Origin of the sequence: Paraburkholderia tropica, from assembly GCF_914484835.1 — a bacterium.
Lineage (GTDB): Bacteria > Pseudomonadota > Gammaproteobacteria > Burkholderiales > Burkholderiaceae > Paraburkholderia > Paraburkholderia tropica_A.
Map to the genome: position 1 here is coordinate 1 of NZ_CAJZAR010000049.1, position 113,754 is coordinate 113,754.

The window sequence follows — 113,754 nt, forward strand, 5'->3', positions numbered from 1 at the left end:
GCCTTGCGCGACCAGCACGCGCAGCACCGTGCCGTGACCGGGCTGCGACCACAGCGAGAACTGGTCCGAGAGCCGCCGGATCGCGCCGAGCCCGGTGCCCGGCGTGCCCGCGGTCGAGTGGCCGTCGGCGAGCGCGGCGTGCACGTCGCTCATGCCGGGGCCGCGGTCGAGCGCGATCAGCTCCACGCCATGGTCGAGCGCGCGCACCAGCAGTTCGCCGTGACCCGCGTGCTTGAGGATATTGGTGGCCGCCTCCGTGAGCACGATCGCGAGCCGCCCGGCGCGCGTCTCGTCGAGACCGGCCAGATGCGCGGCCTGCGCCGCGCCGCGCCGCGCGAACGCCACGCCGCTCGCGTCGCCGATCTCAAAGGAGCGATGCGTGCCGCCGGCCATGCCGGAGGCGCCGTCTAGCGTACTTTCCATTTCGTGATGGTCACGGTGGTGCCGTTGCCGGGCGTCGAGTCGATCGAGAATTCGTCGCACAGGCGGCGCGAACCGCCGAGCCCGAGCCCGAGGCCGTTGCCGCTCGTGAAACCGTCCCGCAGCGCGCGTTCGATATCGGCGATGCCGGGGCCGCCGTCGATGAACGTCAGGCGCAAGCCCACGCGCACGCCGGACGTCAGCACCTCGACGCGCGCGTCGCCGCCGCCGCCGTGCTGGAGCGTGTTGCGCGCGAGCTCGCTGGCCGCCGTCACGAACTTGGTCTGCTCGATCAGCGAAAAGCCCTGGGCGATGGCCTGGTCGCGCACGATCTGGCGCAGCCGGACGATCTCCTCGTCCGAGCGCAGGCTCACCTCAGCCACAATCTGTGCGCTCGCGCCGGTGCCGTTCATGTCGAAAGCAAACGCCATGCTAGGCGCGACGCTGCTTGAGCAGCGCCATGCCCTTGTCGACGTTCAGGGCGGTGCGCACGCCGTCGAGCGTGAGCCCGAGTTCGACCAGCGTGATCGCCACCGAAGGCTGCATGCCGACCACCACGGTCTGCGCATCGAGCACCATCGCCATCGCGGCGGTGTTGCTGATCATGCGGCCGATGAAGGAATCGACCACGTCGAGCGTGGATATGTCGATCAGCACGCCCTTGGCCGACTCCTTGACGATGCGCGCCGTGAGGTCGTCCTGTAGCGCCATTGCGAGACGGTCGTGCATGTCCACCTGAATCGTGACGATCAGGCAGTCGCCCATGCGCAGAATCGGAATGCGGTCCATTGCGCGTCCTCCTTCGTCGTGTATCCGTGCGCCGTCGTTCACGTCGCCCGGTCGCTCGCGCCGTTCAAGACGCGGCCTTCGGCGTGACGATGGTCGAGCCGGTGCGTTGCAGCGCGACCGTGAAGGCGTCGGCGAGCGTGGATTTGGTGGTGACGTTGGTCAGATCGACGCCCAGATGCACGATGGTCTGCGCGATCTGCGGACGGATGCCGCTGATGATGCAGTCCGCGCCCATCAGGCGCGCGGCGGCCACGGTCTTGAGCAGATGCTGGGCGACCAGCGTGTCGACGGTCGGCACGCCGGTGATGTCGATGATCGCGAGACTCGCGCCGGTATCGACGATCTTCTGCAGCAGGCTTTCCATCACGACCTGGGTGCGCGCCGAGTCGAGCGTGCCGATCAGCGGCAGCGCGAGGATGCCTTCCCAGAGCTGCACGACCGGCGTGGACAGTTCGAGCAGTTCTTCCTGCTGGCGCGTGATGATCGCCTCGCGGCTTTTCTGGAACGCTTCGGTCGTGTAGAGGCCGAGGCCGTCGAGCAGCAGATTGACCGACCAGCTCAGGTCGGCGAGTTGCGCGGCGTCGCTCGCGAACGCTTCGCGCAGGCGCGCGTAGAGCGGCTGCTTGAGCGAGAACACGAAGGTGGCCGTCTCGACCGGCGTGTAGCCCTGGCGCGCGCGGTGCGCGGACATGTCGGCGAGGAAGGCGCGCACCGGCTCCCATTCGGGACGCAAGGCGTCGAAGGTCTCGGCGCGCGCGAGCGTGTCGAGAAAGGTGTTCAGAAAGGCGGAGAACTGTTCGCGGATCTCGGCTTCCATCGCCAGGCCGCGGCGCAGCGCGATCGGCAGATGCAGGCGGATCCAGTCGGCCAGCAGGGCGTCGCGGTGCTGATTCAGGACGTCCGCGAGGCGGGCCCGGTCGGGTGTAGTCATGCGACCTCCTCTCCGTGTCGGCGGTCTCTTTTTCGAGACGAACCGCTGAACCTTACACCATCCACCCGATTGAAGCTATTACTCACACGGAAAAGGTTCGCGAACATGAAGACGGCCGATACGTGCCTGAGCGCACCTTCGCGGCCCGCCAATCCTGCTGTAATCACGGGGCTTTTCGCTTTTTCATGGCGTGCTTGTAGTTTTTACAGAGTCGAGGCGATGCGGGCGCGCGAAGCAGGGCGCGCCCGCACCGCGCGGCCTTGGTGCGGCAACGCACGCAGCGGGGAAGAAGTCGGCTTGCAGGCCGAAAACGCGGCTGGTACGGAGCTTGCTCCAGTTAGCCCGCCACACACAAAAACGAGGAGAGGGGTGCCACATGAAGATCGATCCCGTTTCACGACAGGAATCGACGCCGGGCAGTCTTGCGAGCGGAACGGCAGGGGCCGTGTTCACCGCGTCGCCGGGCTTGCCGGACGCGCAATCCGGGGACGAGCAGGATGCAGGGAGTGTTTTAGGCGGCGACGTGCTGTCACGCTTGTCGTGGTGCGTCGCCTGGCTGTTCGGGCTGGAGGCGTTCTTCGCCGAGCCCACGGCCCAGACCGGCTGGCAGATGGCTAACAGGCAGGGTAGTGTAGGGAGGAAGCGCGATTGAGCTGTTCATAAGCGCGCAATCAGGGCCGGTGCGGCGCAAGCCGTGCCGGCCGTCACATTTTATCGATCCGCGTTTCGGCGCTTCTGCGGCGCATTTGCGGCACATCTGTCATCCCGAAGTCATCCCCAAGTCACGCGCCGACAGATGCTGGCCGTCACCGGGAAACATCTGTAACCAGGTTTCTTCATATGTAACGTAACGTAACAGCGCGCCTCGGGCGCAGCCCGGCGTTGCGTTACGCTTGCGCACTTCCGGTCGACTTCGGGCGACGTCGAACCGCGACGCGGACTCCGTCACGGGCCGATGTCACTGGCCGCAGTCACTGCGCGATCGCCGCCGCGATTTCAGTCAGTTTCAGCCAGTTTTCAGTCCGCCCGGCACCCGCCGCGCACCGGCCCGCTGCCCGCATCGCGGCCGCGCTGGCGGCGACGCTTTAGACTGGTCGTCAGCGGTCCTCGCGCCGCCCATCCGCCCCGCGCCCGCGCAGCGTCGCGCGCCGGCCCGCTTCCCCACGATCGAGACGGACGAGATATCGAATGAAGAGGCTCTTTTTGCTTGCCGCGCTGTTCACCAGTTTCGTGACGGGCTTCGTCCCGGCCGCGCGCGCCGCGCAGGAGGTCGACCAGTCGGACCCGCAGGCGCTCATCAAGACGGCGACCCAGCAGGTGCTCGACGAAGTGCGCGCGCAGTCCATCGCGCCCGACGACATCGCCCGTATTCGCGCCATCGTCGATCGCGACATCCTGCCTTACGTCGATTTCCGCCGCACCACGCAGCTCGCGATGGGGCCGCACTGGCGCCAGGCGACGCCCGCGCAGCAGCAGCAGGTGATGGAGCAGTTCCAGCTCCTGCTGATCCATCTGTATGCGGGCGCGCTCGCGCAGCTCAAGCCCGACCAGCAGATCGACTATCAGCCGATGCGCAACGCGCCCGGCGACACCGACGTGGTCGTGCGCACGCTCGCGCAGACGAGCGGCAAGCCCGTCGAGATCGACTACCGGCTCTACAAGACGCCGCAGGGCTGGCGGCTCTACGACCTGAACGTGCTGGGCGCGTGGCTGATCCAGACCTATCGCGCGCAGTTCAACGAGAAGATCCAGCAGGGCGGCGTCGATGGGCTGATCCAGTTCCTCAGCTCGCGCAACCAGGAGTTGCAGGCGGGCAAGCCTTGACGTGCCGCGCCGGAGCCGTCTGGAACTGCGCGGCGCGGCGCACATGCGTTACGCTCACGTCCCGGCGCGCGCCATGCTCTGAATGACCGGGACTAACACGCAAACCCGCACGCAGACCCGCCCGCCGCCGCGCCTGGAGCCGGGCGACTACGATGAAAACCAGACGGGCGCCGACGCCCGAACCCTTACCGCAACGCTGACCGCTTCGCCATGAATTTTCCGCTGCCGCCCGACGCGTCGTCTCGCCGACCGTCGGATTCCGCTTCCGAGGGGTCGCATGCCGCTTCCGACGGCGCCGCCGAGCGCCTGTCCGACGACGCGTCCGGCCGACCGTACCCCATGCCCTGGCAGGTGCCGCATCCCGGCTCGGCCACGGGCCGCCGCAACCGCGTGTTCCCGCCGAGCACGCCCACGGTCCACACGCTCGCCTCGGTCATCACCGGCGTGGCGGTGGTCTGCGCGCTGTACTTCGGCCGCGCGGTGCTGATTCCGATCACGCTCTCGGTGCTGCTGAGCTTTCTGCTCGCACCGCTCGTCAACACGCTGCGGCGCGTGCGGCTGCCCGAGTTCCTGTCGATCCTGATCGCCGTGCTCGCCACGGTGCTCGCGCTCGCGGGCGTGAGCGCGCTGATCGGCGCGCAGATCGTGCAGCTCGCCGCCGACCTGCCGCAGTATCAGGAGGAGATCGAGCAGAAGGTGCAGACGGTGCAGCAAAAGACCGTCGGCCGCGCCGATTCGCTGATGACGCGCGCCGCCGTCGCGCTGCAGCGCGTGACGCCCACGCCGCCGCCCGCGCCGCCGCAGCCGCGCGGCCGCGCCGCGCGCAACCAGCCGCAGCAGCCGATGCCGGTGGAAGTGCACACGCCCGCGCCCACGCCGCTGCAACTCGCGCAGCGTGCGTTCTCGCCGGTGGTCGCGCCGCTGGAGACCGGCTTCATCGTGCTGGTGGTGACGATCTTCATCCTCTTGCAGCGCGAGGATCTGCGCGACCGCCTGATCAGCGTGTTCGGCTCCGACGACCTGCACCGCACGACCACCGCCATCAACGACGCTTCCGAGCGCCTGTCGCGCTACTTCGTCGCCCAGCTCGGCGTGAACGTCTCGGTGGGCGCGGTGCTGGCGATCGGGCTGGCGGGCATCGGCGTGCCGGGTGCGCTGCTGTTCGGCGCGCTCTCGGCGCTGCTGCGCTTCGTGCCGTACATCGGCATCTGGATCGCCGCCGTGCTCGCCACGCTGCTCGCCGCCGCCATCCAGCCGCAATGGACGATGGCGGTGTGGACGCTGGTCTTCTTCATCGTCGTCGATGTGGTGGCGGGCCAGTTCGCCGAGCCGATGCTCTACGGACGCCGCTCCGGCCTGTCGCCGCTCGCGGTGGTGGTGGCGGCGATTTTCTGGAGCTGGCTCTGGGGGCCGGTCGGGCTCGTGCTGTCGACGCCGCTCACGCTGTGCATCGTCACGCTCGGCCGTTACGTGGATCGCCTGAACTTTTTGACCATCCTGCTCGGCGACCAGCCCGCGCTCACGCCCGCGCAGACCTGCTATCAGCGTCTGCTCGCCGACGATCCGCACGAAGCGCTGCTACAGGCCGACCGCCTGCTCAACGAGATGCCGCTGATCGACTATTACGAGCAGGTCGTGTTCGAAGGCTTGCGCTTCGCGCGCAACGACGTGCTGCGTGGCGTGCTGCCTGTCGAGCAGATCGCGCGCATCAACCAGGCGCTGCTCGATATCGTCGAGGATCTCGATTCCGTGGACGATTCGCGCCATGCGTCGCGCGGCAATGGCAACGGCAACGGCGGACACGGCGCGCGCAAGCAGAGCGCCGCCGGGCTGGCGGCCGAACTGCCCGCCGAGATCCCCAACGACGGCCGCGCGGTGCTCTGCGTGCCGGGGCGCGGCGCCTTCGACGACGTGGCGGTGGCGGTCGTCTGCCAGCTGCTCGGGCGCGCGAAGATTCCGAGCGCGGCGACCACCTACGAGGAAGTGCGCGCCACGCGCGCGGGCATGGTGGATGCGCAGACGAGCGCGGTCTGCGTGGTGTCGCTCGACGCCGCGGAGTCGCCGCCGTACCTGCGCAACCTGGTGCGGCGGCTGCGCGAGCGTGCGCCCGACGCGTCGATCGTGGTGGGCATCCGCGCCGTGCGCAGGGAGGAAGGCATGAGCATCGCCGACGACGCCCTTACGCAACTCGCGCCGACGCTGCGCGATCTGGTGGAGGCGTGCGGCACGGCGCTCGTCCAGCCGCGAGGCTGAGCGAACGCGTCGGCGAACTCGGCGATCCGGGCAGACGGGGAAAGTGTGGCGAGCGTGGCGAACGTTGTTTGCGCGTGACACGCAATATGACAGTCACGCGCGCGTCACATTGGACCTCGATCATATGCGGCCCTGCGCCCCTGGTTGCATTCCAGAGGTGTCGATCAAGGAGAGGAGAAGTGCTAAGCCCCCACGAGTTTGCCACGCTGATGCTGATCCGCCACGCGCCGGAGCAGATCGATATGAACCGCCACGAACTCGATATTCTGTTCGAGCGGCAGCTCGTCGCGCTCGAACAGCGCGCCGAAGGCATTCGCCGCCTGTCGCTCACGAACGCGGGCCGTTCGCTGCTCGAAGCGCTCGGCCGCGCGGAAACGTGCCTTGTGCCGCACGAGGAAGCCGGCAGTTACGACGCGCATTGAATGTCGATTGAGCGTCCATTAAACGTCTATTGAACATCGAACGCGGCGCGCGCAACTGAGCGTGCCGCGGCGATATCTGTTTCGGCGAAGTTCTTTCGTCGTTCGAACTATCCCCGTTTTTTCTTTTTCTTCGCTTCCGGCGCACGCAAAAAAAAAGCGCCGGCGGCTTCCCGTCGGCGCTGAATACTTCGACTCTGCATGGTCCCAGAATGAACGGGGACAGGGTATGGCACGCGGCGCCGGACCGGCAAGTCAGGCGGCCCATCGCCGCGCTCCATGAACGGATTAACGGATGACACCGCGATTCGGTGCATCAGGACAAACCCGTCCTTTCGCCGGGTGTCGCGGCATGTCGCGACGTATTGCGGCATGTCGCGTCCTGACGTTCAGCATCGCTGAACGTTTTCGGCTTGAGCTTTGCGCTCGCGTGCCGATTCCCGTGCGCTTAGCGGCGGTCGGTCCAGACCGTCTGCACGTTGCAGAACTCGTGCATGCCGAAGCTCGACAGCTCGCGGCCGAAACCGCTTTTCTTCACGCCGCCGACGGTCACGCGCGGGTCCGTCGCCACGTCGCCGTTGATGAAGACCGCGCCGGTTTCCATCTGCGCGGCCATGGCGTCCGCGCGTTCGAGGTCGCGGGTCCAGATCGTGCCGCCGAGACCGAATTCGCTGTCGTTCGCCATCTCGACCGCGTGCTGCGCGTCGCGCGCGACGATGATCGACGCGACCGGGCCGAACAGTTCCTCGCGGAACGACGTCATGCCGGGCTGGACGTCGGCGATCACGGTCGGTTCGTAGTAGTTGCCCGGGCCTTCGACCTTGTGGCCGCCCAGCACGAGGCGCGCGCCTTCGGCGAGCGTGCGCTCGACCTGGCCATGCAGCTCGTCGCGCAGATCGTAGCGCGCCATCGGGCCGATGAAGTTTGCTTCGTCGCGCGGCGAACCCATGCGCAGCGCCTTCACGGCTTCGACGAAACGCGCCTCGAATTCGGCGGCCACCGGCGCTTCGACGATCAGACGCTTGGCCGCGAGGCAGACCTGGCCCGTATTGCCGAAGCGGCCCAGCACGGCGGAGCGCACGGCTTCGTCGAGATCGGCGTCGGCGAGCACGATAAAGGCGTCCGAGCCGCCCAGTTCGAGCACGCACTTCTTGAGCGCCGCGCCCGCGAGCTGGGCGATGGCCGCGCCCGCGCGCACGCTGCCGGTCACGGCGACGGCGGCGATGCGCGTGTCGGCGATCACCGGCGCGACGTCTTCCGGCGGCAGGTTCAGCACTTCGAACGCGCCGGCGGGCAGGTCGGTGGCGGCGAGCGCGTCGCGCAGCAGGTAGGCGCTGCCCATCACGTTGGGCGCGTGCTTGAGCACGTAGGTATTGCCCGCGAGCAGCATGCTCACCGCGCCGCGCAGCACTTGCCAGATCGGGAAGTTCCACGGCATCACCGCGAGAATCGGGCCGAGCGGACGGAATTCCTGACGCGCCGTGCCTTGCAGGACCGGCGTCGGCGTGGGCGCGAGCATGGCCGGGCCGTTCTCCGCGTACCACTCGCACAGCGCCGCGCACTTCTCGACTTCGCCGCGCGCCTGGGCGATGGGCTTGCCCATTTCGTCGGCCATCATCAGCGCGAATTCGGTCTTGCGCTCGCGCAGCACACGGGCGAGCTGGACCAGCACGTTCGCGCGTTGCGCCACGGGCGTGTCGCGCCAGATGCGCGCGGCGGCGGCGGTGCGCGTGAGCGCCGCCTCGACGGCCTCGCGGCTGTCGAATGCGTGACGGGCGATGATCTCGCCGGTTGCGGGATTGAGCGAGACGGCGTGTTCCGTGCGGGTTGCTGCGGTCATGGTGGGCTCCTTGAGCGAGTGATTGCTGCAAGGATACGGGCTGGTAATGCTCAGTGAAAGTGAATAATATTGAACAAATTGTTCTCTCGGAGCGAATGCATGGAACTGGCCCAATTGCAGATTTTCAGGGAAATCGCCGACGCGGGCAGCGTGCAGGCCGCCGCGCAGCGCCTGCATCGCGTGCCGTCCAATCTCACGACGCGGCTGCGCCAGCTAGAAGAGGAACTGGGCGCGGAGCTGTTTATCCGCGAGAAGATGCGGCTGCGGCTTTCGGCGACGGGCGCGGCGTTTCTCGACTACACGCGCCGCATACTCGATCTCGTCGACGAAGCAAAACTCTCGGTGGCCGGCGACGAGCCGCGCGGCGCGCTACCGCTCGGCTCGCTCGAAAGCACGGCGGCCGTGCATATTCCGCCCGTGCTGGCGGCGTTTCACCAGCGTTATGCCGATGTGACGCTCGAATTTTCGACGGGGCCGTCGGGCGAACTGATCGACCGCGTGATCGAAGGCGAGCTGGCGGCCACTTTCGTGGACGGCCCGGTCGCGCATCCGGCGCTCACGGGCGTGCCCGTTTTCGACGACGAACTGATCCTGATCTCCGCCGCGAACCGCGCGCCGATCAAACGCGCGCGCGACGTGAACGGCGCGAATCTCTACGCATTCCGCTCGAACTGCTCGTATCGGCGCACCTTCGAGCGCTGGTTCGAGGAGGACGGCGCGGCGCCGGGGCGTATCTTCGAAATGGAGTCGTATCACGGCATGCTCGCGTGCGTCTCGGCGGGCGCGGGGCTCGCGCTCATGCCCGCGAGTCTGCTCGACAGCCTGCCGAACCGCAGTGCGGTCAAGGCGCATCGGCTGCCGGCGGCGTATCGCAAGGTGAATATCTATCTGGTGTGGCGGCGCGATTTGCGCTCGCCGGCCGTGCAGCGGCTTGTCGAGATGCTGGAGACGCAGCGCAAGGCGGGCGCGCAGACCGGGCAGACTGGGGAAAGCGCGAGCGCGTGAGGGCGTGTCGGTGAAGTGCTAGCCGTGCTTGGGCGGCAAGGGTTGATCGAGGCCCGGCTCGGTCGGCGCGGGGACGGCGTCGCCGAATGGCCGGGGCAGGTCGGCGGGCGGAGCGTCTTGATCGGGCGCGGGTTCGGGCGTTTGGTCCGGCCTGTCGTCGGACTTGTCGTCAGGCGTCTTGTCGCGCGATTTCGGCGGCAGCGGCTGGTCGAGGCCCGGTTCGGTCGGCGCGGGAATGGCGTCGCCGATGGGTTTGGGCAGATCGGTGGGGCGGGTGTCGTCGTTGGGCGGCGTGTCGGGGGCGTCGGCGCGCTCGTCACGTGCATTGCTGTCGCTGGATGGCGTGCTCATCGTTTGACTCCCTGAATCGGGTGATCGTGCTCGATGTTCTGCATGGACCATGCCAATCGCGGCCTTGCCCCGTCTGACGGTGCATCTCAGGCGCGACGGCGAGCGGTCAGATTGATCGACGCGGTAAGCGCTGCTCTGGCGCTTGAAAAATCTGCGCGCGCGGCGCGGTGACGCGATCCGATATAGTGTCGGCGCGTAGTTTTCTTTGAGCCTGTCTTCAAGCCCTTCAGCAAGCGAACCCCATGCAAATCCTCGTCGATGCCGACGCGTGTCCCGTCGTCGTGAAGGACATCCTGTTTCGCGCGGCGCGCCGCGTCGAAGTGATCGTGACGCTGGTCGCGAACCAATATCTGCGCACGCCGACGTCGCCGTTCATCCGCTCGATTCAGGTGCCCGCCGGCTTCGACGTGGCCGATAAACGCATCGTCGAGATGGCCGAGCCCGGCGATCTGGTGATCACGGCCGACATTCCGCTCGCGGCGGCGGTGCTGGACAAGGGCGCACGCGCGCTGGATCCGCGCGGGAGCTGGTTCACGGCTGAGAATATTCGCGAGCGGCTGACAGTGCGCGACGCGATGGAGCAGCTGCGCAGCGCGGGGATCGACACCGGCGGCCCGGCGCCTTATGCGCTGCGTGACAGCCGGACCTTTGCGGGCCAGCTGGATCGATTCCTCGCGACGGCCGCCACGCCGAAGCGCGGGACGTCATGAGTCGACCGGATGAGTGCGGCCAAACCATGCAATTAATGCATGCGACCGACGAAAACAGCCGTGCCCGCGCCGCGCGCTACCGGGAGGTGCGCGGGTAAGCGGGCACACGCCGACGACGGCCTCACCCGGGCATTCGCGCCGGGGACGGCCGTTCAGCGGCTAACTGCGGGCTAACTGCTTAGCGGCGACGAGCTTGCGCCGGACGCGGGCCACCGCCCGATGCATCCTTGTGGCGGAAGTTGATGCGGCCCTTCGTCAGGTCGTAGACCGACAATTCGAGCGTGACGCGGTCGCCCGCGATGATGCGAATGTGGTTCTTGCGCATGCGGCCCGACGCGTAAGCGTTCACGACCACGCCGTTTTCGAGCGTGACGCGATACTTGCTGTCCGGCAGCACTTCGTCGACGACGCCGTCGAGTTCAAGCAGTTCTTCCTTCGCCAAATCCATTCCTCCTGAAATACACAATGCCGCGCTCGCGGGGAGCGCGCTGAGATGCCCTGTACGAACGCCGTCGGCTCGCTACGGTTGCCCGGTGCCCCGCGCCCGCGATGCACGCGGACGAGACGGCAAATGCGCTCGGGAACCGGCAACGGCGAGGCCCTCGGCCGCCAGAATCAGGCGATCCCGCACCGCGACGTTCGTCCGCCAATGCGTGGGCAACTCGTGCTCTTGATGAGCCAACCGTGAACACGGACGTGCTGGCGTGAGCCAGATTATCCGCCGGAACGACCATCGGGCGCGTGTGCACCAGGTGTCCTGGCCTGCGGGCGCAGCGAACACAAACGCGGGAACACGCACAAGATACGCGTGGCGTGTGACAGCCACGGTCTGAGACAGGGCAAGCGCGTCCAGCCAGAGGCCGGACGCGATGCAAACACCTTACAGCGGCGTGATGTTCGAAGCCTGGAGGCCCTTCGGACCACGCTTGGTTTCGTAGCTGACCTTCTGGCCTTCTGCCAGGGTCTTGAAGCCCGTGCCACGCACTTCCGAGAAGTGAGCGAACAGGTCGTCGCCGCCCTTGTCCGGGGTGATGAAGCCAAAGCCCTTGCTGTCGTTAAACCACTTGACGGTACCGGTTTCCACTAGAAAATCCTTGAATAAACAATAAACACACATGCGCCCCGGAAAAGGGCGAATAAAGTATCAAGCAGGAGAGGTCAACGAGAGCCGCTAATGTCGATCAGCCGAAGCAGACCGGTAGCGGCAAAAGATGAGCAGACACAGCTGAAGATTTACCTGTCGACATTACACGAAGTCGGGCATCTGGTCAAGTGCTTGTGTGCGTGCGGCGTTGCGGATCGCTCGCCCTTTTAGGCGAAGTGCGCGACGGGCGCCTCATACGTCACAGCGGCATTACAACGCCGCCCTCGACCTTGAACCCGGCGATCAGCGTATTGAGCGAATTCGCGTGCTCGGCGAGCGACGACGCGGCCGCCGCGCTTTCTTCGACCAGCGCCGCGTTCTGCTGCGTGACTTCGTCCATCTGCGTGACGGCGAGGCCGACCTGCTCGATGCCGTCGCTCTGCTCGCGCGAGGCGGCGGCGATTTCGTGGATCAGCGTGGCGACGCGCGTCGTCGAGGTCTGGATCTCGGCCATCGCGCCGCTCGCCTCGGTGACGAGTTCCGCGCCGCTCGCCACGCGTCCCGTCGAGCCCGCGATCAGCGCGCCGATCTCGCGCGCGGCCGCCGAGGCGCGCTGCGCGAGATTGCGCACCTCGCCCGCGACCACGGCGAAGCCGCGTCCTTCCTCGCCCGCCCGCGCCGCTTCGACCGCCGCGTTGAGCGCCAGGATATTCGTCTGGAACGCGATGCTCTCGATCGTGCCGATGATGTCGGTCATCTTCGACGAACTGGCATGAATCTCGTGCATCGTCTGCTCCATGCGCGTGACCGCGTCGCGGCCGCGCCCGGCCACGTCGGAGGCGCCGAGCGCGAGTTCGCGCGCCTGCTGCGCGTGGACCGCGTTGGCCTGCACCGTGCCGATCAGCTCCTGCATGGCCGAAGCCGTCTGCGCCAGCGACGACGCCTGTTCCTCGGTGCGCTGCGAGAGGTCGAGATTGCCGGTGGCGATTTGCTGCGTGGCGGTCGCCATCGCGTTCGCGCCGCTGCGCACCTGCTCCATCGTCTCGCGCAGGCGCGTCTGCATCGCTGCGAGGCTGTCGAGCAGCAGGCCCATTTCGTCGGCGCGATGGGCGGTGACGCGGGTCGTGAGATCGCCGGCCGCGATTGCCTCGAAATGCGCCATCGCCGCGCGCAGCGGGTCCATCACCGCGCGACGCAGGCCGCGCCAGCTCAGGAACGCGATCAGCAGCGCCAGCGCGATGCTCGCGCCGCACACCACGCCGAGCGTGTGGAAGCGCTCGCTCGATTGCGCGTCGGCGCGTCGCGCGGCTTCGTCGAGATAGTTTTCGAGCGCGCCCTGGCTCGTGTTCATCGCGGTGTAGAGGCCGATCAGCTCGGCGGCGCGGTGCTCGTCCATCCAGCTCGTGTCGCCGCTGCGGATGGCGGCGATCAGGCGGTCGATCGCGTCGCGCCGCACGGCGCCGCGTTTGGCGTCGAGGTCGTCGGTGAGCGCCTGGAGTTCGGCGGTCTTGGGCAGCGCGCGGAACTGCTGCCACCAGCGGTCCGATTCGGCGAGCAGCATTTGCGCGCGGTCGAGCTGCGGGCCGAGTTGCGGCGAATGCGGATTCGCCACCGCCCAGTCGAGACCGAAGCGCGCGCGCGACATGGCCGTGCCCGATTTGCCGAGCGCCACCGCCGATGCGAAATGCACCGCATACGCGTCGTGCTGCGCGCGATTGGTCAGATCCATGCCGATCAGGCTGACAACGCCCATCGCCACCACTAGTGCCCCGAGTGTCACGACCGTCAGCGCGAGTCGCAAATTGATAGTCAGGCTTTTCATTATTGTTCCATATACGAAACATCATGCCGCGTATGGAAAGTATAACGGCACGTTCGCACTGGAAATTAATCGGGTTCGTTGGGTGTTTACCCTTGGGGCTGGCGAGCGCTCGGGCGCAATTTATACAGTTTATATGTACAGTTAAACTGTACATATGCTAGTCTTCGCCCATGACAACGCGATCCCTTTCCCACTCGACCGATAGCGCCACCAATAGCGCCATAGACAGCGCCACCGATCTGCCCGCGCTGGCGGGCGAGTTGCGCGTGGCCGTCGGCAAACTGGTCCGGCGTGTGCGCGGACAGGCGCAGGCCGGCGATTTCACCTCGTCGCAGAAGTCGGTGATCGTGCATCTGGACCGCAGCGGTCCGGCCACGGTCTCCGAACTGGCGCGCGCCGAGAGCGTCAAGCCGCAGTCCATGCGGATCACCGTGGCGGGGCTGGAGGCGCTGGGCGTGGTCGAGGGCGAGGCCGATCCCGACGACGGGCGCAAAACGCTCATCAAGCTCACGTCCGCGTTCCGGCGCAAGCTGCACGCGAGCCGCGCCGCGAAAGAGGACTGGCTCGTGCAGGCGCTGCAGGCGCAGCTTTCGGCGAAAGAGCGGGCCGCGCTCGCCGATGCCGTGAAGCTGCTGCAACGTCTCGCCGACTTCTAAACCGCTTCGTCACGCCAGTCACGCCACGGAATCTCATGCCTTACACCGCGCTCGACCCCAACACGGCGCTCATCGTCGTCGACTTGCAGAAGGGCATCGTGGGTGCGCCCTTCGTGCATCCCATCGAACCCGTGATCGAACGGACCCGCGCGTTGCTGCGCGCGTTTCGCGCGCGCGGCTTGCCGGTCGTGCTGGTCAACGTGGCGGGCGTCGCGCCCGGACGCACGGAGCGGCCGCGACGCCACGACGTCCTGCCCGAAGGCTGGACGGATTTCATCGACGATCTTGACCAGCAGCCCGCCGATATCGTCGTGACGAAGCGCACGTGGGGCGCATTCGCCCACACCGCGCTCGACGCGCGTTTGAAGGCGCTGGGCGTCACGCAAGTCGTGATCACGGGCGTTGCGACCGGCACCGGCGTCGAATCGACCGCACGTCAGGCCTACGAACTCGGCTTCAACGTGAGCCTCGCGATCGACGCCATGACCGACGCGCGCGCCGAGGCGCACGACTACAGCATCGCGCACGTTTTTCCCCGCCTGGGCGAAACGGGCGTGGCTCAGGACATCATCGATTTACTTGCCGCGAGGAGCGTCTGAAATGGTTGGGTCACAGGTTGTTGCGTACTTCTTTGGCGGCGCATTGCTCGCGAATGCCGTGCCGCATTTCGTCGGCGGCGTGATGGGCGAGCCGTTTCAGACGCCGTTTGCGAATCCGCCGGGCAAGGGCTTGTCGTCGTCGACGGTGAATGTGCTGTGGGGATGCTTGAATTTCGTCGCGAGCTATTTTCTGGTCTGCCGCGTAGGCGATTTCTCGCTGAAGACGAGCGCCGATGTCGTGCCGTTCGGGCTCGGCGTGCTGGCGATGGGGCTGTTCGCGGCGCGCCACTTCGGCGCGCTGCATGGCGGCAATACGCCGAAAGGCACCTGATTCAAGGCCTTCGGCACGCATAAAAAAACGCGCCTCGTGAAATACGAGGCGCGTTTTATATTTTCGCGGAATGCGCGGATGACGAAAATAATTCGCCATCCGAATCAATTATCAAGCCGCTGCAATTTCGATTACGTCGTCGGCTTCTTCGATTGCCGTGGTTTTCGCCGCGTGCTCGCGAATCAGGCGATACACCGTTTCGCCCGGCACCGTTTCCTCGTCGAGCAGCCGGTCGGCGATGGCGCGCAATACCGGTTCGTTCGCGCGCAGCAGCGCGAAACAGGCGTCGTTGAGTTCGTGCAGCAGCGCATTCGCGTGCTCGATCGCGCTCTTGAGTTGCAGTCCCGCCACCTGCTGCGGCAGCGCGGCGAGACTGAACAGATTGCCGTCGGCGTTGAAGCCGTGTTTCGACACCATGTCGAGCCCGATGCGCGACGCTTCCTGCAAGTCCTGCGCGGCGCCGCTCGATGCTTCGTCGAACATCAGCAGTTCCGCGTTGCGCCCGCCGAGCAGCACCTGAATCTCGTTGCGCATTTCCGTTTCGCGGTACAGATACTTGTCCTGCATCTTCGTGATGAGCGCCACGCCGAGCGCGCCGCCGCGCGGCAGGATCGTCACTTCTTCGAGCACGCCGGTGCCGAGCAGCGCGGCCACGAGTCCGTGGCCCGCTTCGTGAATCGCGATGCGCGTGCGTTCGTCGTCGGACAGCGCGCGCTCCGCGCCGTTGATATCGCCGATGCGCGCGATCTTGATGGCTTCGAGAAAATGCGCCGCGCCCACATGGCGATCGCCCGCCTTGCGCGCGACGAGTCCGGCCTGATTGACGATCATCGAGAGCGTGGCGGGCGAGAGGCCGGTCGTGAGCCGCGCGAGCTGGTCGAAATCGATGTCGTCGGTTTTCGTCTTCAGATTGGCCGCGTAGAAACGCAGGATGTCCGCGCGGTCTTCGAGATCGGGCACGCGCACGGCCACGGTGCGATCGAAGCGGCCAGGGCGGCGCAGCGCTTCGTCGAGATTGTCCGGATGATTGGTCGCGGCCACGATGATGATGCCTTCGTTCGACGCGAAACCGTCCATTTCCGCGAGCAGCTGATTGATGATGCGGTTGCTCTCCGCTTCGACCGGGCCGCCGCCCGTGTCGGTGCGCTTGCCGAGGCCGTCGGCTTCGTCGATGAAGATGACCGTGGGCGCGTTCTTGCGCGCGAGTTCGAACAGGCGTTTCACTTTCTGGATGCCGACGCCGTAATACTTCGCGCTGAAATAGCTGCCCGTGATCGCGATGAAGCTCGCGCCGCATTCGCCCGCGAGCGCCTGCGCGAGACGCGTCTTGCCGACGCCGGGGCCGCCCGTCATGAGGATGCCGCACGGCGCGCGCACGCCCATGCCGGTGAATTGCGCGGGTTCGGTGAGCCACGCGCGCACGTCGGCGAGCGCGGATTTGGCTTCGCCCGCGCCGATCACATCGTCGAAACGGAGCACGGGCGGCTTGCCGAGCAGTTGCGCGCCGCCCGTCATTTCGCGGCGCACGAACCACGCGAGGCCGCCGAGCATGAGCACGGAGAGCAGCAGGCTCAGCGCGTCGCGCACATGGTCGAAGGTGTCGCTCCAGCGCGCGAGGCCGGTGCGCACGTTGGCGTCCGGCAGCCACACGAGTTGCCAGGGCGCGGCGCCGTCCGGTTTCAGGTCGCCGAGCAGCAGGGCGTTCGAGAACGTGCCGTTGTGATCGGCGACGTAATATTTATCACCTTGCAGGGTCGAAACCAGAATCGCGTCGCGGCTCACGCCGATGGCGCGCACGTCATGCGCGCGGATATCGCCGAGCATGGCCGACACGTCTTTCTCGCGATGCGTCCACGCGGACGCGTCGTGACGCATCTCGCTCGCCACGCCGCTGAGCGCTTCGGGCTGGGACTGCGTGACGGGCTCGGCCGGCTGTTGCCGCCAATGCAGAAAACCCACGGTTGCCGCGAGCGCGGCCACCGCCGCCCCGCACGCCACATAGCGGCCAACACGTGACCAGAGCGAATTTCTTGCCGGTTTCATCGAACACTTCCTGCGCGGGCCCGCTGGCGCGGTGCCCGAAAAACATCGTACGGGAGGGACTGGCGGCGCGAATCTCGGATGGTCGAGCGTTCGGCCTGAATGGAGGCGGATTGAAAAATCCCGACTGAAAAAATCGTTAGCAATGCGAACACGACCCTGTTTACTCGCATTTCTCCATTGGCATTATGCCCGCGCATTATGCCTGCGTTAACCGGCAATCAAAAACCGGGAATAGCACAACAAGTGGTTTCAATCCGCGCATATGATTGGGGACGGTGCGCCGGTTCGGCGCGGGAATGGCGCTTGCTCAATGACCCAGACCGCCCTTGCATCGCGTCGGGCGTACGACACATCCCACACCGGACGGAGGTCACATCATGCTGTATTACGCGCTGGTATTTTTCATCGTCGCGATCGTTGCGGCGGCTCTGGGCTTCGGCGGCATCGCGGCTGGCGCCGCCAGTATCGCGAAGATACTGTTCTTTATCTTCCTCGTTATTTTCCTCGTCACGCTCGTCATGGGTCTGGTGCGACGATAACGGCGCGTGGATTCATAGGTGTTCGAAGTAATTGAGAAGATAAGCGGATTTATTGTGCGGGCGGCGACTCCTCCGGTCGCCGCCCGCGCGAATGCGTTTTCACGCGCTTGACCATTGCGCCCGTTCGACGTTAGCATCGTCGGCATGAATCTTTTTTCCGCCTCCCTCGTTTTCATCCCGCGCGCATGTTGTCAGCCCATGCCGGGGGCAGGCTGCGTCTAGCGTCGGTACACGTCGCGCTTTACGACAACCCATTGCCATCTGGCCGCCCGTTGAAAAACCGGCGGCCTTTTTGTTTTTCCCCTTTCGTTTTTCTTCCACCGCTATCGAACCGGAGAAGCCCGATGCCGCTCGCGCTGTACGACACCTGGTCGCGCGCCCTGCGTCCTTTCACGCCCATTCAAGCCGCTAGCGTGGGGATGTACTGCTGCGGACCGACCGTCTACGACCACGCGCATATCGGCAATCTGCGGACCTATGTGTTCGAGGACGTGCTGCGCCGCGTGCTCGCGCGCAACGGTTATACGGTGCGGCACGTCGTCAATATCACCGATGTCGGCCATCTGACTTCCGATGCCGACGAAGGCGAGGACAAGATGGAAAAAGGCAGCCGCCGCACGGGCGAATCGGCGTGGGCTATCGCGCGGCGCTATACCGAAGCGTTCGTCGGCGACTGGCGCGCGCTGAATCTGCTGGAACCCACGGTGTGGTGCCGCGCGACCGATCACATCGGCGAACAGATTGCTTTCATCGCCGATATCGAGCGCGCGGGTTACGTCTATCGCACGGACGACGGTCTCTATTTCGACACCGCGAAGCAGGACGATTACGGCTTTCTTGCGCGCCTCGAACGGGCGGGCTTGCAGGCGGGCAAGCGCGTGGCGCTCGGCGCGAAACGCAACATCACCGACTTCGCGCTATGGAAGTTCAGCGCGCCCGGCGTGCAGCGCCAGATGGAGTGGGGCAGCCCGTGGGGACGCGGCTTTCCGGGCTGGCATATCGAGTGCTCGGCGATGTCGGCGAAATACCTGGGCACGTGGTTCGATATTCATTGCGGCGGCGAGGATCATGTCGCCGTGCATCACAGCAACGAAATCGCGCAGACCCAGGCGGCGCACGGCACGCGGCTCGCGAACTTCTGGCTGCACGGTCACTTTCTGACGCAGCAGGGCGACGCGAAGATGTCGAAGTCGGGCGGCGATTTCATTCGTCTGCAGACGCTGCGCGAGCGGCAGGCGGAGCCGCTCGCGTATCGCTATCTGTGCTTGACCGCGCACTATCGGAGCACCCTGCAGTTCAACTGGGACGCGCTGCGCGCCGCGCAAACGGCGTTGAACCGGTTGCGGCGGCTGTATGTCGGCTGGCCCGAAGGCGGTGTCGCCGATGCGGATTACGTCGCGCGTTTCGATGCCGAGGCGAACGACGATCTGAACTTGCCGAAGGCGCTCGCCGTGCTCTGGGATCTCGTCAAGAGCGGCTTGCCGTCCGCGACCCTGCGCGCGACCGTCGACGTATTCGATGCGGTTTTAGGCTTGGGTCTGAGCGACTGGCGGCCTGCCGAAACGGAGATTCCGGCAGACGTTCAGGCGTTGCTGAACGAACGCGAACAGGCGCGCGCGGCGAAAGACTGGGCGAGCGCCGATGCCTTGCGCGACGCGCTCGACGCGCAAGGCTGGCGCATCGAGGACGGCGCACACGGCCCACACCTCGTGCGCCAGACGTCGCCCGCCACAAGCCCGTGATCAGCGCCATGAGCGCATTGCATCACGCCTGCTGCGGATGCAGGCGTCGATGCATCGGCCCGAGCGCGAGCGAGATCAGCACGCAGACGCCCAAAATGCCGACCAGCGCGAACATCGAAATGCGAAAGCCCTGCACGTAATCGAGCGCGGCCGGATGCGCGCCGAGGTGCGAGAAGAACACGCCGCCGAGCGTCGCCGCGCCCACGGCCGCGCCGATCTGCAAGGTCGCCGTGACCATGCCGGAGGCCACGCCCGCGCGCGCCGGCTCGACTTCCGCGAGCACGATGCGCACGACCGAAGGCAGCACGAGGCCCTGGCCGACGCCCATCGCCGCGAGGCCGAGGTAGAAGCCCGCGCCGGGAGCACCCACGTTCGCGAGCGACGCGGCCGCCGCGAGGCCGAGCGCGATCAGCGCGAAGCCGAGCGTCAGCACGCGATAGCCGCCGAGGCGGAACACGAGGCGCGGCATCAGCAGCGGACTCGACAGAAAGCCGAGACCGAACGGCAGGATCGCCACGCCGCAAGCGAGCGGCGTCCAGTGCAGCGCGCCTTGCAGATAAATGCCGTAGCTCAGGAAGAACGCGCTCAGCGTGTAGAACAGAAACGCGAGCGTGAGGCCGAGCGCCACGACCGGATTGCGAAACAGGCGCACGTCGAGCAGCGGATCGTGGCCGCGCGCGAGACTGCGTGCTTCCACGCGCAGTAGCGCGCCAAGCATCGGCACCGAGGCGGCCAGGCAGATCAGCATCCACGTGGGCCAGCCTTCCTCGCGTCCGCGCGTGAGCGGATAGACGAGCATCAGCAGAAAGAGCGAGAGCAGCACGGTGCCCGGCACGTCGATGCGCGCGCCGCGCGGCGGGCGGCTTTCGGGAATGAAGCGCCAGCTCCCGAGCAGCGCGAGCGCGCCGATCGGCAGATTGACGAGAAAGATCGCGCGCCAGCCGAGCCCGAACGGATGCAGGCTGATGAGCGCGCCGCCGCCGAGCTGGCCGATCACCGCAGCGACGCCGAACACGAAGCCGTAGAAGCCCATCACGCGCACCTGTTCGTGCGGCGTGAACACGCTGCGGATGGTCGCGAGCACCTGCGGCGCGAGCACGGCGGCGAACAGCCCCTGGAGGATGCGCGCGCCCACCAGCATCGCGCCCGAGGTCGCGAGCCCGCAGAGCGTGGAGGCGAGCACGAAGCCCGCCATGCCGATCATGAACATGCGCTTGCGGCCGTAGAGGTCGCCCAGGCGTCCGCCGGTGATCTGCGCGACCGCGTTGGCGCAGGCGTAGGCGGAGACCACCATCTGGAGCTGCGCGGCGCTGGCGGCGAGCCCCGTGTGGATGGCGGGCAGCGCGAGATTCACGATGAAGTAATCGACGGGCGGCAGGATGGCGCCCACCAGCAGGACCACGAGCGCCCAGCCGTGATGGCTGCGCGCGGCGGGGGCCGAAGCTTGGGCCGAAGCCGGCGTGGGGGCGGCTGAAGGGCAGACCGCCACGCTCGGCGCGGCGGCAAGTGAAGAGTCGGTCATGATGAACCTGTGTCGAAAGCGGGGGCGGATCGATGGAGACGACATCGCCGCCGATGAAGCCTGAACGAACCGGTATCTTAGGCGTCGCGCATCCTCCAGAAAAGCCGGAATTTGCGGTAGTATTCATCGAGTAATTCGATGGATAGGAGCAGGCCGTGCGAGGCTTCGAACTCGACCAGTTGCGTACCTTCACCGTGGTGGCGGAAGCGGGCAGCCTGACGGCGGCCGCGCCGTCGCTGAATCTTTCGCAGTCCACCGTCAGCGACCAGATGCGCAAGCTGGAGGCGCGCGCGGGCGTGCCGCTGTTCGTGCGCAGCAAGCGCGGCGTCGAGCCCACGCCCGCGGGGTCGCGGCTGCTCACGCACGCGCGGCGCATCGTGGCGCTCAACGAAGCCGCCTTCGACGAAGTGCGCGGCCAGGCGATCAAGGGCGAACTGCGCGTGGCGATCACCGACTATTTCCGCACGCACGAGGTGGCGGGCATGCTCGCGCGGCTGCGCGAGTGCTACCCGCAGCTGAGCCTGCACGTCAGCACGATGAAAAGCACCGAGATCGAACTCGCGCACGCGCGCGGCCAGATCGATATCGGCGTGGTGATGAACATGTCGAACGGTCCGGTGCGGCCCGCACAGGGCGATCCGCGCTGGGTGCTGCGCCGGGAGCCGCTGCACTGGGTGGCGTCGCCGACGCTGGCCGAAGCGCTGCCCGAGCCGCTGCCGCTCGTGCTGCTGCCCGGCGACTGCATGCTGCATCAGATCGCCGTGAGCCTGCTCGAGGCGCACCGACGTCCGTTCGTGATGGTGCATAGCGCGTCCGGCGTGGCGGGCTTGCAGTCGATGCTCGCGGCGGGCCTCGGCGTGGGCTGCCTCTGCGCCTCGGCGATCACCGACGGGCTCATGAAGCTCGGCGCGCGCCACCGTCTGCCCGCGCTGCCCGAGGCCGTGTTCTCGCTCACGCCGCCGCTGCCCGGCGAGCGCGAGACGGTCGCGCAGGCGCGCGAAGTCCTGTCGCGGCAATTGCTGGTCTGATATCCCCGCATCCGAACGACTGAATTCCTGACCCATGCCCTTGAGCCAAGACGCGCTGGACCGGCCGCCGTTGAACCACGCCGATGCCGCAAATACAGTGAATGCAGCCGATGCCGCCGATGCCGGTACGCACGCCGAACCGCTCGAAGCGTCGCCGCGCGACGTGCTCAAACGCGTCGTGAGCGCCTCGCTCGTGACGGCGTTCGAGATGTTCGACTTCACGGTGTTCGGTTATTTCGCGGCGATGATCGGCGCGAAGTTCTTCCCGGCGAGCGACCCGATGACCTCGCTGCTGCTCGCCGTCGGCACCTTCGGCGTGGGCTTTTTCATGCGGCCGCTCGGCGCGCTCGCGCTGGGCGCGTACGCCGACCGCGTGGGCCGCCGCGTCGCGCTTACGCGCACCGTCTGGCTCGCGGGGCTCGGCACGGCGGCAATCGCGCTGTGCCCGGATTACGCCACGATCGGCGTGGCTGCGCCCCTCGTCGTGGTGCTGGCGCGCGCGCTGCAAGGCTTCGCGCTCGGCGGCGACATCGGCGTGGCGGCGGCGTATCTGCTGGAAGCGGGGCCGGCGTCGCGTCGCGGCGCGCGCCTGAACTGGCAGATCGCGAGCCAGGGCGCGGCGGCATTGCTCGGCGCCGTGTTCGGTCTGGTGCTCACGCATCGGCTTTCCCCGCAGGCGCTCGAAGCGTGGGGCTGGCGCGTGCCGTTCTGGTTCGGGCTGCTCGTGCTGCCGGTCGGCGTGTATCTGCGTAGCCGCCTGCACGACATCGACGATATCGGCAACAAAGGAGATACACGCGACACCCCGCGCGAACCGCTCGCGCCCGCCGCGCCGCCTTTCGTCGAACTCTGGCGCGAGCATGGCCGCACGCTCGGCCTCGCGATGCTGATGGTCATGGGCCAGACGATTCCGGTCTACGCCATCGTCTATTTCATGCCGAGCTATGTGATTCGCGTGATGCATCTGCCCGCGAGCACGGGCTTCGCGGTGTCGGCGTTGTCGGCGCTGCTGCTGTTCGCGCTGCCGCCCTTCGTCGGCCGTCTGCTCGACCGCCTGCCGCGCCGCAAGCCGGTGGCGCTCGCGGGCATCGCGGCGACCACGCTGCTGAGCACGCCCGTTTTCCTGCTGATCGACAACGTCCGCAGCCTGCCCGCGATGCTGGTCGGCGTCGGCCTGATCAGCGTGTCGATGACGTTCAGCGCGGGCACCGTCGCCTTGCTCGTGCTCGAAGCGCTGCCCGCGCGCGTGCGCGCCAGCGGCCTCGCGCTCGCATATGCGCTGAGCGTGGCGCTGTTCGGCGGCACCGCGCAATTCATCGTCACGGCGCTGGTGAAGTGGAGCGGCAATCCGCTCGCCGCCGCCTGGTACGTGACGCCCGCGTGCTGCGTGAGCCTGTGCGCGGTGGCGCTGTTCAAGGAGCGGCGCGAGGAGGGATAGGCGCGACGAAGGCGGCGGCGGAAGCGGTGACGAAAGCCGCGCGCGGCGTCTTGTAAACAAGCAGCCGTCGGCCGCGATGAGTGGCGATTGCACTAACCCAGAGCGCGAAGGTGGCGCGGCCGGCTCAATCGCAGTTCGGACTGGCGCGGCGCGAGCAGGAGAACGTCCCGCTTACGTTAGAGACGTTTCCCCTCGCTGCCTGTTTGCCTCGCGTGAACCAGGGTGGCAAGGAAGGCGGGCGACCGGCGCAGTGCGACTCGTTGCGGTCGCAGGCACTCGCGTGAGGTCGAGGTCCGCTTCCAATGGTCCAGCAGTCCGTCGTGCAAGGACGAGGGCTGCATCGGTCACCGTGGGTTTCGGCATCGAAACGGCGCAACGCTCTGTCGCAGGTGCCACGAGGACTTGTTGCCCTCAGGTCGGGCAGCCAGGCGAGGTAGAGGATGCGCTGACGCATCCCTCCAGCCCCGCCTTCCCGCCCATCAGGACGCGGGCGTCGATGCCAGATCGAGTGCCAAGGCTTGTGCGACTTCGATGCCGTCGATGGCCGCCGAATAGATGCCGCCGGCGTACCCGGCGCCTTCGCCTGCCGGATACAGACCTTCGACGTTCATGCTCTGGAAATTGTCTTTGCGGCGAATCCGGATGGGTGACGACGTGCGCGTCTCGACGCCGGTTAGCACGGCATCATGCATCGCGAAGCCTGCGATCTTCCTGTCGATCTGGGGGAGTGCTTCACGGATTGCTTCGATCACGTAGTCGGGCAGCGCCGTGCTGAGATCGGTCGGGTGCACGCCCGGCTTGTACGACGGCACGACAGAGCCAAGCGACGTTGACGGCCGGCCCGCGATAAAGTCTCCGACCAACTGACCGGGCGCCTGGTAATTGCCGCCGCCGAGTTCGAACGCCCGCTCTTCCCATTTGCGCTGGAACGCGATGCCCGCCAGCGGCCCCCCCGGATAGTCGTCCGGCGTGATGCCGACGACGATGCCCGCATTCGCGTTGCGCTCGGCGCGGGAATACTGGCTCATGCCATTGGTGACGACGCGGCCCGGCTCGGAGGTCGCCGCGACCACCGTGCCGCCTGGGCACATGCAAAAGCTGTACACGGCCCGCCCATTATTGGCGTGATGGACCACCTTGTAGTCGGCCGCGCCAAGTTGCTTGTGGCCCGCAAACTTGCCGAAGCGGCTGCGATCGATGAGCCCCTGCGGATGCTCGATGCGAAAACCCAGGGAAAACGGCTTGGCTTCGATGTACACGCCGCGATCGTGCAGCATCTGGAAAGTGTCGCGGGCGCTGTGGCCAACGGCCAGCACGACGTGGTCGCACGGCAGCGTTTCGCCGTTCGAGAGCTTGAGCGAGCGCACCTTGCCCTGATCGATTTCGATGTCGTCAACCCGGGTTTCGAAACGCACTTCACCGCCCAGTTCGTGGATGGTAGCGCGCATCTTTTCTACCATGCTGACGAGGCGGAACGTGCCGATGTGCGGACGGCTCAGATACAGGATGTCTTCCGGTGCGCCAGCCTTGACGAACTCCTCGAGCACCTTGCGGCCATAGTGGTTCGGGTCCTTGATCTGGCTGTACAGCTTGCCGTCGGAAAACGTCCCGGCCCCGCCTTCGCCGAACTGCACGTTGGATTCCGGATTGAGCACGGACTTGCGCCACAGGCCAAAGGTGTCCTTGGTGCGTTCACGCACGGCCTTGCCGCGCTCGAGAATAATGGGGCGGAACCCCATCTGCGCGAGGATCAGTCCCGCGAACAAACCACACGGCCCCATGCCGATCACCACGGGACGCGGACGAGTCGTGTGCTCGGGCGCCTTCGCTACAAACCGGTACGTCATGTCGGGCGTCACCCCGCAATGCGGCCGGCCGTCGATCTGCTTGCGCACCGCCGCTTCGTCCTTGACTTCGATGTCGACGATATAGGTCAGCTTGATATCCGAGCGCTTGCGTGCATCATGGGCGCGGCGAAATACGGTGTAGCGGACAAGCTCGTCTGCGGCTATGCCGAGATCCGCGAGGCGCGCGCGAACAGCGGCGTCAAGATCGGTTTCGGCATGGTCGAGAGGAAGTTTAATTTCGGATAAACGTAACATGGGTGCCAAGGTGCGATCGCCACGGGAATCGTGGCCAACCGGTATTTTATAGCTTTGGCGGATTCCCAAATGAAAAGGCGCCGTACGACGAAACGCCAGCGCTTCAGTGACAAGCGGAATGTGACTGTGTGGAAGCTGGCGGAGAAAGCCATGCGGGTGGCGGAGTTCGCCATGTGGACGGCTCGAAGCAGACCGCCGATCGGGCTGAATCGTGGCTCGACGGGATTTCTCGTCCGACCGGATGATATCGCGATCAATGGGTACGCCGAGATCCGTTCTCCTGGGAGCCGACGTTCGAATGTCCTCGCGCGGGTGCAAGCCAACGCCCGTTTCTGGCCGGCTACCGACCCATGCGTCGTGGAGGAGGGCGTTGCGATGATGGGCCGGCTCAGTGCGACCCATCTCGGACGCTCGTTTGCACATGCCTTCAACGGCAGGTTGCAGAGGTACAACGGTCGTATTCTTCGTGAACTGGCGCGCGGCGCCTTAGGTTCACTCTCACGGTGAAACCCCGAACAACTGAGCGACCACCCCACGCAGCCAGCGATTCCCCGCCTCCTGGTGATACCGCGCATGCCAGTGTTGCCGCACGGCGAAGCCATCTACGGGAACCGGGCACGAATGAACGGCGAGATCGCCCGCCTGCGCGAGCGTTTCGCCGATGTGACGTGGCAACGTGGCGACCAGATCGGTGGTCTGGACGATCGTTCCGAGCCCGAGGAACCCCGGCAGTTGCAGCACGACGTCACGCTCGATCCGTTCGCGCGCCAGCGCCTGTTCGAGCAGTTGCGCACCCGTGCCCGATTCGATGGCGACGTGCCCCTCCGAACGGTACTGCTTCAAACCGAGGCGCCCGCGAACGCGCGGGTGATGCCGGTTGGTCAAGCATACCCAGTCCTGCTGATAGAGCTGCTGCTGATAAATGCCGCCGCTGAGCCACGGCACATAGCCGATCGCGAGGTCGGCTTCACCCGACTCCAGCGCGCGCTCCGTGTTGCCATCGATTCCCGCAGCCTCGAGCCGGATGCCGGGCGCTTGCGCGCGCACGTGCGCGAGCAGGCGCGGCAGCAGCGTGATGTGGCTCGCATCCGTCATGCAGATGCGAAAGCGCCGCTGCGCCGTCGCGGGATCAAAAGCGATCTCCCACGCGACGAAGCGCCTGAGCGATTCGAGAATTTCGCGGCAAGGTCCGATCAGCGCGTCGGCTTGCGGCGTCGGCGCCATGCCGCCAGGCGTGCGGATGAAAAGCGGGTCCTGCAGCGTTTCGCGCAGCCGCCCGAGCCAGATGCTGATGGTCGGCTGGCTTTGCCCCAGTTGTTCCGCGACGCGCGTGACGCTGCGCGTGTCGTACAGCAAGTCGAAGAGCTGCAGCAGCTTCAGGTCGGGTAAATCGGGCGGCATCATGGTGTGGCGGTCATTATTGTCTGGGGCAATGACGTCATTGTAGTCATTGCATTGCCGATATGGGCGGCAACTCCTATCGTGTGCCTACACGTCAAGGAGATGCTCAGTGAAGATTGCGATTCTCGGCGCCGGCGCACTAGGCTGCGCGATCGGTGCCACCCTCACGGAGGGCGGCCACGAAACCTGGCTGCTGGACCGTTCGCCCGTCCATGTCGACATGATGCGTCGCGACGGTCTGCAGGTCGACGACGATAACGGCACGCGGCGCGTCGCGGTGCGCGCAGCGACCCACGCGAGCGAAGTCGGCGTGGCCGACGTGGTCGTCGTGCTGGTCAAGTCCTTCCACACCGACGCGGCGATGCGCGGCGCACTCGCGCTGATCGGGCCCGAAACGCTCGTGCTTTCGCTGCAAAACGGACTCGGACACGAAGACGTGCTCGCCGACATCGTGGGCCGGGAGCGCGTGCTGGCAGGCAAGACGTATGTGGGAGGCGTGCTGCGCGGTCCGGGGCATATCCAGTCGGGCGTCACCGGCAAGGCGACCTATATCGGCGAACTCGATGGCCAGATCACGCCTCGCGTGCAGGCGATTGCCGACGGGTTCAACGCCGCCGGGCTGATGACCACGGTCAGCGACAACATCATGGGCACGATGTGGGACAAGCTGCTCGTCAACGTCGCCACGGGCGCGATCACTGGCATCACGCGGCTCACCTACGGTCAGCTTTATGACGAGCCGTTGTTGAAGGCGACGGCGCTCGCGGCCATCGGCGAAGCCATGGCGGCTGCGCAGGCGGCGGGCATCGCGCTGTCGATGACGGACCCCGAGCAGGCTTGGACACTCGCAGCCGCTGGTCTCTCTCCCGCGTTCAAGACGTCGATGCTGCAGAGCCTCGAAAAAGGCTCGATCACGGAGATCGATTTCATCAACGGCTCGGTGGTGCGCTGGGGACAACGGCTCGGCGTGCCGACGCCCGTCAACGCGACACTGGTGGCGTGCATCAAGGGCATCGAGCGCGCAATGGCCGACGAACAGCGCAAGGAGGTGACGGCATGAGCGGCTCGAAGGCTTATCTGGAGCATGTCGCCATTTGGGTGAAGGACATCCAGTGGCATATCCGCTTCTTCGAAGACGTGCTCGGCATGAGCATGCGCGAAGTCGACGGCACCGTCGAAGCGCCGCGCCAGTACTGGACGCTCGGCGGCCTGCAGTTCATCCATGCGCCGCAACACGAAGGCCCCGAAGGGCGCCTCGCGCATCTTGGCGTCATGTGTGCAGACCTGGAAGCGGCATTGACTGCGGCCAAGGCCTATGGCGTAAGCGAAATGCCGCAAGGGCGCAACTGGCTGCGTCTGCCCGACGGCCTTGCCGTCGAACTGATTCAGGCGAGGCCCGCGTCGTGTGTCGCGCAGGCGCTGAGCATCAACCCGCGCGTGGAGGCGTGAGCATGACGATTATCGACAAGTACTGGGACGACGCCCGCGAAGGCGACGAGTGCGCGAGCCCGAACTACACCGTGACGAAGGAGCGCATTCTCGCGTACGCGGACCTCACGGGCGACCACACGCCCGTGCACGTGGACGAAGCGTATGCCAACGCGAGCCACTTCGGCTGCCTCGTCGCGCATGGGCTGTTCGGGCTCTCGATTGCGGACGGCCTCAAGACCCAGAGCGACTATCGCTTTCTGCCCGGCATGTCGCTCGGCTGGACGTGGGATTTTCTGCAACCTATCAAGGTCAACGATGTGCTGCACGTGAAGTTTCGCGTCGGCGCCATGCGGCCCAGTAACAGCCGTCCGGGCTGGGGCATCGTCGTGCTGCCGTCGGAATTGATCAATCAGGATAACCAGGTAGTGCAACGCGGCGAGCATCGTCTGATGGTGCCGCGCCGGCCGGGAGCGTTCTGATGCAGGCTCGTCCCCTCGAAGGCATACGCGTTGTCGACTATAGCCACTTCCTCGCCGGTCCCTACGTGGGCCGCTGCCTCGCGGCGCTCGGCGCCGAAGTCATCAAAGTCGAACGCCCTGGAAGCGGCGACGCGGGACGCCAGCACGCAACCGTGCTAGACGACCAGCAAAGCGGCTATTTCCTGCAACTGAACATGGGCAAGCGCGGCGTCAGCGTCAACATGAAGGACGCGCGCGGCAAGGAGTTCATGCGCCGCCTGTGCGACTCCGCCGATGTGTTCGTCGAAAACTACCGCCCAGGCGCGCTGGATAAACTCGGGTTGGGCTATGAGGCGCTTTCCGGGCGCAATCCGGGTCTCGTCTATTGTTCGATCTCGGCATACGGCCACACGGGCCCCGACGCGCATCGCGCCGGCTTTGGCCTGATCGCGGAAGCGAAGAGCGGCATCATGCAGATGGTAGGCACGCCCGGCGAGCCCCCGCCGCTGCTGCGCATTTCGCTCGGCGACATGTACACCGGCATTCACGCAGTGGCGGCGATCAATGCGGCGCTGCTTGGACGTGTGAAGAGCGGCCGCGGCCAGCACATCGACATGGCGCTGTACGACACGCTCGTTTCGATGCACGAGTACGCGGTGCAGTGCTACACGCTGCGAGGCGTGCTGCCGGAGCAAACCGGCCACGACATGCCTACCTCGACGCTTTACGGCGTGTTTCGGGCCGCAGACGGCGACCTCGTGATCGCGGCACAAGTGGATGACGCATGGAAACGTCTCGCCGCGCTGATCGAAACACATGGCGGACCAGCCGGATTCGGCAGCGATTCGCGCTTTCACGATAGCGTGGGCCGCAACACGCATCGGCAGGCGATTCTCTCCGTCGTGCAGCCGTGGGTTGCCGCGCGGCCCGTCGCACAGGTGCTCGAATTGCTGGATGGCATCGACGTGCCTTGCGCGAAGGTGCAGCGCATTGACGAAGTGCTCAACGATCCACAGATCCAGGCGCGCGGCATGGTGGTGGAACAGGATCATCCGCGTTACGGAAAGCTGCGTCTGCCCAACCTGCCATTCCGCTTTTCTCATTGCGACACGACCATCCGCGACTTCGCGCCCGATCTCGGGCAGCACAACATGGAGGTCGCGCAATCGCTCGGCTTCTCCGCCGCCGAAATCGATGCAATGCAAACCGAAGGCGTTCTCTACTCGAAGTGAGGCACCATGACTGACCCGTATGCAGTGATCGGGAATCCGATCGGACACACGAAATCGCCGTTGATTCATGGCCTGTTTGCTGAGGCGACACAACAGGCGATGTCGTACGTCGCGATCGAAGGTCCGCTCGACCCCGACGATGGATTCGCAAGGATAGTACGCCAGTTCGCCGACGAGGGTGGCAAAGGCATGAACGTCACCGCGCCGTTCAAGCTGAAGGCCTTCGCGCTCGCCGACGAACGCAGTGAACGCGCGGCGTTGGCGGGCGCGGCCAATGCGCTCAAATTCGAGAACGGCCGGATCATTGCCGAGAATTTCGACGGCATTGGCCTGTTGCGTGATATCGAGGTCAATCTCGGCGTTCCGCTCACTGGCAAACGTGTGTTGATGCTCGGTGCCGGCGGCGCGGCGCGTGGCGCGTTGCTGCCGTTTCTCGACACGGGTCCCGCCGAACTGGTCATCGCCAACCGCGATGTGTCCAAGGGCGAGGCATTGGCGGGCCAGGTCGGCGCGCGTGGCGCCGCGCTGCGTGTTCGCGGCTATGGCGATCTGCCTGCGATGGGCCGATTCGATCTCGTGGTCAACGCGACCTCCGCGAGCCTGACGGGTGAGTTGCCGCCTGTCCCGCCGAGCGTGTTCAGTCCCGATGGCACCGCGTATGAGCTGGCGTACGGCAAGCGGCTCACACCGTTCTTGCGGCTCGCGCGCAATGCAGGCGTGCATGGCGTCGCCGACGGCGTCGGCATGCTGGTCGAGCAGGCCGCCGAAGCGTTTGCATGGTGGCGCGGCGTGCGTCCGCAAACGGCCGCCGTTATCGACCGTCTCACTGTGCCGCTCGACTAGGCTAGCAAAGGAGAATCCGATGAAAAATGTCCTGATGCTCCATGGCATCAATCACAACATGTTCGGCAAGCGCGACCCCGCGCAGTACGGAACGGTGACGCTCGCCGATATCGACGCCAGGTTGCTGGCGCTGGGCGAAGAACTGGGCGTGCAGGTCGAATCGTTCCAGACGAACAGCGAAGCGGCGATGTGCGAGCGCATCCATCACGCTTACGAAGAGGGCAAGGACGCCGTGCTGATCAACGCTGGCGCGTGGACGCATTACAGCTACGGCATCCGCGACGCGCTTGCTATCCTGACCTGTCCGGTCGTCGAACTACACATGTCGAACATTCATGCGAGGGAGCCGTTCCGGAATCACTCGGTGTTCGCCGATATCGTCAAAGGGCAGATCTGCGGTTTCGGGATCGAGAGCTACCTTCTAGCACTGCGGGCGGTCCATGCGGACGTCTGTGCTTGAGTGGCGCGCGTGAATCGCAATCCGGGTACTTCCGCGGCGGTAAGTGATACGGCGAATGACGGCTCCCGGATGCAGTAAGGACCGTCAAACGTCACCGATTCAATACTCATGACTGGCCGAAACTGGCCGACTCGTGCCTCCTTGCGTCGGTTCGAATCGACCCAGATGAGGTCAGGCGAAACGGTGAACGATTGGCGACGATATCTCCTTTTGCGCGCGTCACGACGAGGTGTGAATCTGAACGCCTGGCCAATCGAGTCGAAGGAATCCGGTTGAAATAGCGGGACCATCGATTGGGAGCAAGCAATACTCGACACCACCTGGCGCATAACCCATCGATCCCCCATTCGTCGAGATAAGCCTCCCCCATAAATAGTGATCGGTTTTCACTGCGTTTCGCATCCTGTTTTGTGGCAATCCTGGGATATCGAGTTTTGACAGGAGGTGGGCCGCAACGTCCTTCTGAGTAAACAGATGCGGCGATCACATGATGATGGGATCGTTTAAATTCCCTTGACATGCGCAATTTGGCTTTTTACATTCGCTCCGACTGAGGCGTGACGTCGATACGTTCGACGCGCACCTCCGCGGCAGCGTTGCCGCGCGACATATGGAAGGCTACGTAGCCCCCGAACTTGCGTCTCATGACGCCGGTTTGGGGGCTTTTTTGTTTTCTGGAGATCAAAACACGATGGAGCCGTACCCCAGCGCAGGTCCGCCACCCGGCAGTTTCACCGTCGCGTGCGTGCAGATGGAGCCGCGCGTCGGCGCAGTCCGCGAGAACGTCGCGCGTGCGTGCGCGCTCATCGAGACGGCCGCGCGCAACGGCGCGTCGCTCGTGGTGCTGCCGGAGCTGGCCAATAGCGGTTATGTGTTCGAGAGCCGCGAGGAAGCGTACGCGCTCGCCGAATCACTGCCCGACGGCGAGACGGCGCGGGCCTTCGACGCCCTCGCCAGACAGTTCGGAATCCATATCGTCAGCGGCATCGCCGAGCGTGCGGGCGACCAGCTCTACAACGCCGCGCTGCTCACGGGACCGGCGGGGCCGCTCGGGATCTATCGCAAGCTGCATCTCTGGAACGAGGAAAAGCGCTTCTTCGAGCCGGGCGACGTGGGCGTGCCGGTATTCGCCACGCCGCTCGGGCGCATCGCCATGGCGATCTGCTACGACGCGTGGTTTCCCGAGACCTTCCGTCTCGCGGCGATGCAGGGCGCCGATCTCGTCTGCGTGCCGACCAACTGGGTGCCGATGCCCTCGCAGCCCGACGACCGCCCGGCCATGGCGACGACGCTCGCGATGGCCGCCGCGCACAGCAACGGTCTCGCGATTGCCTGCGCCGACCGCGTGGGCACCGAGCGCGGCCAGCCCTTCCTGGGCCAGAGCGTGATCGTGGGCGGCGACGGCTGGCCGATCGCCGGCCCCGCGAGCCCCGATCGCGAAGAGATCCTCTACGGCGCGATCGACGTCGCGCGCACACGCGCCGGACGCACGCTGAATCCGCGCAATCACGTTCTGCTCGACCGGCGCGTCGATCTGTACGACGCGCTGCTTGGCACGAAGATCGGCACGAAGATCGGCACGAAGATCGCGCGCCGCCCCTGAATAGACGTACCCGCATGACCGCACCACGCATCCACCACGAATCACCACAACTACGAGGAAGCATCATGACGTCGTTCAAACGCATCATCGCGGCCGCCGTTGCGGCGACGGCCGTCGGCGCCTGTCTGGGCGCGGCGGCGGCCGAGCCGATCAAAATCGGCGTCGCGGTCGGCTTGTCGGGCGCCAACAGCGTCGTCGCGCCGGCCGTCGTGCAGTCGTCGCAACTCGCCGTCGCCGAAATTAACGCGGCAGGCGGCATTCTGGGTCGCCCGGTCGAACTCGAAATCGCCGACGACGCCTCCGGCGCGGTCGGCGCACAGAAGGCCTACGACACGCTCGTGTTCCAGAAGAACGTGGACGCCATCATCTCGATGGAAACGAGCGCCGCGCGCAACGCCGCGCTGCCCATCGTCGCGCGCGGCAAGAAGCCGTTCATCTACACGTCGTTCTACGAAGGCCGCTCGTGCAGCCCGTGGATGTACGTGAACGGCTGGGTGCCCGAGCAGGTCGTGGCGCCGATCGTCGATTACTTCAGCAAGACGAAGGGCGCGAAGACGTTCTATCTGGTCGGCAACGATTACGCGTTCGGGCGCGGCATGCTCGACTTCACGAAGCAGTACATCGAGCAGCACGGCGGCAAGGTGATCGGCGAGGAATATCTGCCGATCGACGGCACGGACTGGACGCCGGTACTCTCGAAGATCCGCGCGGCGAAACCCGATGCGCTGATCAGCGCGACGGCGGGCGGCGCGCCGAACGTGGCGCTCGCCAAGCAGTTGAAGAGTGCGGGCCTCACGCTGCCGTACGGCAATCTCGCGATCGACGAAGGCACGGCTAAAGGCATGGGCGATGTCGCGAGCGGCGTCTATCTGGCCGCTTCGTATCTCACGAGCATCGATACGCCGCAGAACAAGAAGTTCATGGCTGCGCTCGACAGCAAGTTCGGCGCGGATGTGAAGACGCCGAACGAGTTGTCGGAGCCGCAATACGAGGCGTTTTTCCTCTACAAGGCGGCCGTCGAGAAGGCGGGGTCCACCGATCCGGCGAAGGTCGTGAAGGCGCTCGGCGAGGTGTCGTTCGACGGCCCGCGCGGCACGGTGCAGATGAACCGCAGCCGCCACGTGCCGCTCGCGATGCGGCTCGGGCAGATTCAGCCCGACGGCTCGGTGAAGGTGTTGCAGACGTTCAAGGATGTGGACCCGGGCCTGCAGTGCCCGAATCTCAAGTAAGCGCAGGCGCGATATCGGGCGCGTGCTTCCGCGAGGACGCGCGCGCCGAACGAGCAGGAGGCGACATGGCTTTGGTATTGGACATCGGCACGACGGCGGCGATGCTGTTCATCGTGACAGCCGGTTTGATGGTGATTTTCGGCGTCATGAAAATCGTGAATTTCGCTCACGGCGCGCTGCTGACGCTCGGCGGTTACGCGAGCTTCGTGGTCACGCAACTGAAACTCGATCCGTGGTTCGGCTTGCCGCTCGCGATTGTCGTGGGCACGGCGGTCGGCATGATCGTCGAGTGGGTCATCGTGCGGCCGCTGTATAAACGGCCGCTCGATGCGATTCTCGCGACGTGGGGGCTCGGCATCGTCATCGGCCAGATCATTGTGATGGTGTTCGGCCGCGAGGTGCAGTTCGTGCCGACGTCGATCAAGGGCGCGGTCTCGATCGCGGGCACCGAATATTCGGCGTACCGCTTGTTGCTGATACCGGTTGCGCTCGCGTTGTGCGCGGCGCTCACGCTGTTGCTGTCCGGCACGCGCTTCGGCGTGAAGACGCGCGCGGTGATCATGAACGAAGACCTCGCGCGCGGGCTCGGCATTCACTCGGGGCGCATCCGCTTCATCACGTTCAGTCTGGGCGCGGCGCTCGGCGCGCTCGCGGGCGCGCTGATCACGCCGCTGTCGAGCGTGGACCCCGACATGGGCGTCGCGTGGATCGTCAGCGCCTTCATGCTCGTGATGGTGTCGGGGCATTCGATGCTCAGCTTGCTCGTCACCTGCATCGTGTTCGGCGCGTGCCAGGTGCTCGTCAGCACGTTCGTGAGTCCGGTGCTCGGTGGCCTGACCATCGCGGTGCTGGCGGCGCTGACGCTGCGCATCCGTCCGCGAGGCTTCGCTCATGGCTAAGATCGACGTCTCGTTGTCCCACGATCGGACCGAAGCGAATGCGCTGGCGGGCGAGGGCGAAAGCGCGTCCACGCATCGCGCGCATCTTACGCATCGCGCGCATCTCGCGCGTCGCCGCCAGTCGTGGCGCGATCTCTCGATCGTGTTCGGCTGCGCGCTCGCGCTGCTGATCGCCGGGCCGTTTCTGTTCGGCTCGTATCTGCTCAACATCCTGATTCAAGCCTTTTTCTTCGCGGCGGTCGCCGTCACCGTCGATCTGTTGTGGGGCTACACCGGCTATCTGACGTTCGGGCAGTCGGCGTTCTTCGGGCTGGGCGCCTATGCGGCCGGGCTGGTGTTCACGCACGCGGGATTCTCGCCGCTGCATGCGCTGCTCGCCGCGGGCGCGGCCATCGCGGCGCCGGTCGTCGTCGCGGCGGTGGTCGGGTGGCTGTCGTTCTATCGCGGCGCGTCGCCGTTCTTCGCCACGGTGATGTCGCTCGTGCTGCCGATCGTGCTGACTCAACTGCTGCTGTCGGGCGGCACGTGGACCGGTTCGAGTTCCGGCCTCACCGGCTTCGAGACCTTCGATCTCTCGCTGGGCGCGTGGTACGGCATCGCGGGCGCGGCGCTGCTGGCGGTGGTCGCCGCCGCCTGGTGCTTCGTGCGCAGCGACGGCGGCCGTCTGCTCGCGGCGATCCGCGATAACGAGTCGCGCTGCGCCTATCTCGGCATCAATACGTCGCGGATCAAGATCGCGCTGCTGGCGGTGACGGCGGCAATCGCCGGGCTCGCGGGGTTTGGCTACGGCGCGTTCAGCGGCGTGGTCGCGCCCGAACTGTCGGGCTTCGTGCTCGGCACGCAGCTCATCATCTGGGTTGCGCTCGGCGGGCGCGGCACGCTGTGGGGGCCGGTGATCGGCGCGTTGCTCATCAACGTCGCCAGCGCCTATCTGAGCGGCAGCATGCCGTTCGCGTGGCAGCTGATTCTGGGCGCGGCGTTCGTCCTCGTGATTGTGCTGCTGCCGCAAGGGCTCGTGCCGCTGCTCGTGAAGCCGCTGCGCCGTTTCATGGCAGGCAGCACAGGCGCGCCCGCGTTGACCGAACGCGCGCCGCGCGACGATCACGCGCCGCAGCCCGGCCAACCGGCGCTGCAAATGAGCGGCGTGACGCGCCACTTCGGCTCGCTGAAGGTGCTGCAGGGCATCGACCTGGTCGCCGACGGCGGCGAACTGGTCGGCCTGATCGGCCCGAATGGCGCGGGCAAGACCACGCTGATGCGCTGCATGAGCGACGGCGCGGAGCGTTCGGCGGGCACCGTGATGCTGTGCGGCAGCGACATCGGCACGCTGGCGCCCGAGGGCTGCGTGAAGCTCGGGCTCGGACGCAAGTTCCAGAATGCCAACGTGTTCGAGACGCTGACGGTCGCCGAGTGCCTGCGCGTGGCGCGCACGCTCGTCGAGCGTCCGTCGTTCGTGCGCCGTTCGCCGACGCTCGCGCTGCCGCCGTATGCGCTCGACGTGATGCGCGCGACGCATCTGGATCGCAAGCTCGACGCCGTTGCGAAGGATCTCTCGCATGGCGAGCAGCAGGCGCTCGAACTGGCGATGGTGCTCGCGCTGGAGCCGCGCATCGTGCTGCTCGACGAACCCACGGCGGGGCTCACGAAAGTGGAGCGCACGCAGATCGGCGGCGTGCTCGCGGCGCTCGCGCATCGCTACGGGCTCTGCTGTCTGCTCGTCGAGCACGACCTCGATTTCGTGGCCGAGGTCGCCACGCGCATCGTCGTGCTGCATCAGGGCACGATGGTGATGCAGGGCAGTTTCGACGAAGTGGTGAACTCCGATCTGGTGAAGACCATCTACGCGGGCAGCGCGCAGGAGGCGGCATGAGTGAGATGAGCGAGATGAGTGATACGGCACTGGACGTTCGCGACATCACCAGCGGATACCGCAACTCGATCGTGCTGCGCAAGCTGTCGCTACGCGTGGCGGCGGGCGAAGCGCTCGCGCTGCTCGGCAAGAACGGCATGGGCAAGACCACGCTGCTCAAGACGATCATGGGTTATCTGCCGACGCAAAGCGGCACGATCCACGTGCGCGGCGCGAACGTCACGCGGCTCGCGCCGCATCGCATCGCGCGCGCGGGCGTGGCCTACGCGCCGCAGGAGCACGCGCTGTTTCATGACCTGAGCATTCGCGACAATCTGCGTCTCGGGCTCGAACAGGCGTCGACGTTCGACGAACGCTTCGCGCAGATCGAGCCGGTGTTTCCGGTGTTCAAGGATCGTCTGCGCCAGATGGCGGGCACGCTCTCGGGCGGCGAGCAGAAGATGCTGCTGGTCGCGCGCGCGCTGATGATGGCGCCGTCGATGATCCTGCTCGACGAAATCACCGAAGGGCTGCAACCGTCGGTCATCGACCGGCTCGCGCAGGCGCTGCGCTGGGAGCGCGAGCGGCGCGGCACGACGCTGCTGCTGATCGAGCAGAACGTGCCGTTCGCGCTCGCGGTCGCCGACCGCTACGCCGTGCTCAAGCAAGGCGCGATCATCGAGGAGGGCGACGCGAAGACGGACCGTGCCGCGCCCGCGATCTTCGCGCATCTGCGGGTCTAGGCGCCGTTACGTGAGTTCGATGTGCCGGAGCGCGTCTTCGAGTACGATCGAGCGGCGTAGCGTTGACGTCGGGCGCGTGCCGCGTGCCTCGTGCTTGATCCCGGCCGCCTCTAATCAGGAGAGAAGCGTCATGCAGTCCACATCACAACAGTCGCGGGGACAGCCGGCCACGGAGGCCGGATGGCGGATCGGCGTGCTGTACTCGCGCACGGGCGTGACGTCGGCGACCGAGTCCGAGCATTTTTTCGGCACCGTGCTCGCGATCGAGGAAATCAACGCGGCGGGCGGCGTGGACGGGCGCTTGCTCGATCCGGTCGTCTACGATCCGCGCAGCGACCCGGACGAATACCATCGGCTCGCCTCGCGTCTGCTCCAGGACGACGACGTGACAGTCATATTCGGCGGTTCGACCTCGTCGAGCCGCAAGGCGGTGCTCCCGCTGATCGAACGCTATAACGCGCTGCTCTGGTACTGCTCGATCTACGAAGGTTTCGAGTATTCGCCGAACGTCATCTATACGGGCGCGGTGCCGAATCAGAACAGCATGCAACTGGCCGCGTATCTGCTGCGCCATCATGGTCAGCGCTTCTTCCTGGTGGGCGCCGATTACATCTATCCGCGCGAATCGAACCGCATCATGCGCGACATGGTCGAGCAGCACGGCGGCGAGATCGTCGATGAAATCTATCTGCCGAGCGATGCCGAGCCGGCCGCGCTCGACGAGGTCGTGCGGCAGATTCGCGCCGCGCAGCCCGACGTGGTGTTCTCCACGCTGATCGGGCGCGGAGCGCGCAAGTTCTATCAGCTCTATCGCGAGCACGGTATCGACCCCGCGCGCATTCCCATCGCGAGCCTGACGATGACCGAGGGCGAGACGCATATGATCGGCCCCGAACTCTGCGGCCACCATATCGTCGCGGCCAGTTATCTGAACACGCTCGAACTCGCGGGCAACCGGCGCTTTCTCGACGCGTGGCGCGCGCGTTTCGGCGATCAGCCTGCCAGCATGTGGTCGGAGATGGCGTACAACCAGGTGCATCTGTTCGCGCTCGCGCTCGCGCGCACGAAGACGCTCGACACTGCGAAGCTCGTGGAGGCCGTGCACGAAGTCGAATTCGATTCGCCCGAGGGTCTCTTGCGGATCGACCGCGAGAACAATCATGCGATCCTCACGCCGCGCATCGCGGTCTGCCGCCCCGATGGCGCGTTCGACATCGTCTGGGAAGGGCGCGCGCCGATCAAACCCGATCCGTACCTGATCTCGTACGGCTTCGGCGAATTCTGGCTAGACGGAGAACGGCCATGACGACGTGGGCGCGCCGCCTGTTCGACGATCTGCGCACGCTGCGCGTGCTCGTCATCCATCCGCCCGGCGACGACCGCAACGTGCTCGACGAGCAGTTGCGCCGTATCGGCTGCCTCGTGACGGTGGTCTGGCCGTTTCCGTCACAGCTGCCGAGCGACGCCGACGTGGTGTTCTTTCTCGTGGGCGCCGATGTGCGCCGCGCGGGCAACTGGTGCGCGGCCGACACGCAGGCGACGCTGATCGCGCTCTCCGACTATGAAAATCCCACCGCGCTGAAGATGCTGCTCGATACGCAGGCGCACGGCGTGATCACCAAGCCTTATCGGTCGACGGGCATTCTGAGCACGCTGGTGCTCGCGCGCGCGGCGTCGGGCTACCAGCAGCGGCTGCAAAGCAAGATCGGCAAGCTCGAAGATGCCATCAAGGCGCGCCGCCACATCGAGCGCGCCATGCGCATTCTGATCGACGTGCACCGGCTCAGCGAAAACGAGGCCTACGAGCATATCCGCTCGCGGGCGACGCGCCTGCGAGCGACCGTCGGCGAAGTGGCGACGATGGTGATCGACGCTCATGAAGCGATGGAGAAGCTCGGTCTGGATAAACGGCCCGGTTGAGCGAGCGAGTCGATCGAATCAGTTGAGCGACCCGGGCCGGGCGGACCGCCGCGCCACGTGCAATGCGCGGGGCAGGTGATCCACGCAATCGAGCCCCAACCCGTCGCCACGATCACGCCCGACGACGACCGCGATTCGCAGCGCTCGCCCCCTTCAATCTCGTCGAGCGAGCAAGCGTGCGCGCGCGGACCGAATCGACCTAGAACTTCGTGCGGATTCCCGCGCCGAAGGTGTCGCCGCTCGACAGCTTGTCGAAGTGGTCGTACATATACGCCGCATAGACATCGGTGCGTTTGGACAGGGCATAGTCGTAGCCGAGCGCCGCGGTTTGCCGCGTCTGGTCGAGGCCGCCGCTGTCGCGCGAATACGCATACGACGCCATCACCGTGCCGCCGCCCAGCGCGACCGATACACCGGTCTGGTAGGTGTTCACATGCCAGCTGCTCGCGAGTTCGTCGTTCTTCGTGTACATGTACTGGCCGAAGAATTTCACCGCCTTCAGATCGTAGGACACGCCGACCTGCGCGACGCTCTGGCTGCGCATGCCTTCGACGAGCGTGCTCAGATCGCCGGGCGTGCTGTTGAAATTCGCGTATTGATAGACGCCGGTGGCCGCGAACGGACCATGGAAATAGAGGAATTGCGCGCTCCATTTCTTCGCGCCATTTTCGCCGGCCTGATTGCCGAGGCCATACATCAGCGAGCCGGAGAGGCCGTTATAGTTCGGCGTCGAATACTGCACGGTATTGCTCCAGCCCGAGTCGCCGATCACGCCCATGTCGGTCGTATAGCTCGGGCCGCTGCCGAGGCCCAGATACGTGTGCCAGATCATCGGCGAGAATTCGTATGAGTCCACGAACGGGTTGAAGAGGATCGTCGAGATAAAGAGCGGCGTGGTTTGGCGGCCGAGTGTCAGCGTGCCGTAGACCGATTCGATGCCGACGTAGGCGTTGCGGGAGAAGAAGGTGTCGCCGGTGAAGCGGCCCGCCTGGCCGTTTTGAGGCAGGAAAAAGTCTTCCAGGGCGAAGACGGCCTTGTAGCCGTTGCCCAGGTCTTCCGAGCCTTTCAGGCCCCAGTATGAGGTGGACATGCCGCCGCCCGATACTTCCCATGCGCGTTGGCCGCCCGGCATTTTTTGTGCGCCGATCCATGTGTCGACCTGGCCGTAGAGCTGGACGCTCGATTGTGCGTGGGCCGCAGCCGAGGTGAGTGCGAGTGTCGCCGCTGCGAGAAGCAGCCGTGCTGCTGGGTTTGCTGCCGATTGGTTTTTTGCTGGGTTTTTCATTTTGATTAGCATGGCTAATATTTCTTGTGAAAATTTTTTTGCGGGAGCGTGGCTGCTAGTTAATACTCGTGCGTTTTCTTCTCGTGTTGGCCTTTCCTTGTTTTCTTGTCGGTCTGCATGCGTTGCCCCTGTGCGGGGCGGCACCTACTTTTCTTTGCAGCGGCAAAGAAAAGTAGGCAAAAGAAAGCCGCTCACACCGCTAGTGTGACGCCGTCCACCACGCGCCATCCGCGGTAGTGGTTCCGGGGCGTCTGGCATCACGCGGCCACCAACGGAGTGACAAGGCAATCATTCATCCCGCTGCGCGCGATGCGCGCAGCGGTTGGGTTTGCTCGGGAAACCCGCAAGGTTTCGCCCTCATCGGGTGAAGGGGCGGGTTAGTGACGGGGGGGCCGTTTGGCGGCCCATCAGGCCTGCTACCGCGATCAGTGCGAGCAGGTAGGGGAGCATGACCAGTAACGCGGTCGGGACGTGCAGGCCGAACATCTGTAACTGGAATTGCATCGCCGTTGCCGCGCCGAATAGCAGGCATGCCAGTGCCGTGCGGCCGATCTTCCAGTTGCCGAAGATGATCGCCGCGATCACCAGGTAGCCCGTGCCGTTCGTCATCCCCTCCGTAAAGGTGTGGATGTCGCCGATCGAAATGAAGCAGCCCGCCGCCGCCGACATCACGCCCGAAAACAGCACCGCGCCGTAGCGCAGTTTCACTACGGAGACGCCTGACTGGTCGACCGCGCGTGGGGACACACCCACCGCATGCAGCGCGATGCCCAGCGCCGTGTGGCGCATCGTCCATGCCGTGGCGGCGAGGATCGCCAGCCCGGCGTAGAGCAGCCAGACCTGGTGGAAGACGGCGTCGCCAATCAGCGGCAATTGTCCGAGGCCCGGCGGCGACCAGCGGGCGAGGCCCGGAATCGCCGCTTCCGAGCGTGAGCCGAATATCTCGCGATACGCGAGCGTCGTGCCGCCCAGCGCGAGAATGTTGATGCCGATGCCCGTCACCACCTGGTTCGCGCGCAGCGTCACGCTCAGGAACGCCTGGAGCAGCGCCACCGGCAGCACGCCCAGCACGCCGCAGAGCAGGCCGATGGCCGGGTTGCCGGTCCACCACGAGGCCGTCGCGCCTACGAATGCGCCCGTCAGCATCATGCCTTCCACGCTCATGTTGAGCACGCCCGCGCGCTCGCTCACGAGCTCGCCCGTGGAGGCGAGCAGCATCGGCGCGGCGAGGCGGATCGACGAGCCCGCGAATACAGCGAACAGTTCCGCGTTCATTGACGGTCTCCCTTGCGTTCGAGCCAGATCGCGCCGCCCGCGAGCGCGATCGTGACGATGCCCTGCACGATCAGCACCAGCGCCGACGGCACCGCCGCGACCATCTCCATGTTGATGCCGCCCGAGCGCAGGAAGCCGAACAGCAGCGCGCACGCGAACACGCCTGTGATCGAGCCGCGCGAGAGCAGGCCGACCACGAGGCCGTCGAAGCCGTAGCCCGACGAGAAGCCCGCCTTGAGCGAGCCCTGATCGCCTTGCAGCATCAGCGCGCCCGCGAGCCCGCCGAATGCGCCCGCGATCGCGAGCGCGGCGACGATCGTCGAGGTGATCGGCAAGCCCGCGCGTCGTGCGGCCACCGCGTTCAATCCGGTCGTGCGCAAGGCGAAGCCGAAGCGCGTGTAGCGCAGCATCAGCGTTGCGGCGACGGCGAGCACGAGCGTCACAGGCAGGCCGATATGCAGGCCGAGGCCGCTGTCCGCGAACAGGGCGGGCAGGTGCGTGGCATCGGGAATCTCCAGCGATTCGGGCAGCGTGGCGCCGCTGGTCATCGGCTGGCGCAGGAGCGCTTCGCTTTGCACGCACCAGTAAAGCAGCCACACGGCGACGAACGAGAGCAGCAGCGTGCTGATGACTTCGCTCGTGCCCGCCTTCGCTTTCAGCACGCCCGAGACGCCACCCCAGAGCGCGCCCGCAGCGGCCGCGCAGAGCATCGGCACGATGAAGGCGAGGCCGAGGGGCAGGCCCGCGCAATGGCCGTACAGGCTCATCGCCGTCGAGACGATGCCACCGATGGCGATCTGTCCTTCCGCGCCGACGTTGGTCAGTTGCGCGCGATGCGCGATCACGAAGCCGATGCCGACGAGCGCGAACACGAGCGCGCGATTGACCGACGCGCCCACGGCGTACGGCGAGCCCCATGCGCCGTCGGCGAATGCGGCGAGCGCGTCGCGCACGTTCACGCCCATCAGCGCGATCAGGCCGAGCGCGACGCAGAACGCGAACACGATCGCGCCTCCGATCACGCTCGCGCCGCGCAACGGCGATGCGCCGCTGCGTGCGGTATGCGACGCCAGCGGCCAGGCGCGCGCGGCCAGCGATTTACGAAGCGAATTCATTGCGAGTCTCCTGCGCCGGCCATCCATGCGCCGATACGTGAGCGATTGGCCGCCTCGGGCGTGCAACTGCCCATGATGCGGCCGCGATACAGCACGACGATGCGGTCGGCGACGCTCATCAGTTCGTCGAGTTCGGACGAGATCAGCAGCACGCCCACGCCGCGTTCGCGCGCCGCGCGGATGTGCCGGTAGACGGCGGCCACCGCGCCGACGTCGAGCCCGCGCGTCGGTTGCGCGGCCAGCAGAAAATGCAGCGGATCGAGCGTGAGTTCGCGCGCGAGCACGGCCTTTTGCTGATTGCCGCCCGAGAGTCCGCCGAAGATCGCGTCGGGCCCGCTCGCGCGCACGTCGAAGCGTTCCATCAGTTCGACCGCGCGCTCGCGCATCGCGCGGCGTTGCAGCCAGCCCGCGCGCGAGTAGCGATCGAGATGATTGAGCATGAGGTTGTCGACGAGGCTCATGCCGGTCACGCAGCCGACCGCGTGCCGGTCCTCGGGCACGATGCCCACGCCCGCGCGTGTGAGTTCGCGCGGCGTCGCGCGCGTCATGTCCTGGCCCGCGACGAAGAAGCGGCCCGCCGCCGCGGGCATCATGCCCGCGAGCACGGCGCCCAGTTCGCTCTGGCCGTTGCCTTCCACGCCCGCGATGCCGACGATCTCGCCGCGATTCACGACGAGCGTGCAATCGGCGAGACGCAGCACGCCTTCGGCGTCGCGCGCGGCGAGGCCGTCGATCTGCAACACCTCGTCGCTCAGCGCGCGCGACCACGGCGAGCCTTCATGCGGCTGCGCGAGCGACAGTTGCGCGTGCAGATCGGCGGCTTGCGCGTTCGACGCGCGGCGGATCATCGCGTCGACGAGACGGTCGATGTCGTTCGCGGGCGCGTCTGAGCGCGCGACCACGCGGCCCGATTGCAGCACCGTCGCGTGCGTGGCGATGCGGCAGATCTCCTTGAGCTTGTGCGTGACGAGCACGACGGCGCAGCCGTTCGCGGCCACGCGTGCGCAGGTGTCGAGCAGCGCGTCGATCTCGGCGGGCAGCAGCACGGCGGTCGGTTCGTCGAGCAGCAGCAGACGCGGCTCGCGCATCAGACACTTGACGATTTCCACGCGCTGGCGCTCGCCCACCGAGAGATCGGCGATGCGCGCGTCGAGCGGCAGCGTCAGGCCCACGCGCGCGAGTGTCGCTTCGACGCGCTGGGCTTCGCGCGCGCGATCGATACGCCCGCGCGCCTGGCCGAGCAGCAGATTGTCGAGCACGCTCGCATCGTCGACGAGACTGAAGTGCTGATGCACCATCGCGATGCCGTGCTCGATCGCCTCGCGCGGATTGCGCGGCCGGTACGTGACGCCGTTCATGCGCATCGCGCCCGCGTCGGGCTGATGCACGCCGAAGATCACGTTGCAGAGCGTGGACTTGCCCGCGCCGTTTTCGCCGAGCAGGCAATGCACATCGCCGGCCATGAGGTCGAGCGACACCTCGTCGAGCGCCTGAAACGCACCGAAGCGCTTGCCGATCCCTTCGAGCGACAGCACCGGCGCAGGCGCGGGAGACACGACGGCGTTCATGATCAGCCTTCCATGACCTTGATCTTGCCGCTCTGGATGTCGTCTTCGATCTGCTTGAGCTTCGTGTCGATCGCAGGCGTGGAATGACACACGGCCATGCCCGACGACTTCGGCCCCATCGCCAGACCGAAGGCCTTGTAGCCCGGCTGCCACGTGCCTTTCTCCAGTTGCTCGATCGCGTATTGCGCCTGATAGCCGACGCCCGTGATGCTGTACGCGACATAGAGCGGATCGCTGCCGCAACGGTCGGTGTAGCTGCCGATGATGTGCGTGTTCTTTTCCTTCGCCGCCTGCTCGATGCCGCGCAAGCCGAGATTGAGAATGTGATAGTGAATGTCGGCGCCTTGCGCGATGGCGGCGGCGGTGGCTTCGCGCGCTTTCGCTACGTCGTCGAAATCGCCGGTGTAGCTCTCGAAGTACTTGATCTTCGGATTGATATAGCGTGCGCCTTCGCCGAACTCCTTGCCCGCGTTCACGATCGACGGAATCTCCATGCCGCCCACGTAGCTCACGGCGTTGGTCTTCGTGAGCATCGCGGCGGCCGCGCCCGCGACGAAGGCAATTTCGGCCTGCTTCACGTCGTAGCCCGCGACGTTGGGCGGCATCGCCTGCCCCTTGCTGCCGCCGACGATCGAGAACTTCACTTTCGGAAAGCGCTTCGCGATCTTGATGACGGCCGCCTGCGTCTGGCCGCCCACGCCGATCACGAGTTCGTTCTTCGCGGCGAGATTCGTGAGCGCCTGCTCCATGTCCGCGTAGTTGATGTTCTCGATGATCTGCGTCTTGAGCTTCGGGCCGAATTCCTTTTGCGCGGCCATCACGCCGTCATAACCGGATTCCATCCAGCCTTTGTCGGTCTTCGAACCGGGAATCAGGACGCCGACATGCATGGCGTCGTCGGCGGCGTAGACGGCGGGCGGCGTCACCGCGCCCAGTCCCAGCGCGAGGCCGACCGTGGCGAGCACGCGCAGACGCAGGCGCGCCGGTGCAGGGCGTTGCGGGAATCGATTCGAAAGCAGCTTCGCGGAAGACATCGTGACACTCCTTGTTTGCCGTAGCGTTTGAGTTTCGTTTTGCAGTTTCGGTAAGTGAACTCTTCATGAACGAAACGGATAAAAGCAAGTTGAATGCCATGTATGTCGAACGCATGTCATCGTTTTGGCGAAAGCGGCGAGATGTCCATTCGCAGCGGGGTTTGCGCGTGGTGTGAGGCTGTGAGCGTGGCGTTGAGCGAACGCGTGCGGACACGCGCGAGTGCGCCGCGCATGCACCAAATCCGTCTTCGATGCCTGCGCGCGGGGCGTGCGTGCAAGCGATGGCGCGCGTACGCACCACGGCGGCGCGCTGCGGCTTCGCGTCACTCGATGCGGTATTCGTTGCGGTATTCAACGCAGCAATTCATGCTGCAATCGATGCAGCGGCCCGCGAGTTCGCACAGTGCGCGCCGTGCTGCTATATTCGCGGCAAGCGGCGCATGCGCCGATGGATTTTTCTTCAGCACGAACGAACCTACTTTTGCCATGACGCGTGTCGCCGCTCGCTCCGCCAGTCCTTCGAAGCCGAAAAAAACCGCTGCAAAAAAACCGGCGCGTGTCGCTGCGGAAGAGGCGCAGGAACCCGTGCGCGAAACCATGCGGCAGCGTCTGGCGGCGGCAACGCGCGGGCGCATCTTTCGCGTCGCGCTCGCGGAATTCGCGGAGAAGGGCTTGAGCGGCGCGCGCGTGGAAACCATCGCGAGCCGCGCGAAGGTCAACATCCGCATGATTTATCACTACTTCGGCGGCAAGGAAGCGCTCTATCTGGAAGTGCTCGAATTCGTGCTCGGCCGTTTGCGCGCCGAAGAACTCAAGCTCGAACTCGACGTCGATCGCGTCAAGCCCGTCGAAGGCATCGTGCTGCTCTATGAGTTCATCGAAGGGCATTTCGCGGCGCATCAGGAACTCGGCAAACTGCTGTCGTTCGAGAACCTGAATCGCGCGCGCGTGATGAAGCGTTCGAAGGCCATTCCCGAAATGGCTTCGCCGGTGCTCGTGCTGTTGCGCACGCTGATCGAGCGCGGCGAAAAGGACAAGACGCTGCGCGCCGGGCTCGAACCGCTGCATCTCTACGTCGCGCTCGTGAGCTTGTGTTCGTTCCACAAGTCGAACGCGTACACGCTGTCGTGCATCTTCAATGCCGATCTGCTCGCGCCGAGCTGGCAGGACGAGCAGAAGCGGCAGGCGCAGGAGATGGTGCGCGCGTTCGTGCGCGCCTGAGGTCGTCAGTCCAGGGCGAACGCGTGCGCTTGCCGGCTCGCATCGGCGGCCATCGCGAGACCGTCGCTGCGCGGATCGTGCGCGCCGAGCGCCCAGCCATCGGCGTCGATGCGGATCACGCCGGGATGTCCCGCGAGCGGACTCTGCGCCGCAATCGTCGAGACCTCGTGGCCGCGCGCCGAGAGTTCCGCTAGCACCGTCTCGCCCGCATCGGCTTCGAGCTTGAGTGCGTCGCGCGTGTCGGAGAAGGTCCGGCCAAGCAGAAAGCGCGGCCGCGCGAGCGCCGCGAGCGGGTCCATGCGGTAATCGATCAAGCGCGTGAGAATGGCCGCGAGCGTTTGCGGCTGACCGTCCGCGCCCTGCGTGCCGAACAACAGATGCGGGCGGCCATCGCGCAGATACATGCCGGGCGTGAGCGTGTGGAACGGCCGCTTGCCCGGCGCGAGCGCGTTGGGATGCCGTGCGTCGGTGCCGAATGCCGCGCCGCGGTTATGCCAGAGAATGCCGGTGTCGCCGGCCACCACGCCGCTGCCCCAATCGAAATACACCGTTTGCAGCAGGCTCACCGAGCGTCCCTCGCGATCGGTCGCGCCGATGAACACCGTGTCGCCGTGACGAAAACGATGCGGCCATGCACGCGCGCGGCGCATGTCGATGGAGCGCGCGTGCGCCGCGAGTGTTTCGGGCGCGAGCAGCGTGTCGACGGGCACCTCGGCGAAATCGGGATCGCCCACGTAGCGGTCGCGATCGACGAACGCGCATTTCACGGCTTCCACGAGCAGGTGATAGTAGTCGGCGCTGCCTTCCTCGATATCGGCGAAATCGAAATGCGCGAGCGTGCCCATGATTTCCAGCATCGTCACGCCTTGCGTGGGCGGCTGCAAACCGACGAGTTCGCCGCCGCGATACGGCACGCGCAAGGGCGCTTCCTCGCGCGCGCGCGTGCTGGCGAGATCGTGCATATCGAGCGGCGAGCCCGCTTCGCGCAGACCTCGCACGATACGCTCGGCCAGTTCGCCTTCGTAGAATTCGCGCGCGCCATATCGCGCGATGCGTTCGAGGCTGCGCGCGAGCGCCGGTTGCGCGAAGCGCGAGCCGGGCGCGGGCGCTGCACCCGTTGCGTCATCGGGTGCGAAGGTCGCGGCGAAACCGGGCTGCGCGTTCAATTCGTCGGCGCGCAGCGTTTGCCAGAAGTGCTGCGACTGCGTCACGGCAAAGCCGTCCTTCGCGTATTCGATGGCGCGTTCGAACAGCGTCGACCACGGCAGCGTGCCGCCCCATGTATCGCGTGAATGAGCGAAGGCGCGCGCCCACGTGTCGAGCGTGCCCGCGCTCGTGAGCGCCGCCGCGCCGCCGCGCAGCGGAATCGCGGCGCCGTTGTTGGGGAGTTGCATGGCCGCCTGGCCCGCGCCCGAAATCGTGCGCACGTCGCCGCTGCGATCGGCGACGACCCAGAAGGCGTCGCCGCCCAATCCCGTGAAATGCGGATAGGTCACGCACAGCACCGCGCCGATGGCGATGGCGGCTTCGATGGCGTTGCCGCCCGCGCGCAGCACATCGCGCCCGGCGGCGCTCGCGAGCGCGTGCGGGCTCGTCACCATGCCATCGCGCGAGCGGGCGTTTGAAGCATTCAAAATTTTGGACTCCGTTATAGTTTCGCGGTCTCGCCGTGACGTGCGGACAGCGTTTGCGCGAGCCGCAGCAGTGCGCGGTCGGTGCCGCGTGCGCCGATCAGCGAGAGCGCGAGCGGCCGGTCGCATTCGTCGGCGAACGGCAGCGTGATTTGCGGCAGGCCGCCGAGCGAGGCCACGGCGTTGAGCGTGAGCGCGTCTTCGTAGAAGCGCGCGAGCGTGTCGCCGTCGGCGTCCTTCGCGAGCAGCGCGCGCGGTGTGGTCGGCATGACGAGCACGCAGTCTTGCAGCCGCGCGTCGAGTTGCGCGGCGAGCGTCGCGCGCAGCGCGCGCCAATGCGGCGTGCGTGTGCGGTCGTAGGCGTCGATGTGCGCGAAGCGCGGCGCGATCGACGGACCGAAGCGCGGTTTCGCCGCGCGTAGCCACGCACCGAGCGCGTCGTCGATATCGGCTTCCTGCACGGCCTGATAGCACGCGAGCCAATCCGCGGCCGCAATGAGATCGAAGATCGGGACGGTGTCGTGCGCGCCGAGCGACTGAGCGAGTGCGTCGAGGGGTGCGGCATCGTTGGGTTCGTGTCGCGCGCGGCGCGCGAACGCTTCGTCCACGCGCAGCAGCTGGAGCGATGACGTCGCGCGATCGGCGGGTAAGAGCACGTCGCCGACGCTCGTCAAAAGATCGGCGGAGCGCGCGAGCCAGCCCACCGTGTCGAGGCTCGGCGCGAACGGCACCACGCCGTCGAGCCCGATGACGCCGTGGGTCGGCCGCATGCCGTAGAGCCCGCAGAACGCAGCGGGTACGCGCACCGAGCCGCCCGTATCGGTGCCGAGCGCGAAGTCCACCGTGCCCGCCGCGACCGCCGAAGCCGACCCGCTCGACGATCCGCCCGGCAGCGCATGCGGCCAGCGCGGATTCAGCGGCGTGCCGTAATGATGATTCGCGCCTTCGAGGCTATAGGCGAGTTCATCGGTGATCGTTTTGCCTTCGAGCGCCGCGCCCGCGCGCAACAAGGCCGCGACGCAGGACGCATGCTCGCGTGCGGGCGCTTGCGCCGCGAGCCAGTCGGGATTGCCGCCGCCCGTGCGCACGCCCGCCACGTCGATCAGATCCTTGACCGCGAAGCGCAGACCGTCGAGCGGGCCGCGCGCGAGCGGCGCGACGCGGGTGGCGTCGCCGGGCACGAAGGCGTTCACGCGGGCTGCTCCACCGCTTCGATCGCTTCGACCGCTTCGACAATACGCTTCGAGTCGGTGACGAAGCCGAAGCATTTCTTCACGTTCCAGATCGTCGCTTCGGTGCAGAACGCGGGCGAGGACGTCGCGCAGCAATCCTCGACGAGCACGCAGCCGTAGCCGAGAAAGTTGGCGTCGGTGAGCGAGTGCAGCACGCATTGATCCGTATTCACGCCCGCGAACAGTAGCGTGCGCACGCCGAGATTGCGCAGGATGCTGTCGAGCGGCGTGTCCCAGAAGCCGCTGATGCGATATTTATCCACGCAGATGTCTTGCGGCAGCGGCTTCAGTTCGTCCACCACGGCGGCGGCCCACGAGTCCTTTTCAAGCACGTGCGAGCCATTGCTCGCGAGCGGCTCGCCGAGACCGGTGCCGCGTCCCGTCGGCTTGTAGAGATGCAGTTGATTCGGCGGCATGTTGGCGAGGTCCGGGCGGTTGCCCCAGTTCACCCAGATCACCGGCACGCCTTGTGCGCGCAGCGCGGGCAGCAGCGTTTGCAGCGGCGCGATGGGCGCGCGGTCGGCGCTGTAGTCGCCGCCGATCTGCGAAACCCAGCCGCCTTCGGTGCAGAAGTCGTTCTGCATGTCGATCACCACGATGGCCGTGCGGCTCAGGTCGAGACGCACGTGCTGCGGCTCGCAGGCGAGCGTCGCGAGACGCGGTTCGGGACCGCGCGCCGACATGTCGACGAGCGCCGGGCTCGCGAGCCAGTGATAGGCATCGGCGCGGCCGAGACGGTTGGCGGCGGCGGGCGCGTCGTTAAGAAGGTTGGCTTCGGACATCGGCTGGGGCTCTCCGCGAGTAGCGTTCGTTCATGAATAAGATACTTACTGAAACATGCAAGATCGGTGCCAGTGCGGAGCGCGGGCGCCAGCGCTTGCCGCAGCGAGGCGACAAGCGAAATCAGGCGATGAAGTTGTGCGCGCGGCGATCCGGCGTGGCGCGCGTATGCCCCGAAGCGGGGCGCGCTGCACGAAGTTGCGACGGCGGGGTGCGTGCACAGGCAACGTGAATCGTTGCACCTTCACGCGACGCTAAATGGACCACCATGGACCACGATGGCGCGCGAACCGCGCCGCGTGCTGCGTGCACGGCATGTGCATGATTGCCGGACAAGCACGCCAGGCAAGCTTTCGCAGCGCGTGCATCGTCATCTGGCATGGATGCTGCGTGTTGCGTGCCATCTTGTATTCAAGATTGAACGCATGCCACGCTCCCAACCGTTGAAAGTCCGCGCATTGCTCGACGCCTATCGACGTGGCGAGACTTCGCCACGCGAAACGATCGACACCGTGCTGCGCCGCCTCGCGGCCACGCATCGTCCCGAAGCGTGGATTCTGCGTGTCGCCGACGCCGATCTCGTGACGCGCGCGGCCCAACTCGAACAGCAGCTCGACGACGAAGGCCCGGCGCTGTTCGCGCGCATGCCGCTGTTCGGCGTGCCGTTCGCCGTCAAGGACAACGTCGATGTCGCGGGCTTGCCGACCACGGCCGGCTGCGCGGCGTTCGCCTACACGCCCGGCGAAACGGCGTTCGCGGTCGCGCGTCTGCTCGACGCGGGCGCGATCCTGATCGGCAAGACGAATCTCGATCAGTTCGCGACCGGCCTCGTCGGCACGCGCTCGCCCTATGGCGCGGTGCGTCAGGTCGATCACGACGATTACATTTCGGGCGGGTCGAGTTCCGGCTCGGCGGTCGCGGTGGCGGCGGGCATCGTCGCGTTTTCGCTGGGCACCGATACGGCGGGCTCGGGGCGCGTGCCTGCGGGCTGCAACGGGATCGTCGGGCTCAAGCCGTCGCTCGGACTCGTCAGCAAACGCGGCGTCGTGCCCGCCTGCCGCACGCTCGATACGCTCTCGGTGTTCGCGCACGATGTCGCCGATGCGTGGACGGTGCTCGACCGCCTCGCGGCCTTCGATGCGTGCGACGGCTATTCGAAGCCGCTCGTTTCGCGCGGCCTGGCGCATGGACCTTTGCGTATCGGCGTGCCCGACACGCTCACGTTCTTCAACGACGAGCACGCGCAGCAGGCCTTCGCCGCGACGCTCGACGGCATCGCCACGCATCTGGTGCTCACGCCCGCGCGCTTCGCGTTCGCGCCGCTGCAACAGGTCGCGGCGCTGCTCTACGACGGCCCGTGGGTGGCGGAGCGGCGCGCGGCGCTCGGTGAGTTCTTCGATACGCATCGCGCGGAAATCGACCCGACCGTGGCGAAGGTGATCGGTCAGGCCCAGCGCTTCGACGCGGCTACGGCATTCGACGGCCAGTACACGCTCGCGCGTCTGAAGCGCGAGGCGGATGCGCTGTTCGAACAGTTCGATATCCTGATCGTTCCGACCGCGCCGACGCATCCGACCATCGCCGAGGTGCAGGCGAATCCGGTCGAGGTTAACAGCCGTCTCGGCGTGTATACGAACTTCGTCAATCTGCTGGACTGGTGCGCGCTCGCCGTGCCGGGCGTGCCCCGCACCGATGGCTTGCCCGCCGGCGTCACGCTGATCGGGCCGTCGGGCGCGGATCAGCAACTCGCGGTGCTCGGCGCGCGCATTCAGGCGCTGTTTCGCGAAGCGGCTGAAACCACCGCAGCACGCGATGCCGAGGCGATCGCCGCGAGTCCGCTGCCGATCCAGGAACCGAGCGTCACGCTCGCCGTGGTGGGCGCGCATCTGCGCGGCGAGCCGCTGAACTGGCAACTGTTGCAGGCGGGCGCGCGCTTTATCGAAGCGACCACGACGGCGCCGCATTACCGCCTTTACGCGCTCGCGGGCACCACGCCGCCGAAGCCGGGACTCGTGCGGCAGAGCGCGGGCGCGGAAGGCGACGCGATCGCCATTGAACTGTGGGATGTGCCGTTGCGCAGCTTCGGCGCGTTCGTGGCGGCCGTGCCCGCGCCGCTTGCGATCGGCTCGCTCGATATCGCCGATGGGCGCACCGTGAAGGGCTTCGTCTGCGAGCCGTCGGCGCTGGCCGCCGAAGCGGGCGCAGCCGATATCACCGCTTACGGCGGCTGGCGCGCGTATCTGGCGCACCGCGCGCCGAAGCGCTGAACCGAAACGCAGAACGAACACCGCAGCGAACACCGAACGCAGTGACCGACAACCATCAGGAATCCAAATCATGACGCAACGTCGCGACTTCATCAAACAGGCCGGCGCGCTCGCGCTCGGCAGCCTGCTGCCTTTCGAAAGCGTGTTCGCCGCCGAAAAGCTGACGGTCGGCGTGATCTACGTGGGCTCGAAAGGCGACTACGGCTACAACCAGGCGCAGGCGCAAGCGGCGGCGGTCATCAAGAAGCTGCCGAACGTGAAGGTGGTCGAGGAGGAGAACGTGCCGGAAACCGTCGCGGTGCAGAAGTCGATGGAAGCCATGATCGAGCAGGACGGCGCGACGCTGATCTTCGCGACCTCGTTCGGTTACTTCGATCCGCACGTGCTGAAGATGGCGGCCAAATATCCGAAGATCCGCTTCGCGCATTGCGGCGGCCTGTGGAAGCAGGGCAATCCGCCCAATATCGCGAGCTACTTCGGCTATATCGACGAATGCCAGTATTTGAACGGCGTGGTCGCGGGCCATATGAGCAAGACGAAGAAGCTCGGTTTCGTCGCGGCCAAGCCGATTCCGCAGGTGCTGCGCAACATCAATGCGTTCACGCTCGGCGCGCAGTCGGTCGATCCGTCGATCACGACGCATGTGATTTTCACGGGCGACTGGTCGATGCCGGTGAAGGAAGCCGAGGCGACCAACAGTCTCGTCGATCAGGGTTGCGACGTGCTGACCTGTCACGTCGACGGTCCGAAGGTCGTGATCGAAACGGCGGAAAAGCGCGGCGCGATGAGCTGCGGTTATCACGCGAGCCAGGCCGCGCTCGCGCCGAAGGGCTATCTCACGGGCGCCGAATGGGATTGGGCGACGCCGTACCAGACGCTCGTCGCCGACGCGCAGGCGGGCAAGCCGCAGCCGAACATCCTGCGCGGCGGTCTCAAGGAAGGCTTCGTGAAGATGTCGCCGTATGGCGCGAAGGTCACGCCCGACGCGAAGAAGAATGCCGACACCATCAAGGCGCAAATGATGGCGGGCCAGTTCGCGATCTTCAAGGGTCCGCTCAAGGACAACAAGGGCGGCACGGCCATCGCGGCGGGCACGAACTACGCGCAGACCGATATCACGCTCGAAAGCATGAATTACCTCGTCGCGGGCGTGGTCGGGCAGATCTGAACGATGACTCTGTTCCGCGCGACTGCGCTGTGACGTCCGAAACCGCTCAACCTCGCAAGGAGAGATCATGCGCGCTCCCGCTCCCTCGGTGACGTCGGCCGGCGCCCGCGCGCTGATCGGCTTGCTGCCCGCACTGCCGACGCTCGCGGCCATCGTCGGCACGCTGCTGCTGTTCTCGCTGTTCTTGCTGATCGAAGGCCAACCGGCGGGCGAGGCGATCGCGCTGATCGCGCAAGGCGCGTTCGGTTCGTCGTTCGCGTGGCAGAGCACGCTGCTGCGCGCCGCGCCGCTGATGCTCACCGCGCTGTGCGTGGCGCTGCCCGCGCAGGTCGGCCTGATCGTGATCGGCGGCGAAGGCGCGCTCGCGCTCGGCGGGCTCGCGGCGGCGGTCGTGCCGTCACTGCTGCCGCACGGCACGCCGTGGTTCGTCGCGACGCCCGTCATGGCGCTGGCCGGCATGATCGTCGGCGGCGCGTGGATCGGCGCGGTCGGGGCGTTGCGGCAGTGGCGCGGCGTCAACGAGACGATCAGTTCGCTGCTGATGTCGTATATCGCGATCGCGGTGTTCAAGTTTCTCGTCGAAGGACCGCTGCGCGATCCCGCGAGCCTGAACAAGCCGTCGACGCCGCCGCTGCCCGATGCGTTCTCCATCGGCTCGCTGCCGGGGCTCGAGGTGCATTGGGGCCTGTTCTGGGGCGCGCTGGCGTGCGTGGCCGCGTGGGTTTTCGTGCGCCACAGCACGAAAGGCTTCGCGATGCGCGTGACCGGCGGCAACGCGCGCGCCGCGCGTCTCGTCGGCCTGCCGGTGAATTCGCTCGCGCTGACCGCCTGCGTGCTGGGCGGCGCGGCGGCGGGTCTCGCGGGCATGTTCGAAGTCGCGGCGGTGCAGGGCAGCGCGAACGCGTCGCTGCTCGCGGGCTACGGCTACGCGGGCATTCTCGTGGCGTTCGCCGCGCGCCAGAATCCGCTCGCGATCATCGTGTGCGCGCTGATGATCGGCGGCATCGAGGCGAGCGGCAGTCTGCTGCAACGCCGTCTCGATCTGCCCGACGCGACCACGCTCGTGCTTCAGGGCCTGCTGTTCGCCAACCTGCTCGCGTGGGAGGCGCTCGGCGGACGGCTCGCCGCGTGGCGCGTGAAATTGCAGACCGCCGCGCCATCCGAAGCGGCGGCTTCGCTGGAGCAAAGCCATGTCTGATCTGCATTCGCCGATTGCTGTGCTGCTGCTTTCGCTGATCGCGGGCGCCGTGCGCGTGAGCACGCCCTATCTGTTCGTGAGTCTCGGCGAATGCCTGACCGAGAAGGGCGGGCGCGTGAATCTCGGGCTCGAAGGCATTCTCGTGACGGGCGCGATGAGCGGCTATGCGGGCGCGTATCTGAGCGGCTCGCCGTGGCTCGGCGTGTTGCTGGCCGGTTGCGCGGGGCTGCTGCTCGGCTGTCTGCATGGCTTGATCTGCTCGCTGCCGCGCGTCTCGGATATCGCCTTCGGCATCGCGCTGATGCTGTTCGGCACCGGTCTCGCGTTCTATCTCGGCAAGCCTTTCATCGAGCCGCAAGCGCCCATGCTGCGCTCGTTCGATTTCGGCGCGTGGAGCGCGTCGCCGCAATTGCATAACGCGCTGCACGTGAACCCGCTGTTTCTGATCGGCGTGGCGATGGCGTTCGTTCTGCAATGGGGTTTGCGCTCGACGCGCTGGGGCATGACGCTGCGGCTCGTCGGCGACAACGCCGAGAGCGCGCGGGCAATGGGCTATCCGGTCACGCGCGTGCGCATTGCCGCGACGGCGGTCGGCGGCTTCTTCGCGGGCGTGGGCGGTGCGTATCTGTCGCTCGTCTATCCGGGCAGCTGGAACGAAGGGCTCTCCAGCGGGCAGGGGCTGATGGCGGTCGCGCTGGTGATCTTCGCGCGCTGGCAGCCGCTGCGCTGTCTGTGGGCCGCGCTGCTGTTCGGCGCGGCGGGCGCGCTCGGACCCGCGCTGCAAGCGATCGGCGTGACGAGCGGCTATTACCTCTTCAACGCCGCGCCTTATGTGCTGACGCTCGCGATCATGATCGTCAACTGCCGCCCGGACCGCACGCTTGCCGGCGCGCCTGGGGAATTGAGCCTCACGCGCTGATGCCTCCCACTACGCCATCGACTAATCCCGTCTCACCGGAGACCGACATGACCCGTTTCATCGAAGCCCGTCCGTATCCGTGGCCCTACGACGGCGCGTTGCGCGCCGATAACACCGCGCTCGTCATCATCGACATGCAGACCGACTTCTGCGGATTCGGCGGCTATGTCGACAAGATGGGCTACGACCTCTCGCTCACGCGCGCGCCGATCGAGCCGATCAAACGCGTGCTCGCGGCGATGCGCGCGCTTGGCTTCACGATCATCCACACGCGCGAAGGCCATCGGCCCGATCTTTCGGATCTGCCCGCGAACAAGCGCTGGCGCAGCCGCCAGGCGGGCACGAACGGCATCGGTATTGGCGACGACGGTCCGTGCGGCAAGATCCTCGTGCGCGGCGAACCGGGTTGGGAAATCATCGACGAACTCGCGCCGCTGCCGGGCGAGATCGTGATCGACAAGCCGGGCAAGGGCTCGTTCTGCGCGACCGATCTCGAACTCGTGCTGCGCACGCGCGGCATCGCCAATCTCGTGCTGACCGGCATCACGACCGACGTGTGCGTGCACACGACGATGCGCGAGGCGAACGATCGCGGTTTCGAATGCACGATCCTCGCCGACTGCTGCGGCGCGACCGATCAGGGCAATCACGACGCGGCGCTGAACATGGTGCTGATGCAGGGCGGCGTGTTCGGCACGGTGTCCGATTCGCACGCGCTGCTCGCGACGCTCGGACGCTGATCATGTCGACGCTCGCCAGCATGAAACCGTTGCCGCCGAAAAGCGGCGCGCTCGGCGTCGAAGTGCTCGGCGCGAGCAAGCGCTTCGGCGCGTTCCGCGCGCTCGACGACGTCACGCTCAAGGTGCGCGCGGGCACGGTGCACGCGCTGCTCGGCGAAAACGGCGCGGGCAAGAGCACGCTCGTTAAAGGGCTCGTCGGTTATGGCCTGCTCGACAGCGGCCAGATCGTCGCCGATGGGCGCGAGGCGCGTATCGCTTCGCCGCGCGATGCGCAGGCGCTCGGCATCGGCATGGTCTATCAGCATTTCACGCTGGCGTCGGGCTTGTCGGTCGAGGAAAATCTCGTGCTCGCACGCGGCCGCATGCCCTGGAAAATCGATTGGGATGCCGAACGAAAAGTGCTCGATGCGTTTATGCGGGAGATGCCGTTCCGGCTCGCGCTCGACGCGCCCGTGTCCGGGCTCGCGGCGGGCGAGAAGCAGAAGCTCGAAATTCTCAAGCAGTTGTATCTGCGGCAGCGTCTGCTGATTCTCGACGAGCCGACTTCCGTGCTCACGCCGCAGGAAGCCGACGAAGTGCTCGGCCTGATGCGCGATCTCGCGACGCGCAACGAGCTGACCGTGCTGATGATCACGCATAAATTCCGCGAGGTGATGGCGTATGCGGACGATGTGACGGTGTTGCGCAAAGGGCGCCTCGTCGGCAGTTGCGCGGTGCGCGACACCGACCGCGACCGCCTCGCCGCGTGGATGATGGGCACCGACGCCGACGCCGACGTCAATGCCGCCGCCCACGCCGAAGCGCGCGCGACGGCGGGCATCGATACCGCGCGGCCCGCGCGCAAGCCGCTCGCCGCCCATGCGCCGGTATCGCTCGAACTCTCGAAGCTGACCGTGCTCGACGACCGCGGCCAGGCGGCCGTGCGCGAGGCCTCGCTGGCCGTGCGCGCCGGGGAAATCCTCGGGCTCGCGGGCGTCTCGGGCAACGGCCAGAAAGAACTCGTCGAGGCGCTGGTCGGCCAGCGCCGCGCGCAATCGGGCGCGATGCGCGTGAAAGGCGAGCCGTATTGCGCGACGCGCGAAGCGATGACGCGCTTGTCGGTGTTCGCGCTGCCTGAAGAACCGTTGCGCAATGCGTGCGTGGCGAATCTGAGCGTCGCCGAAAACCTCGCGCTGCGCGATTTCGACCGCGCGCCGTTGCGCTCGGGCGGCTGGCGTCTGAACCGGCGCGCGCTGCGCGAACGCGCGAAGCAGCGCATCGCCGAATTCAACGTGCGGCCGCCGGTGCCGGAGCGCGCCATCGGCACGCTTTCGGGCGGCAACGTGCAGCGCGCCGTGCTCGCGCGCGAGCTGGGTCAGCCGGTCGACGTGCTGATCGTCGCGAATCCGGTGTTCGGGCTCGACTTCGCGTCGGTGGCCGATATCCACGCGCGCATTCTCGCGGCGCGCGACGCGGGCGCGGCCGTGCTGCTGGTGAGCGAGGATCTCGACGAACTGCTGGAACTGGCCGACCGCATCGCGGTGATCGCGCAAGGGCGGCTCGTGTTCGAAACCGCCGTGGAAAACGCTGACCGCGTGGTGCTCGGCCGCCACATGGCGGGCCACGGCGACGATCGTCAAACCGAAGCGGCGGTTCCGTCCGCTGCCTTACATGGAGCCTGAGCAATGAGTTCGAGTGGACTCGGCGGATTGAACCGCTCGCCCGCGGGCGTGGTGATCGGCCTCGTGCAACTGCGCAATCCCGATGTCGAAACGCCCGCGCAACTCGCGGCGCAAACGCAGCGCATCGTCGAGCTGGTCGGCAAGGCACGGCGCAATAACGCCTCGATGGATCTCGTGGTGTTTCCCGAATACGCGCTGCATGGTCTGTCGATGCGCACCGACGACGCGATCATGTGCACGCTCGACGGTCCCGAAGTGGCGGCCTTGAAGGCCGCGTGCGTCGAGCATCGCATCTGGGGCTGCTTCTCGATCATGGAGCGCAATCCGCGCGGCAATCCCTATAACAGCGGCCTGATCATCGACGATCGCGGCGAGATCCAGCTTTACTATCGCAAGCTGCATCCGTGGGTGCCGGTCGAGCCGTGGGAGCCGGGCAATCTCGGCGTGCCGGTGTGCGTGGGGCCGCGCGGCGTCAAGCTGGGGCTCATCATCTGTCACGACGGCATGTTCCCGGAGATGGCGCGCGAAGCCGCGTACAAGGGCGCGGAAGTGATCGTGCGCACGGCGGGCTACACGGCGCCGATCCGGCACGCGTGGCGCATCACCAATCAGTCGAATGCGTTTCAGAATCTCGCGCAGACCGCGAGCGTCTGTTTGTGCGGCAGCGACGGCACGTTCGATTCGATGGGCGAAGGCATGTTCTGCGATTTCGACGGCACCGTCATGGTGGACGGCAGCCATCGCCCCGATGAAATCATCACCTGCGAAATGCGGCCCGATCTGGTGCGCGAGGCGCGCGTGCATTGGGGAGTCGAGAACAATATCTATCAGCTCGGCCATCGCGGCTATGTGGCCGTGAAGGGCGGCGCGCAGGATTGCCCGTACACCTTCATGCAGGACATGGTGCGCGGCGAATATCGTCTGCCGTGGGAAAGCGAGGTGCGCGTGAGCGACGGCACGTCCTGCGGTTTCGCGCCGCCCGAACGCACTTACGAGGGTTGATCGACCATGCCGATTCTTGCTTCCGCACGGCCATCGCCGTTTGGTTTCGAGGCCTCGAAGACGGCGCTCGTGGTGATCGACATGCAGCGCGATTTCATCGAGCCGGGCGGCTTCGGCGCGGCGCTCGGCAACGACGTTTCGCTGCTGGGCGGCATCGTGCCGGACGTCGCGCGTCTGCTGGATCACGCGCGCGAACAGGGCTGGTTCGTCGTGCATACGCGCGAATCGCACGCGGCGGATCTCTCCGATTGTCCGCCCGCCAAGCGGCTGCGCGGGCTGCCGAGCGCGCGCATCGGCGACGTTGGCCCGATGGGCCGCATTCTCGTGCGCGGCGAGCCGGGCAACGCGATCATCGACGCGCTTGCGCCCATCGGCGGCGAACTCGTGATCGACAAGCCGGGCAAGGGCGCGTTCTACGCGACGCGGCTCGGCGAGGAACTGGCGCAGCGCGGCATCACGCATCTGGTGTTCGCGGGCGTGACGACGGAAGTCTGCGTGCAGACGTCGATGCGCGAGGCGAACGATCGCGGTTACGACTGCCTGCTGATCGAGGACGCCACCGCGAGCTATATTCCCGCGTTCAAGGAGGCGACGCTCGCGATGGTCCGCTCGCAAGGCGGCATCGTCGGGTGGACCGCGAGCCTCGCGCAATTGCTGGAGGCCGACGCGTGATGATGAAAACAAGCGAAAGCACGAGAGATAAAGCGATGATCAACGATCCGGCCATCGTCGCCGAAGTGACGGCCGCGTTCGAAGCCTACGAACGCGCGCTGATCGACAATGATGTCGCCGCCATGAACGTGCTGTTCTGGGACGCGCCCGAGACGGTGCGCTACGGCATCGCCGAAATCCAGCACGGCGGCGAGGCGATTCGCGCGTGGCGCGAAGCGTGCGCGCCGGTGCCGAAGTCGCGCAGGCGGCATCGCACGGTGGTGACGACGTTCGGCCACGACTACGCGACGGTGAGCACCGAATTCACCAGCGATGCGACGCCGCTCGTCGGCCGCCAGATGCAGACCTGGGCGCGGCTCGGTTCGGCGGATGCGGTGTACGGTGGCTGGATCATCGTGGCGGCGCATGTGAGTCTGATCGACGCGCCCGATGTGATCGCGGCTTACGAAGCGCGCGCGTGACCCGCAAAGCGACGAGGAACGGGCAGGAGAGTGGTCATCGAACCGAAACGGCAAGCCGAAGCACTGCACCCTGACGCGAAGGACGTGAAGGACGCGAAGGACGACGCGACTGCGAGCGCGGAAAAAGTGGTCTATGGCGCGAATCCCCTGGCGGAGCAGGTCTATCAGCGGCTCAAGCACGATATTTTCGATTTCCGGCTGTTTCCCGGCGATCGCTTTTCGGAAACCGATATCGCGCAGCATTACGGCGTCTCGCGCACGCCGATGCGCGATGCGCTGTTTCGTTTGCTGCGCGAAGGCTATCTGGAAGTGGGTTTCCGGCGCGGCTGGAAAGTCTGCGATATCGACTTCGAGCGGCTCGATCAACTCTACGATCTGCGTATCGTGCTGGAACTCGCCGCGATCGAACGCGTGGCGAGCGCGCGGCCGCCGCATCCCGCCATCGAAGCGCTCAAGGCGCTCTGGTGCGTCGCGCCCGACGCGCGCGAGAGCGATCCGGCGCGGATGTTCCGGCTCGACGAGGGCTTTCATCGCGGCCTCGTCGAAGCGACCGGCAACGCGGAGATGCTGCGCGTTCACAACGAAGTGACCGAGCGCATCCGCATCGTGCGGCGCCTCGATTTCCTGAAGCCGCATCGCACCGATGCGACCTACGACGAGCACGCGACCATGCTCACGCTGATCGAGCGCGGCAAGGCCGCCGAAGCGGGCATTCTGCTGCGCGCGCACGTCACGCAGAGCAAGCTGGAGGTGCGCAAGATCACGGTTTCGATGCTTGCGCAGGCGCGCCATAGCAAGCTGCCGTTCGTGAGTTGAATGACGCGAGGGGTCTGCGCACAGACCGGACGGCGTCACCAGTCGATGCGGTGTTTCGCTTCGGTTTCGCGATGGCGGCGGTCGTCGTCGCTATGCAGATAGAGGCTCGTCGTGCTGATCGACGCGTGGCCGAGGTTGTCGCGCACCATGCGCAGATCGACGTCGCCATCGGCCATGTGCGAGCCCGCGCTGTGGCGCAGCCAGTGCGCCGACGCGCTCTCCAGCAGCGCCGCGCGCGCCATGCCGCTGGCCGCGCGCGCGGCGTCGGTTTGCTGTTGCGCCGCGTCGCGCAGACGCTGCGCCGCGCCCGCGAAAATCCCCTTGACGATGGTGTGCAGCGCCGCGCGCGTGAGCGGCTTCGTCGACTGGCCGATGGGCAGCACGAGCGGCGTCGCTTCGTTCGGCGCGGGTAAGGCGCTCAGGCCGCGCTGCTCGCGATAGCGCGCGAGTTCGGCCATCAGCTCGGCGGTCGCGGGTACGAGACGGCGGCGCTCGCCCTTGCCGAGCACGTCGAGCCACCAGCGCTCCTCGCCCGAGGCGTCGCGGCGCGCGAAGAAATCGCCCATCGTGTTGATGCCCACTTCGGAAATGCGCAGGCCGCCGAGATAGAGCAGCGTGAGCAGCCAGCGCGCGCGGCTGTGGCGTTCGCGTTCGCGCGCGCTCTCGCGCGGCAGGGCGTCGACGGACGCTTTCACTTCGTCCCAGAGACTGCGTTCGAGATAGCGCGTGATGCGCGGCTGTGCGCGGCGCGCGCGCTGGCGCGACAGCGAAAGCGGATTGCCCGCGAGATACCCGGCGCTGACGAGCCACGAAAACAGCGCGTTGAGGATCACCATCGCCTGGCGCTGGCTCGCGGCGGACAGCGGGCCGTAGAACGGACGCCAGCGCGGATCGTCGCGCGCGTGCTTGCGGCCGCCGCCCGCGCACCAGCGCGCCGCCGGTTGCGGATCGGCGAGAAAGCGCTGATAGGCGAGCAGATCCTCGTGCGTGAGCGACGAAAGCGGCTTGCCGAGCTGCACGATGGCCCAGAGCAGCAGACGCTCGGCTTCCTTGCGATAGGTCTCGAAGGTCGCCTTCGAGTCGGCGACGCGCGCGAGCCAGGCGCGGATCGCGTCGAGATCGTTGGCCGCCGCGATCTGCATGCGGCCGCCCGCGCGGTTCAGGCCGTCGCGGCCGTCGAGATCGGCGGGCAGTTCGAGCGCGTCGAGCGGACGCGGGGCGAGGAGAGCGGTGTGCATGGACAAGCGAGGCAATACGGTGAGGCGCGCATGATGCGGCGGCGATCGCCGACTATAACGCGGATCGCGCACGATCATGCGCATCACGCGATAATCGTGTCCGCCGGATCGGCCATGGCTGGCCGGTCAATGCCCGTTCAATGCCCGTTCATCAACCGCCGCCGACCGCGATGAAACTCCACGCTCCCATTCCCATCCTGCGCATGTTTTCCGTCGAGAAAGCCTACGCGTTCTATTGCGGTTATCTGGGCTTCAAACCCGACTGGGAACATCGCTTCGAGCCCGATCTGCCGCTCTACGTGCAACTGCACCGCGACGCGCTCGTGCTGCATCTGAGCGAGCATCACGGCGATGGCACGCCGGGCACGGCGCTCTTTCTGCCCGTGGAGGATATCGAGGCGTTTCATCGCGAGCTGGCCGCGAAACCGTACGGCTATGCGCGGCCCGGCGTGGAGACCCTGGACTGGGGCCGCCAGATGCAGATTCACGATCCGTTCGGCAATATTCTGCGGTTTTGCGAGTTGAGCTGACGAAGTGTCGATGGTGTCGATGGTGTCGATGGTGTCGATGCGGATGTTTTTCGCGCTTTAAACCCGCGCCACCAGAAACGACTCGCCTTTTGCCGGTTTCAAGCCGTCGCTGCGACCCGCGAAATACTGCTCGACGAGATCGGCGGTGCCCACATGGCTCACCTCGGAAAACCCCGCTTCGCGCGCGAGCGCGAGCATCTCGTCGGGGCGGAAGAAGCTGACGAACGGCGTGCCTGCCGCGCGCGCCCGTTCGTACACAGCCGCGTGCTGCGAGCGCTCGGGTTCGTCGATGAGATCGAGCGGCAGCGTGAAGGTCATCGCCAGCGTGGAGCCGGGCGCGAGTTGCGCGATCTGGCGCAGCGTGGCGAAATTCGCCTCGCGTGTGAGATACATCGAGACGCCCGTCGACGCGATCACGGCGGGCCGCTTTGCATCGAAACCCGCTTGCACGAGCTGCGTCCACCACGATTCGCCCGCCTCGAAATCGACCGGCACGAAGCGCAGCCAGTCCTGCTCGCGAAAGCCGAGTTCGACGAGCCGCGCGCGCTTCCACGCCTGCGTGCCGGGCTGATCGACTTCGTACAGATGCAGCCACGAAGCGATCTCGGGCCGGCGCTGCGCGAAGGTGTCGAGTCCCGCGCCGAGGATGACGTACTGCGTCACGCCCGCGCTGGCCTGAGCGGTCACGAGATCTTCGATGAAGCGCGCGCGCCCGACGATCGACGCACGATAGCCGCGCGTGCCGTCGGGGTCCATGTCGCCCCGCTTGCGCCAGTGAACGTCGGGCGCGGCCAGCTGCATGCCGAGTTCGTCTTCGAGCACGTGCGGCGCGGCGTCGACCTGCACGTGCAGCGCGCGCCAGAGCGCGACGCGCACGGCGCTGCTGTCGGGTGCGGCGGTGTGGGGCATGGGCGTCTCCTTGGTGCGTCTCCTTCGTGTCAGCGCCAGTGTAGCGAGCCCGCTGCGCGCTCGCGCGGCGCGTGCATCTAGGCCCCGTCGCGCGGCCCGTAAATCTCCGCGCTCACCGCGCGCAAGGCCTCGATCATGACTTCGGCGGCGGGCGACAGCAGCTTATCGGCGCGCGTGATGATGCCGAAGTCGTCCATCTGGCAATCCATCGGCAGCGGCAGGATCGCGACCATGCCGTGCGCCGCGTAGTAGCGCGCGACGTCCCCGGTGAGCACGGCGATCATGTCGCTCTGCTCCAGCACGCGCGTGATGAACAGCAGCGCGGGCGTCTCCACCACGTTCGACGGCGGCGCGAGGCTCGCGCGCTGGAACATCAGTTCGAAGCGATGGCGCAGCACGCTCGCGAGCGGCGGCACGACCCAGGTGGCGCGCGCGACATCGGCGAGCGCGAGCGGCGTGGTTTCGGCCGTCTCCAGCAACGGATGCCCCGGCCGCACGACCGCGCAGACCGGCTCGCCCGTGAGCGCCTCGTAGCGCAGCGCGAGCTTGTCGTGTTCGGCGGAAAGGCGGCCGAGCACGATATCGAGCCGGTCTTGCGCGAGATGTTCGAGCAGCACGTTGGACGCGTCGATCTCCACCGAGATGCGCATGTTCGCGTGCGTGCGCTTGACCGCCGCCACGGCGGCGGGCAGCACGCTCACGCCCGGCGAGGTGATCGCGCCGACCGCCACATGGCCGAGCCGCCCGGCCTTCAGCGCCGTCAATTCCTCCTGCGCCTGATCGAGACTGCCGAGCACGGCGCGCGCGTGGCGGATCAGCGCGTCGCCGTACAGCGTGGGCTTCATGCCGCGCGGCATGCGCTCGAACAGCAGCGCGCCGAGCATGTCCTCCAGTTCGCGCAGCAGTTTCGATGCCGCCGGCTGCGTCATGTTCAGCGCCGCCGCCGCGCGATGAATATTGCCTTCCTCCGCGAGCGCCACCACCAGCAGCAACTGGCGGGTCTTCAGGCGCGTGCGCACGTACCAGGGGCTTGTCTCCAGCATGGTGTTCCGCCTCTTTACGGCCTGTGGGGGGCCGATTTCCCAAATAGTTTTAAGTGTTTATACCAATGCCGAAAACGATATCGGAAAAGGCAAATATTTCATTAGAAGGTTATCAGAGATCTCCTTAGACTATGTCGAACATTTGGCCCTACAGAACCTGAGAATGTCGGCAACGAAACCCAAACTTCGCTCCCAAGAGTGGTTCGGCACCACGGATAAAAACGGCTTCATGTATCGAAGCTGGATGAAAAACCAGGGTATTCCCGATCACGAATTCGATGGCCGTCCGATCATCGGCATCTGCAATACCTGGTCGGAACTCACGCCCTGCAACGCGCACTTCCGCAAGCTCGCGGAACACGTCAAGCGCGGCATCTATGAGGCGGGCGGCTTCCCGGTCGAGTTCCCGGTGTTCTCGAACGGCGAATCGAACCTGCGTCCCTCGGCGATGCTCACGCGCAATCTCGCTTCGATGGACGTCGAGGAAGCGATTCGCGGCAATCCGATCGACGCCGTCGTGCTGCTGTGCGGCTGCGACAAGACCACGCCCGCGCTGCTGATGGGCGCGGCGAGCGTGGACGTGCCCGCCATCGTCGTGACCGGCGGCCCGATGCTCAACGGCAAGCTCGAAGGCAAGGACATCGGTTCGGGCACGGCTGTCTGGCGTCTGCACGAATCGCTCAAGGCGGGCGAGATCGACCTGCATCATTTCCTTTCGGCCGAAGCGGGCATGTCGCGCTCGGCGGGCACCTGCAACACCATGGGCACGGCCTCGACGATGGCCTGCATGGCCGAGTCGCTCGGCGTCTCGCTGCCGCACAACGCCGCGATTCCGGCTGTGGACGCGCGCCGCTACGTGCTCGCGCACATGTCGGGCATCCGCATCGTGCAGATGGCGCTCGAAGACCTGAAGCTCTCGAAGGTGCTGACGCGCGAAGCGTTCGAAAACGCGATCCGCACCAACGCGGCGATCGGCGGCTCGACCAACGCGGTGATCCACCTGAAGGCGATCGCGGGCCGCATCGGCGTGCCGCTCGAACTGGAAGACTGGCAGCGCGTCGGCCGTGATACGCCGACCATCGTCGACCTGCAACCGTCGGGCCGCTTCCTGATGGAAGAGTTCTACTACGCGGGCGGTCTGCCGGCGGTGCTGCGCCGTCTGGGCGAAGCGAACCTTCTGCCGCACCCGAACGCGCTCACCGTGAACGGCAAGTCCATCTGGGACAACGTGCGCGAAGCGCCGAACTACAACGACGAAGTGATCCGCCAGATCGACAGTCCCCTGATCGCGGACGGCGGCATCTGCATCCTGCGCGGCAATCTCGCGCCGCGCGGCGCGGTGCTGAAGCCGTCGGCGGCGACGCCCGAACTGCTCAAGCATCGCGGCCGCGCCGTGGTGTTCGAGAACTTCGATCACTACAAGGCGACCATCGCCGACGAATCGCTCGATGTGGACAAGGACTCGATCCTCGTCATGAAGAACTGCGGCCCGAAGGGTTATCCGGGCATGGCGGAAGTCGGCAACATGGGCCTGCCGCCCAAGCTGCTGCGCCAGGGCGTGAAGGACATGGTGCGCATCTCGGACGCGCGCATGAGCGGCACGGCTTACGGCACGGTGGTGCTGCACGTCGCGCCGGAAGCGGCGGCGGGCGGCCCGCTCGCGGCGGTGCGCAACGGCGACTGGATCGAGCTGGACTGCGAGAACGGCCGTCTGCATCTGGATATCAGCGACGAGGAACTGCAACGCCGCCTGAGCGACGTCGATCCGGCCGCCGCGCCGGGCGTCGCCGAGCAGCTGGGCAAGGGCGGCTATGCGCGCCTCTATGTCGATCACGTGCTGCAAGCCGACGAAGGCTGCGACCTCGACTTCCTCGTGGGCAAGCGCGGTTCGGCCGTGCCGCGCCACTCGCACTGACGCGCACTGACGCATACGCAAGGACTGCCATCATGACGACGACTCTCACCGGCGACCTGCTGATCGGCGCGCTCGCGAAGCGCGGCGAAGGCGCGGCGTTCCAGGCGATCGACGCCGCGAGCAACACGCCCATCGCGCAACCGGTTTTCCACGGTGCGCTGCAAGCCGATGTCGAACGAGCCTGCGATCTCGCGGACGCCGCGTTCGACACCTACCGCACGCTGCCCGCTGAACAACGCGCGCAATTCCTCGACGATTGCGCGGCGCGCATCGAAGCGCTCGGCGAGCCGCTGATCGAACGCGCGATGGCCGAAAGCGGCCTGCCGCGCGCTCGCCTCGAAGGCGAACGCGCGCGCACCGCGAATCAATTGCGCATGTTCGCCACGCTCGTGCGCAGCGGCGACGCGCTCGACGTGCGCATCGAACCGGCGCTGCCCGAACGTCAGCCGCCGCGTACCGATCTGCGTTTCTGGCGCATCGGCGTGGGCCCGGTCGCGGTGTTCGGCGCGAGCAACTTCCCGCTGGCGTTTTCGGTGGCGGGCGGCGATACGGCGTCGGCGCTGGCGGCGGGCTGTCCCGTGGTCGTGAAGGCGCATCCGGCGCATCCGGGCACCTCGGAACTCGTCGGCCGCGCGATCCAGCAAGCGGTCGCGGCGGCGGGCCTGCCCGAAGGCGTGTTCTCGCTGCTGTTCGACGCGGGCCATGAAGTCGGCAGCGCGCTCGTGCAGCATCCGGCGATTCGCGCGGTCGGTTTCACCGGCTCGCGCGCGGGCGGTCTTGCGCTCGTGAAGCTGGCGGCCGCGCGTAGCGAGCCGATTCCCGTCTACGCCGAAATGAGCAGCGTGAATCCGAATCTGCTGCTGCCGGGCGCGCTCGCCGCGCGCGGCGAGACGCTGGCGCGCGACTACGCGGCATCGACGACGCTCGGCTGCGGCCAGTTCTGCACCAACCCCGGCCTGATGCTCGGCCTCGCGGGCGCGGACTTCGAGGCCTTCGCTACGAACGCCGCGCGCGAATTCAGCGCGGCGGCGGCGGGCGTGATGCTCACGCCGGGCATCCTGCGCGCCTACGAGCACGGTATCGGCCGTCTGGTCGAGCATCCGAAGGTCACGACGCTCGCACGCGGCGCGGCGGCGCCCGGCCGTGCGCAGGCAGCGTTGCTGCGCGTGAGCGCGAGCGATCTGCTGGCGGACGCCTCGCTCGGCGAAGAAGTCTTCGGCCCGAGCAGCGTGCTGGTCGAATGCGCGGACGAAGCCGAACTGCGCGCCGTGCTGCGCCATATCGAAGGCCAGTTGACGATCACGCTGCACGCGGACGCCGCCGACGGCGATCTCGTGCGCGCACTCCTGCCGCTCATCGAGCGCAAGGCGGGCCGTCTGCTGGCGAACGGCTTCCCGACCGGCGTCGAGGTCTGCGATGCGATGGTCCACGGCGGCCCGTTCCCGTCGACCTCGGATGGCCGCAGCACCTCGGTGGGCACGGCGGCGATCGAGCGTTTCCTGCGCCCGGTCTGCTACCAGAATCTCGCCGATGGCTGGCTGCCCGACGCGTTGCGCGACGCGAATCCGCTGCAGGTGAAGCGGCGTTTCGCGGGCAAGCCCGAACGCGCCTGACACGCGCCAGAAGCGCACCGCCGCAAAAAAGAATCAAGGAGACAGGATGACGAATTCGCAGGCGCTGAAAGCCAGCAAGACCGGGTCGCGTAACACCGGAGCGCACGCGAGTGGCGCGAGCGAGGAAGAAAAGCACATCGTCGCCCATATCGCGCGCCGCCTCGTGCCCTTTCTCGCGCTCATCTACGTGGTCGCGTATGTCGACCGCACCGTGGTGGGTTTCGCCAAGCTGCACATGAACGCGGCGATCGGCCTGAGCGATGCCGCCTACGGCATGGGCGCGGGCCTGTTCTTCGTCGGCTACTTCCTCTGCGAAGTGCCGAGCAATCTCGCGCTGTCGCGCTTCGGCGCGCGCGTGTGGTTCGCGCGCATTCTCTTCACGTGGGGCGCGATTACGATGGCGATGGCTTTCGTCAGCGGTCCGAAGAGTTTCTATGCGCTGCGTTTCCTGCTCGGCGCCGCCGAAGCCGGGCTCTATCCCGGCATTCTGTATTTCCTCACGCACTGGTTCCCGATGCGCCATCGCGCGCGCGTGATCGGCCTCCTGGTGCTCGCGCAGCCGATCGCGGGCATCGTCACCGGTCCGCTTGCGGGCGTGCTGCTCGAAACGCACGGCTTTTTCGGCCTGTCGAACTGGCAGACGCTGTTCGTCGTGAGCGGCCTGCCCGCCGTGCTGCTGTGCATCCCGACGTTGCGTCTGCTGCCCGAAACGCCCGCGCACGCGCGCTGGCTCGACGACCACGAACGCCAGTGGATCGAACGCGCGCTGGCCGCCGACCGCCGCAGCTATTCGCTCGATCCGCACCGCAATCCGTTCGCCGCGCTGAAGGATCGCCGCGTGCTGCTGCTCGCGCTGCTGTTCCTGCCGTTTCCGCTGAGCATCTACGGTTTGTCGCTGTGGCTGCCGACCATCATCAAGGCGTTCGGCGTGACCGATTCGACGGCGGGCCTGCTGTCGGCGGTGCCGTATCTGTTCGCGGTCGCGGGCCTGTTGATCGTGCCGCGTCATTCGGACAAGCACCGCGAGCGTTACGGCCACATCGTCGTGGTCTCGGCGTTCGCCGCGCTGACGATGGCCGCGAGCGCGTGGTTCCGCACGCCCGCGCTGCAACTGTTTTTCATCTGCCTGACCGCGTTCTCGATCTACTCGATCCAGGCCGTGGTGTGGGCGCTGCCCGGCGAGTTTCTGACCGGCGCGAGCGCGGCCGTGGGGATCGCGATGATCAACTCGCTCGCGAATCTCGGCGGCTATCTCGGGCCCTATGGCATCGGCATCATTAAAGACGCGACGGGCAGTCTCGCCGCCGGTCTGTATTTTCTCGCGGCGACGCTGCTGTTCGCGGTGCTCATGGCCTTCGTGGTGCGCGCCGCGCTGCGTCCGCAGCCGCGCGCCGAAGGCACGCTCGCGAGCGAGTCCTGAGCGTCTCCGGCAGATAGACACAGCAAGCGTGCGCGCGCCGCACACCGCAATTTTCGAAGCAGGACAGACAACATGACTACGAGCCGTACGCCCCGTTACACGGGCATTTTCCCCGTCGTGCCGACCACCTTCACCGCAACCGGCGAACTGGATCTGGCGAGCCAGAAGCGCGCCGTCGATTTCATGATCGACGCGGGCTCGGACGGCCTGTGCATTCTGGCGAACTTCTCCGAGCAGTTCTCGGTCACCGACGAAGAACGCGAGCTGGTCACGCGCACCGTGCTCGAACACGTGGCGGGCCGCGTGCCCGTGATCGTCACGACCACGCACTACGGCACGATCGCCTGCGCGGCGCGCAGCAAGCGCGCGCAGGAGCTGGGCGCGGCGATGGTGATGGTGATGCCGCCGTATCACGGCGCGACCTTCCGCGTGCCCGAACAGCAGATCTACGAGTTCTACGCGCGCGTCTCGGACGCCATCGACATTCCGATCATGATCCAGGACGCGCCCGCGAGCGGCACGGTGCTGTCCGCGCCGTTCCTCGCACGGATGGCGCGCGAGATCGAGCAGGTCTCGTACTTCAAGATCGAAACGCCGGGCGCGGCCAACAAGCTGCGCGAAGTGATCCGCCTCGGCGGCGATGCGATCGAAGGTCCGTGGGACGGCGAGGAAGGCATCACGCTGCTGGCCGACCTGCATGCGGGCGCGACCGGCGCGATGACGGGCGGCGGTTTCCCCGACGGCATCCGCCCGATCATCGTGGCGCACCGCGAAGGCCGTCTCGACGACGCCTTCTCGCTCTACCAGAAGTGGCTGCCGCTGATCAATCACGAAAACCGCCAGGCGGGCCTGCTCGCGTGCAAGGCGCTGATGAAGGAAGGCGGCGTGATCGACTGCGAACTGCCGCGCCATCCGCTGCCCGCGATGCATCCCGAGACGCGCAAGGAACTCGTCGATATCGCGCGCCGCCTCGATCCGCTGGTGCTGCGCTGGGGCAAGTAAGGCGTTGATTCGCGATCCGGATTAAATGCGCGAATTAAATGCGCGAATTAAATGCGCGAAATAAGCGCGCGAAATAAGCGCGCGAGATACACAAAGGTTGGGAGATCGGTATGAATGCGTCGTACAAGCTGGGCATCGTCGGCGTGGGCAAGATCGCGCGCGATCAGCATCTGCCCGCCATCGCGGGTAACGCGGGCTTCGAGCTGGTCGCCGCCGCGAGCCGCAACGCGCAAGTGGACGGCGTGCGCAATTACGCCGATATCGGCGCGCTGCTGGCCGCCGAGCGCGACCTCGACGCCGTGTCGCTGTGCGCGCCGCCGCAGGTGCGCTACGAGCAGGCGCGCGCCGCGCTCGAAGCGGGCAAGCACGTGATGCTCGAAAAGCCGCCGGGCGCGAGCGTGAGCGAAGTGGAAGCGCTGCGCGAACTCGCGAAGCAGCACAAGCGCACGTTGTTCGCCACGTGGCATTCGCGCTGCGCGAGCGCCGTCGAACCGGCGCGCGCGTGGCTGGCCGAGCGCACGATCCGCGCCGTGCATGTGCGCTGGAAGGAAGACGTGCGCCGCTGGCATCCGGGCCAGCAATGGATCTGGGAACCGGGCGGCCTCGGCGTGTTCGATCCGGGCATCAACGCGCTCTCGATCGTCACGCGCATCCTGCCGCGCGAAGTGCTGCTGCGCAGCGCGTCGCTGCATGTGCCGTCCGACTGCTCGACGCCGATCGCCGCCGAACTCGACTGCATCGACACCGACGGCGTGCCGGTGCGCGCCGAATTCGACTGGCGTCACGGCCCGGTCGAGCAATGGGAAATCGACGTGGAGACCACCGAGGGCCTGCTCTCGATCTCCGAAGGCGGCAAGCGCCTCGCGATTGCGGGCGAGCCGGTCGAGCTGGGCGCCGAACGGGAATATTCGGCGCTCTATGAACGTTTTCACTGGTTGATCGCGCACGGCACCGACGACGTGGACGTGCGCCCGCTGCGCCTCGTGGCCGACGCTTTCCTGCTCGGCCGCCATATCGAAGTCGAGGCCTTCGGCCACTGAGACATCGCCGCACCCGACATAGCCACATAAACCGCTTCACCACACGCAATAGCGCTATCAGAGGAGACATCAGCATGACCAGCAACATCCGCCGCTTCACCCTTCGCGCCGTGCTCGCGGCCCTGTGCGTCGCGCCGCTCGGCATGAACATGGCGGCGCACGCCGACTCGCCCACCAAGATCGGCTTCCTCGTGAAGATGCCCGAGCAGGCGTGGTTCATCAACGAGCAGAAGGCCGCCACGGCGCTCGGCCAGAAAGAGAACTTCTCGGTCGTCAACATCGGCACGCCGGACGGCGAGAAGGTGCTGGCCGCGATCGACAACCTCGGTGCGCAAGGCGCGCAGGGCTTCGTGATCTGCGCGCCCGACGTGCGTCTCGGACCGGCCATCGCGGCCCGCGCGAAGCGCTACAACATGAAGTTCGTGACGGTGGACGATCAACTGGTCGACTCGTCGGGCAAGCCGCTCGGCAACGTGCCGCACCTCGGCATGTCGGCGTTCAAGATCGGCAATCAGGTCGGCACCGCCATCGCCGACGAAATGAAGAAGCGCGGCTGGAAGCCGGAAGAAGTGGGCGCGCTGCGCATCACCGACTACGAACTGCCGACCGCCAAGCTGCGCACCGACGGCGCCACGGCCTCGCTGATCGCCGGCGGCTTCAAGAAGGAAAACATCTTCGACGCGCCGCAAAAGACCACCGACGACGAAGGCGGCTTCAACGCGGCTTCGCCGGTGCTGGCCCAGCATCCGAACATCAAGAAGTGGGTGATCTTCGCGCTCAACGAAGAAAGCGTGCTGGGCGCCGTGCGTGCGACCGAGCAGCTGCATCTGCCGGCTTCGGACGTGATCGGCGTGGGCATCAACGGTGCGGGCGAAGCGTTCGCCGAGTTCCAGAAGAAGGCGCCCACGGGCTTCTACGGCACGATCGCCGTCAGCTCGACGAACCACGGCAAGGACAGCGCGCAGAACCTCGTCGACTGGATCCGCAACGGCAAGCAGCCGGCCGCCGACACGCAGACCACCGGCAAGCTGATGACGCGCGACAACTGGACGGCTGTGCGCAGCGAACTGGGTATCTAAGGAATCCGTAGCAATACGGAGGCGACGGCAAGGGCAGGGATGCAATGACTGAAACCATGACACATGCAGATGCCGCGAACGCGGCCGGTACGCGCCAGGCGGGGAATCAACAGGGGAAGCGCGCGTATCTGGAGCTCGACGGCATCACCGTGAGCTTTCCGGGCGTGAAGGCGCTCGACCGCGTGGCGCTCGACGTGCGCGCGGGCGAGGTGCACGGCCTGATGGGCGAGAACGGCGCGGGCAAGTCCACGCTGCTCAAGGTGCTCTCGGGCGTGAACCAGCCGCAGGCAGGCACGTTGTGCCTGAACGGCGTGGAGCAGCGCTTCACGACCACGCGCGCGGCGCTCGACGCAGGCATCGCGATCATCTATCAGGAATTGCATCTCGTGCCCGAGCTGACCGTGGCCGACAACCTGATGCTCGGGCAACTGCCCAACCGCTTCGGCGTGCTCGACGAGCAGACGCTCGTCAAGCGCGCGATGGAGGAATTGCAGCGTCTCGGCGAGCGTATCGATCCGCGCACGCCGGTGAAGAATCTCTCCATCGGCCAGCGCCAGATGATCGAAATCGGCAAGGCGTTGATGCGCGACGCGCGCGTGATCGCCTTCGACGAGCCGACGAGTTCGCTCTCGGCGCGCGAAACCGAAAACCTCTTTCGCATCATCAACGCGCTGCGCGCCGACGGCCGCGCGATCATCTACGTCACGCACCGCATGGACGAAGTCTATGAGCTGTGCGACCGCGTGACCGTGTTCCGCGACGGCAAGCGCATCGAGACTTTCGATTCGGTCGCCGACCTCGATCGCAATCGCCTGATCGCGGCGATGGTGGGCCGCTCGATCGAGGACGTCTACGGCTATCGCTCGCGCGAAGCCGGTCCGGTGCTGATCGAAGCGAAAGGGCTGATGGGGCCGGGCCTCGCCGAGCCCGTGTCGTTTCAGGCGCGGCGCGGCGAGATCGTCGGCTTCTTCGGGCTGGTGGGTGCGGGGCGCTCCGAGCTGATGAAGCTGCTCTACGGCGCCGAGCGTCCCACCGCGGGCCATGTGGAACTCGACGGCAAGCGCGTGAATTTCGCGAGCCCGCGCGACGCGGTGCGGGCGGGCATGGCGCTGTGTCCCGAGGACCGCAAGCAGGAAGGCATCGTGGCGATCGCCTCGGTGGCCGACAACCTGAATATCAGCGCGCGCCGCCATTTCAGTCCCGCGCGTTTCCTGCTGGACGCGAAGCGCGAACGCGCGCTGACCGACGACTACATCAAGAAGCTCGCGATCAAGACGCGCAACGGCGACACCGCCATCGGCACGCTCTCGGGCGGCAACCAGCAGAAGGTGATTCTGTCGCGCTGGCTCGCCGAACGCATCGAGGTGTTCCTGATGGACGAACCCACGCGCGGCATCGACGTGGGCGCGCGCGCCGAGATCTACAACCTGCTGTACGAACTCGCGGAAGCGGGACGCAGCGTGATCATGGTGTCGAGCGACCTGGCCGAAGTGATCGGCGTGGCCGACCGCATCATCGTGATGCGCGAGGGGCGCATCGCGGGCAGCGTCATGAAGGCCGACGCCTCGCCGGACGAACTGATCAAGCTGGCGCTGCCGCGCTGATTGTTTCGCGAATACCCCTTAAAAGAAGTTGTTTTCTGGACGCGCGCCGCAGCAACGCAAGCCGTAGCGCTATCCGCAGCGACACGCGCGTCCGACCCGTAACGATGAACCAGAGATGAGTGAAGCCATGCAGCCACAGGGCACGCCTACCGTCAACGAAGCCGCCGCGCCGATCACGCCGTCGCGTGCGCGCGCGTGGGACATGATCAACAAGTCGGGCATCGTCGTGGTGTTCGTGGTGCTGTTCGCGGTGCTTTCCGCGACCGTCCCCGATTTCCTCACGACCCGCAATATTCAGGGCCTTTTGCTCTCCGTGACGCTGATCGGCTCGATCGCCGTCACCATGATGTTCGTGCTCGCGCTGGGCGAGGTCGATCTTTCCGTGGCGTCGATCGTGGCGTTCTCGGGCGTGGTCGCGTCCACCGTCATCACGCAGTCGCATAGCGTGATCCTCGGCATTATCGCGGGCGTGCTCGCGGGCGGCGCCGTGGGTCTCGTCAACGGCGTGCTGATCGCGCGCTTCAAGATCAATTCGCTGATCGCCACGCTCGCGATGATGGAAGCCGTGCGCGGTCTCGCCTTCCTGACCTCGAACGGCGACGCCGTGATGATCTCGGAAGAACGCTTCTTCGATCTCGGCGGCGGCTCCTTCCTCGGCATTTCGTTTCCGATCTGGAGCAACATCATCGGCTTCGTGGTGTTCGGCTTTCTGCTGAAGAAAACCGTGTTCGGCAAGAACGTGCTGGCTGTGGGCGGCAACGGCGAGGCCGCGCGTCTCGCGGGCCTGCCGGTCACGCGCATCAAGATCACGGTGTTCGTGCTGCAAGGTCTGGTGACGGGCTTCGCGGGCGTGATGCTCGCGTCACGCATGAGCCTCGGCGACCCGAAAACCTCGGTCGGCCTCGAACTGGGCGTGATCTCGGCGTGCGTGCTCGGCGGCGTGTCGCTCACGGGCGGCGTGGCGACCATCTCGGGCGTGCTGGTGGGCGTGCTGATCATGGGCGCGGTGCAGGACGCGATGAGCCTCATGAACGTGCCCACGTTCTACCAGTACCTGATTCGCGGCGGCATTCTGTTGCTCGCGGTGCTGTTCGACCAGTTCCGCCGCAGCAAGCGCGCGGTCTGAGCATGATGCACGGCGACGCGCGCGCGACACGGCGCTTGAGCACCGCATCGTGCTCAAGCGCGTGTTCAGGTCTCCAGCGCCGCGCCGCCGAGTATGGAATTGGCGTCCTGACGCGCGTTGTCGAGCTGCACCACGCTCGCCTGGCGCGCGGCCAGCGCGTCGCGATGCTCGATGGCCGTGAGGATCGCCTTGTGGCGCGGCAGCGACAGCGCGTGCGTGTTCGGATGCCGGCTCGTGAACTTGATCGACTCGGTCAGCGCGAGCGAGAGCATGTTGCCGATGTAGGCGAGCATGTCGTTGTGCGTCGCGGCCATGATCGCGCGATGGAATTCGAGGTCGGGTTCGAGCAGGTCGGCGGCCGTTTTGGCCTGCTCCATGCGCGCGTAGGCCTTCGAAATGCGCACGCGTTCCTCGTCGGTCGCGGAGATGGCGGCGAGTGCCGCCGCCGCGGGCTCGATGATCTGCCGCACCGTGAGCAGCGCGCGGAAGAAGTCGCCCTCGGGAATGCTGTTGACGGTCCAGAACAGCACGTCGGGGTCGAGCATGTGCCACTCGTCGCGCGGGCGCACGACGCTGCCCACACGCGGCTTCGACACCACGAGACCCTTGGCCACGAGCACGCGTGTGGCTTCGCGCAGCACCGGGCGGCTCACGCCGTAGGTCTCGCACAAGGTGGGTTCGGCCGGCAGACGCTGGCCCGGCAACAGCTTGCCGCCGACGATCTGCATGCCGAGTTCCTGCACGATGCGCCCGTGCTGGCTCTTGCGTTTCTCTAGATTGCGGTAATCCATATTCGTCCTGCCGGATGCCCGGCGAGGGGCTCCGATCAGGCGTCCCCCCGTTGTGAGGGCCGCTACGCGCTGGTGGCGCGCATGGCCCGATATTCCCGCCGCACGATGTCCATGAGCTCCGCCACCGAAGTGAGCGCGCTCTTTTGTTCGTAAGTTACACGGCCACGCTGCATCAACATCACGCGATCCGCGATATCGAGGGTCTGCGCATAGTTGTGCATGATCATGATAATGGATAGCCCGCCTTTTTCCTTCAGACGAAGGATCAGGTCGATGATGAGCCCCGCCTCGCGCGCGCCCATCGCGGCGAGCGGCTCGTCGAGCAGCAGGATTTTCGCGTTCGAATGCACGGCGCGCGCCACCGCGATCGCCTGGCGCTGACCGCCCGAAAGGCGCTCCACCGGCAGATCCACCGAAGGCACGTGCACGCCGATATCGTCGAGACATTGGGCCGCGCGCTCGCGCATCTGCTTGTGATCGAGCAGTTTGAACGGGCCGCGCCGCACCAGTTCGCGATTCAGGAACATGTTGTGGTAAATGCTCAGCGAATTCGCGAGCGCGAGATCCTGATAAACGCATTCGATGCCGAGCGCGCGCGCGTGATCGACCGAACGCAGCAGCGTTTCCTGGCCGTCGATATACAGCGTGCCGCCCGTCTGCTGATGAAAGCCCGTGAGGATTTTCACGAGCGTCGATTTGCCCGCGCCGTTGTCGCCGAGCACGCCGAGAATCTCGCCCTTGCCGAGCGTGAGCGAGACGCCGTCGAGCGCCGTCACCGCGCCGAAGCGCTTGACGAGCTTGTCGCCGCGCAGCGCGAGCGGCGGCTCCGTCACGGCGGCGTTGCCCGCATTCGGGCCGTTGAAGGCCTGCGATTCGTCCATCAGCGTGCTCCCCGGCGGCGGATGCGGCCCACGTGGATGTTGAAGATCATCGCGGCGAGGATCGCGGCGCCCAGGATGATGTTGAACGTGAACGCGTTGATGCCGATGAGCGTGAAGCCGTCGTTCAGAATGCCCAGCACCGCCGCGCCGATCAGCCCGCCGACGATGGTGCCCGAGCCGCCCGTGAGCGGCGTGCCACCGATCACCGCCGCGGCCACGGCGAGGAACATGATCTGGTTGCCGCCCGCCTGCGGATCGATCGAGGTGATGCGAAAGCCTTCGAGAATGCCCGTGAAGCCCGCGAGCACGGCGGCCAGCACGAAGTTGCCGAGGCGCAGCCGGTTCACCTGAATACCGGCCTCGCTCGCGCCGACCGGATTCGCGCCCGCCGCCTGCGTATGCAGGCCCCAGCGCGTGTGCCGCAGCAGCACGTGCATGACGAAGGCGAGCGCGATCGTCCAGAGGATTTCGCTGTAGCCCCACGCGCCCATGAATCCCGCGAATTCCGGCGAGCCCGGCGTGGCAGCCGGCGTGCCGCGCGACAAGGTCAGCGTGATGCCGTTGATGAGGAACAGCGTGCCGAGCGTGGTGACGAAAGAGGGCAGACGCAGCCACACCGTCACCGCGCCGTTCACGAAGCCGATCACGGCGGCGGCCACGAGCCCGGCGATCACGGCGAGCCACATGGGCGCGCCCGCGTCGTTCGCGAACACCATCATGAACGGCGCGAACGCGAACACCATGCCCGCCGAGAGATCGATGTCGCCGCCGATCATCAGCATGATTTCGCCGAACGCGATGATCGCCACCGGCGCGATGAACTGCGAGAGGTTGACGAGGCTGGCGTTGGTCAGCAGGAAGTCGTGGTTCGCGAATTCGAAATAGGCGGCCAGCAGCAAGGCCACGAGCAGGATGCGCAACTCGGGCGCCCAGTGCGATGCGAACGAAACCCCCGCGCGGCGGGGCGCGCGGGAGGTTTCCAGCTTGCGAGGTTCGTTCACCGTATCCATCACGACTTGATTGCGCCGCTCATCGGCACGATTTGCGGCTTGGTGGTCTTGCCTTCATAACGCGTCGAGGTGTTCAGGTACGGCTCGACGGTCGACTTCGTCACGAACTTCAGACCCGTGTTGATGTTGGCCGGCCCGACGAGGCCGCCCGAGGCGAGGAACACGAACGCCTCCATCACGGTATAGAAGCCTTGCACGTAGGGCTGCTGGTCGATGGTGAAATCGAGGAAGCCTTCGTGAATCAGCTGGATCGTGGTGGGCAGCAGATCGAAGCCGCCGCCATGCACGCCCTTGGCGGGCAGATTCGATTCCTTCATGACCTGCGCGACGCCCTGCGTGCTGCCCGCATCGACGGCGAACATGCCCTTGAGATCCTGGTGGCCCAGGTAGAAGGACTTGATCTTCGAGAGTTCTTCGTTGACGGTCGCGCCCGTGGCCACGGTCTGAATGTCGATCTTCTTGCCCGACTTCTTGATGGCGTCGCTCGCGCCGTCGAGACGCGGCTGAATGTTGAGCTGCCCCGGCGTGGCGATGAAGAGGGCGACCATGCCGCTGTCGATCAGACTGACGATGCGCTCGCCCATCTGATACCCCGACAGATACAGATCCTGGCCGATATAGGCGAGACGCGGATTGGTCTTGCCCCGCGGCGCGTCGGCGTTATAGGCGAACACCGGAATGCCCGCGTCGAGCGCGGCCTGAATCGGCTTGTCGAAGGCGCTCGGATCGACGATCGGCACGGCGATGGCGTCGGCCTTCGCGGCAATCGCCGAGTTCACGGCGCGCACCATTTCGCCCGCGTCGGACGTGGCCGAGCCGGTCCACTGATAGTCCATGCCGAGCAATGAACAGGCATCCTGAATACCGTACTGCGTGGGCACGAAGAACGGATTCGTCGTGACGTGGTTCACGAACACGATCTTCCATTTCTTGTGCGCGGGGAACGCCGCCTCCGCCGCCTGCGCCGACGAGATCAGCCCGCCCGCGCCGCCGCCAATGCCACCCACCGCACCGAGCAGCGAGAGCGCCGCGCCCAGCCCCGCGCCTTGCATGAGGCCGCGCCGCGCGCTGCTGAAAGCGCCGCTTTGCTCGTTACCGTTGTTGTCGTCTTGTTTGCCGCTGTGCTCGTCATCCCGTTGCTGCGCCATGTCTTCCTCCGGCTCTCTTCTTCGTGGTCGATGTGGTCGACTGTGCGTCGACGCGCGTGCGTGCAGATGCTGGACGGCACCGGAAACTCGCGGACGGACGGCTTTCGGGCGCAAGCGCCGTGAAAGCGCCGAAAGGATCGTGAGCAGGACAGCGGCGCGTGTCGCGTTCGGACATGTTCGGCAACATGCGTTGCGCGCCGTGCGGTACCGCAAAAAATCTTAGTGCAGCGGTGTTGCGCCTCCTAATCCATGTATACCCCTAACTAGTCCGACTATTAAAATCGGCGCGCGTTGGGTGGCGTGGTCGAGCGTGCGGACGATGCGAGTCTGTGATGAAAAACCGCGAAGACGAAAACGCGAAGACTTAAACCCTACGCGCGACGCGGCGGCGGCGCGGCGGCCAGCTTCGCCTGATCGAGCGGCGCGGCCGGCTGCGTGCGCGCGTTGCGCGTGCGCGGCGCGCTGCGTCCGCCGCCGGTCGACTTGCGGCGCGCCGCGTGACGTTCGGTGGCGCGCTGCATCAGGCAGAACGCGCAGAGCAGGGCGCCGATCACGATGCGCGTCCACCACGAACTGAGCGTGCCGTCGAAGGTAATGAGCGTCTGGATCGTGCCGAGAATGCCGACGCCGAACACCGAGCCGATCACGTAGCCCACGCCGCCCGTGAGCAGCGTGCCGCCGATCACCGTGGCAGCGATGGCGTCGAGTTCCATGCCCTGCGCCTGCAAGCCATAGCCCGAGAGCACATAGAGCGTGAACACCACGCCGCCGAGCGCCGAGCAGAAACCGGAGAGCGCATACACGCCGATCTTGGTGCGCGCGACCGGCAGACCCATCAGCAGCGCCGAGCGTTCGTTGCCGCCGATCGCGTAGACGTTGCGGCCGAAGCGCGTGAAATGCGCGATCAGGATCGCCGCGGCCAGCATCGCGAGCGCCGTGAGCGAGCCCGTGGTGAGCGAGCCGCCGCCGACCGGAATATTGAATTCGGAGAGCGCGTGAAAGCCCGGGTCGTTGATCTGGATGGATTCGGTCGTGATCAGGAAGCACGCGCCGCGCGCGAGGAACATGCCCGCGAGCGTGATGATGAACGGTTGCAAACGGAAGAAGTGAATCAGCGCGCCCATCGCCGCGCCGTAGAGCGCGCCGCACAACAGCACGAGCGGCACGACCACATAGACGGGCCAGTGCAGTTTCTCGGTGCCGACGGCGCACAGAATCGTGGTGAGCGCGACCACCGAGCCGACCGAAAGATCGATGCCGCCCGAGATGATCACAAACGTCATGCCGATCGCGACGATCAGCAGGAACGCGTTATCGACGAGGAGTCCGAACAACACCTGCAACGAGAAGAAACCGGTGTACATCACCGAGCCGAAACCGAACAGCGCGGCGAACAGCACCACGGTCACGACGATCGGCAGCACGCGCGGATCGACGAATCGCGCGACGCCGCGCCTGAAGGCGGAGAGCGGGTTCGAATCGGTGGCTTGCGGTGGGCGGTTCATGCTTGACATCCCCGAAATGGTCCTTGTTTGGCGTGTGGCGTCATGGGCGCGGCGGTCAGGCGTTCGAGGCGCGCGCGCGGCGGCTCATGGCGAGACGCTTGAGTTGCAGCGCCGCGAAACCGCGCGCGGCGGGCGACTGGATCACGCAGACGCACAGAACGACGATGGCCTTGACGACGAGCGTCGCTTCGGGCGGCACGCCGATCGAATAGGTGGTGTAGGTGAGCGTTTGAATGATGAGCGCGCCCAGCACCGTGCCCGCGAGGCTGAAGCGCCCGCCCGAGAGCGAGGTGCCGCCGAGCGTCACGGCCAGAATCGCGTCGAGTTCGAGCAGCAGGCCCGCGTTGTTGCCGTCGGCGCTGCGCACGTTCGAGCTGATCAGAATGCCCGCGATCGAAGCGGTCAAACCGCAAAACGCATACGCGCCGAACACCACCGCTTGCGACGACAAACCGGCGAGCCGCGCGGCCACCGGATTCACGCCGATCGAGCGGATAAAGAGCCCGAGCGCCGTGCGGTTGACGATCAGCACGGTCAGCAGCGTCACGGCGATGGCGATCCACACGGCGCAGGGCACCAGCGCGAAATAGCCGCCGCCCGCGTAGAGATAGCCCTTCGCGCCGATCGGGATGATCTGCCCGCCCGTGAGCAGCTGCGCGACGCCGCGCCCGGCCACCATCAGGATCAGCGTGGCGATGATCGGCTGCATGCCGACGAAGGCCACCAGCAGGCCGTTCCACATGCCCGCGGCGAGGCCCACGAGCAGCGCCGCGCCGAAGGCCACGCCCACGCGCGACGGATCGGCGGCGAGCACCGTGGCGGCCGCCGCGCCCGCGATGGCGACCACCGCGCCCACGGAAATATCGATGCCGCGCGTGGCGATCACGAGCGTCATGCCGAGCGAGACCACCACGAGCGGCGCGGCGCGCATGAGGATGTCGATGGGCGCGCCGAACAGATGGCCGCCGAGCAGCGTGATGGAGAGGAAGTTCCCGCGGTGGGCCACGTCCACGGCGAACAGCGCGATCAGCGTGAGCGCGGGCCAGACGAGCGGATGCTTGAGCAGCAGCGAGAGCCACGCGGGCAGGGCGCCGCGCTTGGGCGGATCGATGGGCGGCAGAGTCATCGGCGATCTCCGGCGATGAGGTCGTAGACCTCGTGTTCCGAGCGCTTCGCGCCCGCGAGTTCCGCCACCTTGCGGCGGTCGCGCAGCACGGCGATGCGGTCGCTCACGCGCACCACCTCGCTGATCTCCGACGAAATGAACAAGATCCCCAGCCCTTTCGCGCAGAGCGCGCGCACACGGTCCATGATTTCAAACTTCGCGGCCACGTCGATGCCGCGCGTGGGTTCGTCGAGAATCAGCAGGCGCGGCTTGGTCGCGAGCCAGCGCGCGAGCAGCACCTTCTGCTGATTGCCGCCCGAGAGCAGGCCGATGGGCTGTTCGGCGTCGCGCGCCTTGATGCCCAGTTGCTCGATGTATTCGTTGGCGATTTCGCGCTGACGCGCGCGGCTGATCATGCGCCACCAGCCGCGCTGCGCCTGGAGCGCGAGCACGATGTTTTCGCGGATCGACAGATCGGCGACGATGCCTTCCTTCTTGCGGTCCTCGGGGCAATAGGCCATGCCGTGACGCACCGCGTCGCGCGGCGAGGACAGCTTCACGGTCTTGCCGTCGATGCGCACGTCGCCCGCGTCGGCACGGTCGGCGCCGAACAGCAGACGCGCGGTTTCCGTGCGCCCCGACCCGAGCAGCCCGGCGAGACCGAGAATCTGCCCCGGCTGCACTTCGAGATCGAGCGGATTGAGCACGCCGCGCCGCGCCACGCCTTGCGCGGCGAGATAGGGCGCTTGCGTCTGCGCGGTCTCGGCCTGCGTTTCGGCGCGCGGCGGTTCGGGATGCACGAGCCGTTCGCCCGCATCCTTCAGGCCCACCATCTTCGCGACGAGCGTCTGCACCGGCAGATCGGCGGCCAGATATTCGCCCTCGCGCTCGCCGTTGCGCATCACGGTGATGCGGTCCGAGATCGCGTAGGTCTGCTCCAGAAAATGCGTGACGAACAGAATCGCGATACCCGACGCCTTGAGCTTGCGCAGCACGTCGAACAGGCGCGTGACTTCGCCTTCGTCGAGGCTCGAAGTCGGTTCGTCGAGAATCAGAATGCGCGCGTCGACCGACACCGCGCGCGCGATCGCCACCATTTGCTGCATCGCGATCGGATAGGTGTCGAGCGACTGCGTGACGTCGAGCGAGAGATTGAGTTCGGCGAGCGCGTCGGCGGCGCGCCGGTGAATCGTTTTCCAGTCGATCAGGCCGCGCTTGCGCGGCTGACGCCCGGCGAAAATATTCTCGGCGACCGAGAGATTCGGGCAGAGATTGACTTCCTGATAGAGCGTCTGGATGCCCGCCGCCTCGGCTTCCTGCGGCGTGGCGAAACGCACGGCCTGGCCCGCGAGACGGATCTCGCCGGCTTCGGGTTCGTGCACGCCGGTGAGCACGTTGATCAGCGTGGATTTACCCGCGCCGTTCTGGCCCATCAGCGTGTGAATCTCGCCGGGGAACAGACGAAAATCGACCCGGTCGAGCGCACGCACGCCGGGGAAGGTTCGCGACAAACCGAGGGTTTCGAGTAGGGGCGGGGCGCTCATGGGCTCAATCGGAATGATCCGAAGTGCTAATCAAATTCGTCGGATGCTGAAAACGGGCGGCGAACCGAATAATGCGTCGAACAATGCGTTAAACAGGCGCCGAAAAAATCCTGGCGCGCATCACGCCATGCACGTGACGCGCGCCGGGCGCGTAACTTCCGCGCTCAATGATCGCTTGCTACCTGGTACAGCCTGCTGCGCTTCAAACCTGTTTCAAACCTGCTTCAAGGTGTTGGCGATTTCAGTACTTGCGCGAGGGGAGAACCTGCGCGGCGACGTCCATCGGGAACACCGTTTCGTTCGTGACGATGCGCTTGGGCAGCTGCTTGCCCGCCACGACATCCTTCACCGCCGTCATCAGTTGCGGCCCGAGCAGCGGGCTGCATTCCACGTCGACGTTCATCTTGCCGGCGATCATCGCCTCGAAGCCGCCCTTGGTCGCGTCGAACGAGACCACGCTCACGTCCTTGCCCGGCTTCATGCCTGCTTCTTCCATGGCCTGGATTGCGCCGAGCGCCATGTCGTCGTTATGCGCGTAGACCACGTTGATCTTGTTGCCATACGTCTTGGCGAAGGCTTCCATGACCTGCTTGCCGCCCGCGAGCGTGAAGTCGCCGCTTTGCGACGCAATGATCTTGAACTTCGGATCGTTCTTGATCACTTCGATCAGACCGGCGTGACGGTCGTTGGCGGGCGCGGAACCCACCGTGCCTTGCAGTTCGACGATATTGATCGGGCCGGGATTGCTCTTGTAATGATCTTCGAGCCATTTGCCCGCGCGGCGGCCTTCTTCGAGGAAGTCCGAGCCGATCATCGTCACGTAGAGCGACTGGTCTTTCACGTCGATATTGCGGTCGGTGAGAATGACCGGAATCTTGGCGCGCTTGGCTTCCTGGAGCACCGGCTCCCAGCCCGATTCGACCACCGGCGAGAATGCGATCACATCGACTTTCTGCGCGATATACGAGCGGATCGCCTTGATCTGGTTTTCCTGCTTTTGCTGGGCGTCGGAGAACTTGAGGTTGATGCCGGCGTCCTTGGCGGCCGCCTTCACCGACACCGTGTTGGCTGTACGCCAGGCGCTTTCGGCGCCGACCTGCGCGAAACCGAGCGTAATCTGTTTATCTTCGGCGTGGGCGACGCCCGCAGCCATCGAGAAAGCCGCCGCTGCTGCGACGAGCCCGCTCACCATGCGTGTAGCGAATTTCATGCGTGTCTCCGATGTGTAGCTCTGTAGTTTTTTAATTCATGGCGCTACACCCGCGTCCATCACGGCCGGACAGTGTCACGAGTATGTTCGCGCCATCCCACGCCGCCGGTTGGAGACCGGCAGCCGTTCGCCTGCAATTTGAATAGCCAAACTATATGCGACGCCATTTGCGGTTTTTATTAGCGTTTTCCCGATCCTCTCGAGTTATATAGTCATGCTATTTATGGGACTTTCTCACTAAGTGGGTCACGCCATGAACACTCGCAAGACGCGCCTGCGCTCGGCCGCGTGGTTCGGCACCACGGACAAGAACGGCTTCATGTATCGAAGCTGGATGAAGAACCAAGGAATACCGGATCACGAGTTCGCGGGCAAGCCGATTATCGGCATTTGCAATACGTGGTCGGAGCTTACGCCCTGTAATGCGCATTTTCGAAAACTCGCGGAACACGTGAAGCGCGGCGTGTATGAAGCGGGCGGATTTCCCGTTGAATTTCCCGTGTTTTCCAATGGCGAATCGAATTTGCGGCCCACGGCGATGTTCACCCGCAATCTCGCGTCGATGGATGTCGAAGAAGCGATACGCGGCAATCCCGTCGATGCGGTCGTGCTGCTGGTGGGCTGCGATAAAACCACGCCCGCGCTGCTGATGGGCGCGGCGAGTTGCGATGTGCCCGCCATCGTCGTGACGGGCGGGCCGATGCTCAACGGCAAGCATCAAGGGCGCGACATCGGCTCGGGCACGGTGGTGTGGCAATTGAGCGAGCAGGTGAAGGCGGGCAAGATTTCGCTACACGATTTCATGTCGGCGGAAGCGGGCATGTCGCGGTCGGCGGGCACCTGCAACACGATGGGCACCGCGTCGACGATGGCCTGCATGGCCGAAGCGCTCGGCGTGTCGCTGCCGCATAACGCGGCGATTCCGGCCGTGGACGCGCGGCGCTACGTGCTCGCACAGATGTCAGGAATCCGAATCGTCGAAATGGTGTTCGAGGATTTGCGGCTCTCGAAGCTGCTCACGCGCGCGGCGTTCGAGAATGCGATTCGCACCAACGCGGCGATTGGCGGCTCGACCAATGCGGCGATTCATTTGAAAGCGATCGCTGGGCGCATCGGCGTGCCGCTCGAACTCGACGACTGGACCCGCATCGGGCGCGGCACGCCGACCATCGTCGATCTGCAGCCGTCGGGCCGCTTCCTGATGGAAGAGTTTTATTACGCGGGCGGCTTGCCCGCGGTGCTGAGGCGTCTGGGCGAAGCGAAACTGCTGCCGCATCCCGACGCGCTCACGGCCAACGGCAAGACGCTGTGGGAGAACGTGCGCGACGCGCCCAATTTCAACGACGAAGTGATCCGCCCGATCGGCGAACCGCTCGTGCACGACGGCGGCCTGTGCGTGCTGCGCGGCAATCTCGCGCCGAACGGCGCGGTGCTCAAGCCATCGGCCGCGACGGCGAAGCTGCTCAAACATCGTGGCCGCGCGGTGGTGTTCGAGAATTTCGACGACTACAAGGCGCGCATCGCCGATCCCGATCTCGACGTGACCGCCGACTCGGTGCTCGTGATGAAGAACTGCGGGCCGAAGGGGTATCCGGGCATGGCCGAAGTCGGCAACATGGGCTTGCCGCCTAAGCTGCTCGCGCAGGGCGTGACCGACATGGTGCGTGTTTCGGACGCGCGCATGAGCGGCACGGCTTACGGCACGGTGGTGCTGCACGTCGCGCCGGAAGCGCGCGCGGGCGGCCCGCTGGCGATCGTGCAGAACGGCGACTGGATCGAACTCGATTGCGAGCACGGCACGCTGCGCATCGATATTACGGATGCCGAAATAAACGCGCGGCTCGAAGCGTGGCGCGCGGCGCAACAGCCCTTGCCCGCCGATGGCAGCGGTTATCGCAAGCTCTATGTCGAGCACGTGCTGCAAGCCGACGAAGGCTGCGATTTCGACTTTCTGGTGGGTTGCCGGGGCGCGGACGTGCCCCGGCATTCGCATTGAGCGCGTTTTGAATGCGCATTGAGCGCGCATTGAGTGAGACGGCGCGCGGCGCATGACGCGCCGCGCGCAGCAAGCTTCAATCCGGCGGATTAAAGCTGCTGGATGCCCGGAATCGCGACGTCGGGGTTGACGTCGGCGGCGTAATCCACGCCTTCGATACCGAAGCCGAACAGACGCAGGAACTCGGCCTTGTAGCCGGCGAAATCGGTGATCTCGTAGAGATTTTCCGCGCTCACCTGGTCCCAGGCGGCCTTCACCTGCGCCTGGATTTCGGGCGCGAGTTCCTTGTAGTCGGCGCGCAGACGGCCTTCGTCGTCGAGCACGGGCGCGGCGTTGTAGAGCGAGTCCTTGTACAGACCGTAGACCTGCTCGATGCAGCCTTCGTGCGAGCCGTTTGCCTTCATCGCGCGGAACAGCAGCGAGAGATAGAGCGGCATGATGGGAATCGCCGAGCTGGCCTGCGTGACCACGGCCTTGAGCACGCTCACGCGCGCGTCGCCGCCGCCATGCGCCGCGAGCTTCTCGCGCATGCCCAGCACCTTCTGGTCGAGATCCTTCTTGGCCGCGCCGATCGAACCGTTCCAGTAGATGTCGTGCGTGATTTCCGCGCCGAGGTACGTGAACGCCGTGGTCTTCGCGCCCGGGGCGAGCACGCCCGCGTCGAGCAGCGCGTCGATCCACATCTGCCAGTCCTCGCCGCCCATCACGGCCACGGTGCCGTCGATTTCCGCCTGCGTGGCGGCTTCGAGCACGGTTTCCTTGACGACTTCCTTGTCGGTGTCGATGCCGCGCATCTGCAGCGTCTTGCCGACCGGCTTGAGCGTCGAAGCGTGCACCGCGCCCGTGACCGGGTGCGTGCGGCGCGGCGCAGCGAGGCTGTAGACGACGAGATCGACCTGGCCGAGATCGCGCTTGATCGTTTCGATCGTGACGTCCTTCACGGCGGTGGAAAACGCGTCGCCGTTGATCGACGTGGCATACAGGCCCTGTTGCGCGGCGGCCTGCTCGAAGGCGGCGGTGTTGTACCAGCCGGCCGTGGCGGGGCGCGTTTCGCTGCCGGCGCGCTCGAAGCAGACGCCGAGCGTGGCCGCGCCGCTGCCGAACGCCGCCGAGATGCGCGCGGCGAGGCCGTAGCCCGTCGACGCGCCGATCACGAGCACGCGCTTCGGGCCGTTGGCGATGGCGCCGTTCGCTTTGACATATTCGATTTGCTGGGCCACGTTGGCTGCGCAACCGGCGGGATGTGCCGTCACGCAAATAAAGCCGCGAACGCGCGGTTCGATAATCATCAGACTTCTCCGTCTATCTCAGGTACTTGCAGGGACGGGGCGCATTGTACGCGAGCCAGCGCCGCGCGGCGCGCGCGAGGGGTGTTTTGAGGCGCGCCGGGGCTTTCCGGCGCTTTCGCGGGCTTTCCGGTGCTTGCGCGCCGAGGCCGCGCGAAAGCGTGTCGGGGCGGGCAAAAGCGTGCCATAGCGCGTGCCGGAACCGGTTGAAACATGCCGGAAAGCGGTCTCGCGCGTCAGTGCCCCGCCGCCAGCGCCGCAACCGGCGCGCCCAGACAGCCCAGACCGGCCAGCGACGCCTCCACGGCCGCGTCCAGCGGCGTGTGCGGCTCGCGGCCGAGCGTGCGCACGAGGCGCGCGTTGTCGAGTTCGAGCGCCTCGCGCCAGAGATAGCGCATTTCCAGCAGCTCGCGCAGCGTCGTCGAAAACAGCGCGCCGACCCCGACCAGCGGCCACGCGAACGGCTTGCGGCGCGCCGCGAGGCCGTGCCGCTGCGCGACGCGGCAGAGCGCGGCGGCCATCTGCGTGCCGTCGGCGTCCCAGTGGCCTTTCATATGAAAGCGGGCGAACGGCGCGAGTTCGGCGCGTTTTTCGATCAGTTCGATCATCGCGCGCGCCACGTCGGGCACGTAAGCCCACGTGTGGCCGACGCCCGGCCGCCCCGGCTCGCGCACCGTGCTCACGGGCCGTCCGGGCTGCACGAAGCCCTGCGCGAGCCAGCTATTGCCGACGCGCGGACCGAAAAAATCGCCCGCTCGCACGATGATCGCGCGCGCGCCGTGCGCCGTGGCGGCCTCGATGCGCCGCTCCAACTCCACGCGGATCGCGCCCTTGCGGGTGCGCGGCTGCTGCGGCGCGTCCTCGCCGACGAGCGGCAGCGTCTCGGGCCCGAAGTTGTAGACCGTGCCGGGCAGCACGACCGTGGCGCGCCCGGCCTGGGCGGCGGCGAGCGTGTTGTCGATCATCGGCAGCACGACTTCGGCCCAGCGCTTGTAGCCGGGCGGATTCACCGCGTGGACGATCACCGCGCAGCCGCGCGCCGCGCGCAGGACGGCCTCGCGGTCGAGCGCGTCGCCTTGCAGCCATTCGATGCCGCCCTCGTGGCGGGTGCCGTTCTTGGCGTGCGTACTGCTCTTGCCGCCAAGGCTGCGCTTGAGCGCGCGCACGCGCCAGCCCGCGTCGCGCAGCTGCCGCGTGACCTCGCCGCCGATGCCGCCGCTCGCGCCGAGCACCAGCGCGGTGCGTGTCGTGTCAGGAATTGCCGCCATTGCCGTTCTCCGTTGGGGATGCGATGGCTGCATTCTGCGCGGATCGGTGCACATTAAAAATTGCCGAAAACAGTCGATCGGCTATACATTTCTGTATGGCCTCGAATCTGAACTGGGAACTCTACCGGACCTTTCTCGCGGTGCTCACCGAGGGCTCGCTCTCGGGCGCGGCGCGCGCGCTCGGCATCACGCAGCCCACGGCGGGACGGCACGTGGCCGCGCTCGAAGAAGCGTTCGGCCAGCCGCTGTTCACGCGCTCGCCCGCGGGCTTTTTGCCGACCGAAGCGGCGCGCGCGTTGCGCGGCCACGCCGAAGCGATGCGCTCCACGGCGGCCGCGCTCGAACGCGCGGCGGCCGGGCAGGGCGACGGCATGCGCGGCGTGGTGCGCGTCTCGGCGAGTGAAGTGGTGAGCGTCGAGGTGCTGCCGCCCGTGCTCGCGCAATTGCGGCGCGCGCATCCCGAGCTGGTGGTGGAACTGGTCGCGACCAACCGCGTGCAGGACCTGTTGCAACGCGAAGCCGATATCGCCGTGCGCATGACGCAGCCGCAGCAGGAGATGCTGATCGCGCGGCGTATCGGCGAAACGGAAGTGGGGCTGCACGCGCGCGCCGATTATCTCGACGCCAACGGCACGCCGCGCACGCTCGCCGATCTCCCGCAGTTCGCGCTGATCGGCTATGACACGGTCACGCCCTTCGTGCGCGAGGCCACGCGCAAATGGCCGTTCTGGAAGCGCGAGGCGTTCGCGCTGCGCAGCGACAGCGACGTGGCGCAGTTCGCGATGATCCGCGCCGGTTGCGGCATCGGCGCGTGCCAGGTCGGTCTCGCGCGGCGCGACGCCTCGCTCGTGCGCGTGCTGCCGCGCGCGTTCGCGCTGCGCCTGCCCGTCTGGATCACGATGCACGAGGACTTGCGCGGCAATCGACGCTGCAAGGCAGTGTTCGCCGCACTCGCGAGCGGGCTGGAGGCGTATCTCGCGAGCGCGCGTGCGTGAAGGGATTTACGCGGGACTTACGCGCTCGCGTGCTCGATCACCGGCTCGCAGCGAATCGGAAAATTGACCGAGTTGGCGATATAGCACTTCTCATGTGCCGTGTGATGCAGATGCTCGGCGAGCGCGCGGTCGTCGCCGGCGCGAATCGTCACGCGCGGATGCAGCACGATCTCCTTGAAACGGCCTTCCTGCGCGGTGTCGATCATCGTGCCTTGCGCGTCGTCCGCGTAATCGAGCACGGCGATGCCCGCGTCGGCGCACAGATGCAGATACCAGAGCTTGTGACAGGCGCTCGCCGAAGCCACGAGCAGGTCTTCGGGATTCCAGCGCGCGGCGTCGCCGCGAAACGCGGGATCGGCCGAGCCGGGAATCGCGGGCTTGCCCGCCGCTTCGATCAGGTGGTCGCGGTCATAGTCGCGATAGCCCGAAGTGCCGCTGCCGCGATTGCCGGTCCATTGGACTTTCACCTTGTACGTGTGTTCGCCGTGCGCCATCGTCGTTCTCCGTGTGGTCGGTTGGCGCTATTGTCTCATTGATGTCTATTTAGTTTCACCTTGCGTTATTTAATTCGGATGCCGAATCATCAGGCGAGAAAAAAATCACACCGTATTCACACGAACCGTCACGATTTTTACAGGATTTTTTCTTGAGGCAAGGCCGCGGCGACCCTAGACTTCGGCTCAGGATAACGACAGGAGAAGCCATGTCGACTCGCCGCGCCCCGCAACGACACGACGAACGGATCATCTGCACGCCGCCCGGCATGGGCCGTCTGGTGCTGCGCCGCTTCGATCCGCAGCGCGACTCGTGGGAGCATCTCACGCAGTTGCTGCATCGTGCGTTCGCGCGGCTCGCGTCGGTCGGCTTGCATTGCGCGTGCGCGGATCAAGCGGCGGGAGCCACGCGTTCGCGCGCGCTGGCGGGCGAGTGTTTCGTGGCGGTATGCAGCGGCCGCATCGTCGGCACGCTGACGATCGAGGGCCGCGACGGCGACTCGCCCTGCGAGCAGTACCGCGCGCGCGGCGTGGCCTCGGTCCATCAGTTCGGCGTCGAGCCGACGTGGCAAAGCCGGGGCATTGGCCGCGCGCTGCTGGCGTTCGCCTCGCATTGGGCCGCCGCGCGCGGCTGCACGCAACTCGCGCTCGACACGCCGTTTCCCGCCGCCGGCCTGATTGCGTTCTACCGCGCGCAAGGCTTCAGACTCGTCGACGTGGTGCGCTTCGCGGGCCGTGGCTACGACAGCGCGATACTCAGCAAACCCGCCGCCGCGAACCTGCCTTTCGCAGCGGCGAGGCCCGGCATTCAGCCGTCGACGGGCTGCGCGGGCGTCGCCAGATTGAGCTGGTAGAACGCCGCGTCGAGCCAGCGGCCGAACTTGAAGCCGACTTCCTTGATCGTGCCCGCGTGCGTGAAACCGAGCCGCGTATGCAGCGCGATGCTCGCGGCATTCGTGGCGTCGATGCAGCCCACCAGCACGTGCAGTTCCTTCTCCTGCGCGCGGCGGATCAGTTCGCGCAGCAGGCGCTCGCCGAGCCCGAACCCGCGCGCGTCGCGATGCACATAGACGCTGTGCTCGACCGTGTACTTGTTGGCCGGAAACGGGCGGAACGCGCCCCAGCTCGCGAAGCCGAGCAGCTTGCCCGTTTCGTCCACCGCGCCCACCACGGGAAAGCCGTTCGCGCGCTTGACTTCGAACCACGTGCGCATGGCCTCGGGCGCGCGCGGCTTGTAGTCGTAGAGCGCGGTCGAATTGACGATGGCGTCGTTCAGGATCTCGAGAATGGCGGCGGCGTGTTCGGCCTCGGTGCATTCGATGAACGTCGCGCGGTCGCGCTGCGATTCGGTATTCATAGGGATTCCTATACAAGCATGGTGAGAATTCGGCGCGCGCCGCGCCGCTTCAACTGCTGCGCGCGTCGCAAATGGCGACGATGTAATGCGCGGGCTGCGAAGCCGGATTGCTGAAAATCAGCGGCTGATCGCGACGCATCGCGAGGCAGTCGCCCGTTTCGAGCGCGTGCAGCTGGCCGCCGAGTTCGACATTCAGGCGGCCTTCTATCACCCAGACCTGCTGGTGATAGAACGGCTCGCGGCTGCCGGCTTCGTAGGCCACGCGCGCGCCGGGCGGAAAGTCCACTTCGACGAGCTGAATCGGCGAGGGCCAGTTCGGCGGCGACAGGCTGCGCCGCGTGTAGCCCGACTGCGGGTCGCGCCATTGCACCTGGGCGTCGCGCCGCGCGAGCGGTTCGGCGGGCGCGGATTCGCTCGCGCCGCCGAACAGGCTTGCCATCGACACGCCCAGTCCCGCCGCGAGCTTTTCCAGCACGACCGCCGTGGGGCTGGCCGAGCCGCGCTCGATCATCGAGATCATCGAGCGGCTCACGCCGCTGCGCGTGGCCAGCGCTTCGAGCGTGAAGGCGCGCGCGGCGCGCAATTCGCGCACGCGCTGGGCGATGCGTTCGTTGATGCCGGTGTCGGCCGAGGTGTCGTCGGCGGCTGCGGACGGGCTGGGTTCTAGCATAGTGGACGCATTATCCACTAAGTTGGAATTAACGGTCAATATGCTGGAAAAGGGGCGCGACGGCGGGATTTACGCGCCGGGCGCGGCGTGGGCGGTGTCCGTGTCCGCGCTCTGGGCGGTGGCCTCGCCTTGCGCCGACTCGACCCAGCGCACGAATTCGGCGGCGGGCATGGCCTTCGCGTAGAGCCAGCCCTGCGCGTACTGCACGCCGCGCTCGCGCAGATACTCGGCCTGCTGCTCGACCTCGACGCCCTCGGCGATCATCGTCAGCCCGAGTTCGTGCGCGATGCCGATGATGTGCGGCACGATCGCGTTCACTTCCGCGCCGGTCGCGAGCGCGTTGACGAAGGCCTTGTCGATCTTGATACCGTCCACGGGCAGATCCTGCAAGTACGAGAGGCTCGAATAGCCGGTGCCGAAATCGTCGATCAGCACCTTGTGGCCCGCGTCGCGATAACGCTGCAGCACGGGCGCGGCCTCGCTCGCGTCGATCAACGCGCGCTCGATGCATTCGAACCAGATCTGCTCGCGGCGCACGTCGTGCTTCGCGAAGCCGCTTTGCAGCGATTGCAGCGCGCGCGACGACATCAGATCGTCGCGCGTGACGTTGATCGAGACATGCAGATCGCGGCGGCGCGCGAGCAACGCGCCCGCGCCCTCGAACACCGACTCGATCACGCGGTCGGTGATGGGCTGGATCAAGCCGAGCGATTCGGCCATCGGAATGAAGGTGTCGGGCGCGATCACGGTGCCGTCCTCCAGTGTCCAGCGCACCAGCGCCTCCGCGCCCACGCAGCGCCCGCTTTGCAGATCGACGATCGGTTGCAGCCACGCCGCGAACTGCCGCCGCCGGATGCCTTCGAGCAGTGCGCTGCGCGGCGTGCGCAGCTTGCGCCGCCAGCGCAGCGCGAGCCACGTCAGGAACGCGCTCGCGAGCAGCGCGGGCGCGGCGAGCAGTTTCAGTTGCGCGAACACGTTGGGGCGCATGCGGTCGGCGGGCTCGTAGGCGATCACCGAAATCGGATAGCGGTGCGAATGCTCGACCACGTAATAGCGGTTCTCGAAAAAGGGCTCGGCGTCGTCGCGCGTGAGCGCGGCCTGCATCAGTTGCGCATTGGTACGCGGCCAGCGCGCGACGATCGTGCCGTCGCTCGATTCGAGCAGCGCGAGTTCGATGGTGTCGTCGAGCGGCACGATGTCGAGATAGAAGCGCGGATCGATCACCACGACATGTTCGCCGAGCCGGATGTTCAGCATGCGCTGCTCGTTGCCGCGTTTGCCGATTTCCGAGTGCCAGGCGGTGAAGCCCGCGCCGTAGCTCCATTCCGACGACGGCAGGGCGCGCACGGCGTCGCCGTACTGCGACGAGCAGCGGATCGACTGCCCGTCGGTCCAGGCCACGTTGCGGATGTAGCGATGCTGTTCCTCGGTCTGCTGCAGCGCCTGCCGATGCGCGGGCGTGCAGGGCGTGCCGTCGAAACTCGCGAGCGCGCGCAACGCGGAGACGGCTTCGTCGGTGACGACTTCGGCGCGCATGAGCGCGCGGCGCGAATACTCGTCGACCCGCTGCCGCTGATTGTGCTCGACCACGGCATCGGCCGCATACGTCACCGCCGCGAGCGTTGCCGAGAGGGCAAGCGCCACGAGACAGAACATCGTCAGCGCGGTCAGGCGTCGTTTCATGCGGGGAACGGGCGCGAGGGTGAAGCGTTGTGCCCGATGTTAGCGGTTTTCGCCGCGCGCCGATGCGGCGCTGCGCGGTGGTGATTCGTTGCGCATGAAAGCGTAGAGATCACCGCGCGGCGCGTTTTTTGCGCCACGGATCGCGCCGCGATGTGCCACCGCGTGCGCCACTACGCCCCAAGCGTTTGCGGATCGGCGACCACGACGCGGTTGCGGCCGCTTTCCTTCGCGACGTAGAGGCGACGGTCGGCGACCTGGAGGACGGCTTCGTAGTTCGTAGGGCCGTCGGCGGGACACACCGCCACGCCGATCGACACCGTGAACGGAATCGCCTCGGGATGCGCCGCGCTCGCGGGACCGGCGAGGTGCTGCGCGTGCAGTTCGACCGCGAGGCGCACGCGTTCGGCCACGGCGCTGGCGGTCGCGAGATCGGCGCCAGGCAGCAGCGCGGCGAACTCCTCGCCGCCGAGACGCGCGGGCACGTCCACGCTGCGCAGGTTGGCGCGCAGCATCTGCGCGAGCAGCGTGAGCACGACGTCGCCGGCCGCGTGGCCGTAGCGGTCGTTCACGCGCTTGAAGTAGTCGATGTCGATCATCAGCACGGCGAGCGTGCCGTTCTCGTGCGGCGCACCGTCGTCGTTTTCTGTGTTCGCTGCGTTGGTGTGTGTCGCGTGGTTCGCATCGTCGGCGCGCTGCGCGCGTTCGACCGCTTCGTCGAAGGCGTCCTGAAAGCGCCGCCGATTCGCGAGGCCCGTGAGCGGGTCGCTGCGCGCGAGCGCTTCGAGCCGCCCGCTGGCCTCCACGTAATTGCCGAAAATATTCTTGACGATAAAGAGCGTGCCGACGAGCAGCAAAACCAGCACCGCCCAGGCGGCGATCAGCGGACTGCTGAACACGCGGCGCGCGGCGGCGAGCGTGAGTTCGCGGTCGTTGGTGGCGGCCATCAGCAGCCAGTGCGTCTGGCCGATGCGCTGATACAGCAGGTAATCGCCGCGCCGCTCGACATAGCCCGAGCCGCGCCGCATCCAGCCGTCGACCGAATCGCGCGCCACTTGCAGCAGCGCGAGGCTGAAGCGGTGCGGACGCTCCTCGGCGAGCATGCCGTTGCGGAAGTAGACCACGCTGCCGTTATTGTTCAGGAGGCCGAACTCAACCGGCGCGGCGACGTTGTCGGCTTCGCCGGGATCGGCGGTCGCGAGCTGCAAGGACAGCAGGCGCGACTGCGTGATGTCCATCACCACCGCGCCGCGAAAGCGGTCGTTCAGATAGACGGGCGCGCTCAGCGTGGAGATCGCCTCGCCTTTTTGCAGGCCCGTGTAAACGGGCGTCCAGAGCACGTCGCGCGACGGATTGCGGTCGGGTAGCTGGCCGCGATAGTAGTTCATCGCGCTGAAGCGGTGCAGCAGATCGGGCACGCTCCAGTTGTGCTGCTCGGGCGCGATCACGAAAACGCCGTTGGTCGAAATGAAGGCGACGGTGCTCTGCACGGCGTCGGCGTGCTGGCTGATTTCCACGAGCGGACTGAGCGCGCGGGCGAGCGCGATGTCGCCGGGCAAGTCGGCATCGTCGCGATGAAAACCTTCGAGGCCGACGAGCGTCGCGGCATTGGTGCCGAACACGGGCGGCCCGTTCAGTTCTCCGCTGGTCTGCCACGCGGTTTGCGCGCTGATTTGCAGCGCGCGCTGCACGGCGGGGTCCTGGATGTTCGCGCGCTGATCGGCATCGGCGGCGAGCACGTGCTCGGCGTAATTGCGCAGGAAGGAGAGGCGGCGGCGCTCGGCTTCGATCAGCGCGTCGACGCCCACGGCGCGCACCTGGAGATCGCGCAGACGGCTCTGCAGGTCGTAGCGCGTCATGTTGTAAAGCTGGCGCAGGCCGACGAGCGCCACGAGCAGCATCGCCACGCCGAAGCACAGCGTGACCACGAGATGCGGCCGCTTCATGATCATGCTGGAGAGTGAGCGGACCGGCTTGCGGTTTGCCGTGTCCTGCGCGCTGCGCTGCATCGTGCCCGGCCCCTTCGGAGATGTGCCCGTGCGCGGCGGACGTTGCGAATGCGTGCTGCGTGTCTTGCCCGTCCGCCCGCTTGCTTGTCGCTTGCTTGCCGCTTGTTTGTTGCCTGTTCGCTGCTTTCCTGCCGGATTGCCGGGGTCAAGCATAGCATCGGGTGGCGGCGCGGCGTCCGATGCGTGACGCGCTCGCGGCGCGTCCCTGAAGCGCGTCGTTCAGTGCCGATCGGCGTGCCTCGCCAGCGCCACGAACTGCCGGAGCGTGGCCGAGGGGTCGCCCTCGCGCCAGCCGAGCGAGAGCTTCGCGCTCATCCGCACACCGGTCACGTCGAGATAACGCACGCCCTTGACCTGCACCTGGGCGATGGCGGCGGGCACGATCGACACGCCGAGCCCCGCCGCCACCAGATTCACGACCGAGGCGATCTGCGGCGCGGGCTGCGCGAGGCGCGGACTGAAACCCGCTTCGGCGCAGGCGCGCACGATTTCCTCGTGCAGCGTGATGCCGGCCGGGCCGGGCACCAGCACGAAAGATTCGTTCGCGAGCGCGGCGAGCGGCAGACGCCGCCGCGCGGCCAGCGGATGCGCCGAGGGCAGCACGATCTTCATCGGCTCGTCGGGCAGGCGATGCACCGCGATGCCCGCGAGCGCGCTCGCATCGCTCAGGCTCGTGCGGCCGGGGCGGAAGAACACGGCGTCGTGGCGGCCTTCGGCGAGGCCTTGCACCAGCATCGGCGTATTGGCTTCGTCGAGCGTGAGCTGGACGTCGGGATAGCGCTGCGTGTAGCGCTGGATCAGCGTGGGCACGAGCGGATTGAACGCCGCCGAGCCGGTGAAGCCGATGCGGATCTGTCCCGATTCGCCGCGCGCCGCGCGTTGCGCGGCCTGGGCGGCGCGCGCGGCGTCGTCGAGCACGCGGCGCGCTTCGACGAGAAAGGCCTCGCCCGCGTGCGTGAGCGTGGCGCCTTGCGGCGTGCGCACGAACAGCTCGACGCCCAGTTCGCGTTCGAGGCTCTTGATCTGCTGGCTCAGCGGCGGCTGGCCGATGCCGAGTTTTTCGGCGGCGCGCGTGAAATTGCGTTCGGCGGCGACCGCCATGAAATAGCGCAGATGACGAAGTTCCATGAGTGGCGTGGTGAGGGACGATGTGCGCGCGATGTATGCGCGGTGTACGCGTGAAGGGCCAGTGCTAAAACATATCGCACTAGCCAGTTCCATATATTGGACAGTATAACGAACGAGCGGGACAATTTGCCTCGTCATTGCAGATCGCCGCGAGGCTTCGTCATCATGAGCACCCAGCATCCCGCCGCAACGCGCCGCGCTTCGGCCGTCGCGCCCGCTTCACAGTCTTCCGTTTCACAAGCTTCCTCATCCGCCGTTTCGTCGCCCGCGAGCCGCACCGGCGTCGATCCGGGCTCGCCCGCGTACCGGCGCATCAGCCTCGCGCTGTTTCTCGCCGGTTTCGCGACGTTTTCGCTGCTCTATTGCGTGCAGCCGCTGCTGCCCGTGTTCGCCAGCGAATTCCACATCGGCGCGGCGCAAAGCTCGCTCGCGCTTTCGCTGTCGACCGGCCTGCTCGCGATTTCGATTCTCTGCGCGGGCGCGTTGTCGGAGCGCGTCGGGCGACGCGGACTGATCTTCGGTTCGATGACGCTGGCCGCGCTGTTCAACGTGGCCGCCGCGTTCGAGCCCGCGTGGCACGGCATTCTGGTGGCGCGCGCGCTCGAAGGCTTCGCGCTCGGCGGCGTGCCCGCGGTCGCGATGGCCTATCTCGCCGAAGAAATATCGGCGGGCGGACTCGGCCTCGCGATGGGGCTGTACGTGGGCGGCACCGCGTTCGGCGGCATGGTGGGGCGCGTGGGCATGAGCTGGCTCGCGGAGCATCTGTCGTGGCGCACGGCCATGCTGACGATCGGCGTGATCGACGTGGCCGCCGCGCTGGCGTTCTTCGTGCTGCTGCCCGCGTCGCGCAACTTCGTGCGACGCACCGATTTGAGCCCCGCGCATCACGTCGCGCTCTGGCGCAAGCATTTGTCGGCCTCGACGCTGCCTGCCGTGTTCGCGACCGGCTGCCTCGCGATGGGTGTGTTCGTGACGGTCTACAACTACGCGGGCTTTCGTCTGCTCGCGCCGCCTTTCGACCTGAGCGCGACGCAAACCGGCATGATCTTCTGCGCGTATTTCGCGGGCATCGTGGCAGCGTCGGCGGCGGGCGCGCTCGCGGATCGCTGCGGCCGCGCGCCGGTGCTGATCGGCGGCGTGATCGTGGCGGCCATCGGGCTCGCGCTCACGCTGTCGAGTGTGCTGGCGCTGGTGGTGATCGGCATCGTCGTGCTCACCGTGGGTTTCTTCACGACGCATTCGGTCGCGAGCGGCTGGGTCGGGCAACTCGCGGATGGCGCGAAGGGCCACGCGACTTCGCTGTATCTGCTGGCCTACTATCTGGGGTCGAGCGTGCTGGGCTCGTGGGGCGGCTGGTTCTGGCAGAAGGGCCAGTGGCCTTCCGTGGCGGGCTTTGCGTTCGCGATGCTGGCGGTGTGCGGCGCGCTGGGCTTCGTGATCGCCCGCAAGCAGGCGGGTGTGCGCGTGAAGATCTGACGCGGAAATTCGATGCAAGCAGGCGCGCGCCGGTCAAACCGGCTGCGCGCCTTTTTCATTTCTGGCGTCCATCGCGTGAAAAACACACGATAGGGACGCGAAATTCACGCGCCCCACGCCGAACGGCGAATCACGCTGCAAAAGTTGCCCGCGTGGAAATGCGGGTCTTTATCGGCGATCACATCGGCTTTCACGTTGCCGAAGGTCGTATCGGGCTTGTGCTTGATGCCGTCGTAGAAGGTCTGGATGATGTCTTCCTTGAAATGCGGCGTGCGTGGATGCGCGTGCACGACGGCGTCGCGCTCCATATGGCTGTACTCGTGATACGTGAGGCCGAGCACGTCCATCTCCACGCCCGCCGTCACCAGCGCGATCACGGGATGCATATGCTGAGGAATACCAGGCGTGGTGTGAAGCGCGATCGAGGTCCACACAAGGTCGATGTCCTGTTGCGCGATGCCGCGTGCGCGCAGGAACTCGCGCGCGGCGTTCGCGCCATCCACTTCGAAGCGCTCATGCGCGCTGCTGTGCGTAGGCATCAGGCCGACGTCATGGAACATCGCGCCCGCATAGAGCAGTTCGCGGTCGAACTTCAGGCCGCGCTTGAGGCCCGCGAGCGCGCCGAAGTAATAGACGCGGCTCGAATGGTTGAACAGCAAGGGCGATTCGGTATCGCGCACGAATTCGGTGATTTCGCGCGCAAGCTGACTGTCGGGGATGGCAACGTCTGCGAGTTCGAGGCTCATGGCGGGACTCCGTCGGGTGGGTATGGACGCTATTCTGGGCTGTGCTAGCATTGTCCAGAATCGACTGAGTACGTCGATTTCTGCCATTTCGCGTGTAATCAGGACATAGCGCGAGCCGCGCAGAAAAATGGCTGAAATCGACGTAAAACGCGCGATTCAGCCGCGCGGTTTTTCTCCCCGGAATCCGACCCTCATGCCGAAAATCGTCGCCATTCTCGCGCTGCCCGGCGTGCAGCTGCTCGACGTCAGCGGGCCGCTCGACGTCTTCGCACAGGCCAATACCGAATCGGGCCGCGCGTTCTACGACCTGCGCGTGATCGCGTGCCGCGCGGGCCCGATCCGCAGTTCCTCGGGCGCGCGCCTGTTGCCCGATGCGGTGGCGGGACAGACCACGGAACGCATCGACACCTTGCTCGTGGCCGGTGCGCCCGACGCCGCCACGCAGCAGCTTGCGCCGCGTGTGCGCGACTGGCTGCGCGCCACGGCGGCGCGTTCGCGGCGCTTCGGCTCGGTCTGCACGGGCGCGTTCGCGCTGGCGGCGAGCGGCCTGCTCGACGCGCGCCGGCTGACCACGCACTGGGCGTCGGTGGACGCGCTCGCGCAGGCGTGTCCCGGCGTGATCATCGAGCCCGATTCGCTCTACGTGCGCGACGGCAAGCTGCGCACGGCGGCGGGCGTGACGGCGGGGCTCGATCTCGCCCTGGCGCTCGTCGAGGAGGACCTCGGGCGCGAGATCGCCATGCGTGTGGCGAGCCAACTGGTGATGTTCTTCAAGCGGCCCGGCGGCCAACTGCAATTCAGCCGCAAGGGCGAGACGCGTCCCTCGGGGCGCTCGGCGCTACAGGAATTGCAGCGCTGGGTGGCGGCGAATCCCGAACTGCCGCATCGCGTGCCGGAACTGGCGGCGCGCGTGGGGCTGAGCCCACGGCATTTCGCGCGGCTCTTTCAGGCCGAAGTGGGCGTGACGCCCGCCGCGTGGGTGGAGGCGGCGCGCGCGCTGCTCGACACGCACGGCGAGGCGCCCAAGCGCGTGGCCGCGCGCTGCGGTTTCGCGAACGCCGACACGCTGCGCCGCGCGTTTCTCAAGCACGTAGGCGTGACGCCTGCCGAATATCGCCGACGCTTCGCGGGTGACGGCGATGGATCGGCGAATGCGACCCGTCGCGCATGAAACGTGCATGAAGCGCGGCATTGGCGGCAATATTTCAGACAGAAAGCGTCGATCCCGGCGATAATCGCGGGGTTCGAACGGCCCGGTGCATCGGCTGATGCAGGGCGCATCGACAAGCGGCGTTCCGGTCGGAACAGGCAGCAAAGCAGCGAAGCAGAAAGGGCCGCACGGGGACATCCCGTCAACGGGAGACGCGGCCAGTGGTTTCAGTGTGGAACCGCAGCGTCGAACCACAGCGTCATACCGCGCGCACCGTCGCGTGCAACACGAGAATGCACCAGAAGCGGGCGCGGAGGTTGCGCAGGAAACGATGCGCGATGTGTGCGTGCCGCGCGCTGTTCAGCAAAAACAAAAACCCACGCGACATTTTATGTACTCGATCTTGCCCGCGTTCGTGTCCGCGTTGTTTCTCGGATTCGGCGTGTACGTACTGCTGACGGAAGGCGTCACGCGGCTCTCGGTGCCGTTCGCATCGATGTGCGCGACCACCTTCGTCTGGCAAGGCACGTGGGCATTCCTGTTCCAGACCTCGGACCCCGACCTCGCGGACGCGCTGGTCAAGTTCGGCTATCTCTTCATCCTGTTCCTGCCCACCACGTTCTATCACTTCGTGATCGAAGTGAGCGGGCGGCGCAGCGAACGACCGCTGCTGGTCGCGTCGTATGGGCTCAGCGTGCTGCTCGCGATGCTGCTCGTGGTCAGCGACGAAGTCGTGGCGGGCTACGGCAGTTTCTTCTTCGGCAAGTATCCGCACGCGGGCCTGCTGCATCCGGTGCACGTCGCGCAGACGGTGCTGCTCGCCTTGCGCAGCGGCTGGCTGCTGCTCGCGGCGCGCCGACAGACCGAGGCGCGCGACCGCCGCAAGCTGCTCGATCTCTGCCTGGTGAGCCTCGGGCTCTACGGCGCCGCCGCCACCGATTACGCGGTCAATTACGGAGTCGCGTTCTATCCGGTCGGCGCCGTGTTCATCGCCGTGAGCCTCGGCATCCTCGCCGTCACCATCGTGCGTTACGGGCTGATGCGGCCGTATCTGCTCGCCGCCACCGTGGCGCACGAAGTGGCGACACCGCTCGCGGCCATCGGCATGCACGCGGAGGAGATCGGCAACGTGCTGCCCGAACTCATGCGCGGCTATCAGCTCGCGGTGCAGCACCAGCTTTGCGTCGATGGCCTGTATCCGGGGCAATCGGAACGGCTCTCCTCGCTCGCCACTTCGATTCGCCGCCAGGTCGACAGCACCAGCACCGTCGTGGAGATGTCGCTCGCATCGTTCACGCTCGACCGGCTCGACCGCCGCAGCTTCGAGGCCTTTCCGATCCGCTCGTGCGTGAATGCCGCGCTCGAACGCTTTCCGTTCCGGCCGGGCGAGCGCGAGATGGTGCGTGTCGATGCGATCGATCCGCAGCTGTGCTTTTCGGGCTCCGATTCGCTCGTCGTGTTCGTGCTGTTCAACCTGCTGAAGAACGCGATCTACGCGATTCATGCGGGCGGCGGCGGGCGCGTGGAGATCGGCGCGGCGAGCGAGAACGGCTATTGCGTGCTGCGCTTCACGGACAGCGGGCCGGGCATCGCGCCCGACGTGCTGCCGCATATCTTCGAGCCGTTCTATTCGACCAAATCGCATGGCAAGGGCGCGGGCATGGGGCTCGCGTTCTGCCGCCGCGTGGCCGATGCGCTGGGCGGCACGATCGTCTGCGAGTCGGTGCCGGGCGTGGCCACCCTCTTCACGCTGCAACTGCCCGAGCCGGGCTCCCCGGCGGACCGCGCGCTGCACGACGCGCCGGGGAAGCCCCGCCGCACGGCGGGGCAGGATCACACGGGCTGAACGCTAACGGACGTTCGGCGTTCAGTTCGCGCTGGTCGGCAGGACGAGCTCATACTCCTTGACGCGCTCGATGATGCCCGGCGGGAAACGGCGGATCCGCTTGTCGGTGCCGGCAAAGAGAATCTGCTGGTAGCCGAGCGAAACGGGCCGACCGTCGACGCAAAAACGAAACACGAGATAGGCCGAGCACTGGCGCACCTGGAAGGTGTTCATGTAGCAATCGACGCGCTGAAACGGAAACGTCTCTTGCACATATTCCTGATGCGCGCGCTTCGTCACGAAGACGCCGCCCGCCGCGAGCAGATTGTTATGGATGCACTCGTGGAACCAGCGCTCGCGGCAAATGCCCTGCCACTCGAAATAGCGGGCGAAATAGGTGTTCATGAAGGCATTCGAGTCCTTGAGATAAATGTCGATGACGTGATGGAAGGTCTTGCTCGGCGTCGCCTCCATGATCTCGTTGGAAAATCCGTTGGCGCCACGGGAAAGAACTGCGGGGATCGATTCACGTGCATTCATGCGATTGACTCCAGATCGGAATGGCCGCTGGCGGCGGCCTCGCATGCCTTCGATGTTTGAAGACATGCCCCCAATTCTGTGCGCGTTCACGGGCAGCCAATACCGCATCGGTCACATACTTGAGGCCGGCCTCGACGCTTTGCGCGAATTCATGCGGCGCGGCGGGGCGCGCAAACGTTTGATGCCGGCTTGCATGCGCATGGATGCGAAGTGAATCGCGTCGAGCGGCGAACCGGGACTGTCGCGTTCATGCCTGGCGAATGGGCGAACGCGTGGGCGAATGGTTGCCGAGTGCGCCCGCAAGGCCCCATAATCACCGGGCGGCGGCAGCTTGCCGTATCGTCGGGGGCAACGCGGGGCGCGAATCGCCATGCGGAGCGAGGCTCCTGCCGCCATCGCATCTGTTCATAGCGCACGAGACGTGAAGGCGCGGCGCAAGACGGCGCGTTCACCGAGGCAAAAACATGAGTTCCATCGTCAGACAGCCGGTTTTTTATCCCGTATCCGTGGTCTTTCTCGACGACAGTGCGGATTTTCTCAATGCACTGCGCGGCCTCTTTCCGAACCTGCCCACGCATCATTTCTTCACCTCGCAGCAGGAAGCGCGTGCGTTCATCGAACAGCGCGGCGCGGGCGGCGCGGCGCATAGCCCGATGTCGGGCGAGGCGTGGTCGGAGTTCGAAAAGAAAGGCGGCAACGCGCTCGGTCAGGACGCGCTCGCCGACGCCGCGCGTTTCGAGGAAGTCGCGGCCATCGTGGTCGATTACGACATGCCGGGCCAGGACGGCCTCGAATTCCTGGCCTCGGTGAAGGACACGAACTGCACGCGCATTCTGCTGACCGGCACCGCCGACGAATCGCATGCCGTGGACGCCTTCAACGCGGGCCTCATTCACTTCTATCTGAAGAAGTCCGACCCGGGCATGACGCGCAAGCTCGCGCATGCGCTCGCCAACGCGCAGCAGAAGCATTGCGCGGGGCGCGGGCATATCGGCGTGCATGGCGTGGGCGCAATCTACGCCGACCGCCGCACCAACGACGCCTTGCATGCGCTGGCGCAGCGCGAGCGGCTCGTCGAATATTATTGGCGGCCCGAGCAGAACGCCGTGCTCACGTTCGACGCGTCGGGCAACCCCGGCGTCTTTCTCGCGTGGGACGCGCACGACTGGGACGCGCAATGCGACGTGGTGACCGACGAAGGCGGTCCTTCGGCGCTGCGCGAGGAGATGGAAGGGCGGCGCATCATGCCGGTGTTCTGGCCGAACGAAGCGTATCGTCCGGGCATGGCGCGCGTGGAATTCGCCGAGCCGCAGGTGCTGCCGGGCGCGCCCGACGCGCACTATAGCTGGACGCGCATCGAAGGCGTCGAACTCGCGCAGGAGTGCGTGACGTTCGCGCAATGGCTGCGTACGCGGCGCGAAGCGTGATGAATTAAACGCGCGTTCATGCGGACGATAAAAAAGGCGCACGCTTCACGGCGTGCGCCTTTTTTCATGGCGTTTTGCGTTGACGGCGCGAGGCCGTCGGGCGCGGATTAAAACGTTTCCCAGTCCTCATCGCTGCCCGCGGATGCGACGGCGGGCGAGGGCGTTGCGGGCTTCGGCGCGGCTTCGCTTTTCGCTTTCGCCGCGAGATTCGGGCGCTTCAAAACCTCGTTCGATTTCGCGGCTTGCGCAGATGGAAGCGCTTGCGTGGATTTCGCGGCAACAGGCGCGCTGCGAACCGCTTGCACGGCGCGCGTTGTACGGCGCGCGGATTGCGTCGACGCTTGCGCGTTTGTTTGTGCGCTCGTTTGCGCGTTCGTCTGCATCGCCGTCTGCGAACCGATGCGGAACACCGCCACCACATCGCGCAAGCCGTTCGACTGCGCGGCCATCGACTGCGCCGCCGCCGACGCTTCTTCCACCAGCGCCGCGTTCTGCTGCGTGACTTCGTCCATCTGCGAGACAGCGCGGTTCACCTGCTCGATGCCCGTGTGCTGTTCCTCGGAAGCCGCCGCGATCTCGCCCATCAGATCGGCCACGCGGCGCGCCTGTTGCACCACTTCGTCGATCGTCGAACCCGCTTCGTCGACGAGCTTCGAACCTTCCACGACCTGCGCGACCGATTGCCCGATCAGCTCCTTGATTTCCTTCGCCGCGCCCGCGCTGCGTTGCGCGAGCGTGCGCACCTCGCCCGCGACCACGGCGAAGCCGCGTCCCTGTTCGCCCGCGCGCGCCGCTTCCACGGCCGCATTGAGCGCGAGAATATTGGTCTGGAACGCGATGCCGTCGATCACGCCGATGATCTGCTCGACGCGCTTCGACGTCTCCGAAATATCGTGCATGGTCTGCACCACGCGGCGCACCACGTCGCCGCCACGCGCGGCCACGTCCGACGCGTTCACGGCGAGCGTGTTGCCCTGGCGCGCATTGTCGGTGTTGTGCTTCACCGTGGTCGTGAGCTGCTCCATGCTGGCGGCCGTTTCCTGCAGCGAAGCGGCCTGCTCCTCGGTGCGCGACGAGAGATCGAGATTGCCCGCGGCGATCTGCTGCGCGCCCGTGGTGATCGATTCCGCCGAGGTCTGAATGCGCTGCACCGTATCGACGAGCTGATGCTGCATCTGGCTCATCGCATGCAGCAGGCTGCGTTCGTCGCCGCTCGCGACCTGCACGCGCGCCGTGAGATCGCCCGAGGCGATGCGCTCGCAGATATCGGCCGCATAATCGGGCTCGCCGCCGAGGCTCGCGCGGATGCTGCGGATCAGCCAGAACATGCCGAGCGTGAGCGCCGCGCCGATCAGCATCACGAGCGCGAGATTGCGCAGCAGCGAGCCGTAGAAGGCGTCGTCGATATCGTCGACGTAGATGCCCGTGAACACGTGCCAGTCCCAGTCGGGAACGAGGTCCGCATAGGTGATCTTGCCGACCGGCTTGTCGTGGCCGGGCTTGGGCCAGACATAGGTGCTGAAGTGATTGCCGCCCGGCGACGAGCTTTTGACGATCTCCGACGCCACGGGCGTGCCGTTCGGATCGGTCATGTTCGCCTGGCTTTTGCCTTCGAGTTCGGGCTTGGGCGGCACGAGCAGCGCGAGCACCGAGCTGTCGTAGATGCCGAAGTAGCCGCTCTGGTCCGCGCCGTAGCGCATGACGCGCAGCGCGCCGATGGCCTGGCGCTTGGCCTCGTCGACGGACAGATGGCCCGCCGCCGCTTCCTTCTGGAAGTAAGTGACCGTGCCGAGCGCGGTCTGCGTCTGCTGCGCGAGCGACGCCTTGCGGTCCTCGAGCATGCCGGTGCGCGTCATGATCGCGTTGACCACGACCATGACGATGAGTGCGATCCACAACAGCGCGACGATGCTCCACGCCTTCTGATTCAACGATAGTCGCTTCACGTTTTCCTGATTCCCGTGCGGCTCCAGATGGAGCGGTCCCCGTTCCTTGGCGGGCCGTCGCGACACGCGCGCGTCGCGGGGCAGCCCGGTTCATGGCGAAAAGGCGATGCATGGCCGCCTTCCCGACCTGTTTATCGGCGCGGGCGAGGGGAACTGAAGGCGCGCGATGCGCGGCGCATGACATTTCGCAAATCGTTTGCGATCGTCTGGATAGGCGCGGATTTCAGGGCTGACGCTCCGCCGCGTGACTTTCAGGACGCGGCTTCGATCGCCTCGATCAGCGCTTTCAACACGCTTTCTATCGCCGACGACAGGCGCCGGTCGCGCATCGTCGTGATGCAGAGGCTGCGCTGGCTCAGCTCGGGTTCGTCGATGGGGCGCGCGACCAGCGCGAGGTCGTCGGCGAGATGCTGGAGGCCCGCGAGCGAGAGGCGGCTGCCGAGCGTGATGGCGTTCGCGAGCGCGGCGAACGCATGCAGCGCGCTCGAATTGTTGCTCGTGAGGATCGGCTCCAGCTGGACGCCCTGGCGCGCGCAGCATTCGTCGAGCAACTGGCGCGCGGTGTTGCCGCGTTCGAGCAGCGCGACCGGATAGCCGCGCAGGTCCGCGAGCGTCAGCGACGCGCGCTGCGCGAGCGGATGCGCCGGATTGAGCAGCGCGCAGACGCTCGCGCGCGCGGTGTATTCCACGTGCACTTTCGCCGGATCGCCGCCCGAAAACGCGAGGCCGAGATCGACTTCGCCCGCCGCGACCCAGTGCTCGACCTGTGCGGGCGTGCCCGCGCGCAGCATGAAATGCACGTGCGGCACGGCCGCGTGATGGCGCGCGAGCACGCTCGGCAGGAACGAGCGCGTGAAGCCCTCGGTGCAGCCGACGCGCACGATGCCGCGTCCGAGCGCCTTGGCGGCGGCGATATCGGCGAGCACGGCGTCGCCTTCGAGCAGCGCGCGGCGCGCGTGCGCGGCGAGCCGTTCGCCCGATTCCGTGAGCACCATGCCGCGCGGCATGCGCTCGAACAGCGGCGTGCCGACGTCCTCTTCGAGCTTGGCGATCTGGCGGCTGATGGCCGAGACGGCCACGTGCAGCGTCTGCGAGGCGGCGGCGAGCGAGCCGGTGCGCGCCACTTCGACGAAATAGCGCAGGGCGATGCCGTGCAGCATGAGGACACTCTCCGGGGATGGAATCGTTGTGCGTTGCCTTTTCGGCAATGCTATCCGCAAAATTTGAAATTGTTGCGAATTTTTGGCGTTCCTAGACTGGTTTCCATTCCGCAGCATCGCAATCGCAGCGAATTCGAATCGCAAATCCATCGAAAAATTCGCATCGCCGAAATGAAAGGAGACTTCGTGAACGCCAACGTCAATGTGGACAGGAACGCCGTGCAACGCCAGCAGGCCATCGACGCCGCGCTGCATCACTTCGATAGCGGCGACTTCCTGCGCGACCTCGAACGCCGCGTGGCGTTTCGCACCGAAAGCCAGAACCCCGCGCAGGCCGACGCGCTGGGCGCCTATCTGAGCGACGAGATCGCGCCCGCGCTCGCGCAACTGGGCTTCACGAGCCGCCTCGCCGCGAATCCGGTGAACGCGCGCGCGCCGTTTCTGATCGCCGAACGCATCGAAGACCCGGCGCTGCCGACCGTGCTGACCTACGGTCACGGCGACGTGGTGCGCGGCTACGACGACCAGTGGCGCGCGGGCCTCGCGCCGTGGCGCGTGAGCGTCGAGGACGACCGCTGGTACGGACGCGGCTGCGCCGACAACAAGGGCCAGCACTCGGTCAACTTCGCGGCGCTCGCGGCGGTGCTCGCGGCGCGCGAGGGCAAGCTCGGCTACAACGTGAAAGTGATCTTCGAGACCGGCGAGGAAATCGGTTCGCCGGGTCTCGACGAAGTCTGCGCCGCCGAGCGCGACGCGCTGGCCGCGGATGTCTTCATCGCCTCCGATGGTCCGCGCGTGAGCGCGCAGCGCCCGACGATCTTCCTCGGCTCGCGCGGCGGCGTAACGTTCGAACTCCTGATCGATCTGCGCGAGGGCGCGCATCACTCGGGCAACTGGGGCGGCGCGCTGCGCAATCCGGCCATCGTGCTCTCGCATGCGATTGCGAGCCTCGTCGACCGGCAAGGCGCGATTGCCGTCGAGGGGCTGCGTCCGCCGCCCGTGCCCGCGAGCGTGCGCGCCGCGCTCGCCGACATCGAACTGGGCGGCGACGAGAACGCGCCCGCCGTCGACGCCGACTGGGGCGAGCCGGGCCTCACGCCCACCGAACGCGTGATCGCCTGGAACACGCTCGAAGTGCTCGCGTTCAAGTCCGGCAATCCCGATGCGCCCGTCAACGCGATTCCGCCGCGCGCGCAGGCGACTTGCCAATTGCGCTTCGTTGTGGGCACCGATTACCAGCGCGTGGGCGAGCATCTGGAGGCGCATTTCGCGCGGCTCGGTTTCGCCGACGTGCGCGTGCGCGTGACGCAGACGGCGGCCGCCACGCGTCTCGACCCCGACGACGCCTGGGTGCACTGGGCGCTCGATTCGCTGCGCGCGAGCACGGGCAAGAAGCCCGCGCTGCTGCCGAACCTGGGCGGCACGGTGCCGAACGACGTGTTCGCGGAAACGCTCGGCCTGCCGACGCTGTGGGTGCCGCATTCGTATCCCGCCTGCGCGCAGCACGCACCGAACGAGCATCTGCTCGGCAGCGTCGCGCGCGAGTCGCTCGCCGTGATGGCGGGACTCTGGTTCGATCTCGGCGAGGATGCGAAGCGTCTTGCGTCAGGTTCCGCGAGCGCTGAAAGCACCGCCGCCCGCTAGCCGTCATCGTCACTCTTGCCTGCGCCGCGCGCGCCCCACACCATGTCCACGAAACGCACGCCCAGTCTCACGCAACTCGTCGTCGCCACGTCGGTCGGCAACGCGCTCGAATGGTTCGACATCGCGATTTACGGCTTTTTCGCGGTGTTTATCGGCAAGCACTTCTTTCCGGCCGCGAACGAGACCGCTTCGCTGCTGCTGACCTTCGGCGCGTTCGGCGCCTCGTATCTCGTGCGCCCGCTCGGCGGCATGGTGCTCGGCGCGTATGCCGACAGGCGCGGCCGCAAGGCGGCGCTGATGCTTTCGGTGAGCCTCATGATGCTCGGCACGGCGATCATCGCGCTAGTGCCCGACTATGCCGCGATCGGCGTGGCCGCGCCGCTGCTCGTGCTGGCGGCGCGGCTCGTGCAGGGCTTCTCGGCGGGCGGCGAATTCGGCGCATCGACCGCATTGCTGATCGAGCACGCGCCGCATCGGCGCGGCTTTATCGCGAGCTGGCAGTTCGCGACGCAAGGGCTCGCGACCTTGCTGGCCGCCTCGTTCGGCTATGGCCTCGCGAAGTCGATGGCGCCCGCCGATCTTGCCGCGTGGGGCTGGCGTCTGCCGTTCTTTTTCGGCTTGTTGATCGGGCCGGTGGGTCTGTATCTGCGACGATTTCTTCAGGATGCCGAGGACTTCACCGAAGGCGAACGCAGCGAATCGCCGGTGCGCGCCGTATTCGCGCAGCAAAAGCGTCTCGTGCTGACATCGATTGGACTCCTGACGGTTTCGACGGCGGTGAATTATCTGCTGCAATACGTGCCGACCTTCGCGATCCGCGAACTGCATCTGCCGGCGGCCACGGGATTCGCGGCCACCATGCTGGGCGGCGTGATTCTCACGGTGGTCACGCCGTTCGCGGGCCTGCTCTCCGACCGCATCGGCCGACGCCGCCAGATGACGTGGATCGCGCTGCTGTTCGCCGTGAGCGCGTATCCGGGCTTCGTCTGGGCGACGGCAAGCGGCAGCGCGTCTTCGCTCTACGTGCTGATCGCCTGGCTCGCCCTGCTGAAGTCGATCTACTTCGGCGCGCTGCCCGCGCTGATGGCCGAAATCTTTCCGCCCGCCACGCGCGCGACCGGCATGGCGATCGGCTACAACGTGGGCGTGACGGTGTTCGGCGGCTTCACGCCCGCGATTGTCACGTGGCTGCTCGGGGCGACCGGCGACAAGAGCGCGCCCAGCTATTACCTGATCCTCACGGCGACCATCAGCCTCGCTGCGCTCGCGTGGGTGAGCCGCGTGCCGATGGAGCCGCTGCCGCGCCGCGCGGCGGCGTGACAGTCGCCAGCGACGCGAGCGACGCCAGCGCCGCGAGCGGCGCGCACGGACTTCACGCTGTCACCGCCGATGTGTTAGGTTGTCCGACGATGCGCGCGTCGGCGCGGGCCGAGCCGCGCGGCGAAAGGACAGGGCATGCAGACAACCGAACTCAGCGACTGGAATCAGTTCATGTCGCTCACCACGCAACTCGACGGGTGGGCGTTTCGCGGGCAGCAGAATGCGCAATGGCGGCTGGAAAGCTCGCTGTCGCGCTATATGCGCGACTATGTGGGCGACCACGAGCAATGGCGCTCGCGCGAGGAGCGCGCGATTCGCGTGTTCCGCCGCAAGGCGCATAACTTTCTCGCGCATCCCGCGATACTCGAAGACGACCTGCGCTGCCTCGCGCTGATGCAGCACCACGGCGCGCCCACGCGTCTGCTCGACTTCACCAAGAGCCCGTTCGTGGCCGCGTTCTTCGCGCTCGAACGCGCGACCGGCGACGCGGCCGTGTACGCGCTCAATACGCCCGCGCTCTGGAATAATCGCGCGCGTCCGAAAACCGATCCCGTGCTCACACGCGACGTAATCGATCCGCGCGTGCCCGGCCACTTCGAACGCTATTTCTTCTGCAATACGAACGAAATTCTCTGGTCCGGCGAGCCGACCGAAATGGACGACCGGCTGGTCGCGCAGTCGGGCACCTTCGTGGTGCCGGGCGTGATCGATAAACCGCTTCAGGCCATTCTCGATGGCTATGAGAGCAACGAAGAACTGCTGCATCAGATCGTGCTGCCCGCGCGCATCCGCATGGACGCGATGAAGTGGCTGTATCGGATGAATATCACCAACGCCTCGCTGTTTCCGGGCCTCGATGGGCTTGCGCGCTCGATTGGCGTGGAACTGGAGATCGTGTGGTCGGGGATGATGCAGGCGCAGTGAACGGAGCCGGGTTTGCGATTGGGCGTCTTCTCCTGGCGCACCAAACGTTAAATGCGTTTTGACTATTAAATCGCATAATTATTGGCAATAGCTATTGTCCGAAAAAGGCGCCGGCGAGCTAATTGCAAAGGCGCGATTTGAGTTTGCGCTACATTTTTTGAACCGCGTGCCGGGGAATGCGCGTGGCGATTGAGCGCCGCGCGCGAATGCCATTACAATGCGGCCCGGGGAAAGCAATGCTGCGCGCGTGAATGCGCAAGGTTGAATTAAAAGACGGCATTGACTCCGTTCAAATCCGCTCGCTGATTCAAAATAATATGTCTGATACGGTTCGCATCGTCATGGTCGGCTTCGGCAATATCGGGCAGGCCGTGGTGCCGTTGCTGCACGCGCATTTTCCCGGTTGTCACGTTATCGCACTCGACCAGAACCGCGACGCCATTCGCAGGGCGCGTGCGGCGAGCATGGGTGTCGAACTGATTCAGTGCCGCGTCGACGCGCTCAATTTTTCTCAGGCCATCGCGCCGCATCTGCGGGCCGAGGATTTTCTGCTGAATCTTGCTCCCGCGGTGAGCAGTTGCGCCTTGCTCGCGCTCGCGCAATCGTGCGGCGCGTTCTATCTCGATACCGGGATCGAACCTTGGGCGTATGCGTTGTCGAACGAGTCCGCCGACGCCACCAGCAATCACGCCTTGCGCGAGGCGATGCTGACCGTGCAGCGTGCGCGCCCCGGCACGCAAACCGCGCTGGTCGCGCACGGCGCGAATCCGGGTTTCGTTTCGCTGCTGGTGAAGCGTGCGCTGCTCGAACTCGCGCGCGTGCTCGAACCATCGCGAGCGGACGATCACCGCGTGCCGCGTACGCGGCAGCAATGGGCCGCGCTCGCGCAGGCGCTCGACGTGCGCGTGATCCAGATTTCCGAATCCGATACGCAGCGAGCCGACACGCCGCGCGCCGCCGACGAATTCGTCAACACCTGGTCGGTCGAGGGCTTCGCGACCGAATGCCTGCAACCCGTCGAGATCGGCTGGGGCACGCATGAGCGTGTCTTGCCCGCAGGCGCGCGCCGCTGGCGCGATGGCTCGCAGGCGGCCATTCAACTCGCGCAGCGCGGCCACGAAATCGCGGTGCAGACCTGGACGCCACTGCGCGGCCCGCTCACGGCTTGCATCCTCACGCACAACGAGTCGATTTCGATCGCGGAGTACTTCACCGCGCCGGTCGAGGACGGGCGCGCAGGCGAAGTCTGGCGGCCGACCGTCTACTACGCCTATCGCCCGTGCGCGGACGCCGTCGGTTCGATGGCGCTGCTCGGCGAGATGAACGAGATGGGCGAGATGGACAAGATGGACAAGATGGACAAGATGGGCGAGACCGGCGGCAACTGGCGCGAACGCGTGATGAAGGACGAGATCGTCGCGGGCGAAGACGAACTGGGC

The 113,754-nt window shown here is 66.4% G+C and carries 102 protein-coding genes (1 of these 102 only partly in view); 57 read left to right on the forward strand and 45 right to left on the reverse strand.

Annotated features, from left to right (window positions below):
* The 4 genes from LDO54_RS16175 to LDO54_RS16190 form a co-directional block, all read right to left on the reverse strand.
* Positions 1-423, reverse strand: a 423-nt coding sequence (locus tag LDO54_RS16175; RefSeq protein WP_224011702.1) for an ATP-binding protein, incomplete at its 3' end; no start/stop codon positions are given.
* The gene (locus LDO54_RS16180) at positions 408-833 is read right to left on the reverse strand and encodes an ATP-binding protein (protein ID WP_224011888.1); all 426 of its coding nucleotides are present in this window, start codon (positions 831-833) and stop codon (positions 408-410) included. The genes LDO54_RS16175 and LDO54_RS16180, both read right to left, overlap by 16 nt.
* A gap of 19 nt (positions 834-852) precedes the next feature.
* Complete coding sequence (locus LDO54_RS16185; protein WP_224011703.1) at positions 853-1,209, reverse strand: STAS domain-containing protein; 357 nt, start codon at positions 1,207-1,209, stop codon at positions 853-855.
* A 64-nt stretch (positions 1,210-1,273) separates the two neighbouring features.
* Positions 1,274-2,140 carry an STAS domain-containing protein gene (locus LDO54_RS16190; RefSeq protein WP_224011704.1) on the reverse strand — a complete coding sequence of 289 codons (867 nt, stop codon included), beginning with the start codon at positions 2,138-2,140 and terminating at the stop codon, positions 1,274-1,276.
* Between the two features lie 376 nt (positions 2,141-2,516).
* Here LDO54_RS16190 and LDO54_RS16195 point away from each other — a divergent pair, with 376 nt between their 5' ends.
* The 4 genes from LDO54_RS16195 (at position 2,517) to LDO54_RS16210 (ending at position 6,639) form a co-directional block, all read left to right on the forward strand.
* Positions 2,517-2,792 (forward strand): hypothetical protein, encoded by a 276-nt coding sequence (locus LDO54_RS16195; RefSeq protein ID WP_224011705.1) that lies wholly within the window; start codon positions 2,517-2,519, stop codon positions 2,790-2,792.
* Positions 2,793-3,328: 536 nt separating this feature from the next.
* Positions 3,329-3,964, forward strand: coding sequence for an MlaC/ttg2D family ABC transporter substrate-binding protein (locus LDO54_RS16200; RefSeq protein WP_224011706.1), 636 nt, complete (start codon positions 3,329-3,331; stop codon positions 3,962-3,964).
* Between the two features lie 339 nt (positions 3,965-4,303).
* On the forward strand, positions 4,304-6,217 hold the full coding sequence (locus tag LDO54_RS16205; protein WP_224011707.1) for an AI-2E family transporter: 1,914 nt from the start codon (positions 4,304-4,306) through the stop codon (positions 6,215-6,217).
* 179 nt (positions 6,218-6,396) lie between these two features.
* A complete protein-coding gene (locus LDO54_RS16210; RefSeq protein ID WP_224011708.1) occupies positions 6,397-6,639 on the forward strand; it encodes a hypothetical protein in 243 nt (80 codons plus the stop codon).
* Positions 6,640-7,084: 445 nt separating this feature from the next.
* Here LDO54_RS16210 and LDO54_RS16215 read toward each other — a convergent pair whose 3' ends face one another.
* Positions 7,085-8,476, reverse strand: coding sequence for an aldehyde dehydrogenase family protein (locus tag LDO54_RS16215; RefSeq protein WP_224011709.1), 1,392 nt, complete (start codon positions 8,474-8,476; stop codon positions 7,085-7,087).
* Positions 8,477-8,575: 99 nt separating this feature from the next.
* Between LDO54_RS16215 and ptrR the strand changes: the two genes are divergently transcribed.
* The gene (gene ptrR / locus LDO54_RS16220) at positions 8,576-9,481 is read left to right on the forward strand and encodes a putrescine utilization regulator PtrR (protein WP_224011710.1); all 906 of its coding nucleotides are present in this window, start codon (positions 8,576-8,578) and stop codon (positions 9,479-9,481) included.
* A gap of 18 nt (positions 9,482-9,499) precedes the next feature.
* Here the strand turns inward: ptrR and LDO54_RS16225 are convergent, their stop codons facing one another.
* Complete coding sequence (locus LDO54_RS16225) at positions 9,500-9,832, reverse strand: hypothetical protein (protein WP_224011711.1); 333 nt, start codon at positions 9,830-9,832, stop codon at positions 9,500-9,502.
* A gap of 242 nt (positions 9,833-10,074) precedes the next feature.
* Here LDO54_RS16225 and LDO54_RS16230 point away from each other — a divergent pair, with 242 nt between their 5' ends.
* Positions 10,075-10,542 (forward strand): YaiI/YqxD family protein, encoded by a 468-nt coding sequence (locus tag LDO54_RS16230; protein ID WP_224011712.1) that lies wholly within the window; start codon positions 10,075-10,077, stop codon positions 10,540-10,542.
* Between the two features lie 178 nt (positions 10,543-10,720).
* Here the strand turns inward: LDO54_RS16230 and infA are convergent, their stop codons facing one another.
* The 3 genes from infA to LDO54_RS16245 form a co-directional block, all read right to left on the reverse strand.
* A complete protein-coding gene (gene infA / locus LDO54_RS16235) occupies positions 10,721-10,984 on the reverse strand; it encodes a translation initiation factor IF-1 (protein WP_065064888.1) in 264 nt (87 codons plus the stop codon).
* Positions 10,985-11,422: 438 nt separating this feature from the next.
* On the reverse strand, positions 11,423-11,626 hold the full coding sequence (locus LDO54_RS16240; protein ID WP_065064791.1) for a cold-shock protein: 204 nt from the start codon (positions 11,624-11,626) through the stop codon (positions 11,423-11,425).
* A 259-nt stretch (positions 11,627-11,885) separates the two neighbouring features.
* Positions 11,886-13,448, reverse strand: coding sequence for a methyl-accepting chemotaxis protein (locus LDO54_RS16245; protein WP_224011713.1), 1,563 nt, complete (start codon positions 13,446-13,448; stop codon positions 11,886-11,888).
* A 170-nt stretch (positions 13,449-13,618) separates the two neighbouring features.
* Here LDO54_RS16245 and LDO54_RS16250 point away from each other — a divergent pair, with 170 nt between their 5' ends.
* From LDO54_RS16250 to LDO54_RS16260, 3 genes are read left to right on the forward strand one after another with little or no spacing between them, the layout of a single operon-like run.
* Positions 13,619-14,104: a MarR family winged helix-turn-helix transcriptional regulator gene (locus LDO54_RS16250; RefSeq protein WP_224011714.1), complete on the forward strand. Its 486-nt coding sequence runs from the start codon at positions 13,619-13,621 to the stop codon at positions 14,102-14,104.
* 35 nt (positions 14,105-14,139) lie between these two features.
* Positions 14,140-14,703 (forward strand): isochorismatase family protein, encoded by a 564-nt coding sequence (locus LDO54_RS16255; RefSeq protein ID WP_224011715.1) that lies wholly within the window; start codon positions 14,140-14,142, stop codon positions 14,701-14,703.
* A gap of 1 nt (position 14,704) precedes the next feature.
* A complete protein-coding gene (locus tag LDO54_RS16260) occupies positions 14,705-15,034 on the forward strand; it encodes a hypothetical protein (protein ID WP_224011716.1) in 330 nt (109 codons plus the stop codon).
* 111 nt (positions 15,035-15,145) lie between these two features.
* Here LDO54_RS16260 and LDO54_RS16265 read toward each other — a convergent pair whose 3' ends face one another.
* Entirely contained in the window at positions 15,146-17,077 is a 1,932-nt protein-coding gene (locus tag LDO54_RS16265) for an AAA family ATPase (RefSeq protein WP_224011717.1), read from the reverse strand.
* Between the two features lie 377 nt (positions 17,078-17,454).
* On the opposite strand from LDO54_RS16265, the gene LDO54_RS16270 reads away from it, so the two are divergent.
* Complete coding sequence (locus LDO54_RS16270; RefSeq protein ID WP_224011718.1) at positions 17,455-17,616, forward strand: DUF1328 family protein; 162 nt, start codon at positions 17,455-17,457, stop codon at positions 17,614-17,616.
* 344 nt (positions 17,617-17,960) lie between these two features.
* Positions 17,961-19,358: a cysteine--tRNA ligase gene (gene cysS, locus LDO54_RS16275; RefSeq protein ID WP_224011719.1), complete on the forward strand. Its 1,398-nt coding sequence runs from the start codon at positions 17,961-17,963 to the stop codon at positions 19,356-19,358.
* Positions 19,359-19,380: 22 nt separating this feature from the next.
* Here the strand turns inward: cysS and LDO54_RS16280 are convergent, their stop codons facing one another.
* Positions 19,381-20,880, reverse strand: coding sequence for an MFS transporter (locus LDO54_RS16280; protein ID WP_224011720.1), 1,500 nt, complete (start codon positions 20,878-20,880; stop codon positions 19,381-19,383).
* 155 nt (positions 20,881-21,035) lie between these two features.
* On the opposite strand from LDO54_RS16280, the gene LDO54_RS16285 reads away from it, so the two are divergent.
* Complete coding sequence (locus tag LDO54_RS16285; protein WP_224011721.1) at positions 21,036-21,908, forward strand: LysR family transcriptional regulator; 873 nt, start codon at positions 21,036-21,038, stop codon at positions 21,906-21,908.
* 34 nt (positions 21,909-21,942) lie between these two features.
* Complete coding sequence (locus LDO54_RS16290; protein ID WP_224011722.1) at positions 21,943-23,346, forward strand: MFS transporter; 1,404 nt, start codon at positions 21,943-21,945, stop codon at positions 23,344-23,346.
* Positions 23,347-23,825: 479 nt separating this feature from the next.
* Here LDO54_RS16290 and LDO54_RS16295 read toward each other — a convergent pair whose 3' ends face one another.
* Both LDO54_RS16295 and LDO54_RS16300 read right to left on the reverse strand, forming a co-directional pair.
* The gene (locus tag LDO54_RS16295; protein ID WP_224011889.1) at positions 23,826-25,448 is read right to left on the reverse strand and encodes an NAD(P)/FAD-dependent oxidoreductase; all 1,623 of its coding nucleotides are present in this window, start codon (positions 25,446-25,448) and stop codon (positions 23,826-23,828) included.
* 498 nt (positions 25,449-25,946) lie between these two features.
* A complete protein-coding gene (locus LDO54_RS16300; protein ID WP_224011723.1) occupies positions 25,947-26,852 on the reverse strand; it encodes a LysR family transcriptional regulator in 906 nt (301 codons plus the stop codon).
* Positions 26,853-26,958: 106 nt separating this feature from the next.
* On the opposite strand from LDO54_RS16300, the gene LDO54_RS16305 reads away from it, so the two are divergent.
* The 13 genes from LDO54_RS16305 to LDO54_RS16365 all read left to right on the forward strand — a co-directional run bounded on the left by LDO54_RS16305 (position 26,959) and on the right by LDO54_RS16365 (position 39,516).
* Entirely contained in the window at positions 26,959-27,909 is a 951-nt protein-coding gene (locus tag LDO54_RS16305) for a ketopantoate reductase family protein (RefSeq protein WP_224011724.1), read from the forward strand.
* Positions 27,906-28,298 (forward strand): VOC family protein, encoded by a 393-nt coding sequence (locus LDO54_RS16310; protein ID WP_224011725.1) that lies wholly within the window; start codon positions 27,906-27,908, stop codon positions 28,296-28,298. Before LDO54_RS16305 ends, LDO54_RS16310 begins: the two co-directional genes overlap by 4 nt.
* A 2-nt stretch (positions 28,299-28,300) precedes the next feature.
* A complete protein-coding gene (locus LDO54_RS16315) occupies positions 28,301-28,759 on the forward strand; it encodes a MaoC family dehydratase (RefSeq protein WP_224011726.1) in 459 nt (152 codons plus the stop codon).
* On the forward strand, positions 28,759-29,970 hold the full coding sequence (locus LDO54_RS16320; RefSeq protein WP_224011727.1) for a CaiB/BaiF CoA transferase family protein: 1,212 nt from the start codon (positions 28,759-28,761) through the stop codon (positions 29,968-29,970). The genes LDO54_RS16315 and LDO54_RS16320 overlap by 1 nt, the downstream gene beginning before the upstream one ends.
* 6 nt (positions 29,971-29,976) lie before the next feature.
* Positions 29,977-30,813: a shikimate dehydrogenase gene (gene aroE, locus LDO54_RS16325; protein ID WP_224011728.1), complete on the forward strand. Its 837-nt coding sequence runs from the start codon at positions 29,977-29,979 to the stop codon at positions 30,811-30,813.
* Between the two features lie 19 nt (positions 30,814-30,832).
* Positions 30,833-31,273 (forward strand): type II 3-dehydroquinate dehydratase, encoded by a 441-nt coding sequence (aroQ, locus tag LDO54_RS16330; protein ID WP_224011729.1) that lies wholly within the window; start codon positions 30,833-30,835, stop codon positions 31,271-31,273.
* Between the two features lie 691 nt (positions 31,274-31,964).
* A complete protein-coding gene (locus tag LDO54_RS16335; protein ID WP_224011730.1) occupies positions 31,965-32,876 on the forward strand; it encodes a nitrilase family protein in 912 nt (303 codons plus the stop codon).
* A 65-nt stretch (positions 32,877-32,941) separates the two neighbouring features.
* Positions 32,942-34,105 carry a substrate-binding protein gene (locus LDO54_RS16340; protein WP_224011731.1) on the forward strand — a complete coding sequence of 388 codons (1,164 nt, stop codon included), beginning with the start codon at positions 32,942-32,944 and terminating at the stop codon, positions 34,103-34,105.
* A gap of 65 nt (positions 34,106-34,170) precedes the next feature.
* Complete coding sequence (locus LDO54_RS16345; RefSeq protein WP_224011732.1) at positions 34,171-35,004, forward strand: branched-chain amino acid ABC transporter permease; 834 nt, start codon at positions 34,171-34,173, stop codon at positions 35,002-35,004.
* Positions 34,997-36,874, forward strand: coding sequence for an ABC transporter permease subunit (locus LDO54_RS16350; RefSeq protein WP_224011733.1), 1,878 nt, complete (start codon positions 34,997-34,999; stop codon positions 36,872-36,874). The genes LDO54_RS16345 and LDO54_RS16350 overlap by 8 nt, the downstream gene beginning before the upstream one ends.
* Positions 36,875-36,888: 14 nt before the next feature.
* Complete coding sequence (locus tag LDO54_RS16355; RefSeq protein ID WP_224011890.1) at positions 36,889-37,596, forward strand: branched-chain amino acid ABC transporter ATP-binding protein; 708 nt, start codon at positions 36,889-36,891, stop codon at positions 37,594-37,596.
* Between the two features lie 130 nt (positions 37,597-37,726).
* Complete coding sequence (locus LDO54_RS16360) at positions 37,727-38,902, forward strand: transporter substrate-binding domain-containing protein (protein WP_224011734.1); 1,176 nt, start codon at positions 37,727-37,729, stop codon at positions 38,900-38,902.
* Positions 38,899-39,516, forward strand: coding sequence for an ANTAR domain-containing response regulator (locus LDO54_RS16365; RefSeq protein ID WP_224011735.1), 618 nt, complete (start codon positions 38,899-38,901; stop codon positions 39,514-39,516). Before LDO54_RS16360 ends, LDO54_RS16365 begins: the two co-directional genes overlap by 4 nt.
* 199 nt (positions 39,517-39,715) lie before the next feature.
* On the opposite strand, the gene LDO54_RS16370 is transcribed toward LDO54_RS16365, so the two are convergent.
* The 6 genes from LDO54_RS16370 to LDO54_RS16395 form a co-directional block, all read right to left on the reverse strand.
* Positions 39,716-40,801: a porin gene (locus tag LDO54_RS16370; RefSeq protein ID WP_224011736.1), complete on the reverse strand. Its 1,086-nt coding sequence runs from the start codon at positions 40,799-40,801 to the stop codon at positions 39,716-39,718.
* A gap of 357 nt (positions 40,802-41,158) precedes the next feature.
* On the reverse strand, positions 41,159-42,076 hold the full coding sequence (locus LDO54_RS16375; protein WP_224011737.1) for an ABC transporter permease: 918 nt from the start codon (positions 42,074-42,076) through the stop codon (positions 41,159-41,161).
* On the reverse strand, positions 42,073-43,191 hold the full coding sequence (locus tag LDO54_RS16380; RefSeq protein WP_224011738.1) for an ABC transporter permease: 1,119 nt from the start codon (positions 43,189-43,191) through the stop codon (positions 42,073-42,075). Before LDO54_RS16380 ends, LDO54_RS16375 begins: the two co-directional genes overlap by 4 nt.
* Complete coding sequence (locus LDO54_RS16385; RefSeq protein WP_224011739.1) at positions 43,188-44,759, reverse strand: ABC transporter ATP-binding protein; 1,572 nt, start codon at positions 44,757-44,759, stop codon at positions 43,188-43,190. Before LDO54_RS16385 ends, LDO54_RS16380 begins: the two co-directional genes overlap by 4 nt.
* 2 nt (positions 44,760-44,761) lie before the next feature.
* The gene (locus LDO54_RS16390; protein WP_224011740.1) at positions 44,762-45,793 is read right to left on the reverse strand and encodes a BMP family protein; all 1,032 of its coding nucleotides are present in this window, start codon (positions 45,791-45,793) and stop codon (positions 44,762-44,764) included.
* A gap of 323 nt (positions 45,794-46,116) precedes the next feature.
* On the reverse strand, positions 46,117-46,392 hold the full coding sequence (locus LDO54_RS16395) for a hypothetical protein (protein ID WP_224011741.1): 276 nt from the start codon (positions 46,390-46,392) through the stop codon (positions 46,117-46,119).
* Here LDO54_RS16395 and LDO54_RS16400 point away from each other — a divergent pair.
* The gene (locus LDO54_RS16400; protein ID WP_224011742.1) at positions 46,379-47,014 is read left to right on the forward strand and encodes a TetR/AcrR family transcriptional regulator; all 636 of its coding nucleotides are present in this window, start codon (positions 46,379-46,381) and stop codon (positions 47,012-47,014) included. The two genes, LDO54_RS16395 and LDO54_RS16400, sit on opposite strands and share 14 nt — an antisense overlap.
* Positions 47,015-47,019: 5 nt before the next feature.
* On the opposite strand, the gene LDO54_RS16405 is transcribed toward LDO54_RS16400, so the two are convergent.
* The 3 genes from LDO54_RS16405 to LDO54_RS16415 are packed head-to-tail and all read right to left on the reverse strand — an operon-like array spanning position 47,020 to position 50,659.
* Positions 47,020-48,615 (reverse strand): gamma-glutamyltransferase family protein, encoded by a 1,596-nt coding sequence (locus LDO54_RS16405; protein WP_224011743.1) that lies wholly within the window; start codon positions 48,613-48,615, stop codon positions 47,020-47,022.
* 47 nt (positions 48,616-48,662) lie between these two features.
* A complete protein-coding gene (locus LDO54_RS16410; RefSeq protein WP_224011744.1) occupies positions 48,663-49,838 on the reverse strand; it encodes an amidase in 1,176 nt (391 codons plus the stop codon).
* Positions 49,835-50,659, reverse strand: coding sequence for a cysteine hydrolase (locus LDO54_RS16415; protein ID WP_224011745.1), 825 nt, complete (start codon positions 50,657-50,659; stop codon positions 49,835-49,837). The genes LDO54_RS16410 and LDO54_RS16415 overlap by 4 nt, the downstream gene beginning before the upstream one ends.
* A 423-nt stretch (positions 50,660-51,082) precedes the next feature.
* On the opposite strand from LDO54_RS16415, the gene atzF reads away from it, so the two are divergent.
* The 10 genes from atzF to LDO54_RS16465 all read left to right on the forward strand — a co-directional run bounded on the left by atzF (position 51,083) and on the right by LDO54_RS16465 (position 61,561).
* The gene (gene atzF, locus LDO54_RS16420) at positions 51,083-52,924 is read left to right on the forward strand and encodes an allophanate hydrolase (protein WP_224011746.1); all 1,842 of its coding nucleotides are present in this window, start codon (positions 51,083-51,085) and stop codon (positions 52,922-52,924) included.
* A gap of 70 nt (positions 52,925-52,994) precedes the next feature.
* Positions 52,995-54,092: a BMP family ABC transporter substrate-binding protein gene (locus tag LDO54_RS16425; RefSeq protein ID WP_224011747.1), complete on the forward strand. Its 1,098-nt coding sequence runs from the start codon at positions 52,995-52,997 to the stop codon at positions 54,090-54,092.
* A gap of 67 nt (positions 54,093-54,159) precedes the next feature.
* The gene (locus LDO54_RS16430) at positions 54,160-55,290 is read left to right on the forward strand and encodes an ABC transporter permease (protein ID WP_224011748.1); all 1,131 of its coding nucleotides are present in this window, start codon (positions 54,160-54,162) and stop codon (positions 55,288-55,290) included.
* Complete coding sequence (locus LDO54_RS16435) at positions 55,283-56,209, forward strand: ABC transporter permease (RefSeq protein WP_224011749.1); 927 nt, start codon at positions 55,283-55,285, stop codon at positions 56,207-56,209. The genes LDO54_RS16430 and LDO54_RS16435 overlap by 8 nt, the downstream gene beginning before the upstream one ends.
* Positions 56,210-56,256: 47 nt before the next feature.
* Positions 56,257-56,949 carry a biuret amidohydrolase gene (biuH, locus tag LDO54_RS16440; protein ID WP_224011750.1) on the forward strand — a complete coding sequence of 231 codons (693 nt, stop codon included), beginning with the start codon at positions 56,257-56,259 and terminating at the stop codon, positions 56,947-56,949.
* Between the two features lie 2 nt (positions 56,950-56,951).
* On the forward strand, positions 56,952-58,610 hold the full coding sequence (locus LDO54_RS16445; RefSeq protein ID WP_224011751.1) for an ABC transporter ATP-binding protein: 1,659 nt from the start codon (positions 56,952-56,954) through the stop codon (positions 58,608-58,610).
* Between the two features lie 3 nt (positions 58,611-58,613).
* Entirely contained in the window at positions 58,614-59,612 is a 999-nt protein-coding gene (locus tag LDO54_RS16450; RefSeq protein WP_224011752.1) for a formamidase, read from the forward strand.
* A 6-nt stretch (positions 59,613-59,618) separates the two neighbouring features.
* A complete protein-coding gene (locus tag LDO54_RS16455; protein ID WP_224011753.1) occupies positions 59,619-60,284 on the forward strand; it encodes a cysteine hydrolase family protein in 666 nt (221 codons plus the stop codon).
* A 35-nt stretch (positions 60,285-60,319) separates the two neighbouring features.
* A complete protein-coding gene (gene hpxZ / locus LDO54_RS16460; RefSeq protein WP_224011754.1) occupies positions 60,320-60,745 on the forward strand; it encodes an oxalurate catabolism protein HpxZ in 426 nt (141 codons plus the stop codon).
* 84 nt (positions 60,746-60,829) lie between these two features.
* Positions 60,830-61,561 (forward strand): GntR family transcriptional regulator, encoded by a 732-nt coding sequence (locus LDO54_RS16465; protein WP_224011891.1) that lies wholly within the window; start codon positions 60,830-60,832, stop codon positions 61,559-61,561.
* A gap of 35 nt (positions 61,562-61,596) precedes the next feature.
* On the opposite strand, the gene LDO54_RS16470 is transcribed toward LDO54_RS16465, so the two are convergent.
* Complete coding sequence (locus tag LDO54_RS16470) at positions 61,597-62,799, reverse strand: tyrosine-type recombinase/integrase (RefSeq protein WP_224011755.1); 1,203 nt, start codon at positions 62,797-62,799, stop codon at positions 61,597-61,599.
* 170 nt (positions 62,800-62,969) lie between these two features.
* Between LDO54_RS16470 and LDO54_RS16475 the strand changes: the two genes are divergently transcribed.
* On the forward strand, positions 62,970-63,329 hold the full coding sequence (locus LDO54_RS16475; protein ID WP_224011756.1) for a glyoxalase superfamily protein: 360 nt from the start codon (positions 62,970-62,972) through the stop codon (positions 63,327-63,329).
* 57 nt (positions 63,330-63,386) lie between these two features.
* On the opposite strand, the gene LDO54_RS16480 is transcribed toward LDO54_RS16475, so the two are convergent.
* Together LDO54_RS16480 and LDO54_RS16485 are read right to left on the reverse strand one after the other, a co-directional pair.
* Positions 63,387-64,238, reverse strand: a complete 852-nt coding sequence (locus LDO54_RS16480; RefSeq protein WP_224011757.1) for a class I SAM-dependent methyltransferase — start codon at positions 64,236-64,238, stop codon at positions 63,387-63,389.
* Positions 64,239-64,315: 77 nt separating this feature from the next.
* Positions 64,316-65,281: a LysR family transcriptional regulator gene (locus tag LDO54_RS16485; protein ID WP_224011758.1), complete on the reverse strand. Its 966-nt coding sequence runs from the start codon at positions 65,279-65,281 to the stop codon at positions 64,316-64,318.
* A gap of 163 nt (positions 65,282-65,444) precedes the next feature.
* Between LDO54_RS16485 and LDO54_RS16490 the strand changes: the two genes are divergently transcribed.
* From LDO54_RS16490 to araH, 8 genes are all read left to right on the forward strand, one after another.
* Positions 65,445-67,196, forward strand: coding sequence for an IlvD/Edd family dehydratase (locus LDO54_RS16490; RefSeq protein WP_224011759.1), 1,752 nt, complete (start codon positions 65,445-65,447; stop codon positions 67,194-67,196).
* 32 nt (positions 67,197-67,228) lie between these two features.
* On the forward strand, positions 67,229-68,809 hold the full coding sequence (locus LDO54_RS16495; RefSeq protein ID WP_224011760.1) for an aldehyde dehydrogenase (NADP(+)): 1,581 nt from the start codon (positions 67,229-67,231) through the stop codon (positions 68,807-68,809).
* Between the two features lie 46 nt (positions 68,810-68,855).
* Positions 68,856-70,229, forward strand: coding sequence for an MFS transporter (locus LDO54_RS16500; RefSeq protein WP_224011761.1), 1,374 nt, complete (start codon positions 68,856-68,858; stop codon positions 70,227-70,229).
* Positions 70,230-70,301: 72 nt separating this feature from the next.
* Entirely contained in the window at positions 70,302-71,231 is a 930-nt protein-coding gene (locus LDO54_RS16505) for a dihydrodipicolinate synthase family protein (RefSeq protein ID WP_224011762.1), read from the forward strand.
* 110 nt (positions 71,232-71,341) lie between these two features.
* The gene (locus tag LDO54_RS16510) at positions 71,342-72,271 is read left to right on the forward strand and encodes a Gfo/Idh/MocA family protein (protein WP_065064756.1); all 930 of its coding nucleotides are present in this window, start codon (positions 71,342-71,344) and stop codon (positions 72,269-72,271) included.
* A gap of 74 nt (positions 72,272-72,345) precedes the next feature.
* Positions 72,346-73,350 carry an arabinose ABC transporter substrate-binding protein gene (locus tag LDO54_RS16515; protein ID WP_224011763.1) on the forward strand — a complete coding sequence of 335 codons (1,005 nt, stop codon included), beginning with the start codon at positions 72,346-72,348 and terminating at the stop codon, positions 73,348-73,350.
* 44 nt (positions 73,351-73,394) lie between these two features.
* Positions 73,395-74,954, forward strand: coding sequence for an L-arabinose ABC transporter ATP-binding protein AraG (gene araG, locus LDO54_RS16520; RefSeq protein ID WP_224011764.1), 1,560 nt, complete (start codon positions 73,395-73,397; stop codon positions 74,952-74,954).
* A gap of 115 nt (positions 74,955-75,069) precedes the next feature.
* On the forward strand, positions 75,070-76,080 hold the full coding sequence (araH, locus tag LDO54_RS16525; RefSeq protein ID WP_224011765.1) for an L-arabinose ABC transporter permease AraH: 1,011 nt from the start codon (positions 75,070-75,072) through the stop codon (positions 76,078-76,080).
* A gap of 65 nt (positions 76,081-76,145) precedes the next feature.
* On the opposite strand, the gene LDO54_RS16530 is transcribed toward araH, so the two are convergent.
* From LDO54_RS16530 to LDO54_RS16565, 8 genes are all read right to left on the reverse strand, one after another.
* Complete coding sequence (locus LDO54_RS16530; RefSeq protein ID WP_224011766.1) at positions 76,146-76,871, reverse strand: FadR/GntR family transcriptional regulator; 726 nt, start codon at positions 76,869-76,871, stop codon at positions 76,146-76,148.
* Between the two features lie 62 nt (positions 76,872-76,933).
* Entirely contained in the window at positions 76,934-77,752 is an 819-nt protein-coding gene (locus LDO54_RS16535) for an ATP-binding cassette domain-containing protein (RefSeq protein WP_224011767.1), read from the reverse strand.
* Positions 77,752-78,762 carry an ABC transporter permease gene (locus LDO54_RS16540; RefSeq protein ID WP_224011768.1) on the reverse strand — a complete coding sequence of 337 codons (1,011 nt, stop codon included), beginning with the start codon at positions 78,760-78,762 and terminating at the stop codon, positions 77,752-77,754. Before LDO54_RS16540 ends, LDO54_RS16535 begins: the two co-directional genes overlap by 1 nt.
* Positions 78,762-79,910 (reverse strand): sugar ABC transporter substrate-binding protein, encoded by a 1,149-nt coding sequence (locus LDO54_RS16545; protein WP_224011769.1) that lies wholly within the window; start codon positions 79,908-79,910, stop codon positions 78,762-78,764. The genes LDO54_RS16540 and LDO54_RS16545 overlap by 1 nt, the downstream gene beginning before the upstream one ends.
* A 371-nt stretch (positions 79,911-80,281) precedes the next feature.
* On the reverse strand, positions 80,282-81,415 hold the full coding sequence (yjfF, locus tag LDO54_RS16550) for a galactofuranose ABC transporter, permease protein YjfF (protein ID WP_224011770.1): 1,134 nt from the start codon (positions 81,413-81,415) through the stop codon (positions 80,282-80,284).
* A 55-nt stretch (positions 81,416-81,470) separates the two neighbouring features.
* On the reverse strand, positions 81,471-82,541 hold the full coding sequence (locus LDO54_RS16555) for an ABC transporter permease (protein WP_224011771.1): 1,071 nt from the start codon (positions 82,539-82,541) through the stop codon (positions 81,471-81,473).
* Positions 82,538-84,064, reverse strand: a complete 1,527-nt coding sequence (locus tag LDO54_RS16560; protein WP_224011772.1) for a sugar ABC transporter ATP-binding protein — start codon at positions 84,062-84,064, stop codon at positions 82,538-82,540. Before LDO54_RS16560 ends, LDO54_RS16555 begins: the two co-directional genes overlap by 4 nt.
* Before the next feature lie 241 nt (positions 84,065-84,305).
* On the reverse strand, positions 84,306-85,256 hold the full coding sequence (locus LDO54_RS16565) for an ABC transporter substrate-binding protein (RefSeq protein WP_405045010.1): 951 nt from the start codon (positions 85,254-85,256) through the stop codon (positions 84,306-84,308).
* 271 nt (positions 85,257-85,527) lie between these two features.
* Here LDO54_RS16565 and LDO54_RS16570 point away from each other — a divergent pair, with 271 nt between their 5' ends.
* Positions 85,528-87,270 (forward strand): IlvD/Edd family dehydratase, encoded by a 1,743-nt coding sequence (locus tag LDO54_RS16570; RefSeq protein WP_224011774.1) that lies wholly within the window; start codon positions 85,528-85,530, stop codon positions 87,268-87,270.
* An 89-nt stretch (positions 87,271-87,359) separates the two neighbouring features.
* Here the strand turns inward: LDO54_RS16570 and fabV are convergent, their stop codons facing one another.
* Together fabV and LDO54_RS16580 are read right to left on the reverse strand one after the other, a co-directional pair.
* The gene (gene fabV, locus LDO54_RS16575; RefSeq protein WP_224011775.1) at positions 87,360-88,559 is read right to left on the reverse strand and encodes an enoyl-ACP reductase FabV; all 1,200 of its coding nucleotides are present in this window, start codon (positions 88,557-88,559) and stop codon (positions 87,360-87,362) included.
* Positions 88,560-88,792: 233 nt separating this feature from the next.
* On the reverse strand, positions 88,793-89,824 hold the full coding sequence (locus LDO54_RS16580) for an NAD-dependent epimerase/dehydratase family protein (RefSeq protein ID WP_224011776.1): 1,032 nt from the start codon (positions 89,822-89,824) through the stop codon (positions 88,793-88,795).
* A 95-nt stretch (positions 89,825-89,919) separates the two neighbouring features.
* On the opposite strand from LDO54_RS16580, the gene LDO54_RS16585 reads away from it, so the two are divergent.
* Positions 89,920-90,819: a LysR family transcriptional regulator gene (locus tag LDO54_RS16585; RefSeq protein ID WP_224011777.1), complete on the forward strand. Its 900-nt coding sequence runs from the start codon at positions 89,920-89,922 to the stop codon at positions 90,817-90,819.
* Between the two features lie 17 nt (positions 90,820-90,836).
* Here LDO54_RS16585 and LDO54_RS16590 read toward each other — a convergent pair whose 3' ends face one another.
* Positions 90,837-91,313 carry an OsmC family protein gene (locus LDO54_RS16590; RefSeq protein ID WP_224011778.1) on the reverse strand — a complete coding sequence of 159 codons (477 nt, stop codon included), beginning with the start codon at positions 91,311-91,313 and terminating at the stop codon, positions 90,837-90,839.
* Between the two features lie 209 nt (positions 91,314-91,522).
* Here LDO54_RS16590 and LDO54_RS16595 point away from each other — a divergent pair, with 209 nt between their 5' ends.
* On the forward strand, positions 91,523-92,167 hold the full coding sequence (locus LDO54_RS16595; RefSeq protein WP_436975603.1) for a GNAT family N-acetyltransferase: 645 nt from the start codon (positions 91,523-91,525) through the stop codon (positions 92,165-92,167).
* On the opposite strand, the gene LDO54_RS16600 is transcribed toward LDO54_RS16595, so the two are convergent.
* The 5 genes from LDO54_RS16600 to LDO54_RS16620 all read right to left on the reverse strand — a co-directional run bounded on the left by LDO54_RS16600 (position 92,122) and on the right by LDO54_RS16620 (position 98,157).
* Positions 92,122-92,670, reverse strand: a complete 549-nt coding sequence (locus LDO54_RS16600) for a GNAT family N-acetyltransferase (protein WP_224011779.1) — start codon at positions 92,668-92,670, stop codon at positions 92,122-92,124. The genes LDO54_RS16595 and LDO54_RS16600 overlap by 46 nt on opposite strands.
* Positions 92,671-92,719: 49 nt before the next feature.
* Positions 92,720-93,340 carry a helix-turn-helix domain-containing protein gene (locus LDO54_RS16605; protein WP_224011780.1) on the reverse strand — a complete coding sequence of 207 codons (621 nt, stop codon included), beginning with the start codon at positions 93,338-93,340 and terminating at the stop codon, positions 92,720-92,722.
* Positions 93,341-93,409: 69 nt separating this feature from the next.
* Positions 93,410-95,023, reverse strand: coding sequence for an EAL domain-containing protein (locus LDO54_RS16610; protein ID WP_224011781.1), 1,614 nt, complete (start codon positions 95,021-95,023; stop codon positions 93,410-93,412).
* Between the two features lie 170 nt (positions 95,024-95,193).
* On the reverse strand, positions 95,194-97,029 hold the full coding sequence (locus LDO54_RS16615) for a diguanylate cyclase (RefSeq protein WP_224011782.1): 1,836 nt from the start codon (positions 97,027-97,029) through the stop codon (positions 95,194-95,196).
* 219 nt (positions 97,030-97,248) lie between these two features.
* Positions 97,249-98,157, reverse strand: a complete 909-nt coding sequence (locus LDO54_RS16620; protein ID WP_224011783.1) for a LysR substrate-binding domain-containing protein — start codon at positions 98,155-98,157, stop codon at positions 97,249-97,251.
* Between the two features lie 165 nt (positions 98,158-98,322).
* Here LDO54_RS16620 and LDO54_RS16625 point away from each other — a divergent pair, with 165 nt between their 5' ends.
* Complete coding sequence (locus tag LDO54_RS16625; RefSeq protein WP_224011784.1) at positions 98,323-99,633, forward strand: MFS transporter; 1,311 nt, start codon at positions 98,323-98,325, stop codon at positions 99,631-99,633.
* Positions 99,634-99,737: 104 nt separating this feature from the next.
* On the opposite strand, the gene LDO54_RS16630 is transcribed toward LDO54_RS16625, so the two are convergent.
* Complete coding sequence (locus LDO54_RS16630; protein ID WP_224011785.1) at positions 99,738-100,379, reverse strand: HD domain-containing protein; 642 nt, start codon at positions 100,377-100,379, stop codon at positions 99,738-99,740.
* Between the two features lie 193 nt (positions 100,380-100,572).
* Between LDO54_RS16630 and LDO54_RS16635 the strand changes: the two genes are divergently transcribed.
* Positions 100,573-101,550 carry a GlxA family transcriptional regulator gene (locus LDO54_RS16635; protein ID WP_224011786.1) on the forward strand — a complete coding sequence of 326 codons (978 nt, stop codon included), beginning with the start codon at positions 100,573-100,575 and terminating at the stop codon, positions 101,548-101,550.
* Positions 101,551-101,920: 370 nt separating this feature from the next.
* Positions 101,921-103,375 (forward strand): sensor histidine kinase, encoded by a 1,455-nt coding sequence (locus LDO54_RS16640; RefSeq protein WP_224011787.1) that lies wholly within the window; start codon positions 101,921-101,923, stop codon positions 103,373-103,375.
* Between the two features lie 21 nt (positions 103,376-103,396).
* On the opposite strand, the gene LDO54_RS16645 is transcribed toward LDO54_RS16640, so the two are convergent.
* On the reverse strand, positions 103,397-103,894 hold the full coding sequence (locus tag LDO54_RS16645; protein WP_224011893.1) for an acyl-CoA thioesterase: 498 nt from the start codon (positions 103,892-103,894) through the stop codon (positions 103,397-103,399).
* Positions 103,895-104,358: 464 nt separating this feature from the next.
* Between LDO54_RS16645 and LDO54_RS16650 the strand changes: the two genes are divergently transcribed.
* The gene (locus LDO54_RS16650; protein ID WP_224011788.1) at positions 104,359-105,321 is read left to right on the forward strand and encodes a response regulator; all 963 of its coding nucleotides are present in this window, start codon (positions 104,359-104,361) and stop codon (positions 105,319-105,321) included.
* Between the two features lie 107 nt (positions 105,322-105,428).
* Here the strand turns inward: LDO54_RS16650 and LDO54_RS16655 are convergent, their stop codons facing one another.
* Together LDO54_RS16655 and LDO54_RS16660 are read right to left on the reverse strand one after the other, a co-directional pair.
* The gene (locus LDO54_RS16655; RefSeq protein ID WP_224011789.1) at positions 105,429-107,267 is read right to left on the reverse strand and encodes a methyl-accepting chemotaxis protein; all 1,839 of its coding nucleotides are present in this window, start codon (positions 107,265-107,267) and stop codon (positions 105,429-105,431) included.
* A 251-nt stretch (positions 107,268-107,518) separates the two neighbouring features.
* Positions 107,519-108,427: a LysR family transcriptional regulator gene (locus tag LDO54_RS16660; RefSeq protein WP_224011790.1), complete on the reverse strand. Its 909-nt coding sequence runs from the start codon at positions 108,425-108,427 to the stop codon at positions 107,519-107,521.
* A 219-nt stretch (positions 108,428-108,646) separates the two neighbouring features.
* Here LDO54_RS16660 and LDO54_RS16665 point away from each other — a divergent pair, with 219 nt between their 5' ends.
* From LDO54_RS16665 to LDO54_RS16680, 4 genes are all read left to right on the forward strand, one after another.
* The gene (locus LDO54_RS16665; RefSeq protein WP_224011894.1) at positions 108,647-110,071 is read left to right on the forward strand and encodes a M20 family metallopeptidase; all 1,425 of its coding nucleotides are present in this window, start codon (positions 108,647-108,649) and stop codon (positions 110,069-110,071) included.
* Between the two features lie 42 nt (positions 110,072-110,113).
* On the forward strand, positions 110,114-111,391 hold the full coding sequence (locus tag LDO54_RS16670; RefSeq protein WP_224011791.1) for an MFS transporter: 1,278 nt from the start codon (positions 110,114-110,116) through the stop codon (positions 111,389-111,391).
* A 135-nt stretch (positions 111,392-111,526) separates the two neighbouring features.
* A complete protein-coding gene (locus LDO54_RS16675) occupies positions 111,527-112,315 on the forward strand; it encodes an FRG domain-containing protein (protein WP_224011792.1) in 789 nt (262 codons plus the stop codon).
* 317 nt (positions 112,316-112,632) lie between these two features.
* On the forward strand, positions 112,633-113,754 hold the 5' portion of the coding sequence (locus LDO54_RS16680) for a saccharopine dehydrogenase NADP-binding domain-containing protein (RefSeq protein WP_224011793.1). It continues 360 nt past the right edge of the window; 1,122 of the gene's 1,482 nt are visible here — the first part of the coding sequence; it begins with the start codon at positions 112,633-112,635; the stop codon falls past the right edge of the window.

What these genes read in the sequence shown, in the direction of transcription:
- LDO54_RS16255 (WP_224011715.1), top strand. Translation starts at nt 14,140, where the DNA reads ATGCCTTACACCGCGCTCGACCCCAACACGGCGCTCATCGTCGTCGAC.
- LDO54_RS16545 (WP_224011769.1), bottom strand. Translation starts at nt 79,910, where the DNA reads ATGGCGCAGCAACGGGATGACGAGCACAGCGGCAAACAAGACGACAAC.
- LDO54_RS16455 (WP_224011753.1), top strand. Translation starts at nt 59,619, where the DNA reads ATGCCGATTCTTGCTTCCGCACGGCCATCGCCGTTTGGTTTCGAGGCC.
- LDO54_RS16180 (WP_224011888.1), bottom strand. Translation starts at nt 833, where the DNA reads ATGAACGGCACCGGCGCGAGCGCACAGATTGTGGCTGAGGTGAGCCTG.
- LDO54_RS16310 (WP_224011725.1), top strand. Translation starts at nt 27,906, where the DNA reads ATGAGCGGCTCGAAGGCTTATCTGGAGCATGTCGCCATTTGGGTGAAG.
- LDO54_RS16590 (WP_224011778.1), bottom strand. Translation starts at nt 91,313, where the DNA reads ATGGCGCACGGCGAACACACGTACAAGGTGAAAGTCCAATGGACCGGC.
- LDO54_RS16635 (WP_224011786.1), top strand. Translation starts at nt 100,573, where the DNA reads ATGCCGAAAATCGTCGCCATTCTCGCGCTGCCCGGCGTGCAGCTGCTC.
- LDO54_RS16355 (WP_224011890.1), top strand. Translation starts at nt 36,889, where the DNA reads ATGAGTGATACGGCACTGGACGTTCGCGACATCACCAGCGGATACCGC.
- LDO54_RS16535 (WP_224011767.1), bottom strand. Translation starts at nt 77,752, where the DNA reads ATGGACGAATCGCAGGCCTTCAACGGCCCGAATGCGGGCAACGCCGCC.
- hpxZ (WP_224011754.1), top strand. Translation starts at nt 60,320, where the DNA reads ATGATCAACGATCCGGCCATCGTCGCCGAAGTGACGGCCGCGTTCGAA.
- LDO54_RS16250 (WP_224011714.1), top strand. Translation starts at nt 13,619, where the DNA reads ATGACAACGCGATCCCTTTCCCACTCGACCGATAGCGCCACCAATAGC.
- LDO54_RS16295 (WP_224011889.1), bottom strand. Translation starts at nt 25,448, where the DNA reads ATGTTACGTTTATCCGAAATTAAACTTCCTCTCGACCATGCCGAAACC.
- ptrR (WP_224011710.1), top strand. Translation starts at nt 8,576, where the DNA reads ATGGAACTGGCCCAATTGCAGATTTTCAGGGAAATCGCCGACGCGGGC.
- LDO54_RS16540 (WP_224011768.1), bottom strand. Translation starts at nt 78,762, where the DNA reads ATGGATACGGTGAACGAACCTCGCAAGCTGGAAACCTCCCGCGCGCCC.
- LDO54_RS16445 (WP_224011751.1), top strand. Translation starts at nt 56,952, where the DNA reads ATGTCGACGCTCGCCAGCATGAAACCGTTGCCGCCGAAAAGCGGCGCG.
- LDO54_RS16395 (WP_224011741.1), bottom strand. Translation starts at nt 46,392, where the DNA reads ATGGTTTCGCGCACGGGTTCCTGCGCCTCTTCCGCAGCGACACGCGCC.
- LDO54_RS16385 (WP_224011739.1), bottom strand. Translation starts at nt 44,759, where the DNA reads ATGAACGCCGTCGTGTCTCCCGCGCCTGCGCCGGTGCTGTCGCTCGAA.
- LDO54_RS16380 (WP_224011738.1), bottom strand. Translation starts at nt 43,191, where the DNA reads ATGAATTCGCTTCGTAAATCGCTGGCCGCGCGCGCCTGGCCGCTGGCG.
- LDO54_RS16475 (WP_224011756.1), top strand. Translation starts at nt 62,970, where the DNA reads ATGAAACTCCACGCTCCCATTCCCATCCTGCGCATGTTTTCCGTCGAG.
- LDO54_RS16500 (WP_224011761.1), top strand. Translation starts at nt 68,856, where the DNA reads ATGACGAATTCGCAGGCGCTGAAAGCCAGCAAGACCGGGTCGCGTAAC.
- LDO54_RS16615 (WP_224011782.1), bottom strand. Translation starts at nt 97,029, where the DNA reads ATGCAGCGCAGCGCGCAGGACACGGCAAACCGCAAGCCGGTCCGCTCA.
- LDO54_RS16205 (WP_224011707.1), top strand. Translation starts at nt 4,304, where the DNA reads ATGCCCTGGCAGGTGCCGCATCCCGGCTCGGCCACGGGCCGCCGCAAC.
- LDO54_RS16675 (WP_224011792.1), top strand. Translation starts at nt 111,527, where the DNA reads ATGCAGACAACCGAACTCAGCGACTGGAATCAGTTCATGTCGCTCACC.
- cysS (WP_224011719.1), top strand. Translation starts at nt 17,961, where the DNA reads ATGCCGCTCGCGCTGTACGACACCTGGTCGCGCGCCCTGCGTCCTTTC.
- biuH (WP_224011750.1), top strand. Translation starts at nt 56,257, where the DNA reads ATGACCCGTTTCATCGAAGCCCGTCCGTATCCGTGGCCCTACGACGGC.
- LDO54_RS16450 (WP_224011752.1), top strand. Translation starts at nt 58,614, where the DNA reads ATGAGTTCGAGTGGACTCGGCGGATTGAACCGCTCGCCCGCGGGCGTG.
- yjfF (WP_224011770.1), bottom strand. Translation starts at nt 81,415, where the DNA reads ATGAACCGCCCACCGCAAGCCACCGATTCGAACCCGCTCTCCGCCTTC.
- fabV (WP_224011775.1), bottom strand. Translation starts at nt 88,559, where the DNA reads ATGATTATCGAACCGCGCGTTCGCGGCTTTATTTGCGTGACGGCACAT.
- aroE (WP_224011728.1), top strand. Translation starts at nt 29,977, where the DNA reads ATGACTGACCCGTATGCAGTGATCGGGAATCCGATCGGACACACGAAA.
- LDO54_RS16185 (WP_224011703.1), bottom strand. Translation starts at nt 1,209, where the DNA reads ATGGACCGCATTCCGATTCTGCGCATGGGCGACTGCCTGATCGTCACG.
- LDO54_RS16510 (WP_065064756.1), top strand. Translation starts at nt 71,342, where the DNA reads ATGAATGCGTCGTACAAGCTGGGCATCGTCGGCGTGGGCAAGATCGCG.
- LDO54_RS16260 (WP_224011716.1), top strand. Translation starts at nt 14,705, where the DNA reads ATGGTTGGGTCACAGGTTGTTGCGTACTTCTTTGGCGGCGCATTGCTC.
- atzF (WP_224011746.1), top strand. Translation starts at nt 51,083, where the DNA reads ATGCCACGCTCCCAACCGTTGAAAGTCCGCGCATTGCTCGACGCCTAT.
- LDO54_RS16595 (WP_436975603.1), top strand. Translation starts at nt 91,523, where the DNA reads ATGTCGACTCGCCGCGCCCCGCAACGACACGACGAACGGATCATCTGC.
- LDO54_RS16320 (WP_224011727.1), top strand. Translation starts at nt 28,759, where the DNA reads ATGCAGGCTCGTCCCCTCGAAGGCATACGCGTTGTCGACTATAGCCAC.
- LDO54_RS16660 (WP_224011790.1), bottom strand. Translation starts at nt 108,427, where the DNA reads ATGCTGCACGGCATCGCCCTGCGCTATTTCGTCGAAGTGGCGCGCACC.
- LDO54_RS16485 (WP_224011758.1), bottom strand. Translation starts at nt 65,281, where the DNA reads ATGCTGGAGACAAGCCCCTGGTACGTGCGCACGCGCCTGAAGACCCGC.
- LDO54_RS16565 (WP_405045010.1), bottom strand. Translation starts at nt 85,256, where the DNA reads ATGGTGAGCGGGCTCGTCGCAGCAGCGGCGGCTTTCTCGATGGCTGCG.
- araH (WP_224011765.1), top strand. Translation starts at nt 75,070, where the DNA reads ATGAGTGAAGCCATGCAGCCACAGGGCACGCCTACCGTCAACGAAGCC.
- LDO54_RS16515 (WP_224011763.1), top strand. Translation starts at nt 72,346, where the DNA reads ATGACCAGCAACATCCGCCGCTTCACCCTTCGCGCCGTGCTCGCGGCC.
- LDO54_RS16650 (WP_224011788.1), top strand. Translation starts at nt 104,359, where the DNA reads ATGAGTTCCATCGTCAGACAGCCGGTTTTTTATCCCGTATCCGTGGTC.
- LDO54_RS16495 (WP_224011760.1), top strand. Translation starts at nt 67,229, where the DNA reads ATGACGACGACTCTCACCGGCGACCTGCTGATCGGCGCGCTCGCGAAG.
- LDO54_RS16315 (WP_224011726.1), top strand. Translation starts at nt 28,301, where the DNA reads ATGACGATTATCGACAAGTACTGGGACGACGCCCGCGAAGGCGACGAG.
- LDO54_RS16405 (WP_224011743.1), bottom strand. Translation starts at nt 48,615, where the DNA reads ATGGTGACGAGCCCGCACGCGCTCGCGAGCGCCGCCGGGCGCGATGTG.
- LDO54_RS16470 (WP_224011755.1), bottom strand. Translation starts at nt 62,799, where the DNA reads ATGCACACCGCTCTCCTCGCCCCGCGTCCGCTCGACGCGCTCGAACTG.
- LDO54_RS16200 (WP_224011706.1), top strand. Translation starts at nt 3,329, where the DNA reads ATGAAGAGGCTCTTTTTGCTTGCCGCGCTGTTCACCAGTTTCGTGACG.
- LDO54_RS16435 (WP_224011749.1), top strand. Translation starts at nt 55,283, where the DNA reads ATGTCTGATCTGCATTCGCCGATTGCTGTGCTGCTGCTTTCGCTGATC.
- LDO54_RS16365 (WP_224011735.1), top strand. Translation starts at nt 38,899, where the DNA reads ATGACGACGTGGGCGCGCCGCCTGTTCGACGATCTGCGCACGCTGCGC.
- LDO54_RS16560 (WP_224011772.1), bottom strand. Translation starts at nt 84,064, where the DNA reads ATGAGCGCCCCGCCCCTACTCGAAACCCTCGGTTTGTCGCGAACCTTC.
- LDO54_RS16270 (WP_224011718.1), top strand. Translation starts at nt 17,455, where the DNA reads ATGCTGTATTACGCGCTGGTATTTTTCATCGTCGCGATCGTTGCGGCG.
- LDO54_RS16415 (WP_224011745.1), bottom strand. Translation starts at nt 50,659, where the DNA reads ATGTCCGAAGCCAACCTTCTTAACGACGCGCCCGCCGCCGCCAACCGT.
- LDO54_RS16670 (WP_224011791.1), top strand. Translation starts at nt 110,114, where the DNA reads ATGTCCACGAAACGCACGCCCAGTCTCACGCAACTCGTCGTCGCCACG.
- LDO54_RS16195 (WP_224011705.1), top strand. Translation starts at nt 2,517, where the DNA reads ATGAAGATCGATCCCGTTTCACGACAGGAATCGACGCCGGGCAGTCTT.
- LDO54_RS16555 (WP_224011771.1), bottom strand. Translation starts at nt 82,541, where the DNA reads ATGACTCTGCCGCCCATCGATCCGCCCAAGCGCGGCGCCCTGCCCGCG.
- LDO54_RS16605 (WP_224011780.1), bottom strand. Translation starts at nt 93,340, where the DNA reads ATGCTAGAACCCAGCCCGTCCGCAGCCGCCGACGACACCTCGGCCGAC.
- LDO54_RS16280 (WP_224011720.1), bottom strand. Translation starts at nt 20,880, where the DNA reads ATGACCGACTCTTCACTTGCCGCCGCGCCGAGCGTGGCGGTCTGCCCT.
- LDO54_RS16620 (WP_224011783.1), bottom strand. Translation starts at nt 98,157, where the DNA reads ATGGAACTTCGTCATCTGCGCTATTTCATGGCGGTCGCCGCCGAACGC.
- LDO54_RS16245 (WP_224011713.1), bottom strand. Translation starts at nt 13,448, where the DNA reads ATGAAAAGCCTGACTATCAATTTGCGACTCGCGCTGACGGTCGTGACA.
- LDO54_RS16340 (WP_224011731.1), top strand. Translation starts at nt 32,942, where the DNA reads ATGACGTCGTTCAAACGCATCATCGCGGCCGCCGTTGCGGCGACGGCC.
- LDO54_RS16610 (WP_224011781.1), bottom strand. Translation starts at nt 95,023, where the DNA reads ATGAAACGACGCCTGACCGCGCTGACGATGTTCTGTCTCGTGGCGCTT.
- LDO54_RS16640 (WP_224011787.1), top strand. Translation starts at nt 101,921, where the DNA reads ATGTACTCGATCTTGCCCGCGTTCGTGTCCGCGTTGTTTCTCGGATTC.
- LDO54_RS16290 (WP_224011722.1), top strand. Translation starts at nt 21,943, where the DNA reads ATGCCCTTGAGCCAAGACGCGCTGGACCGGCCGCCGTTGAACCACGCC.
- LDO54_RS16480 (WP_224011757.1), bottom strand. Translation starts at nt 64,238, where the DNA reads ATGCCCCACACCGCCGCACCCGACAGCAGCGCCGTGCGCGTCGCGCTC.
- aroQ (WP_224011729.1), top strand. Translation starts at nt 30,833, where the DNA reads ATGAAAAATGTCCTGATGCTCCATGGCATCAATCACAACATGTTCGGC.
- LDO54_RS16390 (WP_224011740.1), bottom strand. Translation starts at nt 45,793, where the DNA reads ATGTCTTCCGCGAAGCTGCTTTCGAATCGATTCCCGCAACGCCCTGCA.
- LDO54_RS16335 (WP_224011730.1), top strand. Translation starts at nt 31,965, where the DNA reads ATGGAGCCGTACCCCAGCGCAGGTCCGCCACCCGGCAGTTTCACCGTC.
- LDO54_RS16585 (WP_224011777.1), top strand. Translation starts at nt 89,920, where the DNA reads ATGGCCTCGAATCTGAACTGGGAACTCTACCGGACCTTTCTCGCGGTG.
- LDO54_RS16600 (WP_224011779.1), bottom strand. Translation starts at nt 92,670, where the DNA reads ATGAATACCGAATCGCAGCGCGACCGCGCGACGTTCATCGAATGCACC.
- LDO54_RS16230 (WP_224011712.1), top strand. Translation starts at nt 10,075, where the DNA reads ATGCAAATCCTCGTCGATGCCGACGCGTGTCCCGTCGTCGTGAAGGAC.
- LDO54_RS16225 (WP_224011711.1), bottom strand. Translation starts at nt 9,832, where the DNA reads ATGAGCACGCCATCCAGCGACAGCAATGCACGTGACGAGCGCGCCGAC.
- LDO54_RS16360 (WP_224011734.1), top strand. Translation starts at nt 37,727, where the DNA reads ATGCAGTCCACATCACAACAGTCGCGGGGACAGCCGGCCACGGAGGCC.
- LDO54_RS16300 (WP_224011723.1), bottom strand. Translation starts at nt 26,852, where the DNA reads ATGATGCCGCCCGATTTACCCGACCTGAAGCTGCTGCAGCTCTTCGAC.
- LDO54_RS16265 (WP_224011717.1), bottom strand. Translation starts at nt 17,077, where the DNA reads ATGAAACCGGCAAGAAATTCGCTCTGGTCACGTGTTGGCCGCTATGTG.
- araG (WP_224011764.1), top strand. Translation starts at nt 73,395, where the DNA reads ATGACTGAAACCATGACACATGCAGATGCCGCGAACGCGGCCGGTACG.
- LDO54_RS16645 (WP_224011893.1), bottom strand. Translation starts at nt 103,894, where the DNA reads ATGAATGCACGTGAATCGATCCCCGCAGTTCTTTCCCGTGGCGCCAAC.
- LDO54_RS16375 (WP_224011737.1), bottom strand. Translation starts at nt 42,076, where the DNA reads ATGAACGCGGAACTGTTCGCTGTATTCGCGGGCTCGTCGATCCGCCTC.
- LDO54_RS16580 (WP_224011776.1), bottom strand. Translation starts at nt 89,824, where the DNA reads ATGGCGGCAATTCCTGACACGACACGCACCGCGCTGGTGCTCGGCGCG.
- LDO54_RS16530 (WP_224011766.1), bottom strand. Translation starts at nt 76,871, where the DNA reads ATGGATTACCGCAATCTAGAGAAACGCAAGAGCCAGCACGGGCGCATC.
- LDO54_RS16570 (WP_224011774.1), top strand. Translation starts at nt 85,528, where the DNA reads ATGAACACTCGCAAGACGCGCCTGCGCTCGGCCGCGTGGTTCGGCACC.
- LDO54_RS16630 (WP_224011785.1), bottom strand. Translation starts at nt 100,379, where the DNA reads ATGAGCCTCGAACTCGCAGACGTTGCCATCCCCGACAGTCAGCTTGCG.
- LDO54_RS16190 (WP_224011704.1), bottom strand. Translation starts at nt 2,140, where the DNA reads ATGACTACACCCGACCGGGCCCGCCTCGCGGACGTCCTGAATCAGCAC.
- LDO54_RS16215 (WP_224011709.1), bottom strand. Translation starts at nt 8,476, where the DNA reads ATGACCGCAGCAACCCGCACGGAACACGCCGTCTCGCTCAATCCCGCA.
- LDO54_RS16430 (WP_224011748.1), top strand. Translation starts at nt 54,160, where the DNA reads ATGCGCGCTCCCGCTCCCTCGGTGACGTCGGCCGGCGCCCGCGCGCTG.
- LDO54_RS16505 (WP_224011762.1), top strand. Translation starts at nt 70,302, where the DNA reads ATGACTACGAGCCGTACGCCCCGTTACACGGGCATTTTCCCCGTCGTG.
- LDO54_RS16425 (WP_224011747.1), top strand. Translation starts at nt 52,995, where the DNA reads ATGACGCAACGTCGCGACTTCATCAAACAGGCCGGCGCGCTCGCGCTC.
- LDO54_RS16625 (WP_224011784.1), top strand. Translation starts at nt 98,323, where the DNA reads ATGAGCACCCAGCATCCCGCCGCAACGCGCCGCGCTTCGGCCGTCGCG.
- LDO54_RS16490 (WP_224011759.1), top strand. Translation starts at nt 65,445, where the DNA reads ATGTCGGCAACGAAACCCAAACTTCGCTCCCAAGAGTGGTTCGGCACC.
- LDO54_RS16345 (WP_224011732.1), top strand. Translation starts at nt 34,171, where the DNA reads ATGGCTTTGGTATTGGACATCGGCACGACGGCGGCGATGCTGTTCATC.
- LDO54_RS16350 (WP_224011733.1), top strand. Translation starts at nt 34,997, where the DNA reads ATGGCTAAGATCGACGTCTCGTTGTCCCACGATCGGACCGAAGCGAAT.
- LDO54_RS16370 (WP_224011736.1), bottom strand. Translation starts at nt 40,801, where the DNA reads ATGAAAAACCCAGCAAAAAACCAATCGGCAGCAAACCCAGCAGCACGG.